Origin of the sequence: Paenibacillus sp. CR_12 (assembly GCF_041953985.1) — a bacterium.
Lineage (GTDB): Bacteria > Bacillota > Bacilli > Paenibacillales > Paenibacillaceae > Paenibacillus_AQ > Paenibacillus_AQ lautus_A.
The window spans coordinates 230685-346027 of the sequence record NZ_JAVFHO010000008.1; the positions used below are offsets into that span (position 1 = coordinate 230685).

At 52.5% G+C, this 115343-nt stretch carries 117 protein-coding genes and 2 pseudogenes (2 of these 119 cut by a window edge); 50 read left to right on the forward strand and 69 right to left on the reverse strand.

Annotated features, from left to right (window positions below; genetic code table 11):
• Positions 1-2536, reverse strand: partial view of a DNA polymerase III subunit alpha gene (locus RB297_RS24795; RefSeq protein WP_375121710.1) — the 5' portion only. The gene continues 1190 nt to the left of window position 1, outside the view; 2536 of the gene's 3726 nt are visible here — the first part of the coding sequence; the start codon lies at positions 2534-2536; its stop codon lies beyond the left edge, outside the window.
• Positions 2537-2714: 178 nt separating this feature from the next.
• On the opposite strand from RB297_RS24795, the gene RB297_RS24800 reads away from it, so the two are divergent.
• The 3 genes from RB297_RS24800 to RB297_RS24810 all read left to right on the forward strand — a co-directional run bounded on the left by RB297_RS24800 (position 2715) and on the right by RB297_RS24810 (position 4008).
• Entirely contained in the window at positions 2715-3041 is a 327-nt protein-coding gene (locus tag RB297_RS24800; RefSeq protein ID WP_009595060.1) for a YtrH family sporulation protein, read from the forward strand.
• Positions 3042-3044: 3 nt separating this feature from the next.
• The gene (locus RB297_RS24805) at positions 3045-3548 is read left to right on the forward strand and encodes a sporulation membrane protein YtrI (RefSeq protein WP_009595061.1); all 504 of its coding nucleotides are present in this window, start codon (positions 3045-3047) and stop codon (positions 3546-3548) included.
• Between the two features lie 148 nt (positions 3549-3696).
• A complete protein-coding gene (locus RB297_RS24810; protein ID WP_009595071.1) occupies positions 3697-4008 on the forward strand; it encodes a YtpI family protein in 312 nt (103 codons plus the stop codon).
• Between the two features lie 84 nt (positions 4009-4092).
• Here the strand turns inward: RB297_RS24810 and RB297_RS24815 are convergent, their stop codons facing one another.
• The 4 genes from RB297_RS24815 to RB297_RS24830 all read right to left on the reverse strand — a co-directional run bounded on the left by RB297_RS24815 (position 4093) and on the right by RB297_RS24830 (position 7627).
• Positions 4093-5427: a DRTGG domain-containing protein gene (locus RB297_RS24815; protein WP_036659800.1), complete on the reverse strand. Its 1335-nt coding sequence runs from the start codon at positions 5425-5427 to the stop codon at positions 4093-4095.
• A gap of 179 nt (positions 5428-5606) precedes the next feature.
• Complete coding sequence (locus tag RB297_RS24820) at positions 5607-5894, reverse strand: hypothetical protein (RefSeq protein WP_096776316.1); 288 nt, start codon at positions 5892-5894, stop codon at positions 5607-5609.
• A gap of 141 nt (positions 5895-6035) precedes the next feature.
• Positions 6036-6383 (reverse strand): YlbF/YmcA family competence regulator, encoded by a 348-nt coding sequence (locus RB297_RS24825; RefSeq protein ID WP_009595776.1) that lies wholly within the window; start codon positions 6381-6383, stop codon positions 6036-6038.
• A gap of 77 nt (positions 6384-6460) precedes the next feature.
• On the reverse strand, positions 6461-7627 hold the full coding sequence (locus RB297_RS24830; protein WP_096776317.1) for a DUF445 domain-containing protein: 1167 nt from the start codon (positions 7625-7627) through the stop codon (positions 6461-6463).
• A gap of 136 nt (positions 7628-7763) precedes the next feature.
• On the opposite strand from RB297_RS24830, the gene RB297_RS24835 reads away from it, so the two are divergent.
• Genes RB297_RS24835 through RB297_RS24860 form a run of 6 tightly spaced genes read left to right on the forward strand, consistent with a single transcriptional unit; the run spans position 7764 to position 14455 of the window.
• Positions 7764-9158, forward strand: coding sequence for a YheC/YheD family endospore coat-associated protein (locus RB297_RS24835; RefSeq protein WP_015736994.1), 1395 nt, complete (start codon positions 7764-7766; stop codon positions 9156-9158).
• 14 nt (positions 9159-9172) lie between these two features.
• The gene (locus RB297_RS24840; protein WP_096776318.1) at positions 9173-10309 is read left to right on the forward strand and encodes a YheC/YheD family endospore coat-associated protein; all 1137 of its coding nucleotides are present in this window, start codon (positions 9173-9175) and stop codon (positions 10307-10309) included.
• On the forward strand, positions 10306-11673 hold the full coding sequence (locus tag RB297_RS24845) for a YheC/YheD family endospore coat-associated protein (protein ID WP_096776319.1): 1368 nt from the start codon (positions 10306-10308) through the stop codon (positions 11671-11673). Before RB297_RS24840 ends, RB297_RS24845 begins: the two co-directional genes overlap by 4 nt.
• 3 nt (positions 11674-11676) lie before the next feature.
• On the forward strand, positions 11677-12780 hold the full coding sequence (locus RB297_RS24850) for a YheC/YheD family endospore coat-associated protein (protein WP_096776320.1): 1104 nt from the start codon (positions 11677-11679) through the stop codon (positions 12778-12780).
• A gap of 53 nt (positions 12781-12833) precedes the next feature.
• A complete protein-coding gene (locus tag RB297_RS24855; protein ID WP_036659806.1) occupies positions 12834-13358 on the forward strand; it encodes a GNAT family N-acetyltransferase in 525 nt (174 codons plus the stop codon).
• Complete coding sequence (locus RB297_RS24860; RefSeq protein ID WP_096776321.1) at positions 13340-14455, forward strand: YheC/YheD family endospore coat-associated protein; 1116 nt, start codon at positions 13340-13342, stop codon at positions 14453-14455. The genes RB297_RS24855 and RB297_RS24860 overlap by 19 nt, the downstream gene beginning before the upstream one ends.
• 109 nt (positions 14456-14564) lie before the next feature.
• On the opposite strand, the gene RB297_RS24865 is transcribed toward RB297_RS24860, so the two are convergent.
• A complete protein-coding gene (locus RB297_RS24865) occupies positions 14565-15251 on the reverse strand; it encodes an HAD family hydrolase (RefSeq protein WP_096776322.1) in 687 nt (228 codons plus the stop codon).
• 183 nt (positions 15252-15434) lie between these two features.
• Here RB297_RS24865 and RB297_RS24870 point away from each other — a divergent pair, with 183 nt between their 5' ends.
• Complete coding sequence (locus RB297_RS24870) at positions 15435-15719, forward strand: hypothetical protein (RefSeq protein WP_235201614.1); 285 nt, start codon at positions 15435-15437, stop codon at positions 15717-15719.
• 16 nt (positions 15720-15735) lie between these two features.
• On the opposite strand, the gene RB297_RS24875 is transcribed toward RB297_RS24870, so the two are convergent.
• Together RB297_RS24875 and RB297_RS24880 are read right to left on the reverse strand one after the other, a co-directional pair.
• The gene (locus RB297_RS24875; RefSeq protein ID WP_096776323.1) at positions 15736-15945 is read right to left on the reverse strand and encodes a DUF5957 family protein; all 210 of its coding nucleotides are present in this window, start codon (positions 15943-15945) and stop codon (positions 15736-15738) included.
• A 7-nt stretch (positions 15946-15952) separates the two neighbouring features.
• Positions 15953-16345 (reverse strand): DUF6220 domain-containing protein, encoded by a 393-nt coding sequence (locus RB297_RS24880; protein ID WP_096776324.1) that lies wholly within the window; start codon positions 16343-16345, stop codon positions 15953-15955.
• 180 nt (positions 16346-16525) lie between these two features.
• Between RB297_RS24880 and RB297_RS24885 the strand changes: the two genes are divergently transcribed.
• Together RB297_RS24885 and RB297_RS24890 are read left to right on the forward strand one after the other, a co-directional pair.
• A complete protein-coding gene (locus RB297_RS24885) occupies positions 16526-17212 on the forward strand; it encodes a response regulator (RefSeq protein ID WP_096776325.1) in 687 nt (228 codons plus the stop codon).
• The gene (locus tag RB297_RS24890) at positions 17209-18579 is read left to right on the forward strand and encodes a sensor histidine kinase (protein WP_277746734.1); all 1371 of its coding nucleotides are present in this window, start codon (positions 17209-17211) and stop codon (positions 18577-18579) included. Before RB297_RS24885 ends, RB297_RS24890 begins: the two co-directional genes overlap by 4 nt.
• Positions 18580-18678: 99 nt before the next feature.
• Here RB297_RS24890 and RB297_RS24895 read toward each other — a convergent pair whose 3' ends face one another.
• From RB297_RS24895 to RB297_RS24940, 10 genes are all read right to left on the reverse strand, one after another.
• Positions 18679-19248, reverse strand: a complete 570-nt coding sequence (locus RB297_RS24895) for a manganese catalase family protein (protein WP_096776327.1) — start codon at positions 19246-19248, stop codon at positions 18679-18681.
• A 90-nt stretch (positions 19249-19338) separates the two neighbouring features.
• On the reverse strand, positions 19339-19614 hold the full coding sequence (locus RB297_RS24900) for a spore coat protein CotJB (RefSeq protein WP_036659829.1): 276 nt from the start codon (positions 19612-19614) through the stop codon (positions 19339-19341).
• A 6-nt stretch (positions 19615-19620) separates the two neighbouring features.
• Complete coding sequence (locus tag RB297_RS24905) at positions 19621-19842, reverse strand: spore coat associated protein CotJA (RefSeq protein ID WP_096776328.1); 222 nt, start codon at positions 19840-19842, stop codon at positions 19621-19623.
• Positions 19843-19992: 150 nt separating this feature from the next.
• Positions 19993-21024, reverse strand: coding sequence for a sporulation integral membrane protein YtvI (gene ytvI, locus RB297_RS24910; protein ID WP_009595724.1), 1032 nt, complete (start codon positions 21022-21024; stop codon positions 19993-19995).
• Between the two features lie 28 nt (positions 21025-21052).
• Positions 21053-22384: a hemolysin family protein gene (locus RB297_RS24915; RefSeq protein ID WP_192570833.1), complete on the reverse strand. Its 1332-nt coding sequence runs from the start codon at positions 22382-22384 to the stop codon at positions 21053-21055.
• Positions 22385-22409: 25 nt separating this feature from the next.
• Positions 22410-23549 carry a radical SAM/CxCxxxxC motif protein YfkAB gene (gene yfkAB / locus RB297_RS24920; RefSeq protein WP_009595820.1) on the reverse strand — a complete coding sequence of 380 codons (1140 nt, stop codon included), beginning with the start codon at positions 23547-23549 and terminating at the stop codon, positions 22410-22412.
• Between the two features lie 137 nt (positions 23550-23686).
• On the reverse strand, positions 23687-25948 hold the full coding sequence (locus tag RB297_RS24925; RefSeq protein WP_375121711.1) for an MMPL family transporter: 2262 nt from the start codon (positions 25946-25948) through the stop codon (positions 23687-23689).
• 12 nt (positions 25949-25960) lie between these two features.
• Entirely contained in the window at positions 25961-27064 is a 1104-nt protein-coding gene (locus RB297_RS24930; protein ID WP_192570830.1) for an HD-GYP domain-containing protein, read from the reverse strand.
• 108 nt (positions 27065-27172) lie between these two features.
• Entirely contained in the window at positions 27173-27997 is an 825-nt protein-coding gene (locus RB297_RS24935) for an undecaprenyl-diphosphate phosphatase (RefSeq protein WP_192570829.1), read from the reverse strand.
• Positions 27998-28067: 70 nt separating this feature from the next.
• Positions 28068-29501, reverse strand: a complete 1434-nt coding sequence (locus RB297_RS24940; protein ID WP_375121712.1) for a bifunctional metallophosphatase/5'-nucleotidase — start codon at positions 29499-29501, stop codon at positions 28068-28070.
• A 111-nt stretch (positions 29502-29612) separates the two neighbouring features.
• Here RB297_RS24940 and moaD point away from each other — a divergent pair, with 111 nt between their 5' ends.
• Positions 29613-30350 carry a molybdopterin converting factor subunit 1 gene (gene moaD, locus RB297_RS24945; RefSeq protein WP_096776335.1) on the forward strand — a complete coding sequence of 246 codons (738 nt, stop codon included), beginning with the start codon at positions 29613-29615 and terminating at the stop codon, positions 30348-30350.
• Positions 30351-30438: 88 nt separating this feature from the next.
• A complete protein-coding gene (locus RB297_RS24950; RefSeq protein ID WP_096776336.1) occupies positions 30439-31485 on the forward strand; it encodes an HD-GYP domain-containing protein in 1047 nt (348 codons plus the stop codon).
• Positions 31486-31773: 288 nt separating this feature from the next.
• Here RB297_RS24950 and sufB read toward each other — a convergent pair whose 3' ends face one another.
• The 6 genes from sufB to RB297_RS24980 all read right to left on the reverse strand — a co-directional run bounded on the left by sufB (position 31774) and on the right by RB297_RS24980 (position 37858).
• On the reverse strand, positions 31774-33171 hold the full coding sequence (sufB, locus tag RB297_RS24955; protein ID WP_015737014.1) for a Fe-S cluster assembly protein SufB: 1398 nt from the start codon (positions 33169-33171) through the stop codon (positions 31774-31776).
• A gap of 33 nt (positions 33172-33204) precedes the next feature.
• On the reverse strand, positions 33205-33624 hold the full coding sequence (gene sufU, locus RB297_RS24960; protein WP_015737015.1) for a Fe-S cluster assembly sulfur transfer protein SufU: 420 nt from the start codon (positions 33622-33624) through the stop codon (positions 33205-33207).
• Positions 33614-34834, reverse strand: a complete 1221-nt coding sequence (locus RB297_RS24965) for a cysteine desulfurase (RefSeq protein ID WP_009595771.1) — start codon at positions 34832-34834, stop codon at positions 33614-33616. Before RB297_RS24965 ends, sufU begins: the two co-directional genes overlap by 11 nt.
• Positions 34831-36135, reverse strand: a complete 1305-nt coding sequence (sufD, locus tag RB297_RS24970; protein WP_375121713.1) for a Fe-S cluster assembly protein SufD — start codon at positions 36133-36135, stop codon at positions 34831-34833. Before sufD ends, RB297_RS24965 begins: the two co-directional genes overlap by 4 nt.
• 22 nt (positions 36136-36157) lie before the next feature.
• Positions 36158-36940: a Fe-S cluster assembly ATPase SufC gene (sufC, locus tag RB297_RS24975; protein WP_015737018.1), complete on the reverse strand. Its 783-nt coding sequence runs from the start codon at positions 36938-36940 to the stop codon at positions 36158-36160.
• A gap of 441 nt (positions 36941-37381) precedes the next feature.
• Positions 37382-37858 (reverse strand): Dps family protein, encoded by a 477-nt coding sequence (locus RB297_RS24980; RefSeq protein ID WP_009595811.1) that lies wholly within the window; start codon positions 37856-37858, stop codon positions 37382-37384.
• Positions 37859-38167: 309 nt separating this feature from the next.
• Between RB297_RS24980 and mtnK the strand changes: the two genes are divergently transcribed.
• The gene (mtnK, locus tag RB297_RS24985; RefSeq protein WP_213579563.1) at positions 38168-39391 is read left to right on the forward strand and encodes an S-methyl-5-thioribose kinase; all 1224 of its coding nucleotides are present in this window, start codon (positions 38168-38170) and stop codon (positions 39389-39391) included.
• Entirely contained in the window at positions 39388-40467 is a 1080-nt protein-coding gene (mtnA, locus tag RB297_RS24990) for an S-methyl-5-thioribose-1-phosphate isomerase (RefSeq protein ID WP_251498124.1), read from the forward strand. The genes mtnK and mtnA overlap by 4 nt, the downstream gene beginning before the upstream one ends.
• Before the next feature lie 188 nt (positions 40468-40655).
• Here mtnA and RB297_RS24995 read toward each other — a convergent pair whose 3' ends face one another.
• Entirely contained in the window at positions 40656-40958 is a 303-nt protein-coding gene (locus RB297_RS24995; protein ID WP_009595810.1) for a YunC family protein, read from the reverse strand.
• A gap of 220 nt (positions 40959-41178) precedes the next feature.
• Between RB297_RS24995 and RB297_RS25000 the strand changes: the two genes are divergently transcribed.
• Positions 41179-41730 (forward strand): hypothetical protein, encoded by a 552-nt coding sequence (locus tag RB297_RS25000; protein ID WP_213579565.1) that lies wholly within the window; start codon positions 41179-41181, stop codon positions 41728-41730.
• Between the two features lie 81 nt (positions 41731-41811).
• Here the strand turns inward: RB297_RS25000 and RB297_RS25005 are convergent, their stop codons facing one another.
• A complete protein-coding gene (locus RB297_RS25005; RefSeq protein WP_009595784.1) occupies positions 41812-42189 on the reverse strand; it encodes a DUF423 domain-containing protein in 378 nt (125 codons plus the stop codon).
• A 209-nt stretch (positions 42190-42398) separates the two neighbouring features.
• On the opposite strand from RB297_RS25005, the gene RB297_RS25010 reads away from it, so the two are divergent.
• The 4 genes from RB297_RS25010 to RB297_RS25025 all read left to right on the forward strand — a co-directional run bounded on the left by RB297_RS25010 (position 42399) and on the right by RB297_RS25025 (position 47816).
• Positions 42399-42821 (forward strand): hypothetical protein, encoded by a 423-nt coding sequence (locus RB297_RS25010; RefSeq protein WP_375121714.1) that lies wholly within the window; start codon positions 42399-42401, stop codon positions 42819-42821.
• 165 nt (positions 42822-42986) lie between these two features.
• Entirely contained in the window at positions 42987-44147 is a 1161-nt protein-coding gene (yhbH, locus tag RB297_RS25015; RefSeq protein ID WP_009595852.1) for a sporulation protein YhbH, read from the forward strand.
• Positions 44148-44602: 455 nt separating this feature from the next.
• On the forward strand, positions 44603-46810 hold the full coding sequence (locus RB297_RS25020) for an acyltransferase family protein (RefSeq protein ID WP_375121715.1): 2208 nt from the start codon (positions 44603-44605) through the stop codon (positions 46808-46810).
• 169 nt (positions 46811-46979) lie between these two features.
• A complete protein-coding gene (locus RB297_RS25025; RefSeq protein ID WP_375121716.1) occupies positions 46980-47816 on the forward strand; it encodes a sulfurtransferase in 837 nt (278 codons plus the stop codon).
• 84 nt (positions 47817-47900) lie between these two features.
• On the opposite strand, the gene RB297_RS25030 is transcribed toward RB297_RS25025, so the two are convergent.
• From RB297_RS25030 to RB297_RS25040, 3 genes are all read right to left on the reverse strand, one after another.
• Complete coding sequence (locus RB297_RS25030) at positions 47901-48131, reverse strand: helix-turn-helix domain-containing protein (protein WP_375121717.1); 231 nt, start codon at positions 48129-48131, stop codon at positions 47901-47903.
• Positions 48132-48149: 18 nt separating this feature from the next.
• Positions 48150-48767, reverse strand: a complete 618-nt coding sequence (locus RB297_RS25035) for a DUF2975 domain-containing protein (RefSeq protein WP_375121718.1) — start codon at positions 48765-48767, stop codon at positions 48150-48152.
• 824 nt (positions 48768-49591) lie between these two features.
• Entirely contained in the window at positions 49592-50617 is a 1026-nt protein-coding gene (locus RB297_RS25040) for a leucine-rich repeat domain-containing protein (RefSeq protein ID WP_375121719.1), read from the reverse strand.
• Between the two features lie 377 nt (positions 50618-50994).
• Between RB297_RS25040 and RB297_RS25045 the strand changes: the two are divergent.
• From RB297_RS25045 to RB297_RS25070, 6 genes and pseudogenes are all read left to right on the forward strand, one after another.
• A pseudogene (locus RB297_RS25045) lies at positions 50995-51135 on the forward strand (IS5/IS1182 family transposase); the annotation flags it as partial.
• Positions 51136-51344: 209 nt separating this feature from the next.
• Entirely contained in the window at positions 51345-51455 is a 111-nt protein-coding gene (locus RB297_RS25050; RefSeq protein WP_375121769.1) for a helix-turn-helix domain-containing protein, read from the forward strand.
• 139 nt (positions 51456-51594) lie between these two features.
• Positions 51595-51759, forward strand: a complete 165-nt coding sequence (locus tag RB297_RS25055; RefSeq protein ID WP_192572566.1) for an SDR family NAD(P)-dependent oxidoreductase — start codon at positions 51595-51597, stop codon at positions 51757-51759.
• Between the two features lie 52 nt (positions 51760-51811).
• Positions 51812-52273 carry a hypothetical protein gene (locus RB297_RS25060; RefSeq protein WP_375121720.1) on the forward strand — a complete coding sequence of 154 codons (462 nt, stop codon included), beginning with the start codon at positions 51812-51814 and terminating at the stop codon, positions 52271-52273.
• A 99-nt stretch (positions 52274-52372) separates the two neighbouring features.
• Positions 52373-52780: pseudogene (locus RB297_RS25065) on the forward strand (IS5 family transposase); the annotation flags it as partial.
• Positions 52781-52908: 128 nt separating this feature from the next.
• Positions 52909-53406, forward strand: coding sequence for a DinB family protein (locus tag RB297_RS25070; protein WP_096776347.1), 498 nt, complete (start codon positions 52909-52911; stop codon positions 53404-53406).
• A 90-nt stretch (positions 53407-53496) separates the two neighbouring features.
• On the opposite strand, the gene RB297_RS25075 is transcribed toward RB297_RS25070, so the two are convergent.
• From RB297_RS25075 to RB297_RS25085, 3 genes are all read right to left on the reverse strand, one after another.
• Positions 53497-54690: a multidrug effflux MFS transporter gene (locus RB297_RS25075; RefSeq protein WP_375121721.1), complete on the reverse strand. Its 1194-nt coding sequence runs from the start codon at positions 54688-54690 to the stop codon at positions 53497-53499.
• Positions 54691-54914: 224 nt separating this feature from the next.
• Positions 54915-55451 (reverse strand): SMI1/KNR4 family protein, encoded by a 537-nt coding sequence (locus tag RB297_RS25080; RefSeq protein WP_375121722.1) that lies wholly within the window; start codon positions 55449-55451, stop codon positions 54915-54917.
• Between the two features lie 134 nt (positions 55452-55585).
• The gene (locus tag RB297_RS25085) at positions 55586-56350 is read right to left on the reverse strand and encodes an SDR family oxidoreductase (RefSeq protein WP_375121723.1); all 765 of its coding nucleotides are present in this window, start codon (positions 56348-56350) and stop codon (positions 55586-55588) included.
• 322 nt (positions 56351-56672) lie between these two features.
• Here RB297_RS25085 and RB297_RS25090 point away from each other — a divergent pair, with 322 nt between their 5' ends.
• Positions 56673-57509: a YitT family protein gene (locus RB297_RS25090; protein WP_009595825.1), complete on the forward strand. Its 837-nt coding sequence runs from the start codon at positions 56673-56675 to the stop codon at positions 57507-57509.
• A 91-nt stretch (positions 57510-57600) separates the two neighbouring features.
• On the opposite strand, the gene RB297_RS25095 is transcribed toward RB297_RS25090, so the two are convergent.
• Positions 57601-58488 carry a hypothetical protein gene (locus RB297_RS25095; protein WP_375121724.1) on the reverse strand — a complete coding sequence of 296 codons (888 nt, stop codon included), beginning with the start codon at positions 58486-58488 and terminating at the stop codon, positions 57601-57603.
• A gap of 388 nt (positions 58489-58876) precedes the next feature.
• On the opposite strand from RB297_RS25095, the gene gdhA reads away from it, so the two are divergent.
• Positions 58877-60256, forward strand: a complete 1380-nt coding sequence (gene gdhA, locus RB297_RS25100) for an NADP-specific glutamate dehydrogenase (RefSeq protein ID WP_096776697.1) — start codon at positions 58877-58879, stop codon at positions 60254-60256.
• Between the two features lie 48 nt (positions 60257-60304).
• Here gdhA and RB297_RS25105 read toward each other — a convergent pair whose 3' ends face one another.
• Both RB297_RS25105 and RB297_RS25110 read right to left on the reverse strand, forming a co-directional pair.
• Complete coding sequence (locus tag RB297_RS25105) at positions 60305-61288, reverse strand: diaminopimelate dehydrogenase (RefSeq protein WP_375121725.1); 984 nt, start codon at positions 61286-61288, stop codon at positions 60305-60307.
• Positions 61289-61435: 147 nt separating this feature from the next.
• Positions 61436-62497, reverse strand: a complete 1062-nt coding sequence (locus tag RB297_RS25110; protein ID WP_375121726.1) for a suppressor of fused domain protein — start codon at positions 62495-62497, stop codon at positions 61436-61438.
• 237 nt (positions 62498-62734) lie between these two features.
• Here RB297_RS25110 and RB297_RS25115 point away from each other — a divergent pair, with 237 nt between their 5' ends.
• On the forward strand, positions 62735-63466 hold the full coding sequence (locus tag RB297_RS25115; RefSeq protein ID WP_375121727.1) for an MORN repeat-containing protein: 732 nt from the start codon (positions 62735-62737) through the stop codon (positions 63464-63466).
• Here RB297_RS25115 and RB297_RS25120 read toward each other — a convergent pair.
• Positions 63400-63741, reverse strand: coding sequence for a YdeI/OmpD-associated family protein (locus RB297_RS25120; protein ID WP_375121770.1), 342 nt, complete (start codon positions 63739-63741; stop codon positions 63400-63402). The two genes, RB297_RS25115 and RB297_RS25120, sit on opposite strands and share 67 nt — an antisense overlap.
• Positions 63719-64480: an SDR family NAD(P)-dependent oxidoreductase gene (locus RB297_RS25125; protein ID WP_304146351.1), complete on the reverse strand. Its 762-nt coding sequence runs from the start codon at positions 64478-64480 to the stop codon at positions 63719-63721. The genes RB297_RS25120 and RB297_RS25125 overlap by 23 nt, the downstream gene beginning before the upstream one ends.
• A 214-nt stretch (positions 64481-64694) precedes the next feature.
• Between RB297_RS25125 and RB297_RS25130 the strand changes: the two genes are divergently transcribed.
• Together RB297_RS25130 and RB297_RS25135 are read left to right on the forward strand one after the other, a co-directional pair.
• Positions 64695-65807: a DUF3626 domain-containing protein gene (locus RB297_RS25130; RefSeq protein WP_096776356.1), complete on the forward strand. Its 1113-nt coding sequence runs from the start codon at positions 64695-64697 to the stop codon at positions 65805-65807.
• A 143-nt stretch (positions 65808-65950) separates the two neighbouring features.
• Complete coding sequence (locus tag RB297_RS25135) at positions 65951-66808, forward strand: AraC family transcriptional regulator (protein ID WP_375121771.1); 858 nt, start codon at positions 65951-65953, stop codon at positions 66806-66808.
• Between the two features lie 366 nt (positions 66809-67174).
• Here RB297_RS25135 and RB297_RS25140 read toward each other — a convergent pair whose 3' ends face one another.
• Positions 67175-67669 carry a GyrI-like domain-containing protein gene (locus RB297_RS25140; RefSeq protein WP_375121728.1) on the reverse strand — a complete coding sequence of 165 codons (495 nt, stop codon included), beginning with the start codon at positions 67667-67669 and terminating at the stop codon, positions 67175-67177.
• Positions 67670-67764: 95 nt separating this feature from the next.
• Here RB297_RS25140 and RB297_RS25145 point away from each other — a divergent pair, with 95 nt between their 5' ends.
• On the forward strand, positions 67765-68457 hold the full coding sequence (locus tag RB297_RS25145) for a GyrI-like domain-containing protein (RefSeq protein WP_192570810.1): 693 nt from the start codon (positions 67765-67767) through the stop codon (positions 68455-68457).
• Positions 68458-68572: 115 nt separating this feature from the next.
• Here RB297_RS25145 and fabV read toward each other — a convergent pair whose 3' ends face one another.
• Both fabV and RB297_RS25155 read right to left on the reverse strand, forming a co-directional pair.
• Complete coding sequence (fabV, locus tag RB297_RS25150) at positions 68573-69763, reverse strand: enoyl-ACP reductase FabV (RefSeq protein ID WP_375121729.1); 1191 nt, start codon at positions 69761-69763, stop codon at positions 68573-68575.
• Positions 69764-69985: 222 nt separating this feature from the next.
• Positions 69986-70735 (reverse strand): SDR family NAD(P)-dependent oxidoreductase, encoded by a 750-nt coding sequence (locus RB297_RS25155; RefSeq protein WP_015737046.1) that lies wholly within the window; start codon positions 70733-70735, stop codon positions 69986-69988.
• A gap of 145 nt (positions 70736-70880) precedes the next feature.
• On the opposite strand from RB297_RS25155, the gene RB297_RS25160 reads away from it, so the two are divergent.
• Positions 70881-71780 carry a LysR family transcriptional regulator gene (locus tag RB297_RS25160; protein ID WP_375121730.1) on the forward strand — a complete coding sequence of 300 codons (900 nt, stop codon included), beginning with the start codon at positions 70881-70883 and terminating at the stop codon, positions 71778-71780.
• A 113-nt stretch (positions 71781-71893) separates the two neighbouring features.
• On the opposite strand, the gene RB297_RS25165 is transcribed toward RB297_RS25160, so the two are convergent.
• A complete protein-coding gene (locus RB297_RS25165; protein WP_375121731.1) occupies positions 71894-72646 on the reverse strand; it encodes an exodeoxyribonuclease III in 753 nt (250 codons plus the stop codon).
• Positions 72647-72896: 250 nt separating this feature from the next.
• Between RB297_RS25165 and RB297_RS25170 the strand changes: the two genes are divergently transcribed.
• Positions 72897-73040, forward strand: coding sequence for a hypothetical protein (locus tag RB297_RS25170; RefSeq protein ID WP_009595787.1), 144 nt, complete (start codon positions 72897-72899; stop codon positions 73038-73040).
• Positions 73041-73193: 153 nt separating this feature from the next.
• On the opposite strand, the gene RB297_RS25175 is transcribed toward RB297_RS25170, so the two are convergent.
• From RB297_RS25175 to RB297_RS25185, 3 genes are all read right to left on the reverse strand, one after another.
• Positions 73194-73568, reverse strand: a complete 375-nt coding sequence (locus RB297_RS25175) for a VOC family protein (protein ID WP_277746760.1) — start codon at positions 73566-73568, stop codon at positions 73194-73196.
• An 87-nt stretch (positions 73569-73655) separates the two neighbouring features.
• Positions 73656-74360, reverse strand: coding sequence for an RNA polymerase sigma factor (locus RB297_RS25180; RefSeq protein WP_375121732.1), 705 nt, complete (start codon positions 74358-74360; stop codon positions 73656-73658).
• A gap of 149 nt (positions 74361-74509) precedes the next feature.
• The gene (locus tag RB297_RS25185) at positions 74510-75526 is read right to left on the reverse strand and encodes an iron-hydroxamate ABC transporter substrate-binding protein (protein WP_096776364.1); all 1017 of its coding nucleotides are present in this window, start codon (positions 75524-75526) and stop codon (positions 74510-74512) included.
• A gap of 151 nt (positions 75527-75677) precedes the next feature.
• Between RB297_RS25185 and RB297_RS25190 the strand changes: the two genes are divergently transcribed.
• Positions 75678-76718: a FecCD family ABC transporter permease gene (locus RB297_RS25190; RefSeq protein ID WP_096776365.1), complete on the forward strand. Its 1041-nt coding sequence runs from the start codon at positions 75678-75680 to the stop codon at positions 76716-76718.
• A gap of 2 nt (positions 76719-76720) precedes the next feature.
• Entirely contained in the window at positions 76721-77725 is a 1005-nt protein-coding gene (locus RB297_RS25195) for a FecCD family ABC transporter permease (RefSeq protein ID WP_096776366.1), read from the forward strand.
• Between the two features lie 143 nt (positions 77726-77868).
• Here the strand turns inward: RB297_RS25195 and RB297_RS25200 are convergent, their stop codons facing one another.
• From RB297_RS25200 to RB297_RS25210, 3 genes are all read right to left on the reverse strand, one after another.
• Positions 77869-80355 (reverse strand): FtsX-like permease family protein, encoded by a 2487-nt coding sequence (locus tag RB297_RS25200; protein ID WP_375121733.1) that lies wholly within the window; start codon positions 80353-80355, stop codon positions 77869-77871.
• On the reverse strand, positions 80352-81110 hold the full coding sequence (locus RB297_RS25205) for an ABC transporter ATP-binding protein (RefSeq protein WP_096776368.1): 759 nt from the start codon (positions 81108-81110) through the stop codon (positions 80352-80354). The genes RB297_RS25200 and RB297_RS25205 overlap by 4 nt, the downstream gene beginning before the upstream one ends.
• Before the next feature lie 191 nt (positions 81111-81301).
• Positions 81302-82351 (reverse strand): 2,3-butanediol dehydrogenase, encoded by a 1050-nt coding sequence (locus RB297_RS25210; RefSeq protein ID WP_375121734.1) that lies wholly within the window; start codon positions 82349-82351, stop codon positions 81302-81304.
• Between the two features lie 316 nt (positions 82352-82667).
• On the opposite strand from RB297_RS25210, the gene RB297_RS25215 reads away from it, so the two are divergent.
• Positions 82668-83696, forward strand: a complete 1029-nt coding sequence (locus RB297_RS25215; protein ID WP_096776369.1) for a LacI family DNA-binding transcriptional regulator — start codon at positions 82668-82670, stop codon at positions 83694-83696.
• 74 nt (positions 83697-83770) lie between these two features.
• On the opposite strand, the gene RB297_RS25220 is transcribed toward RB297_RS25215, so the two are convergent.
• The 14 genes from RB297_RS25220 to RB297_RS25285 all read right to left on the reverse strand — a co-directional run bounded on the left by RB297_RS25220 (position 83771) and on the right by RB297_RS25285 (position 96700).
• Entirely contained in the window at positions 83771-84289 is a 519-nt protein-coding gene (locus tag RB297_RS25220; protein WP_375121735.1) for a DinB family protein, read from the reverse strand.
• Positions 84290-84549: 260 nt separating this feature from the next.
• A complete protein-coding gene (locus tag RB297_RS25225; protein WP_375121772.1) occupies positions 84550-85398 on the reverse strand; it encodes an AraC family transcriptional regulator in 849 nt (282 codons plus the stop codon).
• Positions 85399-85606: 208 nt separating this feature from the next.
• Entirely contained in the window at positions 85607-86503 is an 897-nt protein-coding gene (locus tag RB297_RS25230) for a phytanoyl-CoA dioxygenase family protein (protein ID WP_375121736.1), read from the reverse strand.
• A gap of 159 nt (positions 86504-86662) precedes the next feature.
• On the reverse strand, positions 86663-87442 hold the full coding sequence (locus RB297_RS25235; protein ID WP_277749093.1) for a helix-turn-helix domain-containing protein: 780 nt from the start codon (positions 87440-87442) through the stop codon (positions 86663-86665).
• 138 nt (positions 87443-87580) lie between these two features.
• A complete protein-coding gene (locus tag RB297_RS25240) occupies positions 87581-88423 on the reverse strand; it encodes a sulfurtransferase (protein ID WP_375121737.1) in 843 nt (280 codons plus the stop codon).
• A gap of 34 nt (positions 88424-88457) precedes the next feature.
• A complete protein-coding gene (locus tag RB297_RS25245; protein ID WP_375121738.1) occupies positions 88458-89231 on the reverse strand; it encodes an ABC transporter ATP-binding protein in 774 nt (257 codons plus the stop codon).
• Between the two features lie 21 nt (positions 89232-89252).
• A complete protein-coding gene (locus RB297_RS25250) occupies positions 89253-90269 on the reverse strand; it encodes an ABC transporter substrate-binding protein (RefSeq protein ID WP_096776376.1) in 1017 nt (338 codons plus the stop codon).
• 41 nt (positions 90270-90310) lie between these two features.
• Positions 90311-91087 (reverse strand): ABC transporter permease, encoded by a 777-nt coding sequence (locus RB297_RS25255; protein ID WP_375121739.1) that lies wholly within the window; start codon positions 91085-91087, stop codon positions 90311-90313.
• Between the two features lie 5 nt (positions 91088-91092).
• Entirely contained in the window at positions 91093-92433 is a 1341-nt protein-coding gene (locus RB297_RS25260; protein ID WP_096776378.1) for an LLM class flavin-dependent oxidoreductase, read from the reverse strand.
• A 45-nt stretch (positions 92434-92478) separates the two neighbouring features.
• Complete coding sequence (locus tag RB297_RS25265; protein WP_277746768.1) at positions 92479-93492, reverse strand: aldo/keto reductase; 1014 nt, start codon at positions 93490-93492, stop codon at positions 92479-92481.
• A gap of 256 nt (positions 93493-93748) precedes the next feature.
• Positions 93749-95071 (reverse strand): LLM class flavin-dependent oxidoreductase, encoded by a 1323-nt coding sequence (locus tag RB297_RS25270; protein WP_375121740.1) that lies wholly within the window; start codon positions 95069-95071, stop codon positions 93749-93751.
• A 26-nt stretch (positions 95072-95097) separates the two neighbouring features.
• Entirely contained in the window at positions 95098-95670 is a 573-nt protein-coding gene (locus RB297_RS25275) for a DUF4825 domain-containing protein (RefSeq protein WP_096776381.1), read from the reverse strand.
• Complete coding sequence (locus tag RB297_RS25280; RefSeq protein WP_096776382.1) at positions 95667-96347, reverse strand: permease prefix domain 1-containing protein; 681 nt, start codon at positions 96345-96347, stop codon at positions 95667-95669. Before RB297_RS25280 ends, RB297_RS25275 begins: the two co-directional genes overlap by 4 nt.
• A gap of 2 nt (positions 96348-96349) precedes the next feature.
• Positions 96350-96700 (reverse strand): PadR family transcriptional regulator, encoded by a 351-nt coding sequence (locus tag RB297_RS25285; protein ID WP_090909122.1) that lies wholly within the window; start codon positions 96698-96700, stop codon positions 96350-96352.
• 234 nt (positions 96701-96934) lie between these two features.
• Here RB297_RS25285 and RB297_RS25290 point away from each other — a divergent pair, with 234 nt between their 5' ends.
• The 6 genes from RB297_RS25290 to RB297_RS25315 all read left to right on the forward strand — a co-directional run bounded on the left by RB297_RS25290 (position 96935) and on the right by RB297_RS25315 (position 102027).
• On the forward strand, positions 96935-97462 hold the full coding sequence (locus RB297_RS25290; protein ID WP_009595805.1) for a DUF2062 domain-containing protein: 528 nt from the start codon (positions 96935-96937) through the stop codon (positions 97460-97462).
• 205 nt (positions 97463-97667) lie between these two features.
• Positions 97668-99128: a spore germination protein gene (locus RB297_RS25295; RefSeq protein ID WP_096776383.1), complete on the forward strand. Its 1461-nt coding sequence runs from the start codon at positions 97668-97670 to the stop codon at positions 99126-99128.
• A complete protein-coding gene (locus RB297_RS25300) occupies positions 99128-100294 on the forward strand; it encodes a Ger(x)C family spore germination protein (RefSeq protein ID WP_096776384.1) in 1167 nt (388 codons plus the stop codon). The genes RB297_RS25295 and RB297_RS25300 overlap by 1 nt, the downstream gene beginning before the upstream one ends.
• An 11-nt stretch (positions 100295-100305) precedes the next feature.
• A complete protein-coding gene (locus tag RB297_RS25305) occupies positions 100306-100509 on the forward strand; it encodes a hypothetical protein (protein ID WP_096776385.1) in 204 nt (67 codons plus the stop codon).
• A 33-nt stretch (positions 100510-100542) separates the two neighbouring features.
• Positions 100543-101658, forward strand: coding sequence for a GerAB/ArcD/ProY family transporter (locus RB297_RS25310; protein ID WP_096776386.1), 1116 nt, complete (start codon positions 100543-100545; stop codon positions 101656-101658).
• A gap of 285 nt (positions 101659-101943) precedes the next feature.
• The gene (locus RB297_RS25315) at positions 101944-102027 is read left to right on the forward strand and encodes a putative holin-like toxin (RefSeq protein ID WP_223260591.1); all 84 of its coding nucleotides are present in this window, start codon (positions 101944-101946) and stop codon (positions 102025-102027) included.
• Between the two features lie 167 nt (positions 102028-102194).
• Here the strand turns inward: RB297_RS25315 and RB297_RS25320 are convergent, their stop codons facing one another.
• Positions 102195-103055, reverse strand: a complete 861-nt coding sequence (locus RB297_RS25320) for a DUF421 domain-containing protein (protein WP_096776387.1) — start codon at positions 103053-103055, stop codon at positions 102195-102197.
• Positions 103056-103216: 161 nt separating this feature from the next.
• On the opposite strand from RB297_RS25320, the gene RB297_RS25325 reads away from it, so the two are divergent.
• From RB297_RS25325 to RB297_RS25335, 3 genes are all read left to right on the forward strand, one after another.
• The gene (locus RB297_RS25325) at positions 103217-103423 is read left to right on the forward strand and encodes a DUF1657 domain-containing protein (protein ID WP_009595791.1); all 207 of its coding nucleotides are present in this window, start codon (positions 103217-103219) and stop codon (positions 103421-103423) included.
• Between the two features lie 158 nt (positions 103424-103581).
• A complete protein-coding gene (locus RB297_RS25330; protein WP_096776388.1) occupies positions 103582-104544 on the forward strand; it encodes a sugar kinase in 963 nt (320 codons plus the stop codon).
• Between the two features lie 65 nt (positions 104545-104609).
• Positions 104610-105281: a bifunctional 2-keto-4-hydroxyglutarate aldolase/2-keto-3-deoxy-6-phosphogluconate aldolase gene (locus RB297_RS25335; RefSeq protein WP_096776389.1), complete on the forward strand. Its 672-nt coding sequence runs from the start codon at positions 104610-104612 to the stop codon at positions 105279-105281.
• A 106-nt stretch (positions 105282-105387) separates the two neighbouring features.
• Here the strand turns inward: RB297_RS25335 and RB297_RS25340 are convergent, their stop codons facing one another.
• The 5 genes from RB297_RS25340 to RB297_RS25360 form a co-directional block, all read right to left on the reverse strand.
• Positions 105388-105990 (reverse strand): YitT family protein, encoded by a 603-nt coding sequence (locus tag RB297_RS25340; RefSeq protein WP_036659917.1) that lies wholly within the window; start codon positions 105988-105990, stop codon positions 105388-105390.
• A gap of 112 nt (positions 105991-106102) precedes the next feature.
• Entirely contained in the window at positions 106103-106957 is an 855-nt protein-coding gene (locus RB297_RS25345) for an MBL fold metallo-hydrolase (RefSeq protein ID WP_096776390.1), read from the reverse strand.
• Between the two features lie 234 nt (positions 106958-107191).
• Positions 107192-109162: a PTS fructose transporter subunit IIABC gene (locus RB297_RS25350; RefSeq protein ID WP_375121741.1), complete on the reverse strand. Its 1971-nt coding sequence runs from the start codon at positions 109160-109162 to the stop codon at positions 107192-107194.
• A gap of 80 nt (positions 109163-109242) precedes the next feature.
• On the reverse strand, positions 109243-110154 hold the full coding sequence (pfkB, locus tag RB297_RS25355; RefSeq protein WP_375121773.1) for a 1-phosphofructokinase: 912 nt from the start codon (positions 110152-110154) through the stop codon (positions 109243-109245).
• On the reverse strand, positions 110154-110903 hold the full coding sequence (locus tag RB297_RS25360) for a DeoR/GlpR family DNA-binding transcription regulator (protein ID WP_375121742.1): 750 nt from the start codon (positions 110901-110903) through the stop codon (positions 110154-110156). Before RB297_RS25360 ends, pfkB begins: the two co-directional genes overlap by 1 nt.
• Before the next feature lie 269 nt (positions 110904-111172).
• Between RB297_RS25360 and RB297_RS25365 the strand changes: the two genes are divergently transcribed.
• Positions 111173-112084 (forward strand): J domain-containing protein, encoded by a 912-nt coding sequence (locus RB297_RS25365; RefSeq protein ID WP_213579606.1) that lies wholly within the window; start codon positions 111173-111175, stop codon positions 112082-112084.
• Positions 112085-112162: 78 nt separating this feature from the next.
• Here RB297_RS25365 and RB297_RS25370 read toward each other — a convergent pair whose 3' ends face one another.
• Positions 112163-113020: a hypothetical protein gene (locus tag RB297_RS25370; RefSeq protein WP_375121743.1), complete on the reverse strand. Its 858-nt coding sequence runs from the start codon at positions 113018-113020 to the stop codon at positions 112163-112165.
• 174 nt (positions 113021-113194) lie between these two features.
• On the opposite strand from RB297_RS25370, the gene RB297_RS25375 reads away from it, so the two are divergent.
• Complete coding sequence (locus RB297_RS25375; protein ID WP_015737093.1) at positions 113195-114052, forward strand: DegV family protein; 858 nt, start codon at positions 113195-113197, stop codon at positions 114050-114052.
• A 238-nt stretch (positions 114053-114290) separates the two neighbouring features.
• On the forward strand, positions 114291-114794 hold the full coding sequence (locus RB297_RS25380; RefSeq protein WP_009595848.1) for a hypothetical protein: 504 nt from the start codon (positions 114291-114293) through the stop codon (positions 114792-114794).
• A gap of 97 nt (positions 114795-114891) precedes the next feature.
• On the opposite strand, the gene glpX is transcribed toward RB297_RS25380, so the two are convergent.
• Positions 114892-115343, reverse strand: the final stretch of a protein-coding gene (glpX, locus tag RB297_RS25385; protein ID WP_096776395.1) for a class II fructose-bisphosphatase. Its footprint extends 526 nt past the window's final position; only the last 452 of its 978 coding nucleotides appear in the window; the start codon falls outside the window, past its right edge; the stop codon is at positions 114892-114894.

A 115343-nucleotide genomic window follows, 5' to 3' on the forward strand; every position in this document is an offset into this window, starting at 1 on the left:
TGGCGGCAAGCCCGAATCGGATCCCGCCGCCGGCCGGAGAATCGGCCTGCTCATCGCTGCCCTCGGCAGCAGAACGGCTCATGACCGGCGTAAAATACGTCCCGCTTTCGTTGACGTCCGGCGGCATGACCTCGATATCGATGCGCCGCGCCTCCAGCACGTATTCGGCTACCTTCCGATGGCTGCCCATGACGGCTGTCAGCATGGAAGCCATGAACGGAACCGGATAGTGCGCCTTAAGATAAGCCGTCTGGAAGGCCAGCACGCCGTAAGCGGCAGCATGCGCGCGCGGGAATCCGTAGTTGGCAAACCGGACGATCATGTCGTACACGCGGTTGGCCTCATCCTCGGTATAGCCCAGCTTCAGGCTCCCTGAAACGAAGTGGCTGCGCTCGCGGTCCAGCACCTCGCGTTTCTTCTTCGATACCGCTCTGCGCAGCAGATCCGCTTCCCCGAGCGAGAAGCCCGCCATTGTCGAAGCGATCTGCATAATCTGCTCCTGGTAAACGATAATGCCGTACGTATCGCCCAGTATCGGGATCAGGTCCGGATGGGGGTACTCCGGCTCGATCCGGCCGTGCTTGGCCTGAATGAACTTCGGAATAAATTCCATGGGACCCGGGCGGTACAGGGCATTCACCGATACGATATCCTCAAACACCGAAGGTTTCAGATCCTTCAGCACCCGCCGTATCCCGGCGGATTCGAGCTGAAATACGCCCGCGGTCTCCCCTCGGCCCAGCATTTCGTAAGTCGCTTGGTCGTCATCCGGCACTTGTTCGAAATCAAGCTCTCGGCCGGTCAATTCTTGAATCCATTTCAGCGTACGCTCAATGATCGACAGCGTCCGCAGGCCCAAAAAATCCATCTTGAGGAGCCCCACGCTCTCCAAATTCTCCATGGAATACTGCGTCAGCGCCGTCTTCTCGCTGCCTTCCTGCAGCGGCACCGCATCCGTCAAGGGGTCCCTGGAAATGACGATGCCGGCCGCATGCGTCGATGCATGGCGCGGCATGCCCTCGACCTTCATCGCCATGTCGATCAGCTCGCGTACCTTCGGCTTTGTTTCGTACTGCTCCTTCAGCTGCGGGCTTTGCTCCATCGCTCTTTCAATGCTGATGCCCAGGTGGTTAGGGATCAGCTTGGCCGCCTTGTCCACATCCCCGAACGGCACATTCAGCGCACGCCCGACGTCGCGGACGGCTGCCCTTGCGGCCATCGTACCGAACGTAATGATCTGGGCCACATGCTCTTTCCCGTATTTGTCCACCACGTAATCGATGACCTCGTCCCGGCGCTCATCGCTGAAATCGATATCGATATCCGGCATCGTGATCCGTTCCGGATTCAGGAAGCGCTCAAACAACAGCTTGTATTTCATCGGATCCACATTGGTAATCTGCAGGGTATAAGCCACTAGGCTTCCTGCCGAGGAACCCCTTCCGGGTCCGACCGCGATGCCTTTCCGGTGGGCATAGGCGATGAAATCCCATACGATCAGGAAATAATCGCTGAAGCCCATGCTCTCGATAACGCCGAGCTCATAATCAAGGCGCTGCTCCAGCTCGCTGCGTTGCACTTCATCCTGCCACCGTTCCGTTTCTTCGTAGCGTTCCCGCAATCCGCTCAGGCAGAGATCCCGCAGATATTCCGCAGCATTCTTCCCATCGGGAAGCGAGCTGTATTCCGGCAAAATGGATTTGCCGAACTCCAGCTCCAAATGGCACTGGTCCGCAATCTTAGCCGTATTCAATATAGCCTCAGGCACATGGGGATACAGACGCTCCATGTCGCTGCCGCTCTTCAAATAAAGCTGATTCGTCTGAATCTGCAGCCTGTCTTCATCTTCGACCGTCTTTCCCGTGCCGATGCAGATCAGGACGTCCTGAACCTCGGCATCGCTCTCGGTCAAATAATGCACATCGTTGGTCGCGACCAGCGGAATGCCGGTCTCGCGACTCAGCTGAATCAGCTGGGGATTCACGCGCTTCTGCTCCGGAATTCCGTGATCCTGCAGCTCCAGGTAATAATCCTCTCCAAAAATCGCCTGATAACGAAGCGCGGCAGCTCTCGCTTCCGCCTCGCGTCCATGAAGCAGATGCTGGGGAACCTCGCCTCCCAAGCAGGCGCTGAGGCATATGATGCCTTCATGATGGGCGGCCAGCGCCTCCATGTCGATTCGGGGTCTGTAATGATACCCCTCCAAATGCCCGATCGAGCACAGCTTCATTAAATTGCGATAGCCGGTCTCATTCTTGGCAAGCAAAATCAAATGATAGATCGGCTGGTCCTTGCGGCTTCCCCGCTCCTTGCGGGAGCCTGCCGTGATATAGGCCTCGCAGCCGATAATCGGTTTGATGCCCTGCGCCAGGCAGGCTTTATAGAACGGAACGGCACCATACATCACGCCATGATCCGTCAGCGCCAGCGATTTCATGCCAAGCGCCGCCGCTTCCCGCACCAGGTCACCGATACGTGCCGCTCCATCGAGCAAACTGTATTCACTATGCACGTGCAAATGCACGAAAGAGCTCATCGTAACGCCTTCCTTTCGCCGGTACATGTATATTTAAAATCAACTCAGAAATATCTTGAAAAGTCTTTATACCATTTTATCATAATCCCGCTAGGCCCGCCCATAGAATGAAACTAGGGAATACGTGGACAGGCGGTTGCCTTGACATCCACCGAGAGAAGAAAGGAGACATGAGGGCATGAGCGTTTTTTTATCCAAAGCGATCCTGGATTTTTTTATAGCCTTCGGCATCGTGCTGGGGGGGGCCATGGTGGGAGGCGTGGGCGCCGTGCTGTCCCTGCAGCCCCCGACCCTGACCATGATAGAAGTGGCCGACCGGATTAAGATATGGGCGCTTGCCGCCGCGATCGGAGGCACCATTGATCCGATGCGGGTCATTGAAAGCAACATGGTAGTCGGCAATCTGTCCCCTGCCATCAAGCAGGTTTTATATCTGGGTTTTGCATTTCTTGGAGCACATATGGGCAGCGAGCTGGTCAAATGGGTGTGCTCCAGCCGGAGCTGATCCATGCGCGTACCTCCGGCCCACCGATTCCGCCCCTTCTATCAGGTCGCATCCATCTTCGTGCTGGGGATGGTCGTCGGCAGCATCCTCTACAATTCGGTTTATCATGCAGCCTACAATAAATTATGGGAAACGAATCAGGAACAGCAGCTCAAAATAACGCAGTATGAAAAAGATATCGATTCGTTAAAAAAATACAATAAACAATCCACGGTCATCAAGGAAATCAAGATCCGCAGCGAACAAAACGACAGGGAGCCTCTTGATCCCGTCATCATCAAAGAGCTCGTCAGGCTTATGAGCGACGATCTGGCTGCCCTTCGGGGCCGCAACGTGTTTGATATCGATACGGACAGCAAGCTGACCCGTTCGCTCCTCAGCGACAAAATCTATACGGTCCGGGAAAAAGATTACAAGGTCCAGATCAAGACCATGCTCGTCATGGAAGGCGTGCTGCAAATCTGGGTCGGCGTCGATCATCTGGATGCAAAGTCAACGGGATCATGATACAATACATACTATTGTAAATGATCGAATCTAACATGCTTTTAGAGGTTGTTCAAAAAGTCATCTTTTGATCACGAAGCAGCACATGAACATACACTTTCAGCCACATCGCGAGCATGTTACCGAATATAAAGGAGCCTTCCATTCCATGATAACCGTCATCCACTATATCCTGTACATTATCCTTGTCCTGTCCGTCGTAGCTGCCGCGCTGTATAGCATTCGCGCACGGCGAGTAGCGGATCCGGTCGACCGCGGAATCCATATGTCCATGATGAACCTCTGCATGGGCATTATGCTGGTTTCCCTTTCGCTGGTGTGCATGTTCCTGTTCAGCGGCTCCACGCCCGCTGTCATTGTAGAAGCAGCGTTTTTGGTGCTTGGCGCGTTCAATATATTTGCCGGCATTCGAAGCCGCACCTATTACAGCAGACTGAAGAATTCGCGGACGGCCGGCTGAATGAAGCTAAGTTGAAAAAAGGCATCCCGCATGGTCTACAAGACCAGCGGGGTGCCCTTTTTTATTAGTCGGGAGAGTTTCCCGTTAACCGTGATCGATCGCCTGCATCGTCATGACCGCTTTGGCAATCAGGCTCGTCTGATGCTGGATTTCAATCTCCATCTTGCAGGTACGCCGGCTGAGCTCCAGCAATTTCGGCATAATGACAATCGGATCCTCGATCTGCACAGGCCGGATGAAATACGTCGACAGATGATCGAGGACATGATCCCAGCCGCTGATATCCTTGGCAGCCTTCACGGCCGCCTGGCTCATCACGGTGGTGAGCACCCCTTGCGAAATCGTTCCGAGTTCCGAGGCCATCTGGGGCGTGATAAAGCCGTGGAAGAACAATCGCCCTTCCTCATCCCGATCCTCCGCTATCCCGTTCCAGATCAGCTGATCGAACGTCTCGCCGAGCTGAGGCTGGTTTCGCGCATCCCGCAGTGCGCCAAGCACCTCTTTCCGGGTGACGGTGGCAAGCAGCTTGCGGTTCCGATCCACGATCGGCAGAAAATCGATCCCTTCCCACATCATGATCTGCGCGGCTGACGCAAGGGAGGTCTTCATGCTGGCCGTCACCGGATTGCGGGTCATCGCTTTCTCGATCGGCTGGGTTTCGGCCAGCCCTTCCACGTCGCGAACCCCGACAATGCCGATGACCCGGTTCCATTCGTCCGTGACGGGGTACCGGTTTTCCCCCGTTTCCTGCGAAATCCGTTTGAATTCCTGAACGGTGACGGAGTTTTTCAACTGGTGATTCTTGGGCTTATCATGGGCGATATCCTCCACCAGCATAATTTTCTTCTTAATTAAACGGTCGAAAATGGCACGGTTGATCATGGAGGCGACCGTAAACGTGTCATGTCGGGACGAGATGATAGGCAGATCCAGCTGATCCGCCAGCAGCTTCACTTCCCGGCTCGTGCCGAAACCGCCGGTAATCAGCACGCCTGCCCCCTGCTCTAACGCCAGGGAATGGGCATCTTCGCGGTTACCGACAATCATGAGGCTTCCGGCGTCGATATAGCGGATCATGGCTTCCACCTTCATCGCGCCGATCACATACTTGTGCAGGCTTTTATTCAGCCCTTCGGCACCGCCAAGCACATGTCCTTCCACGATCTCAACGACATCGGCAAACGTAAGCTGCTCGGATATGTTCCGCGGCTTCCGTTCCACGCGAACCGTACCGATCCGTTCCTTCGTGACAACGATGCCTAGGCTTTCCGCTTCCTTCACCGCCCGGTAAGCGGTACCCTCGCTGACGCCCATCTCCTTGGCCAGCCGCCGCACCGATATTTTGCTTCCCACCTTCAAACTTTCAATATACTGAACCAACTGCTCGTGTTTTGTAATCGTATCATCCCGAACGTCCAACTGTTACACCCCCATAACACTATCTGTACTATACTGTATCTATTATATCACGTCCGCTGACGCTCCCATACCCGTCAAATCCAAAAAAACCTCCCCTCAAGGATGGCGGATGGATAATCCAGCCGCATCGGCTTCAAGGGAGGTTTTTGTTTATCGCAGCTCTCGCTGTGATCCGGCACTTAATTGGCTTCCTGGCTCTTCTGTTCCTCAGGCCATTTCAGTTCCCACTGGCTCAATTTCTCCTTGCGGATTGCGTCCAGCGCTTTCTGCTTCGCCTCATCTACTCCGATAAGATAATAGAGATGCGAACCGATCACGAGCAGGGCAAAGCCTGCCCAGACAGCACCGAACAGCGAAACCCAAGAGAACCCGCCGGCGAAAGAAATGCTCGGAAGGGCGTATATCAGCATGCCGAGTGCAACCAATAAATATGCGGTGTGTTTAAACTTGTTCTTCTTTTTTTTCATTGTAAACGCAGCTCCTCTACTCTCTGAAATCTATATTTCTACTCTATGAGGAGCTTGCGCAATTTATGAGACAAGTTTTTAAAAATTTGTTCGAATTGTCTTCGAAGTTAACCGCCGCACCATGGTTACAAACGAGACCGCTTAGGATTGGGCCGGTCCGTACAGATGCTGCAGGCTGTCCGATATAATCTTGTTGACGTCTTCGATAATGACGCTCAGACGCCGCTCGGCGTCAAACAGACGGCGGATGTTCAGGTTCAGGCTCAGCACCTCGAACTGCTTCTCCATCTTCTCCATTTCCTCTTGGGCCGGCATGTCTCCGGACATCATGCGCTGTTGAAGCTCCATCTGACGCTGACGGAAATCGTCCAGCATGCGTCTGCTCTCCGGATCCGCATCCACGAGTTTCATCGCGGATGTAATCTCTTCTACCTCCTGGCTCTCCTTCATTGCTTTTGCCAAATCATGCGCTTTGTCATAAATGTTCATTCTTGGTTCCTCCCCTATATTCGGCTAAGAAGCCGTTTTGTTCGTTCGCTTTTTGCCACATCTTAACTCTTAACATCTCATCTCCACAGTATCGTCAGCAGCGATTGGAGTAATCCAATGATCCCGCCCAGCAAAACCCCGAGCCAGGTAATAGCCCTGAACTCGCGGCCGGATACGCTCAGTATGACCTCTTCCAGCCGCTCGATCGGAAATTTCTCCACCTGCTCCTGAACGAGCTGAGGCAAGTTAACGGCCTTCATCGCCCCCGGGATGCTTCGCTCCAAAAAGCCCAGCCCCTTATCGAGCATTCCTGGCAGGGCTGCCTCGATAGCCGGCATGCGCGGGCCGATCGCTTCGCCAACGCGAAGAAGCTCGATCCGCTGAATCCATGTGGACCAAGGAAGCTTGTCATCCAATGTCCGGGTCAGCCACGCAAGCCCCGGCTCATCCGATGCATGTTCGATGATATCCCCGATCGGCATTTCCCCGTAATGGGACAGCTTTCCGGAGATGATGTCCGTGATGGTCTTGCGGACCTTCTCTCCCTCCAGCTGCTGGATCAGCACAGGGGTCATCTTCTGTACCAGTTTATCCTCATCCACAAAGATTGAAGCCATCGTTCCGAGAAACCCGCCCGCCTTATCGATAAGCGAAGAAGCTACGTCCGACAGCATGAGCTGCCCCTTTGCCGACAAGAGCGTATGCTTCAGCTCCTTCAGCACGGTATCGGCTGCGGCCGCGCTCCAGCCCTGGATCGTTTCCTCCGACCAGCCGGGAACGAGCTCCTTCAGCGGTTTCGACTCAAGCCCATACCCGTGCCATATGGCAGCGGCACCTCGGGCCGTAAGTTCGCGCGCCAATTGTTCCGCCCGGACCTTCATCTGCTCCCACTGTTCGGGACTCCATACTTTCAGCGCCAAATCGCCGAAGCTCAGCTCCGATTCGCTCCATTCCTCCAGCTTCCGCCGGAGGCTTTCCTCCATCTTGCTGCGGAACACCGGCCTGCGAATCAGATCCTGCAGGCCCTCGCTTGTCACCAGGTAATCCGAAACCACATGCCCCAGCGACTCGGCAATCTCGTCCTTGCGCTTGGGGATGAGCCCCGGGGTAAAGGGTACGCGGCGGCCCAGGATGATTTTTTCTTCGCGGGGATGAAACAGCATTTTTATCGCAAAGTGGTTCGTTACGCCGCCAACAAAAGCAGCGACGCACACGTTCACCAAAATAAACAGCCAGTTCTGCATTTTCAGCACTCCTTTTTCCCGAGCAGTACAATCACCAAGGGATATATGTCCTCATATGATGCATTACATGCAATGATCAGATGAAGTCTTCGTCTGTTCACTTAAGTATCCAGTTGTTGTCGGAAGGAGATCCATCATGCGCAAATCCAAGATCAAATCCAACACCAAATCCAAGATATCGGTTCAATTAATCCGCTCAGCCCAGCTTCCGGATAACGATATCAAGCTTGGTGACCGGCTCATAAGACAGCTCCGTATCCCGACAGATTCACCGATACAGCTTGCCTTTGGCTCCTTCAAGCAGGAAATCCGCGTTACTTCAGGAGGAAAATCGAACACGCTGGCCCTAAGCCCCACCATATTCAGCAGTTCGGAACTGCTTCCTCGCACCACGATGAATGTCAGATATTATCCAACGGAAAAAATGCTGAAGCTCGGTCCGCTCATCGGTGTCATGGTCAGCCGCTTTTTACCGGATGAACCTGATAAACCTTTCGGGTCGATTTCGGCTTTCTGTTTGGAAATGGTAAACGCGGCCAAGAAACAAGGCGCATATGTGTACTTTTTCACCCCTGACATGATCGGTTCGAACCCGTCAACACTTGAAGCAATTATCTATGACGCGGGTTGGAAAAAGCGCAGCGTTCCAGCTCCGGACGTCATTAATAACCGGCTGTCTACCCGCAAACTGGAGAATAGTCCTAGCGTACAGCATTTTATGAGAGAAGTAAAATCACGATTCGGCACCCACATCTTTAACGAGAAATTCCTCGATAAATCCGATGTCTTCGAGGCGCTCGGACCCGATGCGAAGCTCCAAAAATATTTGCCGGAATCCTATTTGCTCAGCGGTTATCCGACTCTCAAAAAAATGTGCACCACGTATCGGACGGTCTTCCTGAAACCGGTGCGGGGAAGTCTGGGAAAGGGAATCATCCGGATATCCCGGCAAGAGAACGGCCATTACCAAACGATGACGACATCTCTTGAAGGATCCAAGAAGAGCACCTACTCCTCGCTTCCAAAGCTGTTCAGCAGCTTATCCGGAAAAATAAAAAAAACGCGTTATCAAATTCAGCAAGGATTGGATTTAATCCGCATCAACCGGCGAAACGTCGATTTTCGCGCGCTTGTTCATAAAGACAAAAACGGCAAATGGGCAGTGACCTCGGTCGTGGCCCGAATTGCCGGCGGAAACCACTTTGTCTCCAATCTCGCCAGAGGCGGTACGCTATCTTCCGTCAAGGACGCGCTGGCCATGAGCAGCATTCCGTTATCCTCCAAGCAAACGGCTCCCGCACGAATGAACCAAGCGGCGCTCGATATCGCTCATGGATTGGAGGCTGCCATTCCTTATCACTTCGGAGAGCTGGGCATCGACTTGGCGATTGATACCTCGGGACGTATTTGGCTTCTGGAGGTCAACTCCAAGCCTTCCAAAGGCGAAAATGCGCCATTGAATGCCGACTCCAAAGTAAGGCCGTCTGCCGTACGACTCGTTCAATACTGTCAATACTTGACGGGTTTGTAAAAAAGGAGAACCTTATGTCCTCAAAGATAATAGGCACCCTGGGTGTCATGGCATGCCGCAAACCGGGCTTCCCACCGTTCGCCGAGAAGCAATTTCTCCGCGAGCTAAGCTTGAAGTCCGAGGGGCTCGGCATGCAGGTATTTGTTTTTTGTCCGGATGATGCCTCACCTGCTTCAGGTGCGGACAGCGCCGCGGACAGGATAAAAGGATATCGCTTCAATCCGGAAGAGGGCTGGATTACCGGCACCTTCCCGCTTCCTGACATCGTCTATGACCGTTGCCTGCACCGAAGCGGCGAGGAAACGGCCGCAGCCGGTGAACTTCTGAACCGAATGTCGCAGCTTGGCGTTAAGCTGTGGTCGCGCGGTCTGCCGGGCAAGCAGAAGGTTCATCAGCTGTTAAAGCGCTCCTCAGCCATCAAGCCTTATTTGCCGGCAACCTTAAGTTATACGGGAGCCGAATCCCTCAGCCGGGCTTTGCTCGCCTTTGGCGGACGTCTCTTCATGAAGCCAAGCGGAGGCTCTCAGGGCCGTCACACCTTGTACCTCGCGTTGACAGATCAACAGCGTGTCAGACTGCAAGGAAGGGATCGGAGCAACCGCATGTTCCTGCATACCATTCCCGTGCAAGAGATGAACGAATGGGTGGGAAGTTTTACCGGCCGCCGCCGGTTTATCATTCAGCCCTTCCTGAAACTTCGCAACGGTAACGGGCACCCGTACGATATCCGGTCATTGGTTCAAAAGAATGATCGCGGCATATGGTCCGTCACAGGAATCGCTGTTAGGCAAGGAGCCGACCAAGGATTAACCTCAAACCTTCATGGCGGAGGCACGGCATTTCCCGCCCTCCCCTATCTAACGACCGATTTCGGAGAAGAAAAGGCCACGGGGATCATGCGGACCATCCGGGATTTGTCCGCTCAGCTTCCAGCTCTGCTGGAGGAAGGATTCGGCCGGCTCGGCGAGCTGGGAATCGATTTTGGCGTGGATACCAGCGGACGGGTCTGGATCCTGGAGGTCAACTCCAAACCTGGCCGACGCGCATTTACACTAACGGGAGATGGTCACGCAGCCCGGCTGTCCGTCGAACATCCGATTCAATACGCCCGTTATTTATTGCTTCGACAACTTAGGAGGGTAAATACATGAGTTTGAATTTCGGAAATATTCATTTCTCGCAGCAGCCCGAAAAAGTCGTCTTTTTATCCGGTTCGCTTCTCAAGAGCCTGGGGCTATCAAGCAAGAAATCGATAAAGCTTCGCATTGGCACCAATACCGTGTCCGCTGCCCTGAAACCGATCGAACGGTCGGGAAAGCACATCTATTTAAGCAGCGGAGTCCGAAACAGCGTCAACGTACCCAGACAGGGTCCTGTGTATATCCATTCCCCCCGGGAAGGAGAACTTGAACTCGGGCCGGTGGTCGGGGTTCTGTCCGACGGCCCCCCGAATCCGTCCAGTCCTTTTGGAGCCCGCACTTCATATATCCGGCAGCTGCTTCGCGAAGGCAACAAAAAAATGTTCGTATATGCCTTTGCCCCACGGGATATCAATTGGCAGCGCGAAACCGTTCATGCCTATATGCTTGGTTCCGGCGGCGGCTTCATTCGCAAGACCGTTCCGCTTCCTGATGTCGTTTATAACCGCCTACCGAGCCGGAAAACCGACTTCTCCCCTTTTACCAACCAACTGAGGGACCGGTTCGGCAAACGCAACATCAAATTCTTCAATTGGGCGTTCTTCAATAAATCGGATGTCTACTCGCAGCTGGACGGTGACCTGCAGGCGGGCAAATATTTGCCGGAAACCTACAACAATCCTAGTCCCGAGCGGATTAAGGATATGATGGAACGCCATCATTTCGTATATTATAAGCCTTCTGCCGGAAGTTTAGGCCTGGGCATCTACCGGTTAACCTATCTTCCCAAAAAAGGATACTATGCCCGCTATCACGGAAACGGCGGCAACACGCTGCTCAAATTCCCGAACTTTAACAGTCTGATGCGGATGCTTCAGGCAAAGCACGGTGCCAAGCTGAAGAGCTACGTCATCCAGCAAGGAATCCGTCTCATTGAAATCGACGGATGTCCCATCGACTTCAGGTTCCATATGCATAAGAACAGCAGAAACCGTTGGGCCGTGGTCGGCATCGGCGCAAAAAAAGCCGGACGCGGCAGCGTCACCACGCATATCAAGAACGGCGGCTCGCTGATGACGCCGGAAGTGGCGCTCTCCCGCGCTTTTGGAACCAGATCGCGTGATGTGCTGGAGCGCGCCAAGGAAGCCGCCATTGCGATGTCGGAAGCGATCGAGAATCACCACCCGCATCTGTTAGGGGAAATCGGGTTCGATATCGGCATAGACGATAACGAGAGAATCTGGATGTTTGAAGCGAATTCGAAGCCGGGCAGATCGATTTTCAGCCACCCTTCACTTAAAGCGGAAGGAAGAGCATCAGTCGAGCATATTTTTGATCACAGTTTGTATCTGAGCGGCTTCCACAGGGGGGAATGATTCGTGATCAGCCGAGTGGAGAGTGATGGAAGACCGGTTGTAGCAATCTTGACCATGCACGATACTCAAACCATGTTCAGAGGCAACCGGCAAAACTTTCAGGAAATTATCAAGACAGGAAAAGATATGGGGTTTCTGGTCTATGTGGTCACGGTACGCGATCTGAAGCTTGATACGGATTCTGTCAAAGGCTATATGCTGATGGGCGACCATTGGGAGCAGAGGTTATGTCCTCTGCCCCAGGTTATCTATAACCGGATTCCATACCGTGAGGATGAAGCGCTGCCGTGGGTTCGCCGCAAAATCAAGGAATGCCAAAGGCATCCCCATATCGACCTCTACAACCCACATTTCTTTAATAAGTGGAGACTGTTCGCTTGGCTGAACAAATCGCGGTTAACCAAGCAATGGACTCCTCTGACTAAGCGCTTGAAGGGGTATCCGACTTTATATGAGATGATGAAGAGGAAGCCCTACCTGTATCTAAAACCGGAGGATGGCAAAGCCGGTCAAGGAATTATGAGGATTCGGTACCAGAAAAACAAATCGCTCCCCTACCGCATCCAGATTCAGAACAACAAAAACAGTACCACGTACAAAGCGGCTTCCTTGGAAAGGCTCTGGAGCCGGGTTTATCAGGAAACCAAAGGAAGCTCATACCTTATTCAGCAGGGAATCGAGCTGGCTCAGGTCCATGGCCGCTCCTTTGATCTCCGCATTCTTGTGCAAAAGAACGATTCGGGTTCCTGGGCGGTCACGGGAATCGGAGCACGCATGGCAGGGGCCAAGAGCATAACCACGCATGTTCCCCGCGGAGGAACGATTGAGGACCCGGAGAAGCTGCTGCCGATCGTATTCGGTCCGGAACGTTCCGATGCCATCCTGGGCGAGGTTAGAAAGGCAGCCGTGCATATGGCACGGCAGATTGAGAAATGCTCCGGGCAGATCCATGGGGAAATGTCCATGGACCTTGGAATCGATAACGAAGGCATCCTCTGGTTCTTCGAGGCGAATTCAAGACCGATGAAATTTGACGAACCGGCGATCCGCAAAAAATCACTGGAGCGGATTTTTCAATATTCCGACTATCTGATCAAGCAAAAGTAAATCTTGCACGGTCTCAAGCACCGGTCAAAGATGTACGGAAAGGAGGGGATCATGTGGAAATCTCATGTCTCTCTCTCGCAAGCCCGGAAGAATGGCCGCATGCCAGACAGCAATGCAGCGAGTTCTTCCGGCGTTACAGCAACAAGCGTCTAACCCGCGAAGGTTATCAGCGTCTGGCATCGTTATCCTACGACGAGCTGCTGCAGCCCGGCACTTCGATCGTGGCGGCAACGGTTCGGGGCGATATCGGGCGCATACCGGTGGGGATTTGCTTTGCGGCGGATTATGGAGAAAGTGCCTGTATGATTGCTGTACACCCTCTATACCGCAACCGGCAAATCGGTTCTTCCCTGATCCGCTCGCAATTATCCAGGTTCGGGCGGCTGCGATGCAAAGTGGCTGCAGATCATACGGCAAGTTTGCAAATGTGCTTTCATGCAGGGATGCAGGCCATTGCTCTTGAGCAGGGTCCGACAGGAAAACCTACGCTCATTATGAGCGGAACCCTGCCCCTGCACCAACCATTTAATGCTGACTCTATTCAAGAAGGTGAACCTCTGTGTCGAAACCCGTCTTAGGTATTATGACGCTTTACTTGGATGAACGGAAAAAGCTGGAGGAACGGCATATCTACGAGCATATGATCAAGGAAGGAAAGGCAATGGGGCTGGACGTCTACGTCTTCACCCCCGCCGAGGTCAACAGCGCCCAAGGGCTGATCAACGCCATGGAATACGACCCTGACCACCAAAGATGGAGCCGGAGGTGGCGGTCGTTTCCCGACATGATCTTTGACCGCTGCCGCATTCAAAAGAGCCCGCGCTTTCAACAGCTGCTGCGCTTTCGTTCCCGCTACCGGTACTTGCTGTTTCTGAACCGGCCGCTGCGCAACAAATGGACGATTCATCAAATACTGTCCACCAAAAAACGCTTCCGGCCCCATCTGCCGGACACCCGGATCGTTACGAGCACCAGTGACATTCACCGGATGCTCCATGTTCACCCTGTCGTTTATTTTAAGCCGATCAACGGAACGGGCGGACGCGGAATCCTGCGGATTGCGAAGGTGCCGGGCGTTACGGGCACGTATGAAATCCGGGGACGCAATTCCAATCGGAGCATCATTAAACCGAAACGGATGCCATCGGGCCATTTGGCGCAATATTTATCGGGCTGGGGCAATAAAGACCGATATCTCGTCCAAGAAGGAATACAGCTGGAGCTGCCGGACGGAAGAGTGCATGACTACCGAATGCTCGTGCAGAAAGACGGAGCCGGTCAATGGCAGGTGACCGGCTGCGTGGGACGCGTCGGGGCGCCGAAGAGCGTAACCTCCAACCTGCATGGCGGCGGAAGCGCGACGATGATGGAAGAATTGTTAAGCAAATGGATCGCAGATCCGGCAAAGCGCGCCAGCATCCGCGAGGAAGCCGATTCCCTCGGCGTGGCCATAGCCCAATTTCTGGACGGACAATATGGAGGCTTGTGCGAGCTTGCGCTGGATCTGGCAGTGGATAAAACCGGAAGGGTTCTTCTCCTGGAGGTGAATCCTAAGCCATCAAGGGAAGTATTCTCGCAGATCGGCGATATGGCTGCCTACCGCGAATCCATGGTGAAGCCCTTAGAATATGCCATGTGGGTATACAGTCAAAAAAAATCCGCGAAGAATGCTTAAGGCCAAACCCTTGAGAATCGAATACTAGAATCCGTAAACACGCACAAAGGCTGTTTCCAAGAGGGTTGCATGCTACCCTTGGAAACAGCCTTTGTGACTCCTATCCAATCTACTCGGCTTGGTCATGAAGCTTCAGCAGCTGTGAAAAAGAATGGATGACAACGTCCGATCCCTTCAGCTCCTGTTCCTCGCCAAAACCTGCATAGCGGCAGCCAATGACGGTTTGTCCGTTCTCTTTGCCTGCCTCCACATCCGATGACCGGTCTCCCACCATCCAGGCATCCTTGATTTCATGCTGATCCAGCAGCAATCTGACCAAATCCACCTTCGAAGCCGTTCCGTGCTCTCCGGCACTGTAGACTCCTTCAAAAAGCGGCATAAGCCCCCTCGCTTGGGAGATGCCCTTCACGTAATCCTCCAGGCCGTTGCTGGCAACAAACAATCGGACGCCGCGCCGATGAAGCTCCTCCAGCGTCTCCTTCACCTCAGGATACAAAACGGCTGCTTCATCGCTTAAACCTTCGAGCTCCAGCTGCAGCAGCAGCTCGTTTGCACGGTTATGGGCTGCCGGCGTCGCATCCGGTATGACCTTCTTCCAAATGTCTTCGAGCAGCATCCCCAGACATCCAAGCATGAGCTCCTCATCCGGCGTTTCTCCTTCGTGGTGCCCCTCTTCGCGCAGAATGTCGAACAATTTGTGATAGGCGGGCAGCAGCAGGGTCTCCGTCTGAAACAGCGTTCCATCCATGTCAAATATCATCGCTTCCGGCTTGATTAACGTAGCTGTTTTTTCCAATTTTGTCCTTCCCTTCGCTCCATATAATCTGATTCTAGTCTAATCTCCCCTCATCATATAGGAACCATATCACATCTGCAAATCCCATTCCCCCATAACTGCTGCTTTTGGTCTATATCATCATGCGTAACCAAGGAGGCTTTAACGTTGTTATATATACAATAAGTGCTAAGAAAGGAGAGGATGAACTTGCCGGAAACAAGGGAGTCTGGTGAAGCATCGGCCATCGGGCTGCTGGAAGCCGAACTGCTGGCAGAGCTGGACCGGTATGATCCCCGTGAGCAAGCCGCCATTCTCAAGAGGATGGTTAACCGGCTTAAGAAGGGCCGATATGTCCGAAGCCCGATTGCCCTGGTGAAGGAGATGGTTCGGACACCGCTCGTATGGTACCTGTTGTCCCTGGGGTTTGCGATACCGATCCTGTTCTATATCTTGTTCGTTTGGATCTCGCTGGCGGTTGAAGGGTAACGCCGGAAACGAAGCGTTATTGATCAAATTCCGGGCGCGGCCGCCAGATCATTAACGTAGCGGCGTACCATGCCGAGGTAACAAACGGCAGATATTTGAGACCCTTCAACCCGCCCTCGTCTCCTCCAAATACCATGTGCGACGTAACGGCGATCACTGCATTCAGAACGATCCCGCCTGCAAAACCTCCGATTAAAGCCATAACCAGCACGGCAAGGCTTCTCATGTTCGTATTACCCCTTCTGTTCCTGTCGAAAGGACGGGAGTACACCACGTGCCGTATCCACGGCAAGCCAGAACAATCCGATGGCGATGACCGGATGCCATGCCCCTGCGCCAGGCAGGTTCGCCGTGAGGTATTGGCTGATGACCAATAACAACAGAGCCAGTGATCTCCTTTTATACGGGGCTGGCAGTTTGCCTGCAATACCAAATATCAGCATGAGCAGCGGCACGATTTCAAAAAAATGGACAAACACGGTATGGCTTCTCCACATCGATCCGTCGTGAAACAGCGCCATGCCGGCAATAAACGTCTGAACGGCAATACAAACAACAAATAACCATGCCAGCCCTAACGATATCCATACGGCCAGCGGTGTTTTTCTTACAGCTTGTTGCGTCATGTCGATATCCCTCTCTCGATTCAAAAATTTTTACGAGATCATCCTATCATCGAAATGTTGCGATCTTGTGATGATGGCTTGCGGATTCCGTGAAATTTTCCAATTGCGGCTGGATACCGTATATAATGGGGTGGATTTACCGCTGAACCTAACGAATCAATGGAAAGGCAGGATGCTTGCATGGCACATACCTTGCTTCTTGTGGACGATGAACGGAAAGTCATTGAATTTATGGAGCCGTTCCTCCGGCAGGAGGGATTTCACATCATTACCGCTTCGACCGGCACGGAGGCTTTGGCCAAAGCGAGAGACGCCAAGCCGTCGCTGGTCGTATTGGATTGGATGCTGCCGGAATTAAGCGGCATTGAAGTATGCCGGGAGCTCAGAAAATCAAGCCGTGTCGGCATTATTATGGTTACCGCCAGGATTGAGGAAACCGATAAGCTGATCGGGCTGGAGGTAGGCGCAGACGATTACATGACCAAGCCTTTCTCCCTGCGGGAGCTGGCTGCGCGTATCCGGTCGGTCCTTCGCAGAATAGAAGGCGAATCGGTTACTGAAGAAATGCTTAAGCGCGGCGATTTAACGATCTCGGAAACCCAATGCCGGGTATGGAAACACGACCGGGAGATCCTGCTTACGCCTACCGAATTCAAGCTGCTCCTGACCCTTGCTTCCAGGCCTGGCGTGGTATACAGCCGTCTGCAGCTGCTTCAGGCGGCCATGGAGGATGATATCCACAATGATGAACGGACCGCGGACGCCCATATCAGCCGGATTCGCAAAAAAATCGAAGATGACCCGGCCGAGCCCGTTTTTATCAAAACGGTGTATGGATTCGGTTACCGGTTTGAGCAGCAGCCATGAGCGTGGGCCGCAAAATCTTCATCGTCCTCTCGTCGTTCATTATCGGTTTCAGCACCGTCTTCGTCCTTCTTACTTATATCGTGATCCGCGATTCCATGGATGTCATGCTGCAAACCTCGCGCGAAGAAGAGCTGGATCAGCTCCAGGACCGGCTGGTCGGCTACTACGTAAAGAATGGGCATACTTTTCGTGCCGTTCAGGATCAGGCATGGTTAGCGGACAGTCCCCGTTCGGCTGACCGCCAGGAGAGCATCCTGCTGGTATCAGGGGAACAAACGACCCTCTTGCATGAGGGGGAGGCTGTAGAGCAGCTGATCAAACGTCTGGGGGTAAAGCGGACGTTGCATGTTGAAGGCGACGCGGTCGCGGAGCTGTATTATTATGATACGGACGTGGCAAACCTGACCAAGCTTCGGATCGGCACGCCCACATCCATCATCATTCTGCTGGGCGGAGGCACCATCCTCTTCGTCCTGCTATCCCTCGGGGCGGCATACTGGATATCGCGAAGGCTCACGGCGCCCCTGCGCAAACTCGTCCCGGCCATCGAACGCCTCGGTCAAGGCGAATACGGCATTCAGGCCCCCGTCACCTCGGAGGACGAATACGGGAGGGTCGCCGTCGCTTTTAACGGAATGTCTTCCAAGCTCGAACAATCGGAAATGGTCCGCCGCAATTTGGTGGCTGACGTCGCCCATGAGCTTCGCACACCGCTGACCATCGTGAGGGGAAAGCTGGATCTGCTTCAACAGAATCGGCAGCCGATCGAACCCGAACTGCTGCTTCCCATCCAGGACGAATTGATTCGCTTAACCCGGCTCGTGGGTGACCTCCATCAATTATCTTTAGCCGAAGCGAAGCAGCTGCCGCTGGTTCGAAAACCAACCGATATGCTGGTTCTGCTGAGTCAAATCCGGGAACGGGTAGAGCCTGAGGCGGAGGCCAAAAACTTGGCCCTGCGACTGACGAGCGCTACGGAACGCACCTCCGTACCCGTTGATCCTAGTCGAATCACCCAGGTGTTCCTGAATCTGTTCGTCAACGCGATCCGGTATACGCCCCATGGCGGGCTTGTCCATGTTTCGCTGTTAGAGGAGTCCCCATCCGGCATGCTTCGGATCGATATTCGGGATACGGGCCCAGGGATTGAAGAAGAGCATCTTCCTTATCTCTTTAACCGCTTCTACCGCACGGATGAAGCGCGTGCACGGCATCAAGGCGGCATGGGACTAGGTCTTGCGATTGCCAAGGAATTCATCGTATCTCATGGAGGCACGATTCAGGCAGAGAGCAAGCCGGGGCAGGGTACCACCTTTACGGTCCGGCTGCCGTATCATGATTCGGACCAGGAGCTGCGCGGGACCTAATGGCCGCGATATCTCCCTTCCACCATAAACAGGCCCGGCCGCTATCGGCCGGGCCTGTCATGAACGATTCACTTGGGTGGGGCTAACGATGTACGCACCCTAGAATATTTTCTTCGTTTCCCGATCTTCCTTGATAATCTCAACGGCCTCCCGGAAGCGGAGGGAATGAATGATTTCCCGTTCCCGCAAAAATTTGAGACTGTCCTGCAAATCCACGTCGTCGGTCATGTCGATGAGCCATTGATATGTAGCGCGCGCTTTCTCTTCTGCCGCAATGTCCTCGTACAAATCCGCAATCGGATCGCCTTTTGCCTGAATGTAAGTTGCCGTGAACGGAACCCCAGCGGCATTCTCGTAATACAGCGCATGATCGTGATTGGCATAGTGCGCGCCCAATCCGGCTGCCTCCAGCTCCGCCACGCTTGCATCCTTCGTCAATTTGTACACCATCGCGGCAATCATCTCGAGATGTGCGAATTCCTCGGTTCCGATATCGTTGAGCAATCCGATCACTTTGTCTGGAATCGTATACCGCTGGTTCAGATAACGCAGCGCGGCGGCCAGCTCGCCGTCAGCGCCTCCATATTGCTCCATCAAAAATTTTGCCATTCTCGGATCACATTTACTTACGCGCACCGGATACTGAAGCTTTTTTTCATATACCCACATGGGCTCTTCCGCCTCCTTGTTCTCGCTTTTCCTCTTCGTGAGGGCTGCATGCAGGTGGTGAAGCAAGCAGCAGCCCGCTGGCCAACGCCGTCAAACCTGCCAAGGCCAAGGGCCTTGGGCCCATTCGAACGGATATTTGGAATAAGCACGGCCAAAATTTTGCAGGGGCCCATACAACTCCTGGAATTGCTTCGCGAGCACCGTCCTTTCCTGCGTCAGCTTGTTGAATTGCTCGATGCTCTTGAGATCATCCGGATGGGTGTCCAAATACAGGTTCAGCTCGACGAGGACAAAATCCAATGCCTGAAGCTGCTCCAGCATTTCGTAATACTTCCGATCTCCAACCTGGGGTCTGGCTTCGTTCACGGCCGATCACTCTCCTTTAAATTTTCGCGAGGTATACGGGCTATACAAGGACGGCCATAACGTTCCGTGTCTCAATGCCTCGGCAGGGCTAAACTGCGGCAGGCCGGGCGGTTGAAACACGAGATACTGGTTAACCGGCACCACATACGTTCTGTAGAGCTTGGGCGGGCAAGGATCAAATGGCGAATGAAATACCGGGTATACGCGCACCTCAGGGTTTTCCTTCAAGGGTATTCCTCCTTATCGTTACTATCCGTCGTTTTCAAGGACTCTTCGTATTTAACATATGTCTTCCGCCCAGAAAATGAACTCCAAAATGACAAAAAAACCCTCTTCCCTGGAATATTCCCGGGAAAAGGGTTCGCATCAAGTTGTCCTTCAGAATTTGATCTTGATTTGGAACAAGCCCGCTTTACGCATGGCGGAATAGATAATGACGACCAGGGGGCCGATAAAAAATCCGATCACGCCAACCAGCTTAAATCCGACATACATGCTGACCAGTGCCGGTAATGCGCCGATGCCGACGGCATCCCCAATGACCTTCGGCTCCAGCACGCGGCGGATCACCGTAATCAGGATGAACAGGAAAATCAAGCCGATCCCAGTAAAAATATCGCCTACCGCGAGCAGGTAAATGGACCATGGGATCAGTACGGAGCCTACGCCAAGGATCGGCAGGATGTCGACAATCGTGACAAGCAGGGCGATGGCAAGCGGGTAATTGATACCTAATACCAGCAAGCCGAGCAGCGTGATCACGTACGTGAACAAACTGAGGATCAGCTGGGCCCGTAAAAAGCCGAATATCGATTTTTTCAGGCTGAGCAGCACTTCATTCACCTGCGACTGGGAAGACTCGTCGAACAGCGACAAGACCTTTTCGCGCATCGTATCGAGGCTGAACGCAAACAAGTATACCGCCACGCAGAATACGATGAACGTGACAAACAGGTTAGGCAGCGTTTTGGCAAAGGACAGGAAGGTTGAAGATACCGAATTGACCAGCGACTGCACATAGGAAGAAATATTCGACATAAATTCGGTAAGACTGTCGGCAAGGCCCGGCGAAACGCCGTTCAGCATGTCCTGAGCCTGAATAATCGTATGCTGAAGGAATTCATTGGCCCCCGCAAAATATTGCGGAGCCCTGCTCCAGTATTCGACCAGCTGGTTAAACACCTGAAGCCCGATCAGATAAGCCAGAAGCAGCATCAAGAGAAGAAATAGCGTGCTGGTCACGGTTGCGGCCGCAATGCGGTTCAGCCGGAGCCTTTTCATCAAGAGCCGATTTAACGGCTCCAGTGCAATAGCAATCACGATAGCCAACAGGAACGGAGCTCCGACCGTAAACATTCCGTACAGCAACAGGAGCCCCAGACCGATAAAGATCAGCTGCTTAATCGACATAATCCACTTCCTAACCAATAGAGTCTTGCTAGTTCTGGGTGAGGCTGCTTTCCAGCTTCTGATGAATCATGACGCGGGTTACGCGCAACCGGGTAGATTCCTCAACTTCAAATACCACCCCGTCAAAGGTGGTTTTCTTCCCGACTGCCGGGTTCCCTTCCAGCTCCTTGAACAACCAACCGCCAATGGAATCGACGTCATGCTCATCAATCATCAAGCCGGTCAAATCATTCACTTCCTCGATGAGCATTCGCCCGTCTACCGAAAAGGACTCATCATAGACTTCGATTTCCGGCCGCTCGTCTTCGAACTCATCGTACAGGTCCCCGACAATCTCTTCCAGAATCTTCTCAGCCGTGAGAATGCCGGCGGTCCCTCCGTATTCGTCCACCACGAGCGCAAGCTGCTCATGTCTCGCCTGCATCTTCCGCAGCACCTGGCTGATCTCCATAGATTCCGATACGTCCATAATCGGTCTCACCAAGGATGTCAGATCACGCTGTTTCTCCGGCTCTGCCAGAAGGAGATCCGTAATGTGGACAAATCCGATGATGCGGTCCTTGTTGTCCGTGGCAACCGGGTAACGGGAATGCTTCGTCTCGTTGACGATCCGAAGGTTCTCCTCCAAGGTAAAATTGGTGAACAATACGTCCATATCCGTCCTCGGCAGCATAATTTCCCTGGCTCTCAAATCGGAAAAATCGAACAGGTTGTCCATCAATTTCATCTCGTTCTCGTCGATGACACCGCTCCGTGCGCTCTCGGTCATCAGAATCCGAATCTCTTCCTCGGAGTGGGCTGCCTCGGCCTCGCTTGCTGGCTCGATGCCGACCATCTTCAGAATACGGTTAGCGGAAGCATTGAGCACCCAGATCACCGGCAGAAAAATGCGGTAAAACCAGAGAAGCGGGGCTGACAGAAGCAGTGCCGTGCCCTCCGTCCGCTGAATAGCCAAAGATTTCGGTGCAAGCTCCCCTAACACAATATGCAAAAAGGTGATAATACAGAAGCCCACCGCGACCGATATCGTGCTGATCAATCGCTCATCCGCAAAGCCGATGCTGTGCATGATGGGAGCTACCAGCAATTCGGAAATGGCGGGCTCCCCGATCCAGCCGAGTCCCAGGGAAGTCAGGGTAATCCCGAGTTGGGTGGCGGATAAATAAGCATCCAGCTTTTGGTTTACTTTCAGCGCAATGCCGGCAAGCCGGTTTCCTTCGCTAACGAGCTGGGTCAGCCTGGATTGGCGCATTTTCACGAGTGAAAATTCGGCGGCTACAAACACGCCGTTCAACAAAACGAGCAGGAAAACCAAGAGTAAATTCAAAATCAGTTTCCCGACCTCAAATTCCTCTGCCATGATGACACGCCTTCTTTCTAGGGTTCTAGTTTGTCTTTGCTTTTCTCGACTTGAAATCCACACCCCGATAGTACATGTCGGCTACCAACAGGTTCGGGCCGCAGCAGCTCACTGCATCGCAGTGACAGTTGACCGTTTGATTCAACGGATGCCCTGTAGACCATGCGTCAAAAATATCGTCCAGCTTCTGTTCCTTAATATTACCAAAAGCCGGGATATCAGCAAAATCCGTTACGTACACGTCGCCCGAGAATAAATTCACATTCACCCGGTTACGGCCATCCGGATCGTTCCGCACCGTTACGTTCGGTTCTTGCCGCAAGCGGCGAATGATCTCCTGGTCATGATCGTCCGAGCTGCAGGCATAGAACGGCAGCGTTCCGAACAGCATCCACATGTCCCTGTCTCGGACATCCAGCAAATGATGGATGGCGGCTTTCGTATCGGCCAAAGACAAGACGGGCAGCGCGGATGCAAAGTTCGAAGCATACATCGGGTGAACCTCGTGCCGCTTGCAGCCCATGTCCTTGATCAGCTTATGAATGCCGCCCAGTTTCGTATGCGTTCTGTAGTTAATCATTGATTCGGCGGATATGTACATGCCGGCCGCGCTCAGCTTCTCGGAATTGACCAGCATCGTGTCGTACATCTTGTATGCCGTTTCCTTGGAGACAGGGCGAGCGCTATTCGCAAATCCGACCTCATAAAAGTCGTCCCCGTTCAAGTAATTGAACGAAATATGCATAACGTCCAGATAGGGCAGCATCTTCTCGTACCTGCCGATATCCAGCGTCAGATTGGAGTTGATCTGAGTCCGGATTCCCCGTTCCTTGGCGTACTTGAGCAGGGGAACAATCACGTTATCCACCGTTTTGCCCAAAAACGCCGGTTCACCGCCCGTCAAGCTGATCGTCTGCAGATGCTCTACCTCATCCAGCCGCTTCAGCATCGTATCCAGGGGCAGCATCGGGGCTTCCTTCATGACGAGCATATCACCGACAGCGCAATGCTCGCAGCGCATATTGCACAGATGCGTCACTGTCATTTCCACGCTGGTCAGCACGTGGCGGCCATGCTCGCGCAGGGAAGTTATCGGATCCCACGGATCATAACTCGGCGAAATAGGCCTTACGGCTGATGGAAACGGCTGTGCTGTATTACTCATGGTTCACTCACCTTATTTCTTTGAATTACCGATTCAGTCAGTACAACTTGCTTGGATGTACTCTACGGTTTTGATAATGTCCATTATATGATTATAACATACCCAAACAGAAGGCTTCTGCTTGGTTCGGCTGGAAATCATCCGGCTTCCCCCCGTTTGTCTGAACGTTCCTTGGAAGCAAGCTTAGATGCCGGAAACATCCATGCGGGACTCCACCAATTCGCTCTGCCCAGCATCTTCATGAATGCAGGCACAAGCAGCACCCGAATCACGGTCGCGTCCAGCAGAATGGCTGCTGTCAGGCCTAAACCGATCGCTTTCATCACTTCATTGTCCGTAAATACGAAGGCACCCACAACGACGGCCAGAATCAGAGCCGCGCTGGTAATCAGGCCGCCCGTACTCTCCAAGCCCTCGGCCGTGCTGAATTCGTTATCCCCCGTCCGTTCATAGTTCTCCATGATCCGCGAGAGCATCATGACTTCATAGTCCATCGATATGCCGAACACCACGCAGAATATCAGGACCGGCAAAAGCGCGAAGATGGACCCTGTAGAGGAAACGCCCAGCCACTCCGCACCAATGCCCTCCTGAAATACCCACACCACGATACCGAGTCCGGCGCCCAGGCTGAGCATGTTCATGACGCTGGCCTTTAAGGGGAGCACGATCGACCGGAATGCGAAGAGGAGGATGATATAAGTCACCGCAAATACGAATACCAGGACGTAGGAAATGTTCTGCTGGATGGCTTCCATGATGTCCAGTTTATACGCGGGGCTGCCGGTGACATAGGTCTTCAGTTCATTCGTATCCATGGTCCGCAGCGCTTGGACAAGCTGCATCGTGAGTGCATGGGATTCCTCATGCTCCGGAGTCACGGCAACGGCTGCCATATTTCCTCTGACAAAACGATGCTGCTCCAGCTGCCGGCGGATCTCTTGGCGGGACAGAACGTTCGATACTTCCTCCACCGAACCCCTGCCAACGCTCAGATAACTCTCTACCCGCTTCACGCCTGGCATGAGCCTGATTTCATCCGTGTACGCCTTCATCAGCTCGATGCTGTGCGGATCCGCATAGGAGGACGGAAGCTCCACCGCCACAACGATCGAATTCAATTCGCGTTCGTCATAAGCCTGCGTAAGCAGGTCGTGGCCATAACGGGATTCATAGGCGGGGGGCAGCACTTCGGCAGCGGGGATGGCAATGCTCATGTTTCGGACCGGATAGATCGCCACCAGCAGCAAACCGATCGCCGCTACAGAGATGGTCACGGGATGGGCCATAACAAAACCGGAGATCCTTCTCCACATGCCCGAGGTCTGCCGGCCCCGAAGCGACCGGAGTTTGGCCGGAAAGAGAGGGAGCGCATCGATGCGGGGGCCCAGCATCCCCAATAAAGCCGGAAGAAGCGTGTTGCCGGCCAGCACCGAGAACAGCACGACGGTAATGCCGCCTATGCTGAAAGAGCGGAAGATCGGCAGGTCGATGAAACTCATCGCCACAAAACCGATCAACACGGCAGCACCCGAGAACATCACTGCTTTGCCGGCGGTTGCGCAAGTGATAGCCAGGGCGGATCCCACATCCCCGCTCCGTGTCCGCAATTCTTCTTTGAAGCGGCTAACGATCAGCAAGGCATAATCAATGCCTACGGCCAGACCCAGCATCGTGACGACATTCGGAAGAAAATTGCTGATCGAGCCGTCGGCCAAAGCGACAAAATACAGAATGCCCATCGTGACCACCACGCTGACAATTCCGGCGATTAAAGGAAGAAGCGCGGCAGTCAATGTGCCGAATACGACCGCCAGGATGAGCAAGGCTGCAGGAATGCCTATCATTTCCGCATGGATAATATCGCTCTTAACGGCTTGATTCATATCGGCGAAGATGGCGGTATTTCCCGTTATGTACGTATCCGCTCCCGTGATGTCGGGAACCGAGTCTCTGATCTCTTCAAACTGCTGCAGGGCTTTCGAGGAATCCAGATCCAGCAGCACCGTCACGGATACGATATGATCCTGGCCGGCCTGATGAGCTGCGATATTCATATACATATCCCTGACATATGGGCGGTCACGCAAAGGCGCAAGCTCCGTCAGTATCCGCCTCTGCGCCGTCCCTGCCGTCAGGTTCTCATCGTGTCGACTGACAACGACGATATCCAGCGAGGCTGCCGACAACCCCAGACCCTCCTCCAGCTTCTCGATTCCGATCTGGGCCGGGCTATCCTTCGGCGTAAACCCGTTATGCTGCAATATGGACGGCAGCTTGAACGCAAACGGAAGCAGCACGCAAAACAAAATAAGCCAGGTTACAACAATGGCTTTACGGTAGCGGTAAATCAGTCGCCCCCATGTATGCAGCAATGTTGCATGGCCGTTACGTCTCACGAGTCAACCTCCTTATGCTCCAGTTTGATCTATGGTGCTCTGTCCGATGCCGGCGATCATAACGGCCAGCGTCTCGGATAAATCCACTTCGTAAGGCGCGGATAACGGGGTGCCCTCGGCATCCGTCAATACGCGGACAACGGGTCGATGCGGCACATGCGCGTGGATCCTGGATACCACTCCATTCTCACCCGTATGCAATTTCACGGTGATCCCGGGAGGATATATCGCTACCCGATCCCGAAACATGGCCAGGAATGATTGTTCATACAGCGTTCCCGATCCGGCGTACATGACCTCCACCGCTTCGTGCGGCAGCAATGCAGGCTTGTACACCCGCTGCGTGGTCATCGCGTCGTAAGAATCCGTAATCGCGATCCATTTGGCGTATTCATGGATGTCAGGTCCCTTCAAAGCCCGGGGATAACCGCTGCCATCCAGGCGCTCATGATGTGACAGGGCGCAATGCGCCGATAACAGCGGAATGTTGGGCTCGTCCTTCAATATTTTGAAGCCGATCTCGGTGTGCTTCTGGACCTCGCGAAATTCCTCCTCGCTAAGCCGTCCTGGATGGTTCAGCAGCTTCTGGCTTATCCGCGTTTTCCCGATATCGTGCAGCAGGGCCCCCAGGCCGAGCACCCTCAGCTCTTCCCGGTTATACCCGTAAGACACGCCAAGAACCGTCGAGTAGACGCATACGTTCAGAGAATGACGGTACAGGTTGTAATCGTTCGTATTCATATCGGTCAGCAGCACCATGCCCTCATCATGCTCCGAAATTTCATCCATAATGGACTCCATCATCCCGGAGAACGTTTTGCCCAAATGAAGGAAGCTGCCTTTCAGAGCAGCCTGGCTCTCCAGGTTCTTGAAGCTGGTCCGAATCGATTGGATCGCCTGCAGCCGCGTCTCTTCGGTCAACAGCTCCGGAACCACGATATCCTCCGTCATCGGATCCTCGATGTATACATACCCGAGTTCCAGCGTGCCCAGACGGCGGATCAGCCCGGCTGTCAGTTCCACGCCCTCGGCAAGCAGGATTAAACCGTCACTATTGTATATTTTCTTACCAAGAACCATGCCCGGCCTCAACGCGTTGATAGGTATAAGACGCAAAATCCGTCACTTCCTCTGCTATTCTGAAACTTGTGTGGGATATAGCGTCTAGTCTTCAGTGGATCACGATACGAAGAAGCCGGATCTCCTTCTTGTGTCTACTCCTGCTTAATGCATGATGAACAGCCAAAAAACGGCGGCGAGACCAAAACGGTAGATCGCAAAATGAGTAAGCCTTATCTTCTGTATGAGTTTCATGAAGGCCAAGACGACAAAATAAGCGACAACAAACGAAACGATAAAACCGGCTAGAAATACACCGATCGTATCTAAAGTAAAATATCGGTAAGAATCCAGCAATTCATATCCCGATGCGGCACACATGATGGGAATCGCGATAATAAACGAGAAATCGGCCGATGCCTTATAACTCACACCGCTAAGCATACCCCCGGAGATCGTGGACCCCGAACGGGAAAAGCCCGGCCATAAGACGGATATGATCTGGTAGATCCCAATCAGAAAGGCCTGCTTATATGTCAAATCATCCATATCATGCGTGGTCACTTGGACTTTATGCTTATTGTACCATTCCGCAAAAATCATAAAAATGCCGCCGGCAACAAGCGCAAACAGCACCGTCTGCGCATGGAACAGGCTTTTGATGAAATCCCTCGCAAAAAACGCAACCAGCAGGGCCGGAGCAATCCCCAAAAATATATGCATCAGATTCAATCGCCTCCGAGGCACTTTCCGGGTCAACGGCTCGCTTCGGCTCCACCCGAGCAGATTCAAAATCCGATTCCAATAAACAATCGCGATCGCCAAAATGGCTCCCAGCTGAATGACAACCTCAAACGTCTTCATGATCGGTGTTTGGTCATCGTAACCGAGCACCTTGGCCGTCAAAATCATGTGGCCCGTGGAAGACACCGGAATGAATTCGGTTAGTCCTTCCACGATCCCCAGTATGATGGATGTGATAAAATCCATGTCCTACCCCTCCCCTTACCTTTGTCCTCCTCATATGTATGCTCGGCCAAAGGAAGTTAGTCGGGGGTTGTCAGGATATCCAGCGTGAAATCATGGACGCTTCAAGCGATCCGGGACGCGAAAGCTCGTTCCGCAGCAGGTCTCGAATAAACTCGGGCAGCATATAAACCGTATCCGTTCCAAGCGCCAGGGTCTCGTATCCGATTTTAAAAGTAAACATGTCGAGCGTTCCCACATGATATTCCCGCTGCCATTCCAGCGGTTGTCCCTTGAAGGAGATTTGCGTGATCTTCCGGTAAGGCTCTCCATCCTTGTCATATCGGATCTTTAATCCATCGACGGCCAGGCCCCCTAACAGATACCCGCGGAAGCCGAAGCCCATGATCTTCTTCCCGCTAAACTCCGGAAGCAGACTCTCTTCAAGCGCCTGATAGATGTGTTCTCCCCGCAATTTCACGACACAGGGATTAATCGGTGACGGGCACAAACCATGCAGCATCCCGGTGCTGATTTCGCCCTCCGGCAGCGGTCCCAGCAGCTGCCCGGAATTGACGATCGAAATTTCGGCGCCCGTGTGCTGCAGCACGGCCTGAGCCAACAGGTTCGCAAACGGCGATTCCTCCTCATAATGGATCGGCAGGCTGCGGTCGATTACGGCCACGGCTTCGGTTAACTTCTCCTTGGCCAGCTCACGATGTTTCAGGATGGCCTGCTCCACGATGGGCTCCATTAAGCTTTTATCCACAGGCAGCAAGGTTCCCTCTACGCATGCAAACCGTTCACCAACGTCATTCCGCTCCATAACGAGGCGGCCTACGTATTGTCCGAATTTGCCCGCGCCGCATACGGCTGTCTTCCCGATCATTAGCGGCTCCTCAAGGATGTGATGGGTATGGCCGCCAAGTATGACATCAATGCCTTCTACATGTTCTGCTAATCTTTTATCAATCGTTAGTCCTAAATGGGATAAAACGATAACGATATCACACTGGCCCTGAAGCGCTCGAACCTGTTCGGCAATGGCCTCCACCGGGTCTCCTGCTTCCCAGCCTAACAATTGATAAAATCCTGCAAAAGCTGCCGTCGCGCCGGTGAGCCCGATCGAAATGCCATCCCGCTCTAGGATCACATGCCGTTTCATCCATGAGGGAGGACTGCCGCTCTCCGTCTCCCTGATGTTGCAGCAAACGACGGGGCACTGCAGTCCGGCATATACATGCTCCAGAACATCATACGAAATGGTCAGGCCTTCGTTATTGCCGATCGTAATCGCGTCGTATCCTGTCAAATTAATGACATCCACATTCGCTTGCCCCATTGAGCCTTCGGTTTCCACCGATGCGCGATCCATATGGTCTCCGATATCCAGCACGATCGACTTATCGCCGGCAGCCGTCTTTTCCCGGGAAATAAGTGCCGCCACATTGCTCATCATCTCGAAATGGCTGTGTATATCGTTGGTATATAATATGGTCAGCTTTTGTTTATTGCTTTTAAGCCCCATCTGGCGGCCCCCTCCCAAGTTACTTTTACGATAATTTCCGGTCTTACAAGCATAACATTTTAGCGAAGAATATGGTATATTGTAGCCCATAAGAATTACGAGGTGATCAAAATGTCGACAACCATTTCCATACTGCTATTCGCCGGATTAGCCGATCGCATCGGCACGGCTTCACTTGCATTCAGCGTACCCGCCCTCCCCCTTACGACCGGGGATTTGAAGCTGCTTCTTAGCGAGGCTTATCCTGATGCCCAGTCCCAGATTGCCACGGCCTTCGTTGCGGTCAATCAAGAATATGCGCTGCCGGATCAGCTTATTCAGAGCGGGGACGAGGTGGCTCTGATTCCGCCTGTGTCCGGCGGGGACGGAACCAACCTGCAGGACACAGGCTCCAGTTCCTCGTCAGACGGAACGTGCACCATCACCTGCCACCGGCTGTCCGTGGAAGAAACCATCGCCAAAGTGCATGATGATAACCATGGCGCAACGCTTTCCTTTGTAGGCACGACGCGGGAGATAACCGGTCAGATGCGAACGGTAACGCTGGAGTATGAAGCTTACATTCCGATGGCCCTGAAAGAAATGCAGCAAATCTGCATGGACATCCACGGCCGATGGCCCGGCACGAAATGCGCGATTTCCCACCGTATCGGTACGGTCGGAATCGGGGAAACCAGCGTCGTTATCGCCGTATCTTCACCGCATCGGGAAACATGTTACGAAGCAAGCCGATATGCCATCGAGCAGTTGAAGCGATCCGTTCCGATCTGGAAGAAGGAGATATGGGACGATGGATCCGAGTGGAAAGGGGCGCAGACCGGACCCTGGGACCCAATGGCTAGGCAATAAGTCGCGATTATATCATTGTAAAACCATAATTTTCTTGCTAAGATAGTTTTGATCTTTTTACTTATATAAGGGCAAGAGGTGCAATGATTTGAGAGTACATGTCACGGACCTGAAACCCGGTGATCAAATACAGCAGGATGCTTACAACACTAACGGCGTTCATGTTCTGCAAAAAGGAGCTTTGCTACGTTCAGAGGATATATCCAAGCTATTGCAGCACGGCATCGATTACATAGAAATACAGCCGCGCGCGCTGTCCGTATCCCTCGATCCGTTATCTGAAATTTCGGACTCGTTCAACAAGGTTAAACCTCACTTTAACCTAGCGTTTGACGGATGCTCCGCCTTATTTACGGAAGCATCCCAATCCGGAAAGTTCAATGAATCCCTTGTAGACGATGTTTTCCAGCCACTGGTCGGCTCACTGAACGAGCATACGGATGTGGTATCCCTGCTTCTGCTGTTTAATGGAACAGACGATTATACCTACAGGCATTCCATTCAAGTAGGGATGCTATCCTACTACATCGCGGATTGGATGGGTTACTCCGGCAAGGAAGCCTATGAAATCGGCAAGGCAGGCTATCTCCATGATATCGGCAAAAGTAAGATTTCAAGGGATATCCTGGACAAGCCCGGCAAGCTGACCCCCGAGGAATTCGAGGAAGTGAAGCTGCACACCATCTATGGTTACGAGATGATCGCCGAATCCATGGATGACAAGGTGACCGCCATGGTCGCGCTTCAGCACCATGAACGGGATGACCGTTCGGGCTATCCGCGAGCGCTCCATGCAGACCAGATTCATCCGTACTCTCATATTTGCGCGGTAGCCGATGTCTACAGCGCCATGACAACGAACCGTGTCTATCAGTCCAAGCAGCAGCTGCTAACCGTTCTGCGCGAGCTGTACAGTCTCAGTTTCGGGAAGCTGAACGGCAAGCCGACGCACGCTTTCATTCAGCAGATGCTGCCGAATTTCATCGGCAAAAAGGTTCTGCTGACGACGGGCGAATCCGGCATCATCGTCATGAACCATCCTTCGGATTACTTCCGTCCGCTTGTAAAGACCGATGATCGTTTCATCGACCTCTCCAAGGAATATCATACCGAGATTCAAGAGATTCTGTTGTGACCTGTGTTCCTAAAGATAATCCGGAAGCTGCTAAATCGCTTGCTTCCCTGCTCGAATAACCAGTATTGCCGTCAGCCTTGAGGCTGGCGTTTTTAGCGTCTGCCTTGTGACGTTTTTCACATCAAATCTTATCGGATTTTGGCAAAATCGAAGACGTATCCAACCGGCCTGTGCAATCTATAAATCTCTTCGTCCGCGTCTCGGTGCCATTCCCATAAACGTTCAAGCACAAAAAAAGAGCGAATCACCCATCCCTGAGTGATTCGCTCCTGTCTTCATATGAACTACTTAGCCGATGGAACCTTCCATTTCGAACTTGATCAGGCGGTTCATTTCAACGGCATACTCCATCGGAAGTTCTTTGGTAAACGGCTCGATGAAGCCCATAACGATCATCTGCGTAGCTTCGTCTTCCGTAAGTCCGCGGCTCATGAGGTAGAACAACTGATCCTCGGATACCTTGGAGACGGTCGCCTCATGCTCCAGCGTAATGTTGTCGTTCTTGATTTCGTTGTAAGGAATCGTATCGGACGTCGACTCATTATCGAGAATGAGCGTATCGCACTTAATGTTCGCTTTCGCGCCTTCCGCATTGCGGCCGAACGATGCGAGACCGCGGTATGTTACTTTACCGCCATGCTTACTGATCGATTTCGATACGATCGTGGACGTCGTATCCGGCGCCAGGTGGAGCATTTTCGCCCCAGCGTCCTGATGCTGGCCTTTGCCCGCAACCGCGATGGAAAGCACCATCCCTTTGGCACCGCGTCCTTTCAGGACGACAGCAGGGTATTTCATCGTCAGCTTGGAGCCGATGTTACCATCCACCCATTCCATCGTTGCGTTCTCTTCCGCAACCGCGCGCTTCGTTACGAGGTTGTAGATGTTCGGTGCCCAGTTCTGAATCGTCGTGTAGCGAACACGCGCGTTCTTTTTGCAGATGATCTCAACCACGGCACTGTGAAGCGAGTTCGTGCTGTAGATCGGAGCCGTACAGCCTTCAACGTAATGCACGAAGCTGTCCTCGTCGGCAATGATCAGCGTGCGTTCGAACTGACCCATGTTCTCGGAGTTGATCCGGAAGTAGGCTTGCAGCGGAATTTCGCACTGTACGCCTTTCGGCACATAGATGAAGCTTCCGCCGGACCATACCGCACTGTTCAAAGCCGCGAATTTGTTATCCGTCGGAGGTACGACCGTTGCAAAGTACTCTTTCAGAATCTCCGGATGCTCTCTAAGAGCCGTGTCGGTATCCATGAAGATAACGCCTTGATCCTCTAGATCCTTTTGCATATTATGGTAGACCACTTCGGATTCGTACTGCGCGGATACGCCCGCCAGGAACTTCTGCTCCGCTTCGGGAATACCCAACTTATCGAAGGTTTCCTTGATCTCGGCCGGTACTTCCTCCCACGTCTTGCCTTGCTTCTCGGAAGGTCTTACATAATACTGGATATCGTTGAAATCCAGCTCGTCGAGATCGCCGCCCCAACGAGGCATCGGCATTTTCTCGAACTGCTCCAGAGCCTTCAAACGGAATTCCAGCATCCATTCCGGCTCGTTCTTGATTTTGGATATTTCCGTAACGACTTCACGCGTCAAACCTTTACCGGTTTGGAAAATAGCCTTGTGCTCGTCACGGAAACCATATTTATACTCTTCCATTTCTGGCGCTTTTTTAGCCATTTAACTTACCTCCCTATCGATCTGTTCATTCGCTTACTTCGCGTCAATTCCTTTTCGGAGTGCGTTCCACGCAAGTGTTGCGCATTTAATGCGTGCAGGAAACTTGTTAACACCGGATAGGGCTTCAATATCCTCGTACTCGTCAAAATCCACTTCATCGCCTTTCATAAGGGAAGAAAAGCGGTCCGCCAAACTGATGGCTTCGTCCAGCGTTCTTCCTTTTACGGCGTCCGTCATCATCGAAGCGGAAGACATGCTGATGGAGCAGCCTTCCCCCGTATATTTGGCATCGGCGACCACGCCGTTCTCTACCTTAAGCTGCAAGGAAATGCGATCTCCGCAAGTCGGATTGTTCAAATCGATGGTTACCGCATCTTCTTCAAACTTGCCGCGATTGCGGGGGTTCTTATAATGATCCATGATGACACGTCTGTACAAATCGTCAAGTTGCATCGCCAAAATACTCCTTTGTCTGGATTAAGGCGCTAACTAATCGATCAACGTCCTCTTCTGTATTATACAGATAAAAGCTCGCGCGTGCCGTGGAAGATACTTTTAACCAACGCATAAGCGGTTGACAGCAATGATGTCCTGCACGAATCGCAATCCCCTGGGCATCCAGAACGGTTGCCACGTCATGCGGATGAACGTCTCCAAGATTGAATGTGATAAGGCCCACTTTACGCTTACGGGGACCGTAAATGGAGATGCCTTCGATCTCGGAGATCCGGTCCATGGCGTAGTTCGCAAGCTGAGCCTCATGCCGTTCGATGGCGTCCATTCCGATTTCCTCCAGGAAATCGATCGCGGCGCCAAGTCCGACAGCTCCTGCAATGATGGGCGTGCCGCCCTCAAACTTCCAAGGGAGCTCCTTCCAGTTCGATTCGTACAACCCGACGTCATTGATCATCTCTCCGCCGAATTCGATCGGCTCCATTGATTCCAGCAGCGCCTTCTTGCCGTATAATGCGCCGATACCTGTTGGAGCACACATCTTGTGTCCGGACAAAGCGTAGAAATCGCAGTCCAGGTCCTGAACGTCCACTTTCATGTGCGGCGTGCTTTGCGCCCCGTCCACCACGATAACGGCACCGTGCCGATGCGCGATTTCCGCGATTTGTTTAACGGGATGCACGACGCCCATGACGTTGGACACGTATGCGATGGCTACGACTTTGGTCCGTTCGGTCACCAGTTCCTCTACATCTTCGACACGGATCGTGCCGTCAGGCTGCAAAGGAATATATTTCAGCGTAGCGCCGACGGCGATGGCCGCCTGCTGCCACGGAATGAGATTGCTGTGATGCTCCATTTCCGTCAGGACGATTTCATCCCCAGGACCGCAAACGGAGCGTGCGTAGGATGAAGCCACCAGATTCAGGGCCGTCGTCGTTCCGCGGGTGAATATAATCTGCTCCGAACTCTCGGCATTTATGAAACGGGCAACCTTCTCCCTGGCTCCTTCATAAGCATCGGTAGCACGGCTCCCGAGCGTATGAACTCCGCGGTGCACATTGGAGTTCTCCCATTCGTAGTACCGCTTGACGGCATCTATGACCACCTGCGGCTTTTGCGATGTCGCGGCATTGTCGAGATATACCAGCGGATGTCCGTTGATCTCCTGGTGAAGAATGGGAAATTGCTCACGGACGGAGGCGATCATTGTCCCAGCTTCCTTTCAACGAGCCCCTGCAGCTGGTCGCGAAGTCCCTCGAGCGGAATTTCGCTGACAACCGGAGCCAAGAAGCCGTAAATAATCAGGGATTCTGCAACGGAACGGGAGATGCCGCGGGACATCAGGTAGTAAATTTGCTCCCGGTTCACTTGTCCTACGGACGCTGCGTGACCGGCCGTTACGTCGTCCTCGTCGATCAACAGAATCGGGTTCGCGTCGCCGCGGGCTTTCGGGCTGAGCATCAGAACGCGTTCGGTCTGCTGTCCGTCCGCCTTCGTTGCTCCCTTCTCGATCTTGGTAATGCCGTTGATGATGGCTTGTGCTTCTTCGCGCATGACCGCACGGGTGATCATCTGGGATGCGGAGCTCTTGCCGAAATGCTTCGCTTGCGTGGTGTAGTTGATCTTCTGGGATCCGGAACCTACCGCAATGATTTTAGCATCGGATGTCGAGCCGTTGCCCTTCAGAATGCTCATGGTGTCACTGGCTGTATCGCCATCGTTCATCTCGCCGACGATCCACTCGATCGAAGCGTCGTTGTCAAGCACCGCGCGGCGGAACGTGACATCCGTTGCTTCTCCGGCCAATTGGTGAACGGATGCGTAACGCACCTTCGCTCCGTTCTTAGCAAACACTTCCACCACGCCGTTATGGGTTACCGCCGCAGTCAGGGAATCCGATACGTAGTTGTCTACATAAGTAATCTGACTGTTCGCTTCGGCTACGACCAGCACATGCGGAGCAAACGTGGCTTCAGCATCGTCGGTCAGCATGACCGCTTGCAGCGGAACATCGACCTCCACATTCTTGGGAACGTAGAGGAATACTCCGCCGTTCCATACGGCAGCATGCAGAGCGGCCATGGCGTGCTCATCGCTCTTAAGCGCTTGGTGCAGATAAGGTTTAACCAAATCCGCGTGTTCTTTAACCGCTGTTTCCAAATCGGTGAAAATCACGCCTTTGGCTGCGAGTTCCGGTGCCAGGCTTGCATATACGGTTCCGGAATTGCGTTGAATAACCAAACCGCCTTCTCTCGAGCCTTCGACAAGTTTGGCCACATGCTCAGGCAATTCGTCAAGGGACGCGAGTTTATTGCTCTCTTTATATTCACCGTAGCTGTGGATGTTCCAACGCTCGATGCGTTGTTTCTCCAGCTTGGGCAGTTCCAACTGGCCGGCCAGTTCCAGGGCTGCCAGACGGCTGTCTGTAAGCCAAGCCGGCTCCTGTTTACTTTCGGACAATGCCTTCAGAGCCTCAGCGTTGACCGGAAGAATGGTTTGTGTAGTCATATCGTTTCCTCCTCCCGTCTATTTACGCGTCTTGACCTACAGTTTCATCGGTAATGCCCAGCTCTTCCTTGATCCAGTCGTAACCTTCCGCTTCCAGACGCTCAGCCAGCTCAGGGCCGCCGGATTTCACGATGCGCCCTTGCATCATAACGTGAACGTAATCTGGCGTGATATAGTTAAGCAAACGTTGGTAGTGGGTAATGATCAAGAAACCGCGCTCTTCGGACTTCATGGCATTTACGCCGTTCGCCACGATTCTCAAAGCATCGATATCCAGACCGGAGTCGATTTCGTCAAGCACGACGATTTTCGGATCCAGCATCATCATTTGCAGAATTTCATTACGCTTCTTCTCACCGCCGGAGAAGCCTTCGTTCAGGTAACGGTGAGCAAACTCGGGATTCATCTCGAGCTCTTTCATTTTGCCTTCCATTTGACGAATGAACTTGATCAGGGAAATCTCGTTGCCTTCGCCGCGGCGTGCATTGATGGAGCTGCGCAGAAAATCGGAGTTCGTTACGCCGGCGATTTCGCTCGGATATTGCATGGCCAGGAACAGACCTGCGCGTGCGCGCTCATCTACTTCCATCTCCAGCACGTCTTCATCGTCGAGGAATACTTTACCTTCGGTTACTTCATATTTAGGATGACCCATCAACGCGGAAGCCAACGTACTTTTACCCGTTCCGTTTGGTCCCATGATGGCATGAACTTCTCCGCCCTTCATCTCAAGGTTGATCCCCTTCAGGATCTCCTTGCCTTCGATCGTTGCTTTCAATCCTTCAATGACAAACTTGGTTGACATATTAGATTCCCTCCGTTGAATAGGTAGTGTATTTGTTGTCCCATATGATAACAGGATTGTACGCCCTGATTTCATAAAATAAAAAGTGATTCTTTATTTATAATCATTCTAAACTGATTATCAATGATTCTCAAGCCATTTTATAATAAAAAATGACGTATTTCAACCGGACAAGCCTTTTGGAGACAACATTCGGACAACTGTAACCATTAAAAACAGGCTTGGCCGATTAACCGGCCAAGCCTGTTTCATTCTGCCCTTTTCATCCGCCGTATATGCTGATGCTCCCCGTGTCGCCACAGCATCTAGGCAACGGCGTAAGCCGCGCGTCGTCAGACGGTGTTGGGGGACACATAAGCTATGGGGACTCGTTAACAAGCTGCCTCAAGCTGCAGCGAATATACGGAATGAATGGGGATATCATTCTATAGGAATCACGCTTTATCCAAGGTAAGAGCGCAGCATCCACATATGCTTCTCAAGATCGGCCTTGAACCCGGTGAACATGTCCGCTGTCGGCGCATCTCCGGCTTCCTCGGCCATTTCGATGCCTTCCGCCAATTCCTCGGACACGGTAGCAAAGTCCTCGACCAAGGCCTGTACCATGCCGCGGGTATCCTCGTTGCCGGAGGCCTCCTGAACGGTCGCAAGCTCCAGATATTCTTTCATCGTTGCAGCCGGCTTGCCTTTGATCGAAAGCAGGCGTTCCGCAACCTCATCCATTTTAAGCGTGATTTCGTCATAAAGCTCTTCGAATTTAACATGAAGGGAGTAGAACTGCTCTCCGGTTACATACCAGTGATAGTTGTGAAGTTTGACGTAGAGCACGTTGAAGTTCGCAACCTGCTGATTGAGCAATTGCTCCAGACTTGCGTTTTTCGTTTTTCCTGCAGCTTTGCCAGATGTAGTTTTTGCCATGGTTTATCCCTTCCTTTTCTATATGAAATGCACCCTGTACTGCGTCAAAGGAACATTCGGCAGATCGGTGTATCCCCATTGTAACTGGAACCATCTGCTAATGCTATTCCTTCATTAATATATGAGTACATCCTGTGCTTGGGCGTCTATTTGTAGTTTACCCTCAGGACTGCGAAGCGAATCAGGTTCGGCTAACCTTGAGACTTGCCAAAAAATTATACAAAATTCGCGAAAAAACGTTATACTAGGTAATACCAAGCAAAAAAGTTGGCTTTGTTTTTCTTCTATTATATTTGGGGGTGACCATCCATGTCTGCATATCATCCGCTGAACGCGGACGAAGCGATACAATTAGCTAAAAGTATACCGGGCCGGTTCCCGGACCATGCCGAACTCGAATGCCGCGAAATCGGCGACGGCAATCTCAATCTGGTGTTTCATGTCACCGCCAAAAATACGGCTGATAGTATCATTATCAAGCAAGCTGTTCCTTATGCAAAAGTCGTAGGCGAATCCTGGCCGCTGTCTCTCGACCGCGCGCGCATCGAGCGTCTCGCCCTGGAGACGGAGTATTCCCTGTGCCCTGACCTCGTGCCAAAAGTATACGGCTATTCGGATGAGCTCGCCTACACCGTGATGGAAGACTTAAGCGAATACACCATCATGCGCAAAGGCCTTATCGAAGGCATCGCCTATCCGAAGTTCGCGGAGCATATCGGCCGGTTTTTGGCCAGAACCCTGTTCTATACGTCGGATCTGGGCATGAACCAGCAGAAGAAGAAGGAACTTGCCGGCCGTTTCGTTAATCCGGATCTATGCAAAATTACCGAGGACTTAATCTTTGAGGATCCATACCGCGAATCCGCCAACAACAACTATGAACAGAGCATTGCCGATGAAGCGGAAGCCCTTCGCGCCGACCTGCCGCTTCACTTCGAAGTCGCGCTGCTGCGCCATAAGTTTCTGACCCATGCGCAAGCTCTGCTCCACGGGGATCTGCATACGGGCAGCATCTTCGTCACGCCGGAATCCACCAAGGTGATCGACCCGGAATTCGCTTATTTCGGCCCGATGGGATTCGATATCGGCGCGGTGATCGGAAACCTCCTGCTCAACTACGCGGCACAGCCGGGCTGGAGCGGGGACGAGCAGACGCTGGCCGCCCGGGAAGCCCGACTCCTCGAGATGGCGAGCAGCGTTTGGAACCATTTCGAGAACAACTTCCGCTCGCTGTGGAACGATGATCTCTTGGACGAGATGTCCCGCACGCCAGGCTATCAGGACCATTATGTGTCGCAGATTTTGAAGGACGCCGCAGGATTCGCGGGCTGCAAAATGATTCGGCGCATCGTCGGATTGTCCCATGTTGCGGACATCGACACCATAGCGGACGATAAGGCCAGAGAAGCAGCACAGCGCAAAGCGCTCGCCATCGGCAAAAATCTCGTGCGCCATCACCGCAGCATCAAGTCCTTCGAGGACATACTGACCTTGATCACGCAAGCATCCAAAGGAAATGAGGTATCGATATGAGCGGTATGACTACCGGCAATACCAGCACCTATGAACCGCTAAGCTCGGTTTACTGGGGAGGAGACCACCTGGTCCTTCTGGATCAGCGCTTGCTCCCGGAAGAGATCGTCTATCTTAAGCTCTATACGCCAGAGGAAGTCTGGGAAGGGATTCACTCCATGAAAGTCCGCGGCGCACCGGCGATCGGCATCGCGGCAGCATTCGGCGCCGTTCTCGGGGGAATGCAGGTGGAAGCCGATGGTCGCGAGGATTGGCTTCAGCAAGTCGCAAAAACCTGCGCTTATCTCGCAACGTCCAGACCGACGGCCGTCAATCTGTTCTGGGCGCTGGACCGCATCAAGCTTGCAGCCGAGAAGCTGGCGGCTTCGGATCTCGACACGGCTGGTCTGAACGCGGCGCTGCTCGCCGAAGCCGAGGCCATCCGGGCCGAGGACGAGGATGTATGCCGCCGCATCGGCGAGAACGCGCTGCCGTTCTTCCGGGACGGCATGGGCGTGCTCACCCACTGCAATGCGGGGGGATTGGCGACCGCCAAATACGGGACCGCCCTGGCGCCAATGTATCTGGCCCATGAGCAGGGCCTGAACATCAAGGTGTTCGCGGATGAGACGAGACCCGTTCTGCAAGGTGCCCGCCTAACCGCCTTTGAACTCCAGCAGGCCGGCATCGACGTCACGCTGCTGGCAGACAACATGGCCGCCATGGTCATGTCCAAAGGTTGGATACAAGCGGTTATCGTCGGTACGGATCGCGTAGCCGCAAACGGCGATGTCGCCAACAAAATCGGTACGTATGGGGTCGCGGTTCTGGCGAAAGCCCATGGCATTCCTTTTTATGTGGCGTGCCCGTTGTCCACGATCGACCTGAATACGAAGACGGGTGCCGATATTCCGATTGAGGAGCGGCCGGCGGAAGAAATCACGGAAGGTTTCGGCAAGCGCACCGCACCACAAGGCGTCAAAGTGTACAACCCTGCCTTCGACATTACGCCGAACGAATACGTGACGGCGATCATAACGGAAAAAGGCGTCGTGCAAGCACCTTACGAAGAGAGCTTGAAAAGCTTATTCGAATAAGCCGCTGCAAGATTTCACGCCATCGACGAACAAACGGACAAAAGGCCCCCGCCGATTGTCCGTTTGTTCTCTTTGATAGCGTTTCGGCACATTTTTTCCCTGTGAAGGTGACAAAAGCATCGCTTATCTCATTAAAAAAAGAGCGATCCACACCGGAATCACTCTTGTACCGCTTAAGCCTGCTGGGCTCAGATCATCCGCAGGATCGCATCCTTGCCGGCGAGGCCGGGATGAATGCCCCACTTCTCCGCCTCCAAGGTTACCGATTCCAGCGGTGCCTCCAGCAGCTGCTCCAATGTGCGAACCCCAACGGCTCTCCCGGCAATAATCTTGCGGTCTGCAAGCTGTTCGTTCAGAAGGCCCACATCGAGGGCACCGCACATAATATAACCGCGGGAAGTGTATACAGCCAGCAGCGTAGTTTTCGGAAGTTTGACCTCGACGCCCATAACGGTATGTCCTTCAATCTCGATCGGCAGTAAAGTCACCAATATAAACAATCCTCCCCTCACATCGGCTTAGAATTATGTTTATTCTCTTTAAACCGACATGGTGCGAATGTCTCTGATATTGCGCAAGGGCGCCTTATGTTTATGGTGCGAACGTCTCTCGATTTAATAGAATAAAAATGAAATATCCGTGACATTAGGACTATGAAAATTCGAAAATTATGGTATATTTGATTCAGAAGAAAACCTTGAAAGCTGGTGAATGATAAAAGCTATGAACACAATTCCTGTCACCGATGATAACGGCTTTTTATTCAACGTTGATATTCTGGTCAAGAGTCCCTCCAACGCACTGGCTTTGCAATATTTGCTGGAAATGCTGAACGACAAGGCCGAAGTCGTCGATTTCCGGATTAAGTCCGGAATGGAACTTGGAGAAATTATCAACACCTTGGTCCAAGCCAAGAAAGATTCCGTTATTAGCAATGCCTCCCGGAAGATGGCTTCTTCCACGACTCAGCACGTGAAACCTGCTCCGCCTGCGATATCCTCGCCGGAAAAAAAGATCGCTGCAAGCGCACCTCCTGTCCAAACTCCACTCGCCGGAAATGATCCCTTTGAATGGATTAAAGTATACAGTAAGGACAATCGCCTTGTTCGCCTGACAACCAACCGCCACGGTAAGCAGACAAGCCTACCCTGCCGAATACTCAATTATGACGAAAGCAATTTCCTGGTCAACGTCTATCATGTCGATGAGAAGCAGGTATATACCTTCAAACTCAATGAAATCGACGAGTTCAGCGTGAGCTGAGTCGGCAGTATATTATAGGTATGTAAAAACGGCATCGCCGCCCTTTATCAGGGATCGGTGAAGCCGTTCTTTTTTTGAGTGCTAGTTTTTACGGGACAGCGCCGAGGACATCAGGATCAGCCAGCCTGCGATAAAGGATACGCCGCCGATCGGCGTAATCGCCCCTAGCCATTTGATGCCGGATATACTTAACACGTAGAGACTGCCGGAAAAAATAACGGTTCCCGCGATGAATAAAGCCCCCGCCCAAAACAGCTTCCGGGATTCGCCCAGCACCTTGGCCACAATCCCCGTAATCAGGACCGCCAGTCCGTGAATCATATGATAGTGGACGCCCGTCTCATAGGTGGCAAGCTCGTCCGGCGTAATGATATCCTCCAGCATATGGGCGCCGAATGCCCCAATGGCGACGGACAATGCCATCAGGATCGAGCCCCATGCGATGAAAGCACGACTCATGTTTTTTTCAACCCCTTTTGTCAGCGGACACCCGTGTCCATATGTAATCATGTTAAGTTTAACGGATTCGCGTACGCTTTTCCACCGGCGTGCAAGCGCTTTGGACTTGATTTCAGGGCCATTTTGTGAAAGATTAATAAGGATGTCTTTTATTTCGAAACCGCATGGACCCATTAAGAATGAATCTCAAGTTAGGAGCGATTATGTACATGGATCAACAATCACCTTCCTCCCCATCCGAGGGGCAAGGTTCGCCCAAGCGACCAAAAACCACCTTCATTCCTCCCGAGGACAGAAAGAACTCCCGCTTCGGCATTGCATCATTCATTCTGTCGATCGTGACGCTGCTTGGTTATATTCTGCTCGGCGCGCTCGGCACCACGATGATTGAACCTTACATGACGGAAAACGGGCCGATCCTGGAGCCGACGCAGGAAACGCTTGAAGCGATGACCACGCTGGCGGCCGTTTTCATTCTCGTGATGATCATCAATATCGTCGGCCTGGCGCTTGGCATTGTCGGCTGCTTCTCTAAGACACGCAAGCGTGCCGTCGCCGTCATTGCCACCATCGTGAACGGCGTAGTCATCGTCACCATCGGCGCCCTTTTCCTATTCGTATTAAGCGCATAAGGATTACGTACCAGGACACTTGCCTGATCCATTTCAGGTTAAGTGTCTTTTTCATGGCAAACACGGATTCACACTCACATATCGCTCTTTCTCCCGAATATAATGAGATACTACAGCCGAAAAGACGGCAACCGTGTCAAGGCTACACTTGGGAGGTGACTGTCCGTGCAAAATGAAGACGCTCTGTCGTTTGTCGTATCCCGTGAAGACTGGTCGCTGCACCGCAAAGGCTATCAGGATCAGGTACGTCACCAGCATAAAATCCGCGAAGTGATCAAACGCAACCTGCCCGACCTTATTACTGAGGAAAACATTATTTTGTCCGACGGAAAGCAGATCATTAAAGTTCCGATCCGAAGCCTTGACGAATACCGTTTCATCTACAATTACCAGAAGCAAAAGCATGTCGGTCAAGGCGACGGTGACAGTCAGGTTGGGGACGTCCTTGGACGCGACCCTTCAGCGGCCCAGCCCGGAAAAGGAGAATCGGCCGGTGACCAGGCGGGACAGGATATTGTGGAAACCGAGGTCAGCCTGGAAGAGCTGGAGAATATGCTGTTTGAGGAGCTGGAGCTCCCGCTGCTGCAGCCCAAGGATAAAGAGCAGATCGAGACGGAGTCCATCGTGTTCAACGACATCCGCAAAAAAGGCATCATGTCCAACATCGATAAGAAACGCACCATCCTGGAGAATCTGCGCCGCAATGCGAGGGACGGCAAGCCCGGCATCCACGGCATCAGTCCGGACGACCTGCGCTACAAAACCTGGGACGACACCGTCATACCGGAATCCAATGCGGTCATCATCGCCATGATGGACACTTCCGGTTCCATGGGTTCCTTCGAGAAATACTGCGCGCGCAGCTTTTTCTTCTGGATGACCCGTTTCCTCCGCAAGCAGTACGAGAAGGTGGAAATCGTGTTTATCGCCCACCATACCGAAGCGAAGGAAGTGACCGAAGAGGAGTTCTTCACGCGCGGCGAAAGCGGGGGTACGATATGTTCATCCGCGTATCAGAAGGCGCTGGATATCATTCATCACCGGTACCCTCCTTCCAAATACAACATCTATCCCTTCCATTTCTCGGACGGCGATAATCTCACATCCGATAATGAACGCTGCGTCAAACTCATCGGGGAGCTGCTGAAGGTGAGCAACATGTTCGGTTACGGCGAGGTCAATCAATACAATCGCAGCAGCACGCTGATGTCGGCGTATAAAAATATCAAGCTGGACCAATTCATGTACCATGTCATAAAGGACAAAGGGGAAGTGTACGAGGCGCTCAAGACCTTTTTTCGGAAACGGCAAGGAGCCGCTACCTGATTTTAAAGTCGATAAGTGAAAGAAAAAAATAAATATCGGATGACCTGGACACTGGAGGAGGCAGGGACCTCCTCTTTCTTATGGCCTCCTGCGATACGGCTAACAGCCCGTTGCCGAATAATGGATATGTCAAGCATAACGGCTTGTCATTTCAAATGAAAAATCTGTCTTATTATTGACATCACAATGTAGCCGTAGGTTCATTTTTTTGTCACCTTCTGTTTTTCCAAGGATGGTAGTATTAACTATGACATCTTGTTGCAGGATATTACAGGATTCGATAAGGTCTCCTGCATATGAAATATCCTCCTATAAAGGAAAGGGAAGGTTTACCATGTTCCAAATGACACATCGACTATCCAGCACCCAGACGTTTGAGAATATGTCCTACATATTATCGCAGCGGCTGTTACAGGGCGGCATGAGCGCAGATCCCTCGAGAGGAGTGATCTTCCGTGCCGATATCCGATAAACCCCACTCACGTTACATGCCCGGTCTTGACGGACTGCGGGCCCTCGCATTGATCGGTGTGATGGGATACCACTGGAATTTTGGCTTTGCAGGCGGCGGGTTTCTCGGGGTAAGTTTATTCTTCGTATTGTCCGGTTACCTCATTACGGATATTTTGGCTTCGCAATGGCATCATCATAGACGGATTGATCTCAAGGATTTTTGGATACGGAGATTCCGGCGTCTCCTGCCGGCGATGCTGCTCATGCTGTTCATCCTTGTGGTATGGGTAACGCTGTTCGACCGGTCAAGATTGGCTACGCTTCGAAGCGAAGTGCTTGGAGCGGTTACGTACATAAGCAACTGGCAGTTTATTTTTCAGCAGCAATCCTATTTTGAATCGTTTGGCCCGCCTTCTCCGCTGGGGCATTTCTGGTCGCTAGCAGTGGAAGAACAGTTCTACCTGCTGTGGCCGGTTATCATGCTGGCGGCGCTCAAGCTGTTTCCCCGCCGAGGGCAGCTCTTTGCGTTCATTGCCGCCGGTGCCGCGATTTCCGCGCTCCTCATGGCCGTGATCTATCAGCCGGGCGACGATCCGAGCCGGGTTTACTACGGTACGGATACCCGGGCGTTCGGCCTGCTGATCGGAGCGGGGCTGGCCATCGTATGGCCCAGCTGGAAACTGTCCTCCCGCGCTTCAAGAGGCATCCGCTATAAACTCAACATGACGGGTGCCGCGGCAATGCTTATCATTCTCTACATGATGTGGCAGGTGGACCGTTACGACGCATTCCTGTATCAAGGAGGCATGTTCCTCTTTTCCTTGGCTGCTGCCGTGCTCATAGCGGTGCTGGCCCACCCTGCGGCTTCCATCAGCCGCTTGTTAAGCTGGAAGCCGCTGCTGTGGATCGGCGTTCGTTCCTATGGCATCTACTTATGGCATTACCCGGTCATGATCCTGACCTCGCCTGATTCCGGCGCTAGCGATCTCAGTTTGCTTCAGACTGCGCTGCAAATCACCGCAAGCGTTCTGCTGGCCGCGCTATCCTGGAAGTATGTCGAAGAACCGATACGGCATGGCGGGCTTAAAAAATTATGGCTTAAAGCCCGCTCGCTTCGCCGCCGCCCAGCTTCGATTTCGTTAAGAGGCTGGATCGTGTCCCTGAGCTCTCTTATGCTGATCGGCATATTCTGTTCGGGGATGATGAGCAGCGTGTCCTCTGCAAGAACGGTGGGCGATATCGCTGCCATGCTGAACATCGATGACCCTGCTCCGGAGGAAGCGGCTCAGCCTCCAAGCACCGAGTCTGCTACGGCCGAACCGCCGCAACCGGTCGGCACGAACGGAGACAACGCAGCGCCTCCTGCCGTAGAGCCATCGAAACAACCGGATACGGTGAAGGAGCCGAATTCTAGGGATGAAGGGGCTAAGGCTCCGCTTTCGGATGGAGCGACGGACTCTGGAAATAACGACGCCGGTGCTGATGAGAACGAAGTGCCGGACCCAGCGGCAGAGAACAACCAAGACGTCCAAGACAAGCAAACCGGCGGAGAAAGCGATCCTATGGATAAAGCCGACTCCGGAAAACCGATTCCGGATCAACCGGATGACGATAAGACTGGCGAGCCGAATGGGGATCAGGTCGATAAGCCGGATCCATCCAAGGACCCGGCAAGCGGAACTCCCGGCGGCAAGAACGATCCTGCCAAGCCGACGACGAAGCCGGAGCAGCCACCGGTAACCAAGTCCGCCATCACGGCCATCGGGGATTCGGTTATGCTCGGGGTCTCCCCTTATCTCGAAAAATCGCTGCCCGGCATTCACATTGATGCGGTGATTGGCCGCCAAATGCGCCAAGCCGATGACCTGATTCCGGCCCTGAAATCCCAAAATCGGATTGACGGCGGCATTGTCATCATCGGGCTCGGAACCAACGGGGCCTTCTCGCAAAAGGATCTCGATTCTCTGCTGGGCCCTCTGAATTCGGCCAAACAGATTCTGCTTATCAATACGCGCGTTCCGCGCGATTGGGAACAGAACGTTAACGGCATGCTCGCCAAAGCAGCCGAACGGAACCCGAAAGTTACGCTGGTGGATTGGTATTCAGCCAGTAAGGATCATCCGGAATACTTCCGGTCCGACGGCGTCCATCTGGAGCCGGAAGGTGCCGAGGCCTACACATCCATGCTGCTTCAAGCCATCAAGAAATAAACGGATTGTCCTGATTCTTGCCATCATTCATTCTCATATCGTCGGCCTGATCTCATCATTTGATGAGACAGGTCGACTTTTTAGTTATATACGTATTCGCGAGCAGCAATATGATATAATTCGGTTACTTAATCTCATCATTTCTTAATAGAAGGCGGTGTCCTGGCATATGAACAATATCGTGACAATGAAATGGCTGCTGGCTAGACTCTATGAACCGGATCTGGTCATCGTCGACTGCCGTTTTGCCCTCGGCAAACCGGAAAGCGGCCGAGCCACATACGAGGAATCGCATATTCCGCGGGCGGTTTACCTCGACCTGGAGAAGGACCTCTCCTCCCCCATTACCGAGCATGGCGGTCGCCATCCCCTGCCCGACCTGGATCGCCTTGCACAACGTCTTGGCCAGTCCGGCATTCAAAGCAGCAGCCGCGTCGTGATCTACGACGACCAGGGCGGAGCCATGGCCAGCCGACTATGGTGGCTGCTGAAATATACCGGCCACGAGCAAGCTTATGTATTGGATGAAGGGTTTACGGCTTGGAAGAACGCTTCGTATCCGGTAACGGACGAACAGCCGGTCGTCATTCCGGTTACATATGGCATCAACCTTAAGCCGGATAAACTGGTCCGCGTCGATGAAGTACGCAAGGCTTCGCAGCAGGGAAGCAAAACGCTCATCGATTCCCGCGAGCCGCGCAGATACGCCGGATTGGAGGAGCCCATGGACACCAAAGCCGGGCATATTCCGGGTGCTGTGAACTATTTCTGGAAAGGCGTCCTGGATGATTCCGGACATTGGAAGGATGCGGAAGCGATCCGCGAGCATTTCTCGGACATCCCGCAAGATGCCGAGATCATCGTATACTGCGGCTCCGGCGTCACCGCTTGTCCGAACGTGCTAGCCCTGGAGGAAGCCGGGTACGGCAACGTAAAGCTGTACGCGGGCAGCTGGAGCGATTGGATCAGTTATGAGGAGAACCCGGTGGCGACGGGGGAAGAATAACCTGCAAGAACCCGCGCTCTGCACGGGTTCTTTTTGTTGGGGCTAAGCTTGCCAAAAAAACAATTGAAGGGAGTATAGGCACCTTCAATCAATTTCACAGCTGTTGCTCTCGGCCGGAACAAATTCCAGAATGTCTCCCGGCTGACAGTCTAGAATTTCGCAGATCGCTTCCAAGGTAGAGAACCGGATCGCCTTCACTTTCCCCGTTTTCAGATTGGACAGATTGACGTTCGAGATCCCTACCTTGTCGGCCAGGTCATTCAATTTCATTTTTTTGTCGGCCAGAACTCGGTCCAGACGTATAATAATCGGCACTATCATCAGTCTCCATTCTCATAAAGTCGAATCATGCTCTTCCTGCAGAAGAGCACCGTACTTGAAAATCTCGGAGACGAACAGCACTAGTATGCCGATGATAATTCCGATTAAAGAGATACCGCCCAGATTGATTGAGAAGATGCGAGTAACGAACAGGCAGATCAGAATATTGAGAACGAGCTTCGCAAGCAATGAATACAGGATAACGATGATTCCCAGCCTTTTCAGACGGGCGGCATTCGCCAGACTAAACGGGCTGTTTCCGCTAAGTATGCTTCCTATTATATAGCGAATCTGGCCGATCGAGTAGATGTAGGCACAGAAGACAAGTGTGGCATTGGTCAAGCTGACGACCAGATAAGCGTTCTTGGCATCGAACATGTCGGGATTGATCGGTTGAAAATAAGTGAAAGGCACCATGACGCTCTTCGTCACCGTATCCGATAACGGTACTGAAAAGAACCAGTGCGCGATTCCCTTCTCTGCGTAGAACATCTCCTGGGGCTTCAATCCGAGCCATAGATTGAAACAGACGTATGCAATGAGCAGCCCGATTCCTCCCCAGTATCCGATCTTAAGCGCAGTGTGCATTCTTTTGAAGCCAGGTTTGGCTTTGAATTCAATTCCGTTCATGCGCAATCTCCTTTTCATGTGAACTTACAATATATACTAAATGATTCATTTATGAAAAACAATAACTATTTAATGATAAACATTAAATTCAAAATAAGCTGCTTTATGATGGTAAGGCGTGCACGGATCGCATAGCGCCAAACTTCTTAGACAAAGTGGAAGATCGAATGACCGAAGCAATTACCGGTACAGTGGGTTCAAGTGGACAGCATGTCCCAATGAAACTAACCTTGAGGCATAGATTCCTGCGCTCACCTACATACACTGCTAGATGTGGCGTGATACTGTGTACCCGTGTCACACCCATGGCAGTGCTGATCTCGCTTTTATCCTTATTTATGGTCTTCTGAGGTGCTTGCTGGCGAGGAACTGAAGAGTGCCCGGAGGTACATGGGCAGATGTGGACATTGTGGATGTGATGCTGTGTATATCAAGAGGTTGATGCTGTTGGTCGCGATATGTCTGTCGGGTCAGGTATAGCTTATACGGTGTATTCCCCGACATAATCTTGTTTGGATAGCTAATGTGACTGACGCTGCATGAAGGTCCTCTCTCTTTGCGGTGTATTCTGCCGAGGTTACAAAAGGGAGACCACTCGTAGCAATGTGGCTGATTGGGTCCAAGACCGGCTCTGGGACCAATGCCCCTACGTAACTCGCATGGCCTGTTGTGTAGGCACTTTCTGCCATGATCGCAAGCTGGAGCGATTGGATCAGCTATGAGGAGAACCGTGGCGACCGGGACGGAATCGCTAGGTTGAAATCGGGAAAAGCCCGCTATGGTAGCGGGCTTTTCATTATTTTGTTGTTCATCTGCATTCTTTCCTACATCAGAATTCCTGACAGATGCTCAAGAGCCATCGAGCGTATCCGGTTCTCCTCAGGGATATTCTCGTAGAGAAGAGACTCTTTGCCCGCTTCCGCCATTCGCTTGCGGAGAGCAGCAACTCGGCCCTTGCCGGAATCGATAAACCGGAAGTCGATCTGGCGCAGGCACTCCATTGTTGTTAAGCCGCCCAAGGCTTCCGCCTTGATCCTTGTAGAAATCTCCTTCAGCACTAGAACCTCCAACCGGTCCGCGGTCCACAGATTCCCGATCTCCTGCAAGGATTTCATATAATCCAGTTCAAGCTGCCGAAGATTACGCATATGCGAGAAATCGCACAAGCGCTCGACTTTCGGCAGCGACAAGTGCAGAAAGGCCAGATGATCCAATGCCGCCAGGTCATCAATATGCACCAGGTTGCGGACGGAGGACAACCTCAGCATGCTTACATTCGAATCGGCCAACACATTAAGCGAACCGTTCAATGTACAGCTGTCTAGGGCCAAATACTTCATCAAGGGTAAATCCACGACAAAATCCAGTTGATCGATGGAGCAGTTCAGGACCAGCGCATCCAGGCGAATGCAGTCGGCAATCGGCGCTAGATCATCGAATTTACCGCTGAGTTCCAGGTATTTTAGAAACTTGTAGCTCCGGATAAAATCGATGCTTTGCGTTTTGGGCGAGCGTAACTTTAGAAATTCCATTCGATCCATCGCACCCAACCTGGTTAAATCCTGCCTCTGTTTCAGATCCAGATGCAAAGCAGCAACAAACTTCAATCCCGCGAGCGTCTTCAGAAATTCATCGGTATATCTTCCGTTCGCTTCTGCATGATAAATATGCAGTATCAAGTCCGGACGCTTGGAAAACACCTGCTCGTCCAGCTTCAGCAGATCTTCCGCATCGTCTGCCCCGACAACAAAACCGATGGTTGCACGGCTTCTCAGCTGTTTAACGGCACTATGCATTTTGTCCGTGCTCCAGGGAGCACCGCTCATCGATGCAGCCCACGGCTCGCTCATTTCGTTCGCCTCCATTCTTTGAACTGATCCGGGAGCCTCCACTCCGCCCTAAATCTAGTTAATATAGTACCAAAATATGGGCAAATCCTCCACTTCAACAGAAGAGAAGAAGCCGTCCATCTTCGTGTCGGCGAAGAGGACAGCTTCTATGCAATTCTAAAAACTCTATTAGGGCGTGTATGCAAACTGTGACGCCATAATTTGGGTAAATAATAAGTATGATGAGACGATATGAAATACGTGATGACCAATGGGAAAAGATTAAGGACCTGGTCAAGTGTTTACAGCCGATTTCGCCGTTGGAAAATCGCCGGCATTTGGGACAAAATCTTAGAGCATGTCTCCACGGAACCTGATTGGAAAGCGTCATGATTTGACGCGACGATCGTCCGTGTTCACCAACATGCAGCGGAAGCAAAAAGGGGGGCCTCAAGCAAGCAATAGGGCGTTCCCGTGGCGGACTAACCACCAAAATTCACGCCGTGGTGGATGAGCCACATCTGATTTGCCTTATCCCGGTAGGGACTCGGGCCATGCATCGGTGGGCAACCCTGTTCAATAGCAGCACGGCCAAACGCGCTCTAGACCAAATGTTGACTTCGGGCATGGAGGAGCCAGATTCGTCCGGAAAAGAACGGCTGCTTGGCGTCTTGACGGAGCGTGAAACGGAAGTATTGCAGCTGCTTGCTTACGGAAAGAAAACCACGAAATATCTGCGATTTTATGCATTTCTGAAGGCACAACAAAAACGCACATCCACCATATCATACAAAAACTTGGGGCGCAGGACCGCACACAGGAAGTGGTCACTACCATTCGAATGAAGCTTGTAAAATAAAAAAGAATCAATTGGAAAGGCTTGCTCGGGGTATCGAGCTTGATATCGGAATACTTACGTTCGATAATGGCGTTTCACGAGCCTTTACATTTCTTAAAGGAGGATTTGTATCTTTAACAAGTAGGCATATAGAAACAAGCTGGCTGTAGTCACCGGTGCTTCATGCGGAATCGGTAAAGCGTATGCCAAAGAACTGGCGGTACGAGACTGTCTTGTCGTTCTGGCAACGCGTCAAACTATTCAATCTTTTATCGCTGAGTATCACATCGTTGTTGAGCGTAGATTGCAACATTTGGGAAGTTAATGGCGTTATTTATTATAGAATGAAAATCGATAAAAATGAGAGAGGAAAAGGAATGAAATGGCTTGGAGGTTTCATCATTTTAATTGTACTATTGTTAATTATTCTGGTGTCTTGTAAATCTTCATCCAACCAGAATGTGGTTGAATATCGTCAAGAAGTAAGCCAATCAGAAATACCTGCTTTCAGTATATCAGCCAATGAAGTTGTAAGTGTGACAACGCACATGTTGGATTCAGATGATATTGCCGGAGAAACACATGAGGAAAGTAATATTAATAAAATAATGAATATTTTAAACCACAATCATGCAATGGATCCCGATGATTCTCCACCGGCGGACTTTTACAGAGAAGTACGCATAAAAAAAATAGATGGATCCTATATAGCACTAAATTTCGGAGGAGGGGGGGCCTTTTTTAAAGAAGAAGATTCAGGATTTTTTTATGTTCTTTCACCAAAAGAAAATTATAAATCCTTAAATTCATTAATTGATTATATTGAAGGTGAAGACTAAATTAACATCATTTATCTTAGAGCATGTCTCTACTGAACCTGATTGGGAAAGCGTTATGATTAACGCGACGAGCATCCGTGTTCACCAACATGCAGCGGGAGCAAAAAGGGGGGCCTCAAGCAAGCAATAGGGCGTTCCCGTGGCGGACTAACCACCAAAATTCACGCCGTGGTGGATGCGCTAGGTAATCCTTTGCGCTTTAAGTTAACAGGAGGCCAATGCCACGATTCGGTAACCGGCTATGAAATGTTAAAGCAAATGGATCTAACGAAAAAACAGGTGTTAGCTGATCAAGCGTACGACACCAATCAAATTCTTCAGCTAATAGAGCAGCAATCCGCCGCACCTGTGATACCCAGTAAGAAAAGTCGCCGCAAACCAAGGAAATGGGATAAAGAAACTTACAAGGAGCGGCATATCATTGAATGTTTCTTCAATAAAGTTAAACATTATCGTCGGTTGGCGACTCGCTTTGATAAGTTAGCAAGCTCATTCAGGGCTTTTTAACGCTGGCATCCATTATGGTTTGGCTCGCTTAGGTTTGCATACACGCCCTAGAAAGTAAGCGTCAAAGAGAGCTTTCCTCCCAACCGGAAAATATAGTATGCTAATCCATATGAGGGGGGAGGATTATTATGGTAAAACAACTGATCATCGGCGATGCAGCGCAGGAGCTGGCTCATACGCGCCGCGTTCTGGAACGCTTGCCCGAAGAGCATATGTCGTGGAAGCCGCACGAGAAATCGATGACGCTCGGCGGGTTGGCCACGCACCTGATTAACCTGCTCAACTGGCAAATCGCGATTTTTCAGTATCCGGAGTTCGATCTTTCGAGTGTGCCGCTGCGACGGGAGGCTTTGGAAAAACGCGCCGACGTTCTGGAGGAATTCGACGCGAACGTGGGCAAGTTGGAGCAGCTGCTCGCCAAATGCGACGAGAAAACGCTCGCCGAGGAATGGACGCTGCGCCACGGCGACCATATCATCCTCCGCGCGCCGCGGGCGATTGCGCTCCGCACCTTCGGCTTCAGCCACATGGTTCATCATCGGGCTCAGTTAGGGGTATATCTGCGGCTTCTCGATATTCCGGTGCCGGGCATCTACGGTCCATCTGCCGACGAGGCAGCGCAATGAACTAAAACTTCCCGATCGGACAACGTCAAACAGTCGCAGGGCACCGGCATAACCGCCGGCACTCTGCGACTTGTTTAGTCTAATGCTTTTCTATGAGCTGCTTCGTGCTTGACGGGCGAGCATTCCGCTCACGAAGACCATGACCGCGGCCAGCCCAAGAAAATACAAAGGCATGGCGACTAACGAGCCGTCGTGAAGAAAGCTCATGCCGCTCGTTATCAGGCTGACGACAACGTAATAACCCAATCCGAAGATGGCCCCTGCCGTCCCAAGCACGTCTCCGTAATGGATCAGCGCCAGGCTGAGGCAGTTGGGAATGGCCATTCCGATGCCGAGCAGAATAATAAAAATACAGGATACCATTAACACCAAATCCATCACGGTGGCTTTGATCCCGCTAAGGGCAAAACCCGTGAAGCAAAGGGCCCCCACCGACGTAATGAACGTGCCGAGCAAGATAATGCGCTCTGCCTTGAGCATGGTCAGCAGCCTTTTCGACAGCAGCGCGCCGAAAATCGAGGACATCGCCACAAAAATTCCGAAGAAGCCGAACGTGGCAGGTCTCATCTGAAAAAATTCAATAAAAATAAAGGGCGCTTCCGCATAATAACTGAACAAAATGCCGTTGGTCGCTCCAATAAGAAAACCGAATCCCCATACCCTGCGATCGAAGAGCAGACGCTTGACCACCGAGAACGTGTTAATCCTCGAGGCGGCCTGTACTCTGGTCTCGGGCAGGGAGATCCAGGTGTAGGTCAATACGGCTGCGCTCAATATTACCAGCGTGAAGAAAACCGCTCGGAAGCCGAGCGATTGATCTACCCATCCGCCAATCAGCGGCCCTATCGCAGGAGTAAACGCCAGCGCCGCCGAAATCTGGGCAAACACCGCATGGCGTTTGGCTCCAACTACGGTCTCGCGCAAAATCGTTTGCGTGACGACAGAGCCCGTGCTGGCACCAAAAGCCTGTATGAACCGGCTGACCAATAACCATTCGGCCGAACCGGACAGATAGCAGCCCAGGCTGCCCAACCCATAAACCAGGATGCCCCACAGCATCGCGGGGCGCCGTCCGATGGAATCGGACAGCCTCCCCCAGCAATACACGCCAAAGGCAAAGCCCAGAAAGTAAATGCTGAGCGTAAGCTGGATCGCATTATTGCTCGCCCCTAAATGATGAGCGATATCCGGTAAGGAAGGCGTATATATCGTTTCGCTTATTTGCGGGAAACCCACAAGAACAATAATCAACAGCAGCGACGGTTTTGAGATTTTTCTTTGCACAGCCAAACTCCCCCTTATCGTTTCAGAAAATCTCTAGTTTGCCGGCAAAGGAATTACGGGATCGGGGGTTTGCATTTGGTTAGTCTAGTAAATGAAAGCATTGAAAGTTCACCTGTACGAGATCCGATACGTCGTCGGCCGAACGCTAAATGCAAGAGCCCACGCGTCACGCGTGGGCTCTTGCTCCAAGGCTATACGATCCCCTGCCAGCTCTCATGATACGCTCAATACAGCTCCCAAGTCTCCGTGCATAACGCAGGCAAAGAATACGCAACACGCTCGCAGTCTTCATACCCCAGGTTGCCGGAATGCGCGAACAAAATCGCATATTCGCCGTTTGTCGGCGCTTCCCTCATATCGAACATATAATGGTTTCCGCTTCCATCCATCGCAAACGACACCGCACCAGGCATATACTCCGGCAGCTCGTAGGCCAGGTTCATCTCCCTCAGGTCATCCGTGTTAAAGAACTGGAAAAGACGTGCTCCCTGTTGAAATTCCCCGCCGTTGGAATACTTCAATAAATCCAAATAGCTTGCGGGAAAGTTTCGCCGAGGCAGCTTCCAGCCTGCAGGATCCAGCGGAACATATTGATCGTAGAAGGGGGAGCTTTTATGAAAAGGATTCACTTGCCTCCCCTTGATTTCATCCATCTCCTGCACGGAAAGCCCTGCATTCCACTCCATAACAAAACGGGCAATTTGTTCTTCGGCGGCACCCGCGCGTATGTCGTACGCGTGCTCAAAATCGATATTCCACATCTTCGCCTGCCTCCGTCCCTGTACTTCCTTCCTCGCAACTTCTCCAAACATTATAAAGGAAATACTGGAAAAAGGAATCATGCCGCGGGAATCAGGTGCTTTCTATGTTCATGGATTTGCGGCAACGGCGGCGGTCACAGATGGGTTCCTCCGCTGGCATCGATGCACTGACCGGTGATCCAGCGGCTGTCCGGCGAAGCCAGAAACGCCGCGATATCCGCGATATCCCCCGGCTCCCCCCACCTTCCGAACATCGAATAGTCGGCCCCGAACCGATACGAGTCAGGATCCTGCAGCATTCCGGCATTCATGTCGGTAGCTACGAATCCGGGCAGTATCGCATTGATCGTGATTCCGCGGGATGCCAGCTGGCTCGACAAGGAGAGCGTCAGCGCATTAATGGCTCCCTTCGTCATCGTGTACGCCGGAATATTGGGCAGGGAAATCCGGGTGACCGCAGACGATAAATTGATGATGCGCCCATTGTCCCGAAGGCGGGGAAGAGCTTGCTGTATCAGGAAGAACGGCGTTTTCACGTTAAGATGCATCACTTCGTCAAAGCTCTGCTCCGTGGTTTCCTCGATGGTCTCCACCAAGCCGATCCCTGCGTTGTTAACCAGGATGTCCATATGCGTGCTGCCCGTCCGGTCGTTCAACGCCTCATCCAGCGACTCGAACAGGGCATTTACCCCCTCCAAGGAGCGGAGGTCCGCCCCAACCGCAAAAGCCTCCCCTCCGGCCTGTGCAATCTCGCGGACGACCTCTTCCGCAGCCGCCCTATTCTTGCCGTAGTGAACGGCGACCATGGCTCCTTCCTTCGCCAATCGGTTCGCGATGGCACGTCCGATGCCCCGGCTGGAGCCCGTAACCAAAGCCGTTGTTCCATTCCATGTTTTCATGTTCTCATCATCTCCTCTTCTTCTTTCACTTTCAGTTTTATCACAGCCCCCATTTTGAAATGTTGCGCTCCTATTCCCGTCTCCGCTCGATTTCAAACATCATAAAAAAGCCCCTCCTTGATAGGGGGGCTGGAATGCAGGCATTAGCGCCGACCTGCAAGCTTATGAAAATTAAAAATCATTTACATTCCATGTGAAGATTATTATAATGAGTATATCAAAAGAGCTGCGCAACCTATGTTTGCATAAAGCGATTAAAGGATGAGTTTTTCCTTTAATCGCTTTTTTTGTGAGCTTGTTGAAAGTCATGGAGGTATATCGTATGAAAAAAAGAGCGTTTGATATGATCATGCTGCTCATCGGGGCATTTATTTTTGCGCTGGCGGTCAATTTATTCGTCATTCCCAACGATTTTGGCGAAGGCGGCGTAACCGGGATATCGATCATCCTGTTTTATGTGCTGAAATGGTCGCCGGCGCTGGTCGGCATTGTGATTAACGGGATATTGCTGATGATCGGCTACAAGCTGCTGGATAAAAAAACGACGGTTTACACCATCATCGCCGTTGCCTTTCATTCCCTGTTCCTGCACTTGACGGAGAACTGGCGCATCGCGTCGGATGAGCCGGTGATCAACGCCATTTTCGCCGGACTGTTCGCCGGCGTCGGGATCGGACTCATCGTCCGGGTGGGCGGAACGACGGCAGGCACGGTGATACTGGCTCGTCTGGCCAATAAATATTGGGATTGGAATATCAGTTATGCCCTGCTGTTCTTTGACCTGATCGTGGCCGGACTGTCCGTCTTCGTAATCGGGATCGAGAAGGTGATGTTCACCGTGGTCATCCTCTACATCGGCACCAAGGCAATGGAATTCATCATTGAGGGCTTGAATCCCAAAAAAGCCGTTACCATCATCTCGACACATCATGACCGCATTGCCATCCGGGTGACGGAGATTATGGACCGCGGGGTGACCGTGCTCCGGGGGTACGGATATTACACCGGTCAGACCAAAGACGTGCTATACATCGTCATCAGCAAACAAGAAGTTTCCATGCTCAAAAAAATCGTCCGTGCCGAGGATAAAAACGCCTTTGTCACCATCCACGACGTACGTGACGTGTTCGGGGAAGGATTTATTGATATTTCGAAGTAAAGCCGGACTTATCGTTAGATAAAAAAAGATCGAAACCATCGCTGAGGCGGGTTTCGATCTTTTTTCGTAATAACTCGGCTCCATCGAAGGATCAGGGGGACATATATCTTCCATATTCCAGCCCGAGATCCGTAATCGCATCGTCCGATACGGACAGAAGCGAAACATTCTCACCTTCCGCGCCCATCCACTGCACGCCAAGCACAAGACCAAGCTCCGATTCTGCCGCAAACAGAAAGGAGAACATGTCCGGACGCACCTCTCCTTGGTCATCCACTCTCCACGTCGAGCTCGGATCGTACTTCGCCGGATAATCGTAATACAGCCAGCCGCTCTCGCGTTTCAGCGCCAAGCTGGCCAGCATATCGTCACCGTCTCTGACGAACTGCACCAGATAGAGGGACTCTTCCTCCGGAAGCTGAATAAGCGGCCATGCCTGCTCTACCGCTCTCCCCTTGCTGTTCTTGATCTCCTGCAGCACTTGTCCATCCGCCTGCTCCGGCTTGGCCGGCTGGATGGTCAACAGCGCCTCTTCCGGAACATGGCGCTTTGGTATGATGAAGTACGTTGCATTCGGGGCGGCCGTCCCCTCCGTCACCTCGTACAGCTGCCCGGCCTGATGGCTGAAATTCTGCGAAGTTTGCCTGCCGTTATCTTCTTCCGTCGCTTGCTGCTCACCCGCATATTGGACCGGAAGCGGCTCGCCGCCCTGGCCGATGGCAATCAGCGAGGCTTCTTCATCCTGGATCGCGGCATCCGGATTAACGAGCAGCCTATGCCCCGTTTCGTCGGAAAATGCAAAGGTCCCTTCCTGTAAGGCAGCCACATTCCGGATCACCAAGGGTTGGTCCTCCTTTACGTCAGGGGCCGGCTCCACGCTCGAAACGGGCGGGGGTTCGACTTTCCCATTCTCCGAATCGGCGCATGCGGTCAAGGTACAAATGGCTGTCATGAACAGCGCTGCCCATATCTTTTTCATGCCTTCAGCTCCTGTAATAAGATTCCAACTCTTCCATAACCTCAGACGAAAAAATGGCCGAAAAAGTTGATGTCAAAGTTCCTTTTATTTGTATTTTTCCATGACAAAATCGGATGTTTTTTTGCATTTTCGCTACATAAAACACGGGATAATGGCTGATTAACTTACACCTAATGACAGGTTCATAGAAATATTTAATGAGTTTGCAAAAAACATTTTATTGGTAATACGAGGCAAGATTCTATAAAATTCTTTTTAACTTAAAAATGCTGAGTGCAAACTTTTAATGGTTTTGTACAAATGGTTCAAGACGGGCGTCCCTTTTCTGAAACACCAACGATTTTTCTCGCAATTCTACTTTAACGATTTGAAGGAGTGCATCGCAAAAGTGACTACGAATATTTCTGTAACTTCACCCCTTACTGCCGCGCAAGAATATGTGGAATCCATCTATAACCAAGTTGTAGCCCGCGATCCGCATGAGTCCGAGTTTCACCAAGCCGTCCGGGAATTTGTGGATTCCCTCGTCCCAGTGTTAGCCCAGCACCCGAAATATCGTGAACATGGCATTCTGGAGCGCCTTGTCGAGCCGGAGCGCATGGTCACCTTCCGCGTACCTTGGGTGGATGATCAAGGCAAAACGCAAGTCAACCGCGGATTCCGCGTTCAGTTTAACAGCGCACTGGGCCCGTACAAAGGCGGCATCCGGTTCCATCCGTCGGTTTATGCCGGCATCGTCAAGTTCCTCGGTTTTGAGCAAATCTTCAAAAACTCGCTCACCGGCCAGCCCATCGGCGGCGGCAAAGGCGGTTCGGACTTCGATCCGAAAGGCAAATCCGATCAGGAAGTCATGCGTTTTACCCAGAGCTTCATGACCGAGCTGTACCGTCATATCGGACCTGATTCCGATGTGCCTGCCGGCGATATCGGCGTGGGCGCTCGCGAGATCGGTTATATGTTCGGCCAATACAAACGCATCCGCGGAGGACATGAGGCCGGCGTGCTGACAGGCAAAGGCGTCATTTATGGAGGAAGCCTGGCACGTACGGAAGCAACCGGTTACGGCTGCGTCTACTTCGTACAGGAGATGCTGGCTGCGAAGGGCCTCAGCTTCCAGGACAGCCGCGTCGTGGTGTCCGGTTCGGGCAACGTCTCCATCTACGCCATCGAAAAGGCACAGCAGCTCGGTGCGCACGTCATCGCTTGCAGCGACTCTAACGGATATCTGTATGATCCGGAAGGAATTAACCTTGAAACCGTCAAGCTCCTCAAGGAGCGGGATCGTCTGCGGATCAGCGAATACGTGAAGATTCATCCGCATGCCGTATACACCGAAGGCTGCACGGGAATCTGGTCGCTTCCATGCGATATCGCACTCCCTTGCGCCACGCAGAATGAGCTCGACGCCGACGCTGCCAAAACCCTCATCTCGAATGGAGTGAAGGCCATCGGCGAAGGCGCGAACATGCCTTCCACGTTGGAGGCGATTGAGCTGTTCATCAGCAAGGGCGTATTGTTTGGACCGGCTAAAGCCGCCAATGCAGGCGGAGTTGCCGTATCGGCTCTCGAGATGAGCCAAAACAGCATGAGAATGTCATGGACGTTTGAAGAGGTGGATGCGAAGCTCCATCAAATCATGAAGAACATTTACAACAGTGCGGTAGATGCTGCCGAAGAGTATGGCGTAGCCGGCAATCTTGTGGCCGGTGCCAACATCGCAGGCTTTATCAAAGTGGCCGATGCCATGATCGCGCAAGGAATCGTATAAATTACACAAAAAAAGCCCTGCCGCATATGCGGCAGGGCTTTTTACAGCTTATAGGAGCTCGCTGCGGAGCTGTTCGGCCGATTTTGGCGACAGGTACCCGAGCGGAATGTCAAACACCGTTTTGGCGCCCTGCTGTCCCTCTCTGCTCAAGCGATGCGCAGCTCTTGCATAAGACACGAGCACGCTTGCCGTAAATTCAGGGTTGCTGTCCAGCTTCAGGCCAAATTCAACAATTTGCTTGCTTCCGTTTCCGGTAACCCCGCTGCGGATGACAAATCCGCCGTGTGGCATTCCGGCATGCTCAGCCTCAAGCTCTTCCTGCGTAATGAAGGTAACGGTTGTATCGTAATCGGAGAAATAGTTCGGCATCGACACAATCGTCTGACGGATTTGCTCTTGGTCCGCGCCCTCTTCCGCAACGACGAAACAATCTCTCCGGTGCTTCTCGCGAGTGGCAAGCTCCGGTGTCTCGCCGGAACGGATCTGGTTAATAACCTCTTCTACAGGAACCGTGTATTGAACGCCTGCTTTCACTCCGGGTACGCGACGGATCGCATCGGAGTGACCTTGGCTTACGCCTTTGCCCCAGAACGTATAATCTTTACCTTCCGGCAAAATCGCTTCGGCAAGCAGACGGTTCATGGAGAACAAGCCCGGATCCCAGCCTGTCGAGATGACGCTGATATGGCCGCCGCCCATCGCCGCTTTGTTAACCTCCTGGAAAAACTCAGGAATTTTAGCGTGCGTGTCAAAGCTGTCTACCGTATTGAACATGCTGGCAAGCTGTGGCGTTTGCTCCGGCAAATCGGTAGCCGAACCGCCGCACAGAATCATCACGTCAATCTTCCCGATATATTGCTCTGCCACTGAAATATGCTCGAAACACGCACCGGAATTGGCCGGCATTTGCTGCGGGTCTCTGCGCGTGAAGATGGCTACCAGCTCCAAATCCGGATTTTGCCCGATAGCTTTCTGCACGCCCTTGCCCAAGTTTCCATAACCTACGATACCTACTTTAATAGTTGCGTTCAATGTTATCCTCCCTTTGTCAGTCCATTTGCTTTGACATGATGTTTATGTACTGCTTTAAAGTATAAGTATATAGACATCACACTAATTGTAAACTATTTTATATGAAGAGGAAATTGTTTCTAGCTGCGTCATTCATATTTTCACCTGCTACCCGATAACTTGAACAATGTTTCCTTCCTGATCCTTGATTTCCGTCTTCACGATGTCAATTCGGATTCCAGGTAAACCGGAAAGCTCGAAAGTGCTGACCTGCGGAACCAAACGGCTTGAGAATTCACCCGCCGTCCGATCGTCCAGGATCAACGTAACATCTCCATCCTCCGCGGTCCAGCGGCTCTCGTTCCCCGGCTCAAATACGACCCGAACCTCCGGACCTACAAGGCTCAAGCTCTTCTCCTTCAGAATTCGCCCCTGCAGCAGCTTGCCGATGATGCCCGCCTGCTTGGCGCCGATTTGGACCGCAGCCGGGGTTTTGCTTAACCAGCCCTTTTTTCCCGGTTCAAAAGCCAGCTGGCTCACATAGAGAAATCCGGTGTTCGAGCCTTCCTCCTTCATTCCTCTATCCACGGTTTCCGAGATCGAAGGTAACTTAAGAAACGAATCCCGATTCAAATCCGTTATGTAAAGCGGCATATGTTCTGCACAGGCTTGCAGCACGCCAAGCGTATTCCAGGTCTGCATCGCCTCAAGCTCTTCCCGGGTAATGCCGATCATCTGCAGGAATTCGACCCGCCCATTCGGTGTATCCATGGCCGGCAGCTCGGGATCCTCGACAAAGGCGAGTGCGGTCAGCTGCGTATCGGCACCCAGGCAGATCGGTCCATTGGCATCCAAATAATCGCCCGAGCGAAAAATATTCCCGCTATTAAACACGTATCTCCCCATATTCTGAAGCAGATTTAGCGCCCATGCCGGCGGCTCTTCCTCATCCTCCGGCTTAGCCAGCCTCAACGTCAATTCGAATCCGTAACCGCTCTCCTCCAGATGATCCGATTCTTTATCATACAGCTCGCTAAAACCATAGGTAACCATATGCCAATGCGGCATTGGCGTATCCGAGGCATAAGCGCTGATTCCATTCAGCGGATCGGGTCCTCCAAGCGCATACGGAATCAGCGCTCCGTAATGCTTCGGCTCCTGCTCTCCATACAGCTTCAGCAGCGCCTCGTCAATCGCGTCCCAGCCGGGTGCGTTATCTTCATGTGTCATATCCTGTTCCCTCCCGTTATCGTTTCCATCCTAAACTTCACCCTATCCGCCCCCGTTAAATCATATCCCCTTCCATTAGGCGGCGCATTCAACAATTACCGATAATACAAGCAAGGCAGCTTCAGGACGATAGCCCATCATCCTCCTTCACTTCATTATATAGGACATATAGGGGAATGAAGAAGTTTCCAGAGAAGTGTATAATAGTACCATATCAACAAAGGAGCCTACATGTTCATGAAAAAACGAACGGCATTATCAGTAACCTTAACGCTCACCGCTTCGCTTACAGTCTCTTCTCTGGCCCTGCAGCCGGCATCTGCCGACGCGGCCTCCGCCAAGGAATGGATACAAATTTCCGAACGGACGTCCTATTACGGCGAAGCGGCTAACGGCCAGCCTAACGGACGCGGCACCATCAAGTGGGGCAACGGCAAACAATATTCCGGCGATTTCATGGACGGGAAGCGTGCCGGGAGCGGTAAATACATTAACGAATACCAATTGGACGGCGAAACGCATAAGGTGGTGTACAGCGGCCGCTGGAACCATGACAAAATGGATGGCGAAGGCATCCTGACCCATAAGGTGACATTGCCGGACGGGTCCGTCCGATGGAACCAGATCCAGAAAGGGATATTCAAGGCAGGCGTCTTCCAAAGCGGATACGATGTCATTCATGCCGTGGCCGATCCCGACTACAGCTTTACCTACAAGAAGGGCAAGGAACTGCTCGTGATTATGGGCACCAATAAGAACATGAAGAAAAACTGGGCGAGCGGAACGATGTTCAGCGCTCAATACAAGAATGGTTCCGTCAACCATCGTTACTCGATCTTCCCGGCCAATTCGGCGGCCGAGCAGCGTCAGAACGACGCCGCGCTCCGATACTTCAAGAGCATTCAAGCCAAGATGGCTCCGCATCTGCAGCGATTCGAAGCATTGTCCAAGCAGGTTCCGTTAAAATAACCCGCCATAAAAAGAACCCGGTATTGCCAAGGCAGAACCGGGTTCTTTGATTTGACCGGAAGGAATTCACCGTCTTTCTGCGCACGTCCCCCGTTCAGAAGCGTGACCGATTTATCGATTCGCCGCTGACGCGTCTCCATCGTCTTGGCCCCTTCAATCGACAGCGCCAAGCGGCGCTGGTCGCTGTAGGGCAAACGATCAAAAAATTGTCGGGCCGCCGGATTCTGCTCACTCAGGCCTATTCCGTCATCCCTATTGTGCCGTCCAGCCGCCATCCACAAGCAGCAAGGTGCCCGTAACGAGGTCGGATGCCGGCGATGCCAAATAGATAACGGCGCCGGCCACATCGCCTATGGTGCCGATCCGGCCTGCCGGGATCCGTGCCAATACGCCGTCCCGGAACTCGGGGGAGTCCAATCTTTCGGCCGTTCCCGGCGTATGGATAAAGGTGGGACCGACCGCATTGATGTTGACGCCCCGGCTGGACCACTCCAGCGCCAGCACCTTCGTCAGCTGGTTAACGCCGCCCTTGGAGGCGCAATAGGCAGCGCCTTCGGTAATCCCGACAACGCTGACCTGCGAGCTGACGTTGATGATTTTTCCATAGCCCTGCTCCAGCATGAGGCGGCCGGCAGCCTGACAGCAGAAAAATACGCCCTTCAAATTAACGTCCATCATCTCGTCCCAGTAATCTTCCGTGATGTCTTCCGCGAGCATGCCCTCTCCCAAACCCGCGTTATTGACCACGATATCCAGCCGGCCAAAGTCCTCGGCTACCTGTCCAAATACGGATCGGATCTGCTCCACATTGCGCACATCCAGCTCATAGGCCTTGGCCTGGCCTCCCGCCCTGGAGATTTCCTCAACCAATCGATCCAGCGACGCTTTGCTACGTGCCATAACGGCAACCTTGGCTCCTGCCGCTGCGAGCGCTTGGGCTAGTCCGTAACCGATGCCTTTGCTGGCACCCGTCACGATTGCGATTTTATCCTGAATGCTGAAATTGGGCTGCATATGGTAACCTCCATCACCTTGGATTCGTTTGTGTAGTTACATTAAAGCATGACGTCTTGGCCTCGGGCAATCATTTCGGATGTTCTGAGAGCAAAGGCTGTCCAACACTCCTGAAACACGAAATCCGCATCCATAGAGGAATCTACGCCTCAGGGATAGAAGTGAGGAATATCGTATCGTTGTATTTTAGTATGAAGGTATGGAGGAGCCGAAAATGAGCGAACGGTTAACCGAAGCGCAGCAACAAGCGATTCTTCATGTCGAATCGTTAGCGGCGAACGCACGGAAGAGCACCTCGGCCATGACAGAGCATATTTTACGAAAACATGGAAAAGAATCCGTGACGATGCGCCGACAGTTAAAGCTCATCGAAAAGCATGCCCGGGTCACGTTGAATTTCCATCCGGATCGGATACTGCCTACAGGCCGCTCCGTTATCGAATCTCTCCTGACGGAAGGCGTATATCATAACCAGTTCATCACGAGCGTGACCAACGGAAGCCGTACGGCCTACCCGGGCGGCGACCGCGACCAATGGGAACGGCTCCTGTTTGGCGGAGCCTACCAGCAGCCCGGCGTTCGCCATGACGAGCGGCCGAAGTACGGCGCACTCAATCTCATGAATTATGCTGACGGGGGGTCTCCCCGCTTCGGTTCTTGTTTTCTGGTGCTGTCCCCGGGCATATTGAAGCGCAGCACCTTTACATTCGGTGACAGTCACGCAGGTCCCGAGTTTGTAGGCACCATACGTCAGTGGGATTCGATTCTCGCTGCGCTCTTGCAGCAAGTGGAATCCACCGGCTCGGCCCTGGGTTCTCCGAATGTAAATATTCCAGCTATGCTGGAGCGGCTGATTCATCTTCCTTCATCGCATACCGGTTCCACCGGACCGGTCGGCCGCTCCTTGGACGATTATATTGAAGCACAGATCCATGGTCCCATCGACTTATCCAGCGATGCGGAGGCCCTGGTTGCCGATCCGTCCTACAAGCATACCCCGATCGGCCGCCTGCTCCACGCGCTGTGTGAGCAATATCATCTTGCCCTGTCCTGGCATCCGGGGTTCTCTCTTGCCGTGCAGGATGTCCCCAATAACTTCCGGGGACCCGCCATGCCGCCGCTCGCCAAGCGGATCGACCAGAGCTACGCAGGCTCGAAAGGCGTCCTGGATGCGGCCATCATCGGCAAAGCGGCTGCTCACCTGGAGGATGATCCAAGCTCTTGGAGCGATTGGGGAACCTATGAAGAAACTTTTCAGCATCTCAAACAGCTGTGGCATGTGCTCGTAAAATATGGACATCCGAGTCCGAATGCCGCAGACCGCTGAGCGGCATTTGCAGCTTGCGTTTCCAACGGAATCTCAGCTCGCGGATACGGGGACATAGCATGGCTAGCGAAATCCGTGCAGAAACGGCTAGGCCTACCTGCTATGACTTCTTATATATTGATCTTAGAAAGGATGATGACCGGATGGATTGGGTCCAGCGGATGAATGAAGCCATCGGCTATATAGAAGCGCACATAACCGAGGAGATCGATTACGCTGAAGCGGCGAAGATCGCCTGCTGCTCTGTATACCATTTTCAACGCATGTTTCCGTTCGTTACGGATGTCACGCTCTCCGAATACATACGGAGACGGAGATTGACGCTGGCCGCCTACGAGCTGCAAAACAGCGACATCAAGGTCATCGACCTTGCACTTAAATACGGCTACGATTCCCCGGAGGCGTTCGCGCGTGCATTCCAGTACATGCACGGCACAACGCCGACGGCCGCTCGCCAAGCCGGTACCAAGCTGAAGGCCTATCCCCGCATCTCCTTTCAATTCTCCATGCGAGGGGCTGCCGAAATGAATTACAGAATCGAAGAAATGAAGGCATTTTCCGTTGTCGGTTTCAAGAAGCAAGTAAGCACGCAGCGCGCCTATGAAGAGGTTCCTTTTCTCTGGAAAGACGCCCATGCGGAAGGCATCTTCGACAAGCTGTGGAACTATCGTGCGCAAGACCATCCCATCCGGGGAATTCTCGGGGTTTGTGCAGACGGCGACTACGGGAAGAACGAGTATTTCGACTACATCATGTCCGTCGTATCGACGCATAATCCTCCGGAACCGATGGTGTTGCGGCATTTCCCTGCCGCTGCATGGGCGGTATTCGAGCTGGAAGGAAATCCGAGCCGTATTGCGGAGATGTGGAAGCGTCTTTATACCGAGTGGATCCCGTCCCATGCCTACAATCTAGCGCCGCTGCCTGCAATCGAATGCTATCTTCCCCCGGACGAGTATAAGAACGAATTATGGATTCCTGTCATTCGAAAGGCGCAATAAGTATTGCTGCTGAAGACATGTTTAGGGGCTCACCGCATCAAAAGTCATAAATCACGGCCGACTATGGTGCAGTGAGTCCCCATCAAGTTTTCCTGCCGAAATGAAACAGCCCCAGCGCCAACCATTCCGCCGTTAACAATGCCGCCGTGCCGATGAGCACCGGATAGGGCCCAAAATGATCAATCGTTTACTCTATACTGATTAACGCGTCGGCAGGCGGATAAACTAGATATCCTCCATGCGCATCAAGATGGAAATATAAAAAAACCGCTCTTTATCAGAGCGGTTTGCGGCTTTTCGCATAAGTTTGTATATAAGGCTAGAAAGTCCGTCCTTTGTTGCCTGCGGTGTTCCTGTCAGATCCGGCTATTCCGTTTGAACGGGAATCATGATCATAAACTCAGGGTCATCCGTATACGGGTCTTGACTCATCGGATATTGTTCAAAATGCGTTAAATGATCCGGGTTGTATTCCGAGTAGCCTTGTTCCGCAATCCAGGCATAGATATTGTTGTAAGATTGGTCGATGCTCTGCCCTTTGCGATGGGAACAAGCGGCATAGGTTAATGCGGGAACGGATATCGTAACCATCCCTTCCGGTACTTCCTCAATTCGCTCCACTTCGACGACGGCATAATGGATGAATCCTTCACCCCCGGGAGCCGCGTGGTAAGATAACCCCAGCAGGGTGTCCGCATGGATTGCGTGAGGAATCTCCGCGAGCCGCTCTTGCAGCGTCCGCTGCACCGCCCGGATTCCGCCCGCGCCTGCCTCGGCAAATGTGCCCTCCCATTTCAATCCAACCGCCTGAAATGCCGGCTTTCTCGTAACCGCTGCTTCATTTCGTTGATCGATGTTCATCGGTAAATACTCCTTTATCCTCTTTTTAGTTTCATTATATACTTGAACTATGCCAGAAACTGTCACAGTATATAAAATACTCAAGGAGCAGATTTATGCCCAAAACCGAACGGATCCTTAACGTCATGCAGCGAGTGTATGAACGGCAGAACTTCACCGTCGGCGAGTTAGCCGAGGAATTCTCGGTCTCGTATCGTACGATGCTCCGCTATCTTCATGAACTGTCTCGGCTAGGCGTTCCCTTATACGCCAATGAAGGAAAGAATGGCGGCTATTCCATCCTGACTTCTCGGCAGAAGCGGGAACGATCCGAGCAGACGAACGAGACCATTCAGCGGATCATCAAACCGCGGACGCTGATCGTCGGCCTGGAGATGAAGCTCCCCTTCACGGCCTATTACATGTCTCAGGCCCTCAAGCCCAGGCTGTGGCAGGAGCTTCAAAACCGGATGGAGGAGATTCCCTATATCCGCCATAAAACGCCGAACCCCTTGTTTATTGCTGCTGTTTTGAATCGGCAGCCGATCTATCATTATGTAGCAGGGTTCGAGGTCAGCACGATCCGGGATATGCCGGAGCGGATGGTGGGTTTAACCCTGCCGACGCAGGAGTATGCGATGTACACCCATGAGGGCCATTCCGAGCGGGAGGATACCGACCAGTCCTACTCCTATGTTCTTCAGCTGCTGAAACAACGCGGACTTATGCCGAACCCCGAACACTACAGCTTGGAGCTGAGAACCTCGGTGCATGCCTCGAAGACCCAGATCTACATCCCTATAACCTGAATCAGAGAATTTCACTTTCGGGAAATGGTACGCTGCGGATGCGCATATTCAGGTTTACCCCTTGGCGATATAAAAAAGCGAGCCCGGATCCTTTCCGGAGCTCGCCTTTGCTCGATTAAATGGCTTTCGGATTGTCGACCACGGGATTTACATCCGCATCATAATCCACGCCGTCGGTTTCAAAGCCGAACAGCTGGAAGAACTCGCGGCGGTAACCGGCAAGGTCGGTCAATTCTTCGATATTTTCACTGGTCACTTTGCTCCACAATTCGGCTACTTCGGCCTGAACGTCCTCGCGAAGCTCCCAATCGTCGATACGGATACGGCCCTTCTCGTCCACCGGGGTTTCTTGCCCGTTATAGAGACGATCGGAGAACAGACGGTAAATCTGCTCAATGCAGCCCTCGTGCAGCCCCTTTTCCTTCATGACTTTGTACAGCGCCGATACGTACAGCGGCACGACCGGAATCGCCGAGCTGGATTGAGTCACTAACGCTTTGCTCACCGTAACGTATGCGCGTCCGCCTCCGGTGGCAAGCTTCTCGTTCAGTTTCAGCGCGGTGGCCTCCAGGTGATCCTTGGCTTGTCCAATAGATCCGTCCCGGTAAATGGCCTTGGTAATCTCGGAGCCGATATAAGAGAACGCAATGGTCGTCACGTCAGGAGCCAATACGCCGCCTTCCGCCAGCTCGTTCATCCACAATTCCCAATCGTCGCCGCCCATGACCTCAACGGTGTTCCTCACTTCCTCTTCCGTTGCCGGTTCAATCGTAACCTCCGTCACTTCACCGGTGTGGAAGTTAACCGTTTTGTTGGTATACGCTGGTCCGATCGGCTTCAATACCGAGCTGACCGTCTCGCCTGTTTCAGGGAGCGTGCGGCGAGCCGATGCAACGCTGTAGACCACGAGATCGACCTGGCCCAGCTCTTTGCGGATCAGTTCAACCGTTTTGGCTTTGGTCTCCTGCGTGAAGGCATCTCCCGTCACGCTGTACGATTTCAAGCCGGCGGCATCCGCTGCCTTCTCGAAAGCGGCCGAATTGTACCAGCCCGCGGATGCGGTCCGTTTCTCGGTGGCCTGGCTTGGACGATACACGCCTACGGTATTCGCCCGGGCGCCGAATGCGGCAGCTATTCTGGCCGACAAGCCGTACCCCGTGGAGGCGCCGATGACCAGCACATTGCGCGGCCCTTCGATTCCAGGCTGCTTCAGTACATAATCGATCTGCTCCTGCACTTGGGCTTCGCAGCCTACAGGATGGGATGTCGTGCAAATAAATCCGCGTGTTCTAGGTTTAATGATCATATTTATATACCTCTCTTCTCGTATCCGTCGTTTCATACCTTATGTATGGTCTGCCAAGTTCCCCTCTATTTTAACTGTTTTTAGCGGAGAGAGGAAATGTTTTGACGGGAAAATCAAGAAAACCTCCCTTTGGTGTGACGGAGGCTTCAGCCTGCATTCCTTCCAAAGAGAGGTTCTTTATGTTTAATGCGCTATATCTGCTACCATAAAATACCGAACGGATTATTTGAATGAAGCATAGCCCTGGTCGGCCATGACCACGCTGCCCGTAATCGCAGCCGCTTCATCCAGCGACACGAGATACACGGTATCGGCGACCACCTCGGGCTGCGTCAATTCTCCGCCCATGACTTTGGCTCTCATGGAATCCAGCATGCCGGAATCTTTATAACCCTGGATGATCGGTGTATCGACGGCTCCAGGAGCAACAGCCACGACACGAATGCCGTATGGCGCCAGTTCAAGCGCGGCGGATTTGCTCATCATGATGACGGCACCCTTTGTCGCATGGTAAGCAAATGTTCCCGGCGAAGCCAAGAAGCCGAATACGGAAGCCGTGTTGATGATAACGCCTTTAATGCCCAGTTCTTTCATTTTTCTGCCTGCCGCGATGATACCGTAGGCAACCCCGTGCTGATTCACGTTAATCGTGCGATGGTAAAGATCCATATTTTGTTCAAGGACCGGCCCGGCGCCGCCAATGCCGGCATTGTTGTGCATGACGTCGATGCGGCCGTAGAGCTCAACCGCTTTATCCACAAGCGCCTCGACGCTTTCTTGCTTGGAAACGTCGACTTGAACGAATGAAGCTTCGCCGCCTTCTGCTTTGATCATATCGACGGTCTCTTGCCCGGCAGTTTCATTAAAATCGGCAACGACGACGCGATCGCCTTTTCTTGCGAATTTAAGGGAGACCTGGCGACCGATTCCGCTCGCTCCACCGGTAATTACCGCTACACGTTGTTCTGACATTATCAATGACCTCCTAGGGTAAAATAGCGTTATGATTTGAACATTGTGTGTCCATGTCCTTGTGTTCATTGTAATCCCGGGTTATATTTAAGTAAATTTAAACATAATTAATGTTACTTAACTTTTATTTAAGGATGAAAGCCATATGAATCTTGAACAATTGGAATATATCGTGGAGACGGCCAAGACAGGATCGTTAACCAAGGCAGCCCAGAATTGCAACGTCACCCTTTCCGCGGTGAGCCAAGCCGTGTCCAGCCTGGAAGCCGAGTTCGGTTTTTCTTTGTTCACCCGTTCCCGGCTTGGTGCCGTACCTACGGCCGAAGGTCAGCGGATCCTGCAGAAGGCTTATGCCATTTTGGAGCAATTTCAGGAGCTGAGGGCAGAGGCCGAAGGCTATTCTAATTTGCTTGGCGGGTCATTGCGGATTGCTACCGTACCGGTGCCTTTAACGCTGTCCATCGATGCCATTATCCGGTTCAAAAAAGACTTTCCGCAAATCAAACTCGACATCACGGAGAAAGCGACGCTCGATATTATTGAGGATATTAAGCAGAATCACGCGGATATCGGTCTGATCTTCGTTGATGAATCCATCATTCATCAGCATCGCGGCCTGCATTTCGGGAAGCTCCTCGAGAGCAAATTCGTGGTGGGGGTCAGCCGCCAATCCCCTCTCGCCATGCGGCAATCGATCACGCCCGATGAGCTCCGAGAATATCCCTTGGTACTGTATAAGGATGACAATCTGTTCAAGCTGATGGATGTATTCCAGGAGCAGTACGGGGACATGGATGTGTTATTCTCCACCAACCAGACGAGGGTCATACAGAAGCTCGTCGAAGAGAATGTGGCGGTTACTGTAGGGGTCGACTTGTCCTTTGCCAGCTTCACTTCCGTTCCTTCGGGAAACATCGTGACGCTGGAGCTGGAGATGCCCCCCGGCCTCGCCGCTTCCTCCTTCGGGTGGGTACAGCCCGGAACCCACCACCTGTCGAAGCCGGCGTCGATCTTTCTGGACAAGCTGAAGCATCAGATTGGATAAGGGGCTTAGGTTCGCCGAATGAAAAGCCAACCGGCAAATAGGGTCGTGGCATTATACCAGTCTCCCCGTTCGCCGGTTGGTTTTTTAACAAGCTCCGTAATTATGTTAATGAATTACTCAAGCGTCAAACTCACCGGGCAATGATCGCTTCCGAGCACATGGCAGTCGATCTCGGCATCCTTCAGCTTCTCGGCTAAACGGGCAGACGTCAGGAAATAATCGATGCGCCAGCCGATATTCCGCTCCCTCACCTTGGCCATATAGGACCACCAGCTGTATACGTCCGTACGGTCGGGGTAGAAGTGGCGGAAGGAATCGATAAAGCCCGCAGCCAGCAGATCGGTCATTTTGCCGCGCTCCTCCTGCGTGAAGCCGGAATTCCCATGATTGGATTTGGCATTTTTCAGGTCGATTTCCTGGTGCGCCACATTCAAGTCCCCGCATACGATCACGGGTTTGCGTTCGTCGAGCTGAAGCAGGTAAGTGCGGAACCGTTCCTCCCACTCCAGCCGATAATCCAGCCGGCTCAGGTCGCGCTTCGCGTTCGGCGTGTATACGTTCACGAGATAGAAGCCCTCAAACTCCAGCGTGATCACTCTGCCCTCGGGCTCGCTGTCTTCCTCCAGGCCATAGCGAACGGACAATGGGGCGATTCTCGTAAATACCGCCGTTCCCGAGTATCCCTTCTTCTCCGCATAGTTCCAATACTGCTGATATTCCGGACCCAGATCGAGCTCGATCTGTCCCGCTTGCAGTTTCGTTTCCTGCACGCAAAATATATCGGCATCCGCCTCATTAAAATAATCCATAAAGCCTTTCGTAACGCAGGCCCGCAATCCGTTGACGTTCCATGATACTAGCTTCATATCGTAACCTCCGTGGTATCCATATCGTTTTGCGCGTTGAATCTATGAATCTTCTAAATTCTATAATGGTATCATGTCACGGGTGTAACGAACAAGAAGCTTCGCCCCTTTCATCATAACTTCATGAAACGATAAGATGAGGCCTTGCGTGCATAATCCCGCCCCAAATCAGGAACAACATAAACGTAAACGGAGTGCGGTCATTTCGCACCCAATCGATGAGAATCCCACGAAAGGAGGAGTGCAGCAAATGACTGGCAGAAACAGCAAGCCTAAGAACGACGGCCCTTCCAGCAGCCCTGAACGTTTGGATCAATACGGGGACAAGCTGGCTTCCGAGAACGAAGAGGAGTTCACCTCCGCGGCCGAAGAGCATTGTCGGGATCAGGAATAATGGAATTGATACGGCTGTCGATGCCCATTCGATAATCACCGCAGCTAAAACACCCATCCATGCCAAGGCAATGAGATGGGTGTTTTTCCTATTCGATCATCTGGACGAACACGTATGCCTGATCGGTTATAACCATTCTGCTCCTCGCTGTCGCTACTCCGTCACCCCGCAGCGGTTGCCGTCCGGATCTGTCAGGGAAAATCCTTTGAACCCGCCAAAATCCTCAATTTCAGTCACGTCGGCTCCCTTGGCAACCAGTCGTTGATGGATTTCACTCACATTCGTGGTATGCAGGTTGAAATATTGCCCCACACCATAATCATTCTTGGGAAATTCCGGCTGCTTCACCTCATAGGAACGCACGAGGCAAAAGGATACCTTCTCATCGTTCATTCGCATGACAACCGCATTCGGTTCATCCGTGTGAATCACTTCAAATCCGAGCATTTCCGTATACCAGGCCGTCGAACGCTTTAGATCACTCACCGGTACGAAAATGCCAACGCCGTACAATAGGGATTTTTTCAACCAACCTTCCTCCTCTTTGATTTGCTTAAATAGCTTCCAACACATAAGAAACGATATTTCGGGCTAAAACCAAACAGGGTCCAAATTTTATTCCGTAAATTTCCACACGTTTCCATCCGGATCTTCCATATAAAATGCAAGGACTCCGCCAACCCGGCTCAATTTGCTTATTCTGATGCGCAGCTTGGTCAGTTGAAGGTACGAAGTACAAATCGCTTGGGGATCTCTTTTTCGAAAAGCTATCACAAGCGCATCCATATCCAGTGCTGCGGATGTACCCGCTGGGTCTCTCTCCTGTGGCTTAGGTTCATCGCCTGTTTGCTGTATGCGATGCAGCTTCTTCAGCCTGGCTCGCGCACGTCCGAGCGACACCTGAACCGTCCCTTCGGACATGGAGAGAAATTCGGCCGTCTCCCTGGCCGTGAAATCCAATACGTCCATAAGCAGCAAAATCACCATAGCACGTGGCGATAACCGGTCCACTAAGACCTCCAAAAGCTCCCTGGTGGATAAGCCGTCATCTACGGCCGCCCTATCTCCTAACACATTCTCGGAAACCCTCATCCCGGGCTTATCCTTCCTCAGTCGGTCCTTCCACGCGTTGCTTGCGATGCGAAACAAATAGGCATTGGATAGATGTTTTCCAGGGTCGGTTTCAACGGCCCGCATCACCTTCATCATGACATCCTGCAGCAGATCCTCCGCTTCCCATGGATCCCCCGAGATTCGCTTGCAGTATCGGTGCAGCTTGGTCTGGATGTTGGACAAGTCCGGCATATACTTCGGCATCATGATTCCCACCTCGCTAACTAGTTCTGTGAGTGCCCGTGTTTTCCTGCTCAAGGTTTGCATGTTATCTTAGCCCATATCCATATCCATATACCAAAAAGCCGCCTCCCGACAATATCGGGCGGCGGCTGCTTTGTTCACTCTGACAGCGTTTATTTCACCAAACTTTCCAGCACGTCATCAATGATCTGGCTGTTGGCAATCGTGCCGGTATAGAGCCAGCTTGTATCTTTTCCATATTCATAGATGTTGCCGTTCTTGACGGCCGGAATATTCGCCCAGAGCGGATCCTGAAGCACTTCGGCGCCTTCGCCGTCGCTGTTAATAAAGAACAGATGATCCGCGTCGAGCTCGGCCAATTTCTCGAGGGAAATGGAGGACCAGTTGCCGGTAGCCGATGCCGAGATTTCCTTCACCACGCCCGGTACGGTAAGTCCCAAGTCGCCGTACATAACGGCGCCGCTGGACAGCGTCTCGCTGACAACGAACAATTTGCCGCCGACAAGCCATATAGCCGCAGCGGATTCACCGCCGATCGCCTGTTGGATTTGATCCCTGGCATCCTTGGCCTTCTGCTCGTAACGATCAAGCGCCGCTTGAGCTTCCTCCTCCATGCCAAAGATTTCGCCCACTTTCTTCAGCTCTTCGCGCCAATCGTTATTGACTTCGTTGCCGATGACGTAGGTAGGAGCAATCTTGCTGTACTGGCTGTATTTATTGCCTTCTACCATAGAAGCGGAGTCCATGATCAACAGGTCCGGCTGAAAGCTTGCTACCGCTTCAAAAGGAAGATCATGCTCAATGGTCGGCACGTCTTTTAACGCATCCTGCAGGTAATCCTGGACGCTTCCGCCCTTGACCGACCACTGCGCGATCGGGGTAATGCCCAATGCCACCAGGTTATCCTCCAAGTAAGAAGCGATCACCCGTTTCGGCTCAGCCGGAATTTTCACTTCATGGCCCATGGCGTCCGTCAACGTTCGTTCCGTCTTCGCTTCCGTGCTTCCTTCCTCCGGCTTGGCTTCGGTGCCCCCGTTCTGCTCGCTTGGCGTTGGCGTCCCCGTCGGCTCGTTACCGGCTGCGTCCTTGCTGTTACCGCAAGCTGCAAGCAGCGTTAAAGCCGCCAGCAGTCCTGCGATAATCCATATTTTTTTCTTGAAAAGACTCATCTTTTCTTTCCCCCTATGTATATTTTTTTGGCGCAATCACTAGCATTCTACGCATGAAGTGATATAATAACACTAACCATGATAATGAAATTCATTCTCATTTACAATACGTTATTTCAATATTTTTATCAACATAAAGGTTTAGGTGAACATGCAGGCAAATCATCCCAATCACAAAACAACCGCAAAATCCATTTACCGTCCCAAAACAGCGGCGGCCGTCATTCTCCTGGGGCTTGGTCTGCTGGTTGCCGCGATGGCATCTTCGATTATCTATGGCGCGTCGAACATTAAACTGTCCACCATATGGGAGGCGTTTGTCCGCTTCGATGCCGATTCCACCCCGCATCAGATTATCCAGAGACTTCGAATGCCAAGGGCCTTGGCGGCTGCGCTAATCGGCGGTTCCTTGGCCGTATCGGGAGCCATCATGCAGGGCATGACAAGGAATGCGCTCGCCTCCCCTTCCATTATGGGCGTCACCGCCGGTGCCTCCTTCATGATGTCGATCGGGTTTGCCTTTATGGAGACGCCATCCATTACTGCGCTCATGCTGTTATCTTTTGCAGGCGCCGGCTTGGGGGCCGGGCTTGTGCTGCTGATCGGCTCGTTATCCAAACGGGGATTGACGCCTGTCAAGCTGGCCTTGGCCGGGTCAGCCGTTACCGCGCTGCTGAGCTCGATATCCTCGGCCATTGCCATCCGCTTTAACGTTGCCAAGGATATCAGCTTCTGGTATGCCGGTGGCGTGTCGGGCGTGCAATGGGTGAACGTGAAACTTCTGATCCCCGTCGCCATCGTCGGGCTGCTGATTGCGCTGGCGCTCAGCCGATCCATTACCGTCATGAGCCTGGGCGAGGAAGTCGCTACCGGGCTTGGCCAAAAAACGGGAACCGTCAAGTTCCTGGGCACGCTCGTTGTGCTGCTGCTGACAGGCGCAGCGGTGGCTGTAGGCGGAACGATCGGATTCGTGGGGCTCGTCATCCCGCATATCGTCCGCTTCATCGTCGGACCCGACTATCGGCTGATCATCCCTTGCTCCGCCGTCATGGGAGCACTTCTGCTGGTGTTTGCCGATGTGGGTGCGCGGATGATCAATCCTCCGTTCGAGACGCCGGTCGGCGCAATTACGGCGATGATCGGCGTTCCCTTCTTCCTCTATCTTGCACGGCGCGAAGGGAGAGGGCTGTAACGATGAATACAACGAGAAAAATCATCTCCGTATCCATGATCCTGCTGCTGGCTATCATTGCCGTATTCCTGGTCAGCCTGAATATGGGAACGATGAAAATCCCGCTGGCCGAAGTGGTCAAAGCGTTCAACGGGACAGGTTCCGAACAGAATTATACCGTCCTGATGCACTTTCGCCTGCCCCGCATGGTCATTGCCATCCTGATCGGCGCGGGAATCGCCGTCTCCGGCGCCATACTGCAAAGCGTTTCGCGAAACGCGCTGGCAGACCCGGGCATTCTGGGCATCAACTCCGGGGCAGGATTGGCCGTCGTACTGTATATTTTTTATTTTCAAGGAAGCTCGTTCAGTTCCGGCATATGGTCCGTCTATATCATGCCTTTTGCCGCGCTAGTCGGTGCATTTCTTGCCGCCTTCCTCATCTATTCGCTGGCCTGGAAGCAAGGCGTCACGCCGATCCGGCTGGTGCTTGTGGGGATAGGCATCAACGCGGCCTTCGGGGCGCTGATTATCGTATTCCAGCTGATGATGGACCCTAACAATTTCATGCAGGCCACCATCTGGCTGTCCGGCAGCATCTGGGGGGCAAGCTGGGAGTATGTCGTTGCGATCCTTCCGTGGATCCTGTTCCTGGTTCCTTGGGCGGTATATAAATCGCAAAATTTGAATGTGCTCAACCTGGGAGACCACACGGCTGCGGGGCTTGGGGTTACGGTCGAGCGCGAGCGAAGAACGCTGCTGTTCATCTCCGTTGCCCTGGCGGGCGCCTGCGTCGCCGTTGGCGGCGGCATCGCGTTCCTCGGACTCGTAGCTCCGCATTTGGCACGCAAGCTGGTGGGTCCCCGTCATCAAGGAATGCTGCCTGTCTCCGCGCTTCTCGGCTCGCTGGTGCTGCTTGTGGCCGATATGATCGGCAAGAACCTGATGGCCCCTTCCGAAATCCCGGTCGGCTTGGTCGTTTCCTGTCTCGGAGCACCCTACTTTATTTATTTGTTGATCAAGGATTAAGGTGGAATGGGTTTAACAAAAAAAGACGGCGATCGCCTCCCGGTCTATGCAGGAGGAAATCGCCGTTGTTTTGTATCATGCGTCTGAGCTTGAATATTAAATTGCCTGTGTGACCTACTCCCAGCCAATTGCTGGTACAACCGCTATACGTGGCTATGATTCAGCTCGGACGCAACCTTTTTGTTCGCAAGGCTCCTTGCATACGGAATAAATACGGCAAGCGCCAGCGCAAGCATGATTCCCATAATAATGGCCACGAATGGAGCATTTATATGGATAGGTGACGTGTCAATCAATCTACAAGCATATAACAGAATAATCCCTAGCGTGACTCCTACAAACATTCCGATATATAGGTACAGCAGCACCTGCGTTAGAATGATCTGAACAAGACCCTTTTTGTCCACGGATATAGCCCGTAATACCGCAAATTCTTTACGCTTACTATAGATGTTGTTAATCAGGGAATTAAATACGCCGATGGTCACGCTTAGCATAATCACAATGATAGCACTTAGGAAAAAGGACCATACCCGCGTGTACATATTGCTTGAATTCTCCAGAGCTTGGGCATAACTGCTGATATCCACCGTTGGGAACTGCCCCTTGATGCCTTCCAGCTGATTTAATGCCGCAATCTCGTTCACTGGTGTTATATAAGCTGTACCAAAAACCGTAAACTTCGTATGGAAGGCTGCATTCGACCAATCGATATACATGTCTGTGTTTTGAATCGGCTCCGTAATGGCCGCTACCGTCAATGTTCCCGCATTCTTGAAGTTCTCTGGATCCTCGTCTTGATATACCGATAAACGAATCGGATCGCCGATGCTTAGCGCATGTACCTCAGCATAACGTTTGGACACGATGACGGCATTCGTCACGTTCGAAATATCCGGGAGCAGCCGCTGCGCGGCCAGTTCATCCAAATCAGCCAAAACATAATCGACTCTTTCGCCATTCTCCTTTTTGGCGGGACTTAACCGGCTGACCGTGCTTACTTTCTCGATCCCTTCCAATTGCGATATCCGCTGCTTTAATTGATCAGGGTCAATCGAAGACGAACTCTCAAGCCGGTCGACAACCCGAATATCCGCGGCATACTGCTTCTTGATATAATTCCGATCGTTATGCTGTATCGTGTTCAGAAGAGATGAGCCGATGACGGCAATCATCATGGCTAGGCTGATCGTCAGAATAACGAAGGTGTTTTTCTTGACCTGCGGCACAAGATTTTTGATTGCAACATACGAAACGCGCCCCCCTAGCAGCTTCAACACAGGCGACACCTTAGCCAACACACCGGGAAGGTATACGGGAACCATCGTAAACACGGACCATACGAACAATAGAAATCCTATTAAAAAGCTTAACTCCGGGTTAGCTGACGGCGTACCCGAGAATGCGATCCCAAAGAGGATGAAAAACAGGCAGGCCGCCATCAGCACTTTCCCTAATGTTTTTCGTCCCTTCCGCCCTTTAAAATCGGTATTCTGGTTCATCTCCAGCATCTTAAGCGGCAGTATCTTGGTGCTTCTGTAAGCAGGAATCAACATAAATAACTCCAGGATGATAAAGCTTGCCACCGCGACCATCGTCGCAACTCCAACATCAAAACGGCTATCCGTCAGCGGAACCAGAAACAGTCCGGATATCCATGGGATAATGTAAGTGTAACCTAGTAGGGATACCAGCAAGCCGCTCAGAACACCGAGCCCATTCGTAACCGTGCATTGGATGAACACCATCTTAAACAACTGTTCGGTTTGCGCGCCCATAGACCTGAGAACGGCGAATTGGAAGCGGTATTTATGCAGCATGCCTTCGAAATTGGACACGATCAGCAGGGAGATGACCATAACAATCAGGACCGAGATGACCAGGATGTAATTGCCCAAAATAGACAAAGAGGCTTTCAAGGTTGAATCCTGCGCGGCAATCTCGATCGTTAGCCCGGGCTCCAGCTCTTGTAATTGCTCACTCAGAACCAGCAGATCGGTATCATCCGCTGCCTGCACCATCACATAACTTGACACCGCATCATGCTGGGCTCCTGCAGTCTTAATCTGCCTGACTTCCTCCCGGTTCATAAGCAGCAGATCCGATGTGGTACCTGCAGCGGCAACCGGATCGCCAATGATCTCCGTGACTGTGTACGCTTTCCTTTCAACCTTCAACCGACTGCCCACCCGCAACTGTAACTCCTCTGCAAGCGACTCGTTCAGAATCAACTCCTCGCGTCCCGGATATGCTGTGAAATGATAGCGGCTCATCGACAACGCGTCATCCTCAATACCGGCAACGGCTACAGGTGCAGCGAGATCATTAACGAACATCCGGGACAGCATGACCGGAGAGATCTGTCGCACCCCGCCCGTGGACTGCATTAAATCCATAATGCGTTGATCTGATGTCGCATGGTCCACTTCGTTAGTGTATCCCACCATCATGTCGACATCGCCATACTGCTGTTTCACTTCGTGGTCTATGGAACGGTTGGCATTCGCCATAAATGAAGACATCGTGATCATCAGAAACACGGCCAAACTTATGCTAATCACGGAAAAGGACAGAATCGACTTGTTACGGGCCAGTATACGAAGGGCTATGCCTCGCAGTGAATGAATCATGCGGATAACTCCATCATCTTCTTGAATATGTTCAATATCGGATCCATCTTTCGCTCTCCGCTGCTCTCATACTGATCCACGATTTGACCGTCATGGAAAAATAACACCCGATCGGCATAAACCGCTACATTCGGATCATGCGTTACTATAATCATGCTTTGATTGAAGGCGCTTCTCATCTCCACCAAAGCTTCAAGAATTTCCTTTGAGGTATTGTAATCCAGATTGCCGGTCGGCTCGTCTGCCAGCAGCAGCGGCGGATTCGTAATCAGCGCCCGGCCGATGGCGACCCGCTGCTGCTGTCCCCCTGACAGCTGAACAGGCCGCTTCTTCCTCCAGCTCGCAAGTCCAAGCAGGGTGAGCATGTCCTGGACTTTGTGCTGAATCTCCGCCTCCGATGCCCCTTGCAAGATCAAGGGAATCGCCATGTTCTCTTCTACGCTTAAATCATTCAATAAATGAAAAGATTGAAATACAAAACCGATATTTTCTCGTCGGTAGCGGGTTGCATGAGGTTCCACGAAGATATGGTCCATAACCTCTCCCTTTAACTCGATGCTGCCTGAGCTAGGGGTGTCCAAGGAGCTGATAATGTTAAGCAGGGTGCTTTTTCCGGAGCCGCTGGTTCCCATAATCGCCACCAATTCGCCCTCCGCCAGCCCAAACGAAACATTCTTTAGCGCTTGAACTTTAAATCCGTCTCCATCATAGGTTTTGTGGATATTGCGAACCGATAACAAACTCTTCTGATTCATCCAATCCCTCCACTCGATTTATTTGTCTATACCTGGATAAAATACTCTATGAGTATATCAGATTTGGTTATATATGTAATCTCATGGAATCCATGGAATGCAATTGACTAGTTTGATATCTTATTGGCATAAACATCCAAAGAAAAAAAGACCGCGTTACGCGGTCTTTCATAAGCCATGCAGCTTCGATATTAGTGAGCGCTCACCAGGATCTTCACTTGGTTCTTCTCTTTAAGCAGGGCTTCAAAGCCCCGGTCGATAACCTCATCCAGTTTGATCCGCTGGGTGACCAGCTTATCCGCCGGGAAGAAGCCTTTTTCCATCAGGCTGATCACAGCCGGGAATACGTCGCGATAGCCGATGATTCCGGTAATGTTACGTTCCTTCATCACGATGTCATTCGGCACGATCGGAGCGGAGGTTTCGAAGATGCTGACAATCATAATCTGTCCGCCGATCTTCGTCGAGTTGATCGCTTGGGTGAGAACCGGCGGAACTCCGGTCACCTCGAATGCCACATCGACTCCGGCACCGGTACGGCGATGAAGCTCTTCTACTACATCGCAAGCCTTCGGATCAATGACGATAGCCCCCAATTCCTCGGCTTTCTGTTTGCGTTCCGGGGACAGCTCCACGGCGTAAATCTCGGATGCTCCCGCCGCCTTCAATGCTTCGATGACAAGCAGGCCGATCGGCCCGGCACCGAATACGACCGCCCGATCCCCAGCCTTCAGCTGGCTTTGGCGCACGGCGTACAGCGCGACTGCCGAAGGTTCCACCAGGGCTCCCTGTTCATAAGAAACGCTGTCCGGGATTTTATGAACCATGTGCTCATCCGCGACGACATATTCGGAGAAACCGCCGCCGCCGCCGGCGAGCCCGAGAAAGCCCATTTTGTCGCACAGATTGTATTTCCCTTGTCTGCAAGCTTCGCATGTTCCGCATGCAAAGACAGGCTCTACAACCACGCGGTCGCCAGCCTTGAATTTCGTAACGCCTTCGCCAACCTCTACAACCTGGCCGGAAAACTCATGGCCCATAACCACCGGAGCCTGTTCTCCGGTAAGGGCGTGAGGCGTATTCTCAGGTATAAATATAGGCCCGGCCACGTATTCGTGCAGATCACTGCCACAAATCCCGCACCACTCGACCTTGATTTTCACTTTTCCGTTCGTAGCTTGCGGCTCTGCGATCGTCTCCAAACGCAGGTCCTTTACTCCATGCCAGCGCAATGCTTGCATCGTCTTCATCTCCTTATAGGTTCGAAAAAATAAAAATGAAATAGGAAACGTTTCCGAAATCAAATATGTCACAGTTTTGACAATCTGTCAAACCCGTTCCACGAAAATGTATGAAATGTCATGGACAACTGCAGACTGCCGTTCCCCTGCCTTTGCCATGGAAATGCAGCATCGCTTGCTTGTTCCAGTTGTTCCCCTGCGAATCCCGTGATGGAGAGACGAGCTTAATGTTATAATATAGTTAATGGCTTCAATCCCATCTTGTATTCGCACATACACAGGAAACGTTTCCGATATAGAGAGGAATTTATCGAATATGGTGAACCCCAGAAAAGTAACGATCGAAGATGTCGCCAAACAAGCGGGCGTCGGTATCGCAACCGTGTCCCGAGCCATCAACGACAGCAAGGGCATCAGCCCGAAAACGAAAGCGCGGATCATGCAGGTGATCGAGGAAATCGGCTTCAGTCCGGATACCTCCGCTCAAAGCCTGAAGGTCCGCCAGACGAATCAAATCGCTCTCGCCGTGCCCGACATCCGGAATGCGATCATCCCGGAAATCGCCTGGTCGGTCGAACAGACCGCCAAACAGCACGGCTATCGGGTCGTTCAGATCAATACGGCCGGGAACGCACGGAACGAGCTGGAAATCGTGAGGGATATCAAAAAACTGCACGTGGACGGCCTGATTATCATGCCGCTAGCCTATCCCAAAACGCTTGGCGACCTCATTAACAAATCGAGCCTCCCCGTCTCCATCATTAATTACGGAAAACAACTGGGTGAAGAGTATAGAGCCGATATCGTCGGCCTCGCACGCCAGGAGGGCAGGCTTGTCATGGAGCATCTGCTGAAAATCGGGCGGAGCCGAATCGCCTATGCCGGTGCGCCCAAGGATAAAATCGAAGAGCGCTATTGGGCTTATGAACAGTCGCTGCAGAAAGTCGATCCGTCGCTTGTCTATTTCGGGGAGGACTTCTCGTTTGAGACAGGGGTTCGCGCGGCGGACTATTTCTACGGCCTGAGGCATATGCCAGACGCCATCTACGCGGTTAACGATATGGTTGCCATCGGCATCGTCAACCGTTTTAAGGAACTGAAGGTTCGGGTTCCCGACGATGTGGCGGTCGTCGGCATCGATAACAATGCATGGACCACCGTCACGACGCCGCAGATCAGTTCGGTGTCCATCATGGGCGATGAAGTGGCCCGGCTTGCGACGGAATTGCTGCTGAAGCGGCTTCGCGAGCAAAAGACCGGGCAATTCGAGCGCGTGCAATTCGAGCCGAGGCTTATTGTCAGGGAATCGAGCGTGTCCGTGATCCGAACCGCAACAATCGACTAAGCGTGATTCGGACCCGTAAAGAAGAGCCCGGAACGCGATGTTCCGGGCTCTTTCCCATTATGAATCATGAACGCTTAATGGCTTATCGTATACAAATAATAGCCATAGTCGGTAGGCGTGCCGGGATGTCCGATTTGCCGGAGCATGGCGGTTACGTTCCCCCGATGATAGGTCCCGTGATTGACCATATGCTGAATATAATCCAGGCAGCTGGCTCTAAAAGCTCCGGACGGATAGATGGTGTGCAGATTCTCGTGCTGTTCGATAAACAACCGGAAGCGTGCAGCCAGATCGTCCATTAACCGGCCCAATTCTTCGATTCGCTTGCCTTCCGTTTCCGCAACCAGCCGAGCAATCGAATCCTTCAGACTCTCCAAGTACGCAGGCGACATCTCCGTGACTCCGCCCGCGTTAAAGAACGACAGCCAGCCGGAATCAATGACATAGATGTGCACCATCGTGTCATAAATGGATGAAAAGACGCTGACAATCTCCTTGCGGTATACCTCTTCCGAAAGCCCCTGCAAATATTCGCAAACCTTCCGGTTTGCCCATACGTGGTAATCATGCTGCTGTAAGATCCATGTTTTCAAATCGTTGTTCCCCTTTTCATAGGCGGGGAAGCACGCAGTTTAAGGGCAATTATGCGCTAATCCCCATATTAGTTTGCCCGTGTACGATTGTTGTTTTCATCTCGAACGCCTCCTGAAATTTACCTAATCCCATTCTAGCATATATGCGGCCAAATAAGCGTGAATCATCGTATGGTTCTAGTTCCAACAAAAAAAGACCGCAACAGGTTCCATGCAACTCCCTGTCACAGCCTTGTGCGGCATGCCTGTTTTGCGTTCACCTAGGTCGGAACCGGCGCATGCTGCAGCCGATACGAAGTAGGCGATATGCGATAATACTTAGCGAATGCTCTCGAAAACGTGTGGAGATTGGAATATCCCAGCGAGAACGCCACCTCCGTCACGGACACGTCGGTTTCGGTCAGCAGAACCGCTGCCCGCTCCATCCGCAGCTTCATCAAATAATGGCTCGGACTGATGCCATGCACCCGAATGAATTCGCAGTAGAGATGCGTCCGGTGCACGCCGGCTTGATGGACCACATCCGTCACCGTGATCCCTTCCATGTAGTGGGAATCCATGTAATGCACGCTTTGTTCGAGCCAATTCGGTTTCGTTTCTCTTTTGGCCGGGGCGGCAGCCAAAAGTTCAAACAGCTGATACAACCGCTTCTGCCGTCCAAACTCGTGACCGATGGTATCGTCATCCACGCACCCGTAAATTTGATCCAGCACCGCCTGCAGCCCGCCCTTCATCACATTATGCAGAAAGGGCGAGGAGGGGTGCAGCCCGATTCGGGTCAATGCGCTCTCCGCTGCTTCTCCGTCCAAGACGATCCACTGCATGCGCAGCTTCGGTTCGGGATCGCCGTTCGGTTCCCAATAACTGTACCTCGTATGAGGAAACAGGCAAAAGGCATCCCCTGCCGACAACGTAACTACCTTATCCCCGAATGCCAGCGAGATTTTCCCGTTCAGGACAAAATGCAGCGCATAGTTCTCGGATATTTTGGGGCCGACGCTGTAGTTGGGTCTGGCCAAACTCCGGCCTGCACGGAGAATCCAGATTCCGCCCTTTCTTTCCATGTCCGAAGGTATGCCGTACTTCATATTGGGATGCTCGAAGACCATCTCCTTCACATGAAATCCCTCCCGCCTCAAATAAAATGCTTCCTGCCGAATGCAACATGCGGAGCATGATACGCCTGCCTTCACCGCATAAAAATAACAAAGAGGCACGGCTTCATGGCCATGCCTCCAGTGATCTGGTCGACGAGCTTTGTGTTCTTTTTTTGCGATGTACTCTACTTGCAAATCTGAGCTTAAGCCATTAGAACTCTTATACTCCCCATTCCTTGCGGGCTTCGGCTACGGACTTCTGCGGTGTGCGTCCCCAAGCATAATGACCTTTGGGTTTGCGGCCGATCCATCGCTCATCCACCGGTTCGGATGCAAGCTGATAACGGGTATCCGCGCTGATTCGGTAACGGTTGGTGCTGTTGTTCAGCGAGGTGTGCATCATATACATTCCGAATATAATGGCGTCTCCGGCCTCAAAAGCGGTCGTCGCCCATTGCCCGCCGTAACGGTCCACAATCTCGACGGGATCCTCGGAGAACCAGCCCGTGGCAACATTGTCACGATCAACGTCCATTTCACCGTAGGTCATCTTGATTTTCGTAAAATGCTGGGACCCGAGACACATCGCCAACGTTCCCATTTCAAGAGGGATATCCCCATACGGCGTCCACATAGTGTACAAATCCTTCGTGCCTCTACCCATATACACAACATCGTAATGAGCGCCGGTATTGCCTCCGCGAGCGACGGCGCGCGGCCACTTGTAGTCGTATGTCATCGCGGCTCCGCCCAGCAATCGTCCAAAGAAGTCCAGCACCGCCGGCGAATTGACAACGTCCAAAAACTGGGGGAAATCCGGCTGCAATTCCTCGGTACTGCCGCCCCACATTCCGCCCTTGTTCTCCGGTCCGATGATCCCGTCTTCGACAAGGGCATGGGGATCCAATCTGCCCATGGCCCCGAGTTTATTCAAGAACTCCATTCTTGCGTTCAAGACCCGTTCCCGCTTATGGAAACCGCGAATCAGGAGATATCCATCCTCCCGCAGCCGGTTTCGCAGCGCGACCGTATCCTCCAGCATGTCATTGCAGTCTCTTAATTCCGTGAGGTATTTACCTCCCCACTCCAGTTCCCGTTGTCCGATGGTCACCTTCATAACAAACCTCCCTTTCTGTCCGTCAGGATAACCTGAAGCGAAACATCCACGCTTCAAGTATCCTTATCCTATTGGATCCGGAAGAGGAAGTCGTTACCGAAAACCGAACCAAATTTACGCAAAACCCGTCTGCATCCGCGGTAGGCTATCGTAAGCGCGTTAGTGATGATATAGGCGCTGCCGGTTTCTCCACTCCGATGGGGGGCAGCCCTCCATTTTTTTGAACCAGAGCGAGAACGAGTGAAGCTGGGAGAAGCCAACCGATTCGGCAAGCGACTGGAGGTCTTTATCGGAGGAGCTTAAGAGCCACTTCGCTTCCGCAAGCCGGCATTGCTGCTGGTACTGCTTCGGGGTCATGCCGTATATTTTGGCGAACTGCTTGCGGAAGCCATCCTCGGACAGCCCCGCCATTTCCGCCAGGGTAGAGACATGCATTGGATCCCGGATATGCTGACGGATGTAGTCGCCGATGAACGAGATGGACAGCGCCTGATGATCGGAATGGGCGTGTTCGTTAAGAAACAATAAAAGCAGCTCCACCCAGACCGCATAATTCCGTATCGGGTCTTTCAACGGAGCAGAACGGATTCTCAGCCATTCGCGGAACAAGCGTTCATAACGGTCCCGATCCAGACGGGACAGGGCGATGATACGAGTGCCGCCATCCTGAATAAGCCTGTCGAACAGCTCCTTCACCTCAGACGGAATGCGGTCCGCCAAAAGCACGCCGAAGCGTATAGGAGACAACGCGTGGAACGAATGGGGAACCTCGGACGGAATGAGAACCACGTTCCCGGATTCCACTCTCGCTTCCCTGCCGTGCGCGCAAAAGCGGCCGCTACCTTCCATTATCAACGTAATCTCAAGTTCCTGGTGGCTTCTTAAGCCGTCATCTTCCCAATGTTCATCATGCGCGCCAATAAAACTTTTACATTCCATCAAGGTTGTTAATCCCCCTTGCCGCATGTCGATTTCGAACGGTTATGATTTCAACTATACCGTCGATAAACCTTACGTCAAGTCGGGATAACCTGCGAGAAGCACCTTAGCTTGCTGCAGTCTCAGCATGATCCATGATCAATCTTCACCTGCGGCAATCTCATGGTCCTTGTAGCTGATCCAATCGCTCCAGCTGCCTGCGTACAGCTTCACCTTGCGGTACCCGGCTTCCCGCAAAGCCAGCACGTTCGGGCAAGCCGACAACCCAGATCCGCAATATACAATCACTTCGTCATCGAAGGACAACCCGGCAAAACGCTCCCGCTGCCGCTCGGCTCCCTTTAGCGTCCCGTTTTCATCGATCCCGTCCTTCCAATAGGCATGCGCCGCTCCCGGAATATGTCCGGCCACCGGATCCTGTGGTGCCGTTTCTCCCGTGAACTGCTTCCAATCCCTTGAATCGAGCAGGGTCACGCCGGTTTTGCCGATCTTTGCCCTCACCTCATTCACATCAGCCAGCCATTCCTCCCGCACGTTCGGCTGGAATACGCGCGGAGCCGCCTCGCTTCTTTTCGAGGTGAGCGGATATCCGGCCGACTTCCAGCCGGCGAATCCTCCATCCAATATATATGCCGAACCGTGGCCCAGGTATTTCAAAATCCACCATAACCGCGCACCTTCCGGGCGAAGGTCATCGTCATAGACAACGACGGGCGTACTCGCATCGATCCCGAGCTTGCCGAGCCTCCGGGCCAGCTCCTCCGTATGCGGCAAGGGGCTCCGGCCGCCGTGCTCGCCTGGAGAATCCGTCAAATCCTTTTTCAAATCAACGAATACGGCACCGGGCACATGCTCGCGCTGATAAACCTCGTAGCCGTAATTCGCGTCGCCCGGGCTGAATCGGACGTCCGCAACGACAAGCTGACCCGGATTCGACTGCAGCTGTTCCAGCACCCATTCCTTGCTTACGATATTTGACATAGGCTCCTCGTCCCTTCTGATATCAAGCTGCCGTTTAAATCGTAAATTCCAAATCCTCTTCCGTCTTGACGTCATAAATCGCAGCGTAGATGTCGTTCTGAATCTTCAGGAGGCTGGCATCCTCCCGCTTGCGCGGACGCTCATGGGAAACGTCGAAAATATGGTGAATGCGCCCGGGGCGCGGGGACAGCAGGACGACCCGGTCTGCGAGAAAGACGGCTTCGGATACGTCATGGGTCACAAACACCACCGTTTTCTGCTCCTCCTGCCATATGCGGAGCAGATCCTGCTGAAGCTGAAGCCGGGTAAGATGGTCCACCGCGCCGAACGGCTCGTCCATCAGGAGGATGCTCGGACTACTCACGAGCGCTCTTGCGATCCCTGCTCGCTGCCGCATGCCACCCGATAAATGATGTGGATATTTCGAGCCGAATCCCTCCAAGCCGACCATGCTCAGATATTTGTCCACGAGCGTTTGCCGCTCCGCTTTTTTCATGCCGGCAAGCTCCAGCCCAAGGCCGACGTTCTGCGAAATGGTGCGCCACGGGTACAGGGATGCATCCTGGAATACGACCCCAGAGCTCCGCGTAGGCCCCTGAACCTTCTTGCCATCCAGCAAAATGTCGCCCTCCGTCGGAAGCTGCAATCCCGCCAGCAGCTCCAGCAGCGTGCTTTTTCCGCAGCCGCTCGGCCCGAGGACGCACAGAAATTCGCCGTCCCGCACTTGCAGGTTTATATTTTGAAGCGATATCGTTGGAAGGTCGCCGCCATAGACCTTCGAGACATTTTCAACCGTAAAGCCGGACATAGGAACGCCTCCTGCCATACTTTATTTTTTCGGAATAAACCTGAGGTCCAGAATATCCTCCACCTTGTAGATCTCATCCTGGAAGCCCAGCTCCTTCTGAATCTGCTGGGTATCATTCAACGCGTTGATGTCCACGTCCGGATTGTTCTCCCACAGCACCTCTTCGCGCTTCAGCGCCAGATCCAGCACCTCGGGATCGATCTCGATGTTGTTCAGATAGTAAGCCTTAAACTCGTCCGGATGGCTCTTCGCATACTCCTGCGATTTGAAGTAAGCTCGCAGCAGCTTCTCGACCAATTCCGGTTTCTCTTCCAGAATACCGTCGCGGGCCGCCAGCACCCCGGTGTGGAAGGTCGGCAGGTAATCCCAGCCTGTAGCGATGATATGGCCCTTTCCCTGCTTTTCAGCCAGAGAAGCGAACGGTTCATGAATGATGGTGGCGTCGACCTGTCCGGTTTCCAGACTCGCGTAAGCCGCCTGATGCGTGCTGTTGGCAATGAAGGTCACATCGTCCGGACTCAATCCGTGCTCCTTCAGGATGACCTGCGTATATACCTCCAGGCCGCTGCCGAACACGGCGATGCCCACCTTCTTGCCCTTCAGGTCTTCCACCTTCTGGATCTCCGGCGAGGCGATCAGGTAGAACGGCCCCTTGGTCCGGAACATGGAGGAGACGATTTTGACGGGAGCGCCCTTGCCCGCAGCCACGATCGCCGTCGTCGTGGCCACGTCGACCACGTCAATGTCCTTGCTGGTCAGACCGGCTATCGGGTCCTTGGTGGTGATAAATTCGACGTCGAGTCCTTCCTCCTCAAAGAAACCCTTCTCCGCCCCGAAGGACACCGCCAGTCCGCTGACCCCGCTAAGCGGCGCATACCGGATCTTCTCCAGCTTGGCGCCTGCCGCGCTCTCTCCGTCCCCGGCGGACGGTGCCGCTTCCTTCCCGTTATCTTGACCGCTTGCGCAGCCGGCCGTCATGGCGATCAGCCATAGCGCCGCAAGTGCTATTAGGTATGGACGTATTCCTCTTCTGTTCATATGGTTCTCTCCCCCTGGTAGTGGTGCTTTTGCCCGATGGTCTATGATGATTTCCATTTCAAAAAAACGCTGCGTTCCAACAAATCGATCAATGAAATGATAAGTACGGATACGACGGTAACCAGCGCTACAATGGCAAAAGCCTGTGCGGTATTGTACAGCGATGTCGCCTTCACGAGAATATTGCCAAGGCCATCCTTCGACGCCAGCATCTCCCCGAACAGCGCCCCGACCAGTCCGGTAGCGGCCGAAATTCGGAGAGCGGCAAAAATGGTGGGCGCAGCCGATGGCAATATCACCTTCATGATGGTCTGATAGCGCGTCGCCTCGAATACTTTGGCGACCTTCAGATGGTTGTCCGCCGTCTGTTTGATTCCGGTCATCGTATTGACCGTGATCGTAAAGAAACAGAACAGGAACACAATCGATATTTTATGCGTGATCCCGATCCCGAGCCAGAGCGCCAGCAGCGGAACGATCGTCACCTTCGGAATCGCCATCAGCGCCGAAAGGTACGGCCGGAAGAACCGCTCCGCCCATGGGATCAGCACCAGAGCCATGCCGACGGCGAGCCCGCCAATGGCCGCAATGCCGTAGCCCGCAACGAACTCGGCCAATGTGACGTACAGGTGCTTCCAGATCTCCCCGTCACCGAACTGCTTGAACAGTTCGCGGAATACTTGGGAAGGCGCAGGCAGATACAAGCTGCTGACGGTCTCCGTGCGAACCAGAACCTCGCAGATCCCCAGTATGACCAGCAGCAATGCCCCCTGACCTGCCCAGATGCCGGGGAATTTCTTGGCATTCCTCGTTCCCATCCGGCTCACCCCTTCGCAATCAGGTCATAACGGTTCCTTGGGCGGCTCAGTCCCAAATGCTCCCGGAAGGTGCTGCCTTCATACTCGGTGCGGAACAAGCCTCTGCGCTGAAGCTCCGGCACAACCAGCTCCAGGAACAGATCCAGACCGCCAGGCATATAGGGAGGGCAAACATTGAACCCGTCGGCCGCTTCATCCCGGAACCACTCTTCGATGATATCCGCTACCTGCTGCGCGCTGCCGACCACGAGCAGATGCCCGCGGACCGTGACGGTGAAGAAATAGAACAGGTCCCTGATCGTAATATCCTCGCGTCCGTTCGCCCCTCTGGCCAAATCGGCCCAGTGCAGCGCGGCTTCCGAAGCGGATAGGTCAGGCAGCGGATCCTCCAGCGAATATCCCCTCAGGTCGATTCCGATCTTATCCGAAAGGGGACCCAGATCGAAATCGGTCACCACCAGTTCGTTCAGCTCCGCATATTTGGCCCGTGCTTCTTCCTCCGTCCGGCCCACGATCGGAACCAGCCCGGGAAGGACCTTCAAATCCGAAGCTTCCCTTCCATACGCTGGCAGGCGCTCTTTCACTTCCTTGTAAAATTTCACGGCGACTTCTTTGACGTTCGTTCCGGTGAAGACCATGTCGGAGTATTGGGCCGCCAGCATTTGGCTGCGCAGGGAGGTTCCTGCCGTGATCAGCGGAAGCTGTCCCTGTATCGGACGCAGAATGTTCAGCGGCCCGGCGACGGAGAAGTGCTCGCCGACATGGTCCAGGGCATGCACCTTGCTGCCGTCGGCGAACACGCCGCTTGCCTTGTCCCGCGGAAGGGAGTCATCCTCCCAGGTGTCCCACAGCCCGCTGACGATTTCGATGAATTCCTCGGCATAGTCGTACCGCTTGGCGTTATCCCAATGCTTCTCCCGGCTGAAATTCAGCGCAGCCCGCGTATCGGAGCCTGTCACGACATTCCATGAGGCCCGGCCCCGGCTGAGATGATCCAGCGATGCCGTGAAGCGTGCGATGTTGTAAGGCTCGGCATAGGTGGTGTTCACCGTGCCGATCAAACCGATTTTATCCGTTGCCGCTGCCAGATAGGACAGCATGGTGAACGGCTCCAGCCGCGTCATTTGGGAAGGGAATAAATGCTGCATATCCGCGCTCGTGGCCAATCGGTCCCCCAGGAAAAAGAAATCGAACTTGGCCTTTTCAAGCTTCTGGGCGACCTCCTTCAGGAACTGGGGATCGTAAGCCCCGTCCGTTTTGCCTTCGGGCAGCCTCCAGCCCGCGGGATGATAGCCCGTCCCGAATAAGAACAATCCAAGATGCAATTGACGACGTTTTGAACTCATGGTTGTGTCACCTTCCTGATCCATATTGGTTATGGTTGATCATGATCATGCCGAATAGGTACTGGCGTTATATCTGCTTGATCCGCGGAATTCCTCCGTCAAGCGGTCGATCTCCTGCAGTTCTTCCTCTGTCAGCCGTTCATCCGAATGCTTCAGCGTATCCGCGATGTGCTCAGGCTTCGATGCCCCGACAATGGCTGACGTGATGCCAGGGCGGCTGAGCACCCAATTCAGGGCGAACTGCGGAAGCGTCCATCCCCGCTGTTCGGCCAGCGGCCGGATCCCCTCCACGACGGAAAGCGCATGCCGCTGGTTCAGCAGCAATCGTAACCGCTGCTCGCCTGCAGCTAGGCGCGAGTCCGTTGGGGGAGCTTCGCCCGCCCGATATTTGCCGGACAATATGCCCCGGCCGAGCGGACTGTACACGATAACCCCGACCTGCTCGGACTGGGCAAAGGGAATCAGCTCGCGTTCAATCTCTCTAGTAATGAGACTGTATTCCGGCTGTACGCTTTCGAACCGGCGAAGGCCATGCAGCGCACTGATGCCGTGGGCTTTGGCGAGCTGCCAAGCCGCATAGTTCGAGCAGCCGATGTAACGCACTTTCCCCTGCCGTACAAGATCCGTAAGCGCATCAAGCGTCTCGTCCAGCGGGGTTAACTCATCAAACCGATGTACTTGATAAAGATCGATATAATCCGTTTGGAGCCGGGCAAGACTGTTCTCCAGCGCACGGTAAATATGATAGCGGCTTTGGCCCTGGTCATTGATGCCGGGTCCGATGCGATTATGCAGCTTGGTTGCCAGGAGAATGTCCTGTCTTCGCTCCTTCAGCAGCCTGCCCAGAATTTCTTCCGATTCCCCGAGCTGCTTGACGTTTCCGTTATCCATGCCCGTGCCGTAAACGTCAGCCGTATCGATCAGATTGATGCCGGAACCAAGCGCTTGATCCAATACGGCGGCCGAATCCCTCTCATCGATCCAGCGCCCGAAAGACATCGTCCCGAGGCTTACCTCCGACACTTGAACCCCGGTTCTGCCCAGTGTTCTATACTGCATAATGCCAACCCCTCACTTTGCTAGATTCATAAAAAAACAACCGGAGACACCCCTCGGATCATAACTTGATCCAAGGATGCATCTCCGGTCGTCCGGTAGAATGTGCATCAATCATATTAGCGTTATAATTGTCATGTAGCCCTTAGAATCGAACGTCTCGTTCATCTCCGTTGGTTAGGTAGATAAACAAAGCATCTAATTCTATCATTTCCGATATGTTAAGTTGGATTATAACACCGTCTAATTTTGTCGTCAATTATTTTTCATGTTGGGTTTGCGGCCGGATCAGCCCGAGGTGATCTCGTAGCGTCCTGCCCGCATATTCCTCGCGAAACAGCCCCCGCTGCTGAAGCAGCGGGACTACGCGCTCCACAAACTGTTCGAGCCCGCTCGGGAGCAGAGGAGCCATTATGTTGAATCCATCGCAGGCCAAGCTGCGGAACCAATCCTCCATCATATCGGCAACTTGCCGCGCAGTGCCAACCATCGTCATATGTCCCCTCGACACCGCGTAATGCCGGCCGAGCTCCAGAATGCTCATCCCTGACTTCGCGGCCATATCCATAATCATGATCGCCCGGCTGCTGTTTCCTTCCCGCGGCAAATCGGGCAGCGGGCCGTCTGCCGGATATCCCGTCAAATCCGCATTCAGCAGCTGGGACACATACTTCACCCCTGCCTCCGGCAGAATGAGCTCGCTGAATGTCCGGTGATATGCCATGGCTTCGGCTTCGCTGTCCCCAAGGAAAACCTGCAGTCCCGGCAGAACCTTTACCTCTTCCCTCTCCCGTGCATACTCCATGAGCAAGTCCTTAAACTCGCGGTAATACTTGATCGCATCCTCCCTACTCTCGCAGGCCGTGAACACGACATCAGCCGTTCGAGCCGCCAGCCTTCTTCCGGCAGCCGAGGTTCCCGCTTCAATGATGACAGGCCTCCCCTGCGGAGATCTCGGCATGTTCAAGGGCCCTTCCACCCAGAAGTACTCGCCTTCATGATGCGCCCGATGAATCCGTGCCGTATCGGCAAAGACCGCCTTTTGCCGATCCAATACAAGGGCATCGTCCTCCCAGCCGTCCCATAATCCGGTCACGACTCGTAGAAATTCCTCCGCCCTTTCATACCGTTTTTCGTGCTCCATTAATACCGCCGATCCAAAATTGCGTGCCTCCGCATCCTTCGTGGAGGTCACCACATTCCAGGCGGCCCTGCCGCCGCTGATATGATCCAGCGTAGACAGACGCCTGGCCAATCCGTACGGCTCGTTGAAGGTTGTAGATGCCGTTCCGGCTAATCCAATACGTTCCGTCACCCCGGCGAGGCCGCTCAGCATGGTGAGCGCTTCAGGCTGCAGAAAGCTGACATTCGTCCGTAAATCCTCGATCAACGGGATCGAGTTGTTGTCCGCAAGGAATACCATATCGAATTTTCCGCGTTCGGCTGCTTGGGCGCAGCGTTTATAGAAATCGTAGTCCATCGCCCCGACCCCTGCCGAATCGGCATGACGCCATGCAGCGATATGATGGCCGTAATTCATCAGAAAAGCGCCTAGGATGATTTGGCGTTGATCTGAACCCATCACGTTCACTCCCCTCCGGTTTAGCTCTATAGATTCTTGATCTCGATGAGATTATCTACGTATTCACTGACATACTTGTTATCGTGAAGACGGGCTTGAACTTCCTTCTCCCATGTCACGGCTTCCCTCAAGGACGCAAGACCCGTCCCGATGCCATACCATGCCTCCACCTCATCCCGACGGATGGTGAAGGACCGGTCTTCAAACTTGAAGATCAGTGTATCCAAATTATCAATCATGGCAAAATTCGCAGTGGAATTATAGACCAGCGTTTGCTTCAGCATGTCCTCTTTCAGATCGCCGACCCTGGACTTGAACCGAAGCTCGGCCGTCAATTCCTCCGGATACAGCTGAAATGTGCGCTCAATGTCACGCATGGGAAGCGAAGCATTCAAATTGATCAGGTTCCCGGCATTGCCCATATATGGGCTGGCGAATTTCAGCGAATTCCGTATATCGTGTGTCAACGGATCATTTTGCTCCGCTTCATACTGAACCGCTTGTTCATGTGCCTTGGGCTTAATGTATCCCTCCAGCGCCACCATGCCCCCGATGCCGATAAGCAGCAGGACAACGATCAGCCAATTCTTTCTGCTCATGGTTCATTCACCTCAAGTTGAAACGTTAGTTTATAAGCTTTCTGTACCAGCAGCGGAATGATGACCGACGTCATCGGGATAACATACCGCATGACGGTCACGTAGAACGAATAAGGCCCATCGACCGACAGTTCTCGCCCAAACCATAAATCGCTGCCGTATTGAATCACGAAGGTATACATGGAGATAACCACGATAAATATCGACCACAGCCACCATGCCCACTTGCTCCATCGGTTCAATTTGCCTGCATTGATGACGGCTGTCTGCTTTTCATACCGTTTGAGATGCCGTGACATGGAAAGATACGCCGCACCGGTTAATGCAGCCAAACACAGGAGGAGCGTGTTCACCCATATCCCGTTTGGCAAAAACCGGGCCGGAATGGTAGCGATCCAGGCCAGCAAGGAATAAATAAGGGCGCTCTGAAGGAGGTCATGACGGAAACGGTAGCTGTAAATTTTCTGGTTGTCGTCAATCAGAGATTCGATGTCTTCCATATTTTCGATCGCCAGACTGATCGCCGACTGATATGCTATACCGTTCTCCATATAATCCGTGACCCGCGCCTCCAAATTGCTGAGAACCTCGTTCTTCAGATCGACAACTTCCTTGGTTTTGCGTTGATTCGCGAATAGGCGATCCACAAAAATCTCGAGGTCATGCCTGTTGGTCATTGCTACTTCAGCTCCTTTCCGTTTCCAATCAGAACATCGATAATCTCGCGTGCCGCCTTCCATTCTTCTTGGTTGCGCAGCAAACGCTTCATTCCCTCCTGGCTGAGATTGTAATATTTGCGTCTCCCGCCCTGAGTTTCTTCTCCCCAATAGGAGCGTATCAATCCCTGCTTCTCCAGCCTCCTCAGACTTGAATACAATGTAGGCTCCTTCAGTTCAAATCGATTCCCGCTTCGAATCGCGATCTCCTTAATGATCTGATAGCCGTAATTGTCTCCATCTGATAGCACATGCAAAATAAAGGTATCAATATTGCCGCGTATCAAGTCACTGTTATGTAAGGGTTCAATCAAATACCCGAACCTCCTAACGGATGGAATGGGTATAATATAACGCACATTACTATGCATGTCAAAGTAATATTACACGCATATATTCCATTACGCTCTTCTTTGGATTGACGGTTTGCGAGCGTCTACTATATAATTCTTGAAAGTTCTTCCTATTATAAATAGGATCCCATAGAATGCTGCGCAAGAGATCCCAGTATATCTATATCCCATCAGTACCCGCAGGAGGAAACGGTTTTGCTTCATAAATACATTCGACGTCTGAAATACTATATTCTCCGGACCCTTCGCATGCAAAATAGCGACCATCGGATCGCTCTCGGCTTTGCCGTCGGCTTCTTCCCTTGCTGGTATCCCACCTTTGGCATCGATCTGCTGCTGGCTCCGCTGCTGGCTCGCATGGTAAGGGGGAACATCCCCTCCGCCTTCCTTGCGGCCTCCGCAGGCTCCGTCTTGTGGCCGATCCTGTTCTATCTAAACTATAGAATCGGCGTGTTTGTGCACCTGTTCACTACGTTTCCGGCGACCTTCGAAATCGAAGATGCGCTCACGGTTCCCGTTCCGGAGACGGATTATATCGTTGAAACGGACCATTTCGGCAGGTTGGGCGACATGGGCGTTAACTTTCTCGTCGGCGCCTTGATCAACAGCGTTCTTTCTACGCTGATTCTTTACATTTTGCTGCGAATCATGCTCTCCGTCTACCGCAAACCCTTGCTCCACAAGATCAAAGAATCCATTCGCAGAGGAAAATCGAAGCCTTAGCCCGAAGCTCCCCCTGTAAAAGCGCCCGGAATTCTATTCCGGGCGCTTTTTTTTATACCGTTCAAACTCAAATGTCTCGGTCTATTCGTGATTTCCCCTTCAGCTCTGAGCCGTTATCTCTGGAAAATTCGGTATAAGTTGCTAAAAGTACGGCATTCTAAAGAGGATGCGCCTTACTATATACCGGCAAAGGAGGGAAGTTTCAATGAAATCGAAGGTACGGCCCGCGCTGCTCGATCCTGTTAAAATGCGGCTGGAACATTGCGAAGATGTCATCTACCAATCCTTGCGTCTCCATGGATCAACGTGTACCGTCATCTACATTGAGCCTATCGTGGATATCAGCACCCTGCATGAATACATCGTCAAACCGTTGATTAAGGAAGCCGCGAAGGTTCAGCATGATTTTCTTAATTTCATTGACCGCATGGATCGCGGAGACATGCTGTCGGTTCCGTTCGAGCGTTCTTCCTCGGCCGAGTATATTGCCGATATGATCGTTGAAGGCAGAGCCGTTGTGATTGTGGAACAATTGGCGGAGGCTTATTTGTTCGACATCGTCTTGTATCAGAAGCGGGCGGTTTCGGAATCTCAGAACGAGCTGGTCGTGAACGGACCGCAGGAAGCGTTTATCGAAGACATCGGAACAAATCTATCGCTGCTCCGGCACAAAATCAAACATACGGATCTCAAAACCGTGCGCTACCAGATCGGCGACTACTCCAAGACCGCCGTGTACATGGTGTATGTCGACGGTTTGTGCAAACCTGAAATCGTTGCTCAAGTGGACCGGCAGCTGAGCAGCATGTCCATCGACGGGACGTTTGGGATCAGCACCTTGTCCGAGCAAATGAAGGAAGGCGTAAAATCCCCCTTTCCTCAGTTTCAATACACGGAACGCCCCGATTCCGTTGCCGCGTCCCTACTTGAAGGCCGGGTTGGCATCATGCAGGACGGAACGCCGTCGGCGCTGATCGTGCCCGTCACCCTATTTTCCCTGCTGCAGTCGTCCGAGGATTATTATCACAGCTTCTTCTCCTCCAGTTGGATTCGGGTCGTCCGGTTCATGTTCGCGATTATTTCATTATTGATGCCTGCCCTGTATGTCGCTATCACAACTTTTCAGCCATCCATCATACCAACCGATTTGCTGATCACCTTAGCCGCATCGCGTGAAAACATACCGTTCTCCGCCTTAGCGGAGGCGCTGATCATGGAACTGACCTTTGAAGCGCTGCGGGAAGCCGGGACCCGTATCCCGAAGCCCGTCGGGCAGACGATATCCATCATCGGCGCCATTGTCATCGGACAGGCCGCGGTGGAAGCGGGGATCGTATCGAACCCCATGGTCATCGTGGTTTCGATAACGGGCATCGCTTCTTACATCATTCCGCACTTCGAGCTGGGGCTGGCGTTCCGCTTGCTGCGCTTTCCTATCCTCATACTTGGAGGAACGCTCGGTCTGATCGGCGTGTTTACGGCCGCCTTCCTGGTGTACGGACATATGGCTTCCCTGAAGTCGTTCAATACGCCGTACCTGCTGCCCGTTGCCCCTCTTGTCTTATCGGAATGGAAGGACACCTTCGTGCGGGCGCCGTCCATGCTGATGAAGAACAGGCCTAAAACCTATGCATCATCCAACAATTTAAGGAGACGAAAACGATAATGCTTCTACTCAAATGGTTGAAAATTCTGCTGCCATTATCGTTGTTGACCGGCTGCGGCTTCAACCTGACCAAGGTTGAGATCAACGAGCAAACCTTTGTATTTGCCATGTACGTGAATAAAAGCCAGAAAGACGGAAGCGTGGAAGTTACAATCAGCGCTCCCTTGCCGAACCGGCTAACATCCGGGCGGCAAGCAGGCGGGAAGGGCGGTGGAGATCCGTATGCCATGGTAACCAAATCCTCCACTACCGTGCAGGATGCCCTCCACTTGATCCAACGGGATCTGTCACGGCGCTTCGACTTCAGCCACACCAAGGTTGTTGTCGTAGGCAAGAGCTACGCAGAAGCCGGATTAGAGGAGCTGATGGATTTGCTCCAGCGAGAACCGACAACGAATATGAGTATTTACATCATGGTTGCGCCCGGAGACGCGAAAAAAGTCGCCGAGCTGACGCCGGTCTTTGAACAGATGCCTTCGGAGGTGCTCACTCGCTTTGCGGACCAGCACAACATGATCACTACAAACCTGAAGGATTGCCTCTATGCCGAATCGGCCAATCAAGGGTATGCCCTGACCTATTTGGCGGCCGGCATGAAGCCAATGGTTGCTGACCAGGAGAGACTGGAGCCGTGGACGGGAATTCAAGGCACGGCGCTGTTTCATCAACATAAGCTGGTAGCCACCCTTCCGATGGAAGAGTCGCTTGCCGTCAGTTGGGGAGTGAACGAATTAAAAGCCCCCCTGTATACCGTTTCATGGGATGAAAAAGGAAAAGCCAGCGCTTTCCTGATTTCAACCCGCTCCAGCAAATCCGTACGCATGGTCTCGGGCCATCCGATATTCACCGTCAAGCTGAGCGGGACAGGAGATGTGGTGTACAAAAAAAATCATAAGCAATTGGATACCCTTCAGGCGAAAGAGCTTATTGAGCATGAGCTCAATGAACTCATTGCAGGTCACCTCAGAAAGGCCCTCCATACCTCGCAGCGGGTCGGTGCAGACGTCCTGCAGCTCGGAATGCTGGTCGACTGGAACTATCCCGATCATTGGCAGAAGGTTCGCTCCAACTGGTCCGACTATTACAAGAACGAAGTGGAGATTCAGGTGGTTACCGACATCAAGATTCGAAACTTCGGGGCCGTACTCAAAAGGAATCCGAAATAAGGAGGCATGCCATGCTGGCTCTTGTGTTCCTCGTATACGCCTTGACGGAATGGTACTTCGCGAAGAAAAAGGTAAGGTCTCCCCGTGAAAAATGGACCATGCTCATTCTGATCCTTGCCTTTTCCGTCTGGAATGTTATCGCCTTGTACACTCACGAGTGGCTCACCCCCAACCATCTGATCATGCTGCTGTTCGGCTGGCTGGATGGGCTGTAACATCTAAAAAAACGAAAGGAGGTACAAACCCGCATGCGCAATACGCCTTGGCAGCTGTTCCGCTTCGGATTTGTCTATCTTAATGCCATACCTACGGGATTTCTGATCAGTCCCCTCTTGTGGAATTCGGCCTATTTGGGATGGGCCGCGATTCTGGGCGGTTATGCGATCAGCCTGATCTTCCTCTGGTTTATGCTGAAGGTCGGACAGTGGGATCCACGGAAACCCTGGATCGAATTCGGCAGCGCCCTGGTCAGCAAATGGATCCACTTTCCGATTGTCGCTTTGGTATTCTTCTGGTCAATCAATTACATAGGAATGGATATCGAAGGTTTCACATTATTCTTCGATACCAATTATATGCGGGAGTCCCCACAATGGTTCGTCCTCCTGATTGTGGGCCTTGTCGTGATGGTTACGGCTAGATGGGGCATGGAGACGATGATTTATATTTCCGACGGGCTGTTTCTCGTCATCGTCATTGCCATTGTGTCCATGAATATGTTTTTCTTTAAGGAAGCGCATTTCGATATGATGATTGCGATGGTCAGGCATCACAATTATGGTTCTGCGCTCATGGACAGCTTGTTCTGCCTTTCATTCTTCGCGGAATGGCTCGTGTTCCTCTTTCTGGCTCCCTATATCCAATTCAATAAAAAATCCTTTCGCAACCTTGCAACGGCGGGACTATTGGTCACGGTAGCCGTGATGCTCCAATGGGCTTCGGCCCTGCTGAATTTCGGACCCTATTTGGGGCGCGAGCTGCAGTATCCGCTCGTCGAACTAATGCGTGCAGCCAGCGGGTTCCTTGGCAATTCCGATCCGCTGATCATCGGGTTATGGAGCAGCTCGATGTTCTTTCACAGCGCCTTCCTCATCCACGTGAGCACTAGGTGTCTGGCGAAGCTCCTAAACCTGAAGCAGATGGACGGTCCGCTGATTGCGATCATCGGAGGAACGGCAATGGTGATTGCATACCAATACTCGCAAAATCCGATTCTCTTTCTCCAGGACTTCAATTCCTTCGGGATGGCGATGTTCTTTGTTCTTATGGAGTTAATCCCGATTTTCTATTGGGTCGCTTCCCTTTTCCGTAAACGCAAGCGTAGGCCAAAACCAAGACCAAAGCCTGATCATAAACCCGCTTGAGAGTCTTGAACTTGTAATGAACCGCCTTCCATCCTGTTCGTCTTTCGAAATTCAGCATGAAAAAGAGCGGCCGTCAGCCGCTCCCCTCTTACGGATCAACATGTTAAGGAGAAATTTTCTCGGAAAGTATGATAAACCTCCGATGTTTATGCTTTCTGATCTCGTCAAAAAACCAACATTTTATGTAAGCGCTTCCTACAAAAAGGTTCTTTTATTGTAAGCAATTGGCATATTATATAGTACAGTAGACCAGCTAAGCAAGGGTGGCAGCAGGAGGTGATCGGCATGGGCGTGAATGAAGCTTTGGCTTTAATGATTTCGTTCGCCACTCTGGTCGTTTCGATCCTTGCCTTCCATAATAAGAAATAGACCCGTCCTGGAACAGATGAATCTATTTCTTACGTCTGGTTGCAAGCAAATATCCACCTTGCGGGCGAAGATCTGCTGTACGAGGAGTCGGCGGCAACCGGCTCCTTTTGTGATACACAAAAATATCCTATTCCGGTTTTTGCGGATTTATGACTCGGCGACATCCATTACGTCTTCAGAATCGCCTGTACATCGGCTAAAATTTTCTCCATAAGTTTGGAGCTCTCCTCATACATTTTCTTGGCTTTCTTACTTTTCGTGCTGAGACTGAACAATTCCAAATCCGCCTGGCATTTCTTTAAATTTGCATACAAGAGCTTCCGTTCCTCGTTTTGGGGCACCTGGATCTGATCGTTATACAAATCGACGGTTAATTGTCCATAGGTATCGACTTGAGCAAGGTATACGTCCTTGATCCTTGCGCCCTGCTTGTCCAGCTCTTCCACCAGCCATCCATGATTGAAGCCCGAAACGCGCAGCGGTTCATCCATGACCTCGCCATCCATGATCACTACCTGCCCAGGTTTTTCCGGCGCTACCTGTATGCCTAGATCCTTGGGAGTCAAAGGCAAACTTTCACGCTTCTGCAGGACATTGATCTCACCGCTGGATTCCATGATGGCAAACTCCACGTCGGCGACCTGAAACACGTCTTTTTTGCGGAGCTGCTGCATCAGCTCGTCTGTCGACAGCCTTTCCTTCTTTAAATTATCTTCTAATATCTTGCCGCCTTGAATGAGCACGGTTGATTTAAAATCGATAAAATCCCTTGCCTTTTTGCTCTTGATTTGCAGGAATTCGATGAGAAGCGAGCAGGCAACCCAGACGCCCAGAGCCACGAGCCCTAAATACCAGTTTGCTTCCAGATCCAAGGATATATAGGCAGCTATGCTACCGATCGTGATCCCTGTTAAATATTCAAAAAAAGATAGCTGCGTCACCTGGCGCTTGCCAAGCACTTTCGTCATCAGGAACAGCACGACCACGGCACATACGGTTCTAAGTACGATTTCCAACCATTGAGGCACAACAACGACCTTCCTTTCGATGTAATGACATAGCAATCACTATATAGATTATTGTCAAATATCCTAATTGAAATCACACCATTATTTTCCTTGCCATGCTTCATGCATGTTCTTCTCCAAAATGCGTACATTATTACGCATGAAAGGAGTGATAAAAACCAATGACCGTAGCTTCCGATGTGAAAACATGCCTCTCATCCTTAAAAAGCGCTCAGGCCAGCCTTGAGCAATTTGCGCTGTCTACGCAAGATCAAAATGCCAAGGATCTGTTCACTACCGCGGCACAACAAACGCAGCAAGTCGTAGACCAAGTAGCCCAGCGGGTTCAGCAGCTTGAACAGGAAGAGCCTCAGTATAAAGGTTTCTAAGCATTGTTTTTTTGCTTTCTCCTATGCTGAAAGCCCATGCATACCTCCTATCTTTCCCGGATAGGAGGTTATTTACATTGTGTTATTTTTTATTGAGTTATCATCACCATCAGGGTAAAGTGTTAATAACGGAGACTGTATATAAGGGGGTAAATTCTATGAATAATGGTATGCGTCCTATCGATGTCATCACGTTCGGCGAATCGATGGGATTATTATATCCCGAAGGCACACGGGGCATTGGCCAGGGAGGAACCATGGCCCAGTCCTTCGGCGGCGCCGAAAGCAACCTCGCCATCGGGCTTTCCAGGCTTGGCTGCAGCAGCGGATGGTTCGGCCAGCTCGGCAACGATCCGATCGGAACCGGCATTTTGAAAACGCTTCGAGGTGAAGGGGTCGATGTTTCCAGCGCCAGACAAACGGATGCTGCACCGACCGGTCTTATGCTGAGACAGAACGTTCGCGGTCAATCCTCCGTCTATTACTACCGCAAAGGCTCTGCCGCCAGCCAAATGACGCCGGACCATGTAGACTCCGAATACATAGCCAAGGCCCGCATCCTCCATTTCACGGGCATCACCGCCGCCTTAAGCAGCAACTGCCTGGAGACGATACGGCATGTCATTTCCGTATGCAAAACGCATGGCGTCCAGATCAGCTTTGATCCGAACCTCAGGCTGAAGCTGTGGAACATTGAGGAGGCTCGCCCCGTATTGCTGGAGCTTGCCGAAAGCTGTAATTATTTCCTCCCTGGCTATGATGAATGCAAGCTGTTGTTCGAAACGGAAGACGAGCAGGTGATCCTGGACCGTCTGCGTCAGCTCCCCGGCATGTCCGTGATCAAGAGTTTCGACGGAAACAACGTTATTGTTCGGGAAACCGGGACCTACTCCCTTCCTTTTGAGCGCGTGGATAACGTAGTGGATACCGTTGGCGCGGGAGACGGCTTCTGCGCAGGCTTCCTGGCAGGCATCGCCAAAGGCTGGACACCGGAAGAGGCCTTGTCCCTAGGCGGATTAACCGGATCCCTGGTCATCCAAGCCCCAGGTGACTGGGAAGCGCTTCCGACCTGGGAGGAAGTTCAACAGCGGCGAGGAAATGCCGCCCATATCGAACGTTGACCCGCTATGATTGGATATCAAGCCATCATCTAATAGAATGCATAGATTAAGAAGGAGTGTATAACATGAAAAAATTGAAACTGATCGAACAGATCCATCAGGCTGGCGTTGTCGCGGTCCTGCGCGGCGATTCTCCCGATGAGGTTGTAGAGATTGCCAAACGCGCGATTGAAGGCGGGATCAAGGTCATCGAGGTGACCATGACCGTACCGTTCGCTACGGAAGCCATTACGACGTTATCCAAAATGTACTCTTCCAAAGACCCGCAAGCGGACAACTATGCCATCATCGGAGCCGGTACGGTTCTGGATGCAGAAACGGCCAGAATCACGATCCTGGCCGGTGCCGAGTTCGTGGTCTCCCCAGGGTTCGACCGCGATACGATTATGCTCTGCAACCGATATCGCATTCCGGTCATGCCGGGTGCCGTTACCGTCCATGATATCGTGGCCTCGCTTGAGCTTGGAGTCGATGTCGTTAAGCTCTTCCCGGGTAATCTGTACTCTCCGTCCGTCATACCTTCTCTGAAGGGCCCGCTGCCGCAGGCCAATATCATGCCGACCGGAGGCGTGAATCTGGACAATCTGCATGAATGGATCAAGGCCGGGGCATTCGCGGTCGGAATCGGGTCCGATCTGACCAAAGACGCGCTTAAGAGCGGAGACTTCAATTTGATTACGGAGAAGGCCCGTGCTTATATCCACGCCTTTAAGGAAGCTCAAACCTCCCATAAATAATCTTAATGCACATGCCGTAGTAGTTCATAGATGGCGTTCGCTGCATGTTCATCTTCATAAATAACAGACAAGCCTATCAAGTCGATCTTGATAGGCTTGTCTGTTATTAGATCCTTCTCTTTCCGAACCATCGTTTCTGTGTAATCATGCCCGTTGTAAAACCGCCTGCAACAATCGTCAGAATGGAGTACACAAAGGTGCTTCCCGAGAGCAGAACGCCTCCGAATCCGATGATGACGGCATCCATCAGCAAAATAATGACGCCTACATTCAATGGCAAATACCTTGCCAGAAAATGAGCCAACAGATCCGTTCCGCCCGTGCTTGCATCATTCCTCAGCATCAATCCTAGCCCGGCCCCGATCAACGCACCGCCTATGGGCGCGCTGATAATCACATGGGGAGCAAAAAAACGCAAAAAATCCGTTTGCAACGGGGAGAGCAAATCGATGACAAACGAAGATATCAGCATGCCTGACAGACTATTGTAAAAGATTTCGCGATTTAACATCCAGGCGGCGATAAACATGGGGATGCTGCACAAAATGATTACGAATCCGATATGTAGGTCAAACACGTAGTTGGCGATCAGAGCAATCCCGATAACTCCGCCATCCAGAACTTTATGCGGGACAAGAAAAAAATTGGTCCCCATCGCGATCAGAAAGCTTCCGATCACGATAATGACATGTTTTCGAAATGACAGCATATCCCACATCTCCATTTATAAAGGCATGTCTTATTCATATGCTTGTCATTTCGAAAAATTGCGAACTCGCTGTCCCGCATTTGAAAAAAAATTCCATCGGAATGTCTATCGCTTATTCGGCTTTTACATAAAGCAAACGCTCGGTGCGCGCCATCACTTTGGTTTTCATATACGGATGATTCTCATAGCAATAATCCACGAAGTACCCCGGCTTCTCTCCATTCCATGGAAAAATATCGTAATGCATCGGAATGGTCAAATCGAATGCCGACGCTGCGGCAAGTTCCGCGGCTTCCCGGAAGCCCATGTTCCCGACGATGCCGTCCTTCCGGCGGAAGGCATCTCCCCCATTGATCGGCACCATCCCGATATCAATGGAGTGCGCCTGCAGCCTTTCCACCAATCCGGGATAGACTACGGTATCTCCCGCATGGTAGATCAACACGCCCTGGATGTCCACCAGGTAACCGACAAATCGGTGTCCAAACTCTTCATGCTCATCCAAGGTCTCGTGGGCAGCCGGAATCGCCATCAGACGAAAGCCGTCAAACTGCTGCCATTCATCGCATACGGCCGCAAACAGCCGCTCCGGCGCCACGCCGGCACCGCGCATCGCTTCATGGCAGCATGCCGGCGCAACAAACGCTGTTTCCGGATTCTGTTTGGCGATGACCGCAATCGTTCCGAGATCCATATGATCATCGTGCTCATGGGTGATCAGGACCATGTTTGCATTCGTAATATGCTCCGGCTGCAGCGGAGCCGGAAACGCGCGCTGAAATCCCGCTTTGCGTTCCAGGTCGGCTGACATATAAGGGTCGATATAGATGACGACCTCCCCGCCCTTCAGGACAACGCTCTCCTGACCCAAAAACCAAACGGCCGCCATCCCATCGGTTGTAGACGTCCGGTTGATTTCATCGATCAGCTGCTCCGGCCCCCGGCTGCTGCTGTTCTGTTCTCTCATCTCTGTCCTCTCTCCTTCCTGTTCCTAACATGACTCGATTATACCATGACGTACCCAGTAGAAATCCGGATGTTCATAGATTCTGTTCCCCAAGAGAATCGCGGATCCTCCGTTGATTCCCGCTCGGCACACCATTCCTAAGCGTTCTCATATCAGAAAATCAGGGCCTGCCGTCATAAGAAAAAACGGGTCGAAGGTAAGTTAATGGCTCACCCTGAACCCGTGTAATTGAGTCTATTTTCGTTCAAGCGGCTTCTTCCAAACGCCAAGCAGCACACCCGAGATCGCCGAACCAATGAGAACCGAGAACAGGAACAGGAGCGCATGATTGGCAAGAGCAGCGACAAAGATTCCCCCGTGCGGGGCCGGAACGTTGATGCTCCACAGCTGCGTCAGCCCGCCTGCCACCGCGGAACCGAGTATACAGGATGTTAGTACGCGCAGCGGGTCGGCCGCGGCGAACGGGATCGCCCCCTCCGTTATGAAGGAAAGGCCCATCACATAGTTGGTCACGCCAGATTTGCGTTCCTGCTCCGTGAACTTATGCTTGAAGAACGTCGTGGCCAGAGCAATGGCCAGCGGAGGCACCATCCCGCCGGCCATGACCGCAGCCATCATGGCTCCGTTCGTGTTGCCGCTGGATGTGAATACGCCGATCGCAAATGCATACGCCGCTTTATTGAAGGGACCGCCCATATCAATCGACATCATCCCGCCCAGAATCAGACCGAGAATCACCGCGTTGCCGGTGCCCAAATTGTTAAGAATATCAATCAGGCCGAGATTGATCCAGCTAAAGAACGGATCGAACAAGTAGAACATGATCGTTCCGGTAAAAAGCAGGCCGACGACCGGGTACAACAGAATCGGCTTTAAGCCGTCAAGCGCTCGGGGCAGCCCCGCAAACGCTTTGCGCAGCAGGATAACCACGTAACCGGCCAAGAAACCTGCCGCAAGACCGCCAAGGAACCCCGAATTGGAATTGAGGGCCATCAGGCCTCCGACCATGCCGGGCATCAACGCCGGACGATCGCCTATGCTGAGCGCTATGAAGCCCGCCAGAACCGGAATCAGGAAGTGGAAGGCACCGTCTCCTCCGCCGATCGTTTGCAGCAGCTGGAAGAGCGGATGATCCTCGCCGGCGAGCTGCTCGATCAGGAAGGAGATGGCCAGAAGAATGCCCCCGCCCACGACAAACGGCAGCATGTGCGAAATACCATTCATCAGGTCCTTATATACTTTCGTGCCTATGCTGCCCTTCTCCGCGTCCTTCGCCTTCGGCTCACCGCCGCCATCGCTGCGGTAGATCGGCGCCTCGCCGCCCATCGCCCTGCGGATCAGCTCCTCCGATTTGCGGATGCCGTCGCTGACAGGACGCTGGAGAACGGGTTTTCCGTTAAAGCGGGCCATCTCCACGTTTTTGTCGGCGGCAATGATGACGCCTGAGGCCCTGCGTATTTCCTCTTCCGTCAATACGTTCTGCGCGCCCTCCGAGCCGTTCGTCTCCACCCGGATTTCGACGCCCATCTCCTGGGCTTTCTTCTTAAGGGCGTCTTCGGCCATAAACGTATGGGCAATGCCGGTCGGGCAAGCCGTTACGGCAACCACAAACGGAGTCGAGGCCACGGCAGAAACATCCCGTTGGTCAGCTTGGGCTGCAATGCCGGATTCCCGATGCTTGTTCTCCGCTTCCTTTTGTGCGGCTTCCCTTTTTTTGGCCGCTTCCCTCTCAGCCTTGGCGTCTTCTTCAACCGCCTGCTTGGAGTCGAATAAAGCCGTGACCTCCGCCGGCGTCTCCGCCTTCATCAACTGCGCGATGAATTCCGCATCGATCAGCAGCCTCGATAACGCTGCAAGGGTACGAAGATGCGTATTCCCCGCTCCCTCGGGAGCGGCGATCATGAAAAAAACATGCGCCGCCTCACCGTCCAGCGCTTCGAAATCCACGCCCCCACTGCTCTTGGCAAACACGACGGTCGGCTCGTTAACCGCTTTCGTCTTGGCGTGGGGCATCGCAATGCCGCCGCCGATCCCCGTACTGGATTCGGCTTCACGCTTCAGGATCATCTCTTTAAACAAAACCGGATCGTTGATCCGCCCGCTGGCGGCCAGACTCCCGATCAGTTCATCGATGGCAGCCTCCTTCGTGACCGCCTTCAGATCCATGATCATCGTTTCTTGTATCATTAAATCCGTAATTCTCATGTGATTCACACTCCCTTGAAATCTTCGTGGTGACAACCGCGCCATAACCGCCCATTACCGGTTATTCGATGTGAAGCGGCTCACCACTCCGTGATCCTAACCAGAGGAAGCAGCTCATCAATCGCTTCCCTTGCCGCCAAGTCGTCCGAGAACGCCGTAGCGCTTCCAGAGGCGACCCCCGTCCGGAATGCCTCGATCGGGCCCTGGCCCTTCGCAAGCGTGCCGACGAATCCGGCAATCATCGAATCGCCGGCACCGACCGAATTCCGGACGGTACCCGGCGGAACATGGGCGTGATAGACCCGATCGGCCGTGATGAACAGCGCCCCTTCTCCGGCCATGGAAATCAGGACATGCTGCGCGCCTTTCTCAAGCAGTCTCCGTCCGTACTCCACAAGCTGCTCCCTTGAGTCAATGACAACGCCGAACAATTCGGCCAACTCGTGGTGGTTCGGTTTCACAAGGAGCGGCTTATAGGCCAATGCCCTCAATAGAGCCTCACCGGTGGTATCCATGACGAATTCGGCGCCGCCCTTTCGGCACGCTTCGATCAGACGGCCATAAAAGTCCGAACCCAGCGAAGGCGGCACGCTGCCTGACAGCACAACGATATCGCCGGCTTCAAGCTGTGACAGCTTACGGAGCAGCTCTTTGGTTTCGTCTTCCCGGATATCGGGTCCCAAGCCGTTGATCTCGGTCTCTCCGCCATGCTTCAGCTTAACGTTGATGCGGGTATCGTCCGCGATGTTCACGAAATCCGTGCGGATTCCTTCCTTGCCGAGCATCTCGTCGATATAACGGCCGGTGAAACCGCCAAGAAAACCGATAGCCGTATTATCGGCTCCCAGCTGGTTCAGCACACGCGATACGTTAATTCCTTTCCCGCCCGGAAACTTCATGTCCCGGGTCATTCTGTTCAATCCGCCAAGCTCGATATGCTCAACTTCCACGATGTAATCAATGGAAGGATTCAGTGTAACCGTATATATCATCATGATCCCTCAATTATTTTGGTTTTCTGTGAAATGACCTTCTTCCATGATTCCGGCAAGGACTCCGTAATCAGCGTCGCTTCGCTCAGGTCCAGCAATTTGGCGAAGGAAACCTCTCCGATTTTGCTGGAATCCGCAAGGACGTAACTGGAAGCGGACAGCTGGTGGGCCCGCCGCTTGATCAAGGCTTCTTCCGGATCGGGGGTGGTGTAGCCCATCTCCGCATCCACGCCGTTCGTGCCCAGAAAGCACCGGTCAAAACGGAAGTTGTCCATATTTTGCAGCGCGATGCTCCCGATGACGGCTTTGGTATGAATCTTCATCATGCCGCCCAGCAGATAGCTTTTGATCCGCTTGCTGACCAACGCTTCGATATGGGATAAACCGTTCGTGACAACCGTGACGTCTTTGGCGTCGATGAACGGAATCATGGCTAGCGTGGTCGTACCCGCATCCAGGTAAATGCTTTCTCCATCCTCAACCTGTGCAGCAGCCAACCGGGCAACCGCGTTTTTCTGTTGAATGTTTTTGAACGTTTTTTCCTCGATTCCAGGTTCTTGTATCTTTGGGCTCGGCAGAGCAGCTCCGCCATGAATACGCTTTAGCAATTGACGTTCTTCAAGGTCGATCAAATCTCGCCTTACCGTCGATTCCGAAGCTTCAAGCAGTTCAACCAATTCCTGCAGCTTCACGACACCGCGCTGTTGTAAGCGCTCTAATATCATTCGGTATCTTTCTTCCGTCAGCATAATGAATCCCCCTCTACAGCATATAGTATCATATTCGCCTCAAAAAACAATCTAAAACTTTCAAAAACATTCATAATCATTCAGGAAATTGATGAATGATTTACCATCCTGGCAAGCTGCCAAGTTGGACGGTTTTCTCTTATGGATGACCGTTTGCCCCATAGCAAGCCGAGAAGCGTCGAAACATCTCATAAACGTTTGTAACCTGCTGCCTCTACGCTATATACTGGTAACTAGGAAACTCTCACAGTATAGAAGAGGTGACATGAATGGACCAACTGAAAGAAGCCTATGAGCGGCTAGGTCTGCCGGAGGATGCAACCAAGGAACAGCTTGACGACCGGTATACGCTGCTCATGCGCCAAACCCGTTCGCATCAAAGGCGGGAGCCGGACCGGGCGGAAGAGATCGAAGCCGAGTTTGCCGAAATCACCAAAGCCTATAAATTCATCCTGGAAGAAGAGAACCGCAAAGCTTTGGAAGAGATGAATCAGAAACGGTACGGCAAATACAAGAGGTTTGCCGGGACGGCGGAGAAAACCGACCATTTCTTCCGTTATTATAAATTCCACGTGCTCGGCGGCATTGCCCTGGTGGGCGTTCTCATTTATATCGTGATCAGCATTTTCAACCATCAGGCAGAGAAGGAACGGCTGGCCAGCCTGCCCCCGGTTGACCTGGAAGTCATGTTCCTCGGTTCTTACATGAGCCAGGATGGCGGACAGGACCTTAAACCGATCGAAGACGCGATTTTGGCCCAATTTCCCGATTGGAAACGCGTAACCGTTAACATTAACTACGTGCCTCCCCTGGATTCCAACAATCCGCAGGATGCCGCCATGCTGCAAAAGGCACTGCTGGTGCTGTCCACCGAACGTCCCGACCTGTATATCATGGATCAAACCGCCTTTGATTGGATTGGCAATCAAGGCATGGTACGCCCGCTCGAAGCGGAAGTCGAAGGCGAGTTGAAGGAACTGCTTACCCCGGAAATGCTGGTGAAGGGTACAAATGAGGAAGACGGCGCGGAGCATGTGTATGCCGTGGATATTATGGGCAGCCCGCTTGGCGAAGAACTGCCCGTCATGAAGAAAGAAATGTTTGCGGGGATTCGCGAAGGCACGGAACGCGATGCGAATGCACTGCGATTCATTAAGCAATACTTGGAGACGTCCAAGTAACGTCGGACCCCCTCGAATATCGATACAGCCCCTGCTGCTTGGCCTTATGGCCAAACGACAGGGGCTGTTTGCATGACATTATCGATTAACAATCGAGCTCAAGGATGTAAAAGCATGTGTAGCAAATCCTTCGGAAGGTTCGCGGTGAGGGTTATTTACGCGGAATATATAACCCTGTCCGTCAAACTCATCCACAATGTACATCTTCGTGAGGCCCTCGCCTTCGCCTATCATATACACGGATGCATCCTTCAAGACTTTGTGCCTTTCACTGCCCTCAGCTTCATGGACTTTGCCAACCTCCGCAAGCTCCTTCTCCGCCTCAAGCTTGAGTATGTCCGCGTTGTAATCCGAAGGCAGCCTCGTAATCTCGACGTAATAATCCTGGTCCACATTCATGGTCAGCCTGTTGGTCTTTGCATCGAAGGAAAAAATATCGAATATATACAGCGCGTAGCCGTCACCCTCGGCCAGTTTGGCTGTTTTGGTTTCTTTCATGCCCTCCAGCTCCAACTCGAAATCCTTGGTTTCCGGAAGCTGCGCGTTCTCGGAACCCGAGCCGCCGCCTTCGTCGTCCACCGTCAATTTGATGAGGATCAACTGCTTCAAATCTGCCCCGCCTTCAACCGGCTGTTCCCTGTACTCATAGGAGACGGACTCTTCTCCCTGAAGTTTGGATATGATCCGATCCATCCCCTCGCCCAGCCGGAATGCGGTCGGACCATCGACCGTCTCGATTTCGACCGAATTGTTGTCGATTTGACCTACGTAAGTACCGGTTCCTTGCTTAATCTCATACTTGGGCTCCTCGACCGGATTCGGATCCGCCGGCGGCTGAGAAGTCGGGCCTTCGCCGCTGCATGCCGTCATTGCCATGAGCAGCATAGCTGCGGCAGATGCTGTGATTATTTTGCTCCAACGCTTTCGCTTTGCCATATAACCACCTCCATTATGATTAACGGGAATCCTGGGGTTAATGTTGCACAATTCCCGCTTTTTGGGCGATTCCTTCGCATTCGCGTTCAAAACGACAAGAGCATTTCCTTTTCTGATCAAACAAGGTATTCTAGTAGTAATACAGACTCAAATAGTTGATAAAGGGAGATGTTCATGCCTGGTAAAATTAGAATTTTTGCTGACAGCACCTGCGACTTACCACCTTCGTGGATAGACGAATATAATATCGGCATCGTTCCGCTCTACGTCGTATTCGGAGAACAATCCTTACGGGATGGAGTCGATATCACACCGGAACAGTTGTATGCCAAAGTCGATCAGATCGGCAGCCTGCCCAAAACAGCGGCACCTTCTCCGTCCGACTTCATTGCGGCCTTCTCGCCTTCGATTGAACAGGGTGAGGATATCCTGTTCCTCAGCATTTCGTCAGAGCTTTCTTCCACCTACCAAAATGCGTTGATAGCTGCAGGCGAGCTGCCCGAAGGGCGGGTTACCGTGTTTGATTCGCGCAATCTTTCCTCCGGCATCGGACTGCTTGTTATGAAGGCTGTTCACGCGGCCAATGAAGGCTCGTCCATACCGCAAATTGTGGAGCTATTAAGCCGGACCGTAAACGAAGTGGAGTGCGAATTCGTTGTCGATACGCTGGATTATTTGTATAAGGGCGGACGCTGCTCCGGCATGCAAAACATCATCGGCAGCCTGCTCAAAATCCGTCCGGTGATCAAAGTCGTGGACGGCGGCATGATCCCGGCTTACAAGGTACGCGGCAAAAAAGAAAAGGCGCTGGATCAAATGATTCAGAATGCACTGGCTCAAGTGGATAAGATGGACAATGATCTGATCGTTGTTGTACATACCATGGCCGAGGAGGAAGCCCGTTTCCTGCAGAAGGAACTGCAGGAAAAGACAGGCGCACGACAGGTCAGCATTTCTACGGCCGGCTGCGTCATTTGCAGCCACTGCGGTCCTCAAACCGTCGGACTGATGTATACCAAGAAGCCATCATAAAATTGTTTATATCCGAAGACAGTTCTGCTTTGTTGTTCTCTGCTGCAGGACTGTCTTTTCTGTCCTTCGTCTAAGCAGAACGTTTAGGAACTTATTAAACGAGCCGCCAATAGGTTACACATGTCCAGCCTAGACTAAAGTCTAGGTGAAACATTCCCCGAAGGACCGAGGACACCCCCATCCCTTGCATGGTATTCTTGGAATAATCAATCTATATAAGGAAAGGAACGAAGTTTGTATGACGAAACGTACAATCTTAGCACCTCTGCTCATCCTGCTTGGCGCATACTTGCTCTTGAACCAAGGCGGTACCGTAGGCGCCGGTTCTATCTTTGCCACGTTCTGGCCTACCCTGTTCGTGATCCCGTTAGGCCTGTTTTTTCATTGGATGTACTTCTCGCTGGTCGGACGTCAGGGAATCGGGCTGTTGATACCGGGCGGCATTCTGCTCACAGCCGGTATTGTCAGCCAAATCGCTTCCTTGTTCGACTCTTGGGGGTCGATGTGGCCCGGCTTTATTCTTGCCGTTGCGGCCGGATTGTTCGAGTTCTACTGGTTCGGTTCGCGTAACAAGTGGCTGCTCATCCCGATTAACATTCTGACCGTCCTGTCGCTGCTGTTCTTCGTGGTATTCTCGATCGGACCCGTACTCAATTACCTCTCGGTCGTTCAGCCTGTCATCGCTGTGCTGCTTGTGCTTGGAGGAGCTTGGCTGATGCTCGGGCGTAAGAGGCACGGGTGAGCGCACGATTTGCCAAACCGTTAACAACGCATAAAGGCACTCCGAAGGTCGACTAACCTTGGAGTGCCTTTTATTTAGCGGATGCCGCCCATATCCATCAAGAAGATGCAGCGGCGGCTAAGGTTTCATTGCTTTGGAACAGATGATGGACGCTGCGGATATAACGGATGGTTCTCGTGCCGGAGTACATCATGACCGAATGCGTTTCGGCTCGCTGACCCGGCATATATTTAACCCCGCGAAGGAAATCTCCGGCCGTCACCCCGGTGGCTACGAAGAGCACGCCTTCCCGTCCCACCATATCCTCCATCGTCAGCAGCTGCTCGGGATGCTTCAATCCCATGCCCTGGCATCGGACGAAATCCTCCGGCGTCTCCGGTATGAGCCGTCCCTGGATTTCTCCGCCCAGGCATTTCAAGGCGGCTGCGGCCAGAACGCCTTCCGGTGCCCCTCCGGAGCCCACGTAGAGATCGACCTCACTGTCCGTGCAGGTCTCGATCGCTCCCATGACATCGCCGTGGCTCAGCAGCTTGATCCTTACCCCGGATT

Excerpts from the sequence above, each read along its gene's own strand:
- RB297_RS25345 (WP_096776390.1), bottom strand. The coding sequence starts at position 106,957 with ATGAGAGAACAGAACAGCAGCAGCCGGGGGCCGGAGCAGCTGATCGAT.
- RB297_RS25070 (WP_096776347.1), top strand. The coding sequence starts at position 52,909 with ATGGTAAAACAACTGATCATCGGCGATGCAGCGCAGGAGCTGGCTCAT.
- RB297_RS24840 (WP_096776318.1), top strand. The coding sequence starts at position 9,173 with ATGTCCTCAAAGATAATAGGCACCCTGGGTGTCATGGCATGCCGCAAA.
- RB297_RS24845 (WP_096776319.1), top strand. The coding sequence starts at position 10,306 with ATGAGTTTGAATTTCGGAAATATTCATTTCTCGCAGCAGCCCGAAAAA.
- RB297_RS25265 (WP_277746768.1), bottom strand. The coding sequence starts at position 93,492 with ATGCAGTATAGAACACTGGGCAGAACCGGGGTTCAAGTGTCGGAGGTA.
- RB297_RS25240 (WP_375121737.1), bottom strand. The coding sequence starts at position 88,423 with ATGTCAAATATCGTAAGCAAGGAATGGGTGCTGGAACAGCTGCAGTCG.
- RB297_RS25295 (WP_096776383.1), top strand. The coding sequence starts at position 97,668 with ATGAAATCGAAGGTACGGCCCGCGCTGCTCGATCCTGTTAAAATGCGG.
- RB297_RS25335 (WP_096776389.1), top strand. The coding sequence starts at position 104,610 with ATGAAAAAATTGAAACTGATCGAACAGATCCATCAGGCTGGCGTTGTC.
- RB297_RS25115 (WP_375121727.1), top strand. The coding sequence starts at position 62,735 with ATGAAAAAACGAACGGCATTATCAGTAACCTTAACGCTCACCGCTTCG.
- RB297_RS25200 (WP_375121733.1), bottom strand. The coding sequence starts at position 80,355 with ATGATTCATTCACTGCGAGGCATAGCCCTTCGTATACTGGCCCGTAAC.
- RB297_RS25110 (WP_375121726.1), bottom strand. The coding sequence starts at position 62,497 with ATGACACATGAAGATAACGCACCCGGCTGGGACGCGATTGACGAGGCG.
- ytvI (WP_009595724.1), bottom strand. The coding sequence starts at position 21,024 with ATGTCGATTAAGCAGCTGATCTTTATCGGTCTGGGGCTCCTGTTGCTG.
- RB297_RS25125 (WP_304146351.1), bottom strand. The coding sequence starts at position 64,480 with ATGCAGCCCAATTTCAGCATTCAGGATAAAATCGCAATCGTGACGGGT.
- RB297_RS24935 (WP_192570829.1), bottom strand. The coding sequence starts at position 27,997 with ATGGATTTTATCACATCCATCATACTGGGGATCGTGGAAGGACTAACC.
- RB297_RS24805 (WP_009595061.1), top strand. The coding sequence starts at position 3,045 with ATGCGCGTACCTCCGGCCCACCGATTCCGCCCCTTCTATCAGGTCGCA.
- RB297_RS25180 (WP_375121732.1), bottom strand. The coding sequence starts at position 74,360 with ATGATGCCGAAGTATATGCCGGACTTGTCCAACATCCAGACCAAGCTG.
- yfkAB (WP_009595820.1), bottom strand. The coding sequence starts at position 23,549 with ATGAGTAATACAGCACAGCCGTTTCCATCAGCCGTAAGGCCTATTTCG.
- RB297_RS25225 (WP_375121772.1), bottom strand. The coding sequence starts at position 85,398 with ATGGTCTTCGAGCATCCCAATATGAAGTACGGCATACCTTCGGACATG.
- sufC (WP_015737018.1), bottom strand. The coding sequence starts at position 36,940 with ATGTCAACCAAGTTTGTCATTGAAGGATTGAAAGCAACGATCGAAGGC.
- RB297_RS25270 (WP_375121740.1), bottom strand. The coding sequence starts at position 95,071 with ATGGGTTCAGATCAACGCCAAATCATCCTAGGCGCTTTTCTGATGAAT.
- RB297_RS25155 (WP_015737046.1), bottom strand. The coding sequence starts at position 70,735 with ATGTCAGAACAACGTGTAGCGGTAATTACCGGTGGAGCGAGCGGAATC.
- mtnA (WP_251498124.1), top strand. The coding sequence starts at position 39,388 with ATGAGCGGTATGACTACCGGCAATACCAGCACCTATGAACCGCTAAGC.
- RB297_RS24965 (WP_009595771.1), bottom strand. The coding sequence starts at position 34,834 with ATGATCGCCTCCGTCCGTGAGCAATTTCCCATTCTTCACCAGGAGATC.
- RB297_RS24830 (WP_096776317.1), bottom strand. The coding sequence starts at position 7,627 with ATGCAGAACTGGCTGTTTATTTTGGTGAACGTGTGCGTCGCTGCTTTT.
- moaD (WP_096776335.1), top strand. The coding sequence starts at position 29,613 with ATGTCGACAACCATTTCCATACTGCTATTCGCCGGATTAGCCGATCGC.
- RB297_RS25210 (WP_375121734.1), bottom strand. The coding sequence starts at position 82,351 with ATGCAAGCATTGCGCTGGCATGGAGTAAAGGACCTGCGTTTGGAGACG.
- RB297_RS25360 (WP_375121742.1), bottom strand. The coding sequence starts at position 110,903 with ATGCTGACGGAAGAAAGATACCGAATGATATTAGAGCGCTTACAACAG.
- RB297_RS25095 (WP_375121724.1), bottom strand. The coding sequence starts at position 58,488 with ATGAAAAAGATATGGGCAGCGCTGTTCATGACAGCCATTTGTACCTTG.
- RB297_RS25275 (WP_096776381.1), bottom strand. The coding sequence starts at position 95,670 with ATGAGCAGAAAGAATTGGCTGATCGTTGTCCTGCTGCTTATCGGCATC.
- sufD (WP_375121713.1), bottom strand. The coding sequence starts at position 36,135 with ATGACTACACAAACCATTCTTCCGGTCAACGCTGAGGCTCTGAAGGCA.
- RB297_RS24820 (WP_096776316.1), bottom strand. The coding sequence starts at position 5,894 with ATGAAAAAAAAGAAGAACAAGTTTAAACACACCGCATATTTATTGGTT.
- RB297_RS25170 (WP_009595787.1), top strand. The coding sequence starts at position 72,897 with ATGACTGGCAGAAACAGCAAGCCTAAGAACGACGGCCCTTCCAGCAGC.
- RB297_RS25130 (WP_096776356.1), top strand. The coding sequence starts at position 64,695 with ATGAGCGAACGGTTAACCGAAGCGCAGCAACAAGCGATTCTTCATGTC.
- fabV (WP_375121729.1), bottom strand. The coding sequence starts at position 69,763 with ATGATCATTAAACCTAGAACACGCGGATTTATTTGCACGACATCCCAT.
- RB297_RS25010 (WP_375121714.1), top strand. The coding sequence starts at position 42,399 with ATGGATCAACAATCACCTTCCTCCCCATCCGAGGGGCAAGGTTCGCCC.
- RB297_RS24880 (WP_096776324.1), bottom strand. The coding sequence starts at position 16,345 with ATGACGCAACAAGCTGTAAGAAAAACACCGCTGGCCGTATGGATATCG.
- RB297_RS25305 (WP_096776385.1), top strand. The coding sequence starts at position 100,306 with ATGCTGGCTCTTGTGTTCCTCGTATACGCCTTGACGGAATGGTACTTC.
- RB297_RS24875 (WP_096776323.1), bottom strand. The coding sequence starts at position 15,945 with ATGAGAAGCCTTGCCGTGCTGGTTATGGCTTTAATCGGAGGTTTTGCA.
- sufU (WP_015737015.1), bottom strand. The coding sequence starts at position 33,624 with ATGCAACTTGACGATTTGTACAGACGTGTCATCATGGATCATTATAAG.
- RB297_RS25190 (WP_096776365.1), top strand. The coding sequence starts at position 75,678 with ATGCAGGCAAATCATCCCAATCACAAAACAACCGCAAAATCCATTTAC.
- RB297_RS25255 (WP_375121739.1), bottom strand. The coding sequence starts at position 91,087 with ATGGGAACGAGGAATGCCAAGAAATTCCCCGGCATCTGGGCAGGTCAG.
- RB297_RS25185 (WP_096776364.1), bottom strand. The coding sequence starts at position 75,526 with ATGAGTCTTTTCAAGAAAAAAATATGGATTATCGCAGGACTGCTGGCG.
- RB297_RS24835 (WP_015736994.1), top strand. The coding sequence starts at position 7,764 with ATGCGCAAATCCAAGATCAAATCCAACACCAAATCCAAGATATCGGTT.
- RB297_RS24890 (WP_277746734.1), top strand. The coding sequence starts at position 17,209 with ATGAGCGTGGGCCGCAAAATCTTCATCGTCCTCTCGTCGTTCATTATC.
- RB297_RS24940 (WP_375121712.1), bottom strand. The coding sequence starts at position 29,501 with ATGGGGCTTAAAAGCAATAAACAAAAGCTGACCATATTATATACCAAC.
- RB297_RS25165 (WP_375121731.1), bottom strand. The coding sequence starts at position 72,646 with ATGAAGCTAGTATCATGGAACGTCAACGGATTGCGGGCCTGCGTTACG.
- RB297_RS25000 (WP_213579565.1), top strand. The coding sequence starts at position 41,179 with ATGATAAAAGCTATGAACACAATTCCTGTCACCGATGATAACGGCTTT.
- RB297_RS25060 (WP_375121720.1), top strand. The coding sequence starts at position 51,812 with ATGAAATGGCTTGGAGGTTTCATCATTTTAATTGTACTATTGTTAATT.
- RB297_RS25140 (WP_375121728.1), bottom strand. The coding sequence starts at position 67,669 with ATGAACATCGATCAACGAAATGAAGCAGCGGTTACGAGAAAGCCGGCA.
- mtnK (WP_213579563.1), top strand. The coding sequence starts at position 38,168 with ATGTCTGCATATCATCCGCTGAACGCGGACGAAGCGATACAATTAGCT.
- RB297_RS25310 (WP_096776386.1), top strand. The coding sequence starts at position 100,543 with ATGCGCAATACGCCTTGGCAGCTGTTCCGCTTCGGATTTGTCTATCTT.
- RB297_RS25245 (WP_375121738.1), bottom strand. The coding sequence starts at position 89,231 with ATGTCCGGCTTTACGGTTGAAAATGTCTCGAAGGTCTATGGCGGCGAC.
- RB297_RS25340 (WP_036659917.1), bottom strand. The coding sequence starts at position 105,990 with ATGCTGTCATTTCGAAAACATGTCATTATCGTGATCGGAAGCTTTCTG.
- RB297_RS25235 (WP_277749093.1), bottom strand. The coding sequence starts at position 87,442 with ATGGAATGTAAAAGTTTTATTGGCGCGCATGATGAACATTGGGAAGAT.
- RB297_RS24885 (WP_096776325.1), top strand. The coding sequence starts at position 16,526 with ATGGCACATACCTTGCTTCTTGTGGACGATGAACGGAAAGTCATTGAA.
- sufB (WP_015737014.1), bottom strand. The coding sequence starts at position 33,171 with ATGGCTAAAAAAGCGCCAGAAATGGAAGAGTATAAATATGGTTTCCGT.
- RB297_RS25090 (WP_009595825.1), top strand. The coding sequence starts at position 56,673 with ATGAAAAAAAGAGCGTTTGATATGATCATGCTGCTCATCGGGGCATTT.
- RB297_RS25330 (WP_096776388.1), top strand. The coding sequence starts at position 103,582 with ATGAATAATGGTATGCGTCCTATCGATGTCATCACGTTCGGCGAATCG.
- RB297_RS25280 (WP_096776382.1), bottom strand. The coding sequence starts at position 96,347 with ATGACCAACAGGCATGACCTCGAGATTTTTGTGGATCGCCTATTCGCG.
- RB297_RS25135 (WP_375121771.1), top strand. The coding sequence starts at position 65,951 with ATGGATTGGGTCCAGCGGATGAATGAAGCCATCGGCTATATAGAAGCG.
- RB297_RS25035 (WP_375121718.1), bottom strand. The coding sequence starts at position 48,767 with ATGAACGGAATTGAATTCAAAGCCAAACCTGGCTTCAAAAGAATGCAC.
- RB297_RS25380 (WP_009595848.1), top strand. The coding sequence starts at position 114,291 with ATGACGAAACGTACAATCTTAGCACCTCTGCTCATCCTGCTTGGCGCA.
- RB297_RS25250 (WP_096776376.1), bottom strand. The coding sequence starts at position 90,269 with ATGAACAGAAGAGGAATACGTCCATACCTAATAGCACTTGCGGCGCTA.
- RB297_RS25160 (WP_375121730.1), top strand. The coding sequence starts at position 70,881 with ATGAATCTTGAACAATTGGAATATATCGTGGAGACGGCCAAGACAGGA.
- RB297_RS24895 (WP_096776327.1), bottom strand. The coding sequence starts at position 19,248 with ATGTGGGTATATGAAAAAAAGCTTCAGTATCCGGTGCGCGTAAGTAAA.
- RB297_RS25365 (WP_213579606.1), top strand. The coding sequence starts at position 111,173 with ATGGACCAACTGAAAGAAGCCTATGAGCGGCTAGGTCTGCCGGAGGAT.
- RB297_RS25145 (WP_192570810.1), top strand. The coding sequence starts at position 67,765 with ATGCCCAAAACCGAACGGATCCTTAACGTCATGCAGCGAGTGTATGAA.
- RB297_RS25120 (WP_375121770.1), bottom strand. The coding sequence starts at position 63,741 with ATGGCGGCTGGACGGCACAATAGGGATGACGGAATAGGCCTGAGTGAG.
- RB297_RS25205 (WP_096776368.1), bottom strand. The coding sequence starts at position 81,110 with ATGAATCAGAAGAGTTTGTTATCGGTTCGCAATATCCACAAAACCTAT.
- RB297_RS25005 (WP_009595784.1), bottom strand. The coding sequence starts at position 42,189 with ATGAGTCGTGCTTTCATCGCATGGGGCTCGATCCTGATGGCATTGTCC.
- RB297_RS24870 (WP_235201614.1), top strand. The coding sequence starts at position 15,435 with ATGAACTTGCCGGAAACAAGGGAGTCTGGTGAAGCATCGGCCATCGGG.
- RB297_RS24810 (WP_009595071.1), top strand. The coding sequence starts at position 3,697 with ATGATAACCGTCATCCACTATATCCTGTACATTATCCTTGTCCTGTCC.
- RB297_RS25025 (WP_375121716.1), top strand. The coding sequence starts at position 46,980 with ATGAACAATATCGTGACAATGAAATGGCTGCTGGCTAGACTCTATGAA.
- RB297_RS25325 (WP_009595791.1), top strand. The coding sequence starts at position 103,217 with ATGACCGTAGCTTCCGATGTGAAAACATGCCTCTCATCCTTAAAAAGC.
- RB297_RS24980 (WP_009595811.1), bottom strand. The coding sequence starts at position 37,858 with ATGGCAAAAACTACATCTGGCAAAGCTGCAGGAAAAACGAAAAACGCA.
- RB297_RS24915 (WP_192570833.1), bottom strand. The coding sequence starts at position 22,384 with ATGGCAGAGGAATTTGAGGTCGGGAAACTGATTTTGAATTTACTCTTG.
- RB297_RS25040 (WP_375121719.1), bottom strand. The coding sequence starts at position 50,617 with ATGAGCGAGCCGTGGGCTGCATCGATGAGCGGTGCTCCCTGGAGCACG.
- RB297_RS25370 (WP_375121743.1), bottom strand. The coding sequence starts at position 113,020 with ATGGCAAAGCGAAAGCGTTGGAGCAAAATAATCACAGCATCTGCCGCA.
- RB297_RS25300 (WP_096776384.1), top strand. The coding sequence starts at position 99,128 with ATGCTTCTACTCAAATGGTTGAAAATTCTGCTGCCATTATCGTTGTTG.
- RB297_RS25080 (WP_375121722.1), bottom strand. The coding sequence starts at position 55,451 with ATGTGGAATATCGATTTTGAGCACGCGTACGACATACGCGCGGGTGCC.
- RB297_RS24800 (WP_009595060.1), top strand. The coding sequence starts at position 2,715 with ATGAGCGTTTTTTTATCCAAAGCGATCCTGGATTTTTTTATAGCCTTC.
- RB297_RS25085 (WP_375121723.1), bottom strand. The coding sequence starts at position 56,350 with ATGAAAACATGGAATGGAACAACGGCTTTGGTTACGGGCTCCAGCCGG.
- RB297_RS25350 (WP_375121741.1), bottom strand. The coding sequence starts at position 109,162 with ATGAGAATTACGGATTTAATGATACAAGAAACGATGATCATGGATCTG.
- RB297_RS25195 (WP_096776366.1), top strand. The coding sequence starts at position 76,721 with ATGAATACAACGAGAAAAATCATCTCCGTATCCATGATCCTGCTGCTG.
- pfkB (WP_375121773.1), bottom strand. The coding sequence starts at position 110,154 with ATGATATATACGGTTACACTGAATCCTTCCATTGATTACATCGTGGAA.
- RB297_RS24825 (WP_009595776.1), bottom strand. The coding sequence starts at position 6,383 with ATGAACATTTATGACAAAGCGCATGATTTGGCAAAAGCAATGAAGGAG.
- RB297_RS25260 (WP_096776378.1), bottom strand. The coding sequence starts at position 92,433 with ATGAGTTCAAAACGTCGTCAATTGCATCTTGGATTGTTCTTATTCGGG.
- RB297_RS25215 (WP_096776369.1), top strand. The coding sequence starts at position 82,668 with ATGGTGAACCCCAGAAAAGTAACGATCGAAGATGTCGCCAAACAAGCG.
- RB297_RS25375 (WP_015737093.1), top strand. The coding sequence starts at position 113,195 with ATGCCTGGTAAAATTAGAATTTTTGCTGACAGCACCTGCGACTTACCA.
- RB297_RS25315 (WP_223260591.1), top strand. The coding sequence starts at position 101,944 with ATGGGCGTGAATGAAGCTTTGGCTTTAATGATTTCGTTCGCCACTCTG.
- RB297_RS25230 (WP_375121736.1), bottom strand. The coding sequence starts at position 86,503 with ATGAAGGTGACCATCGGACAACGGGAACTGGAGTGGGGAGGTAAATAC.